We start from the raw sequence: 115,343 nt of genomic DNA on the forward strand, positions 1-115,343 counted from the left end.
ATCTGTTTTCCTTTGAAGGAAAACAACACTTCTTGACGCGAAGTGGATCGTTTCGGATCCGGTTTTCAGGGTGCAAATCCTGAACAGGCTTCTTTACGGAAGCCGCAAAGCGAAAGGTTTGAATTCGAGCGACTTTTGGATTCCCTGCCCAAGGATGTTCCATCCGAAGGAAGGAAACAAGCGGAGCGAGAAGGCAAATCTGGAGCGACTAGGTTTGGTGGTGATGGCAGAGGGGTTCCACACGTTCCCATCTCGAACACGACCGTTAAGCCCTCTAGCGCCGATGGTACTTGGACCGCAGGGTCCTGGGAGAGTAGGAAGCTGCCAAGCCGAAGAGAAAAAGCCTTTACCGCAATCGCGGTAAAGGCTTTTTTTGTTGTTCTTAAAATTATTTTGCTCTTAATCTCTTAATCTTTTAAGCTCTTGCAGCCGGCAAAGCCGCTGCCTCCCTTCCCTGCGGCCCATTCCAGCCGCCTTCACTCTAACTCTCTCTATTCTGCCTCTCAAGCGCCTAGAGGCTTGAGAAGCTTTCCTACCCGCACAGAGCGAGCCTTTTTCGACCTGCGCTTCGTTGTCCTTCCCCTTTTCCTGATTGGAATAAAGACAGCTGTAAGGTAAAAGGGGAAGAACAAAGGCGCTCCGGTTCGAAAAAGGCTCGCGGCCCTTCACCAGCGAACAACAATCCCCGAATGCGTCAAGCCGGCTCCAAATCCGTAGAGGATCAGCAGATCGCCTCGTTTGACTTTGCCTTCATCAATACCAAGCTGCAAAGCCAAAGGAATAGAAGCGGCCGAGGTGTTTCCATAAAATTCGGCACTGGTTAAAGTAGATTCCGGAGTGAAGCCTGCTTTTTCCGAGATGGAATCGATCATTTTGAGATTGGCGCTGTGCGGTATAAACCAATTCACCTGCTGATAGTCTTTCGGCAGGTCGCGGATAAGCTGCTGTACGCCTTCGGGAACGGTGCGGACAGCCCATTTGTATACTTCACGTCCGTTCTGAACGACTTTGCCGTCTCCGTCCAAAGGCTTGCCGTTTAAGGTTGTAGCCATACCGGCACGATAGACATGCTGTCCGCCGCTTCCGTCACTGCCCATATGGGTAGCGAGAAAAGCTCCTTCCGCACTGTATTCAACGACCGCAGCTCCGGCTCCGTCTCCAAAAAGAATACAGGTACTGCGATCCGTATAATCGATGGTTTTACTCATGCATTCGCCGGCTACGATCAGCACCTTGCGGTGCATACGCGAAGTGACCATCCCGTTTGCCAGGTGCAGCGCATAAGTGAAGCCTGCACAAGCGGCACTCAGGTCAAGCGTACCGGCATTGGGAAGGCCAAAGGCGGTCTGAACCAGGCAGGAGACGCTGGGGAAGGGGTAATCCGGCGTGGTGGTAGCGGCAAGAACCAGATCGACTCCTTCGAGCGCATCCGGATAACGGCGCAGCAGATCTTCCACCGCTTTGATGCAAAGATGTGAAGTGAATTCGTTGTCGGCGGCAATCCTTCTTTCCCGGATGCCTGTTCGTTGGACGATCCACTCGTCGTTGGTATCGACCATCGCTTCAAGATCATCATTGGTCAGTCTGCGCTCGGGAACGTAAGTACCGAGAGCGGCAATGCGTGCAGTCGAATGAATTTGGGTCATTACGCAGTTCAGCTCCTTTGGCACTCTTCATTAGTACCTGGTACTAATATAAAAGTCTTAGATTCTTTTTGCAAGTTTTTTAAATAAATAGCCTTCCGTTCGATTCTAAGCTCAATTTCTTTTTACTGATCTATGATAAAGTTAAAGACGGATAAAAGGCGCGAAGGTTGAACAGATCTGGCAGTAGGGCTCCCTATTGAGTCTAGAACATTCCAAAAAGCAGTTGGTTGAGTGTATCGAGCAGCACATGGCCTCCGTAGGCGAAAATTTATCAAATGCAGAAGGGATGAATGCATGTGATTTCCGAAAAAACGATTGTTGGATTTGCCGGTATCGGCGTAATGGGGAAGAGTATGGCCGGTCATATTATGGACAAAGGTTATGAGGTGCATGTATACAATCGTACTCCGGCCAAGGCTCAGGAGCTTGTAGAACGCGGTGCCGTTTGGCACGATTCGCCGGGTGATCTGGCTCAGGTCTGCGATGTTATCATCACGATGCTTGGTTATCCCAAAGACGTCGAAGAAGTCTATACGGGCGAAGACGGCTTGATTGCCCATGCGAAAAAAGGAACCTATTTGATCGACATGACGACATCGAGTCCGCTGCTCGCCAGACGTTTGGCCGAACTGGGAACCGAAAAAGGTCTGCATATTCTGGATGCTCCCGTCTCCGGAGGCGATGTAGGCGCGAAGAAAGCGGCGTTGTCGATCATGGTCGGGGGAGAAAGTTCCGCTTTTGAAGATCTGAAGCCGCTGCTGGAGATTATGGGCAGCAACATCGTGCTTCAGGGCGGAGCGGGAGCCGGACAAAACACGAAGATGTGCAATCAGATCGCGATCGCTTCCAACATGGTAGGGGTAACGGAAGCAATTATCTATGCGGAGAAAGCCGGGCTTGATCCCAAGACCGTGCTGAAAAGTATCGAGACCGGTGCCGCCGGCAGTTTCTCGCTCAGCAATCTGGTTCCCCGTATGCTCGATGGAGATTTCGAGCCGGGTTTCTACATCAAGCATTTTATCAAAGATATGGGGATCGCTCTGCAGTCGGCCGAGGAAATGAAGCTGGAGCTTCCCGGTCTTCAACTGGCAGAGTCGCTGTACCGGAAGCTGGCCGACCAGGGATACGAAGATAAAGGAACCCAGGCTTTGTACAAGCTGTGGCAGGAAGAAGCTTGATTTCTGGTCTTTGCGCGGAGTCGGAAGGAGGAGAAACCTTCTTCCGACTCCGCATTCATTAGGGGAGGAATCCCGCAGGCAACTTTTCCGAAGAAACGGAAAAGGCTTAAAAGCCGGTTTCGGACACTCGTTTTTCTGCCGCCAAACGTTTGGCTTTGAGGCGGGCAGGGGTAATAATAGGCATCACAGCGCGGTTTGTAAAACCATTTTCAACTTTATTAAAGTTTTTTGTTAAAAAGGGTTGACCATTTGCTCGCTGGCATGGTATATTATTTCTTGTCGCCGCGGACGAAACGCTGAAACAAGCGAGACGCTCCAAGAAGCGAATGACAATGAGGCCCGTTGGTCAAGGGGTTAAGACACCTCCCTTTCACGGAGGTAACAGGGGTTCGAATCCCCTACGGGTCATATTATGGAGGCTTAGCTCAGCTGGGAGAGCATCTGCCTTACAAGCAGAGGGTCGGGGGTTCGAGCCCCTCAGCCTCCACCATGAAGACTTTCGTGACGAAGTCGGATATAGCAAGAACACTCTGACGCGGGGTGGAGCAGCTCGGTAGCTCGTCGGGCTCATAACCCGAAGGTCGCAGGTTCAAATCCTGCCCCCGCAATTGTTTCACCTTATGGCTTGGAACCGTGGTGTAGGGGTTAACATGCCTGCCTGTCACGCAGGAGATCGCGGGTTCAAATCCCGTCGGTTCCGCCATTTTAATTAAATAATGTTTTGCGGACGTGGCTCAGCGGTAGAGCATCGCCTTGCCAAGGCGAGGGTCGCGGGTTCGATTCCCGTCGTCCGCTCCATTGTTTTTGCGCCCTTAGCTCAGCTGGATAGAGCGTTTGACTACGAATCAAAAGGCCGGGAGTTCGAATCTCTCAGGGCGCGCCATTTTTTTACACTTAAGCGTCTCGGACGCAGATAGAAAGACTGCTTTTCAGGCGGAAGATTCCGACTCGAAAGCAGTCTTTTTTGTTGTTTTTTGCGCGTTCAAAGGTTTTGCCCAGGAGATGCCGAAATTATAAAGAAGAAAGCGTTCTGTGGGTGTCTCCTTTTTCAACTTTTGCTATAATGAAAAGACGGATACATATGTTCGGTAGAATGTATGGGAGGCCGGACTGGATAAGACGTTGGACAGAAGCTTTGCGAAAAAGCGGCTGTGCGTTTTTTCGGGGAAAAGGAGAGATAAACTTGCGCATATTGGGAATTGACCCGGGGATCGCGATCGTCGGTTTTGGGTTTATCGACAAAGAAGGAACCAAATGCACGCCCGTTCAATACGGCTGCATTCAGACCGAGGCACATACACCCGACGAAGAACGGCTGCTGCACGTGTACGAAGCCATGGTGCAGTTGATCGATAAATACAAACCGGATGAGGTAGCGTTCGAAAAACTGTTTTTCAACCGCAACGTATCGACGGCCATGCCGGTCAGTCAGGCCCGCGGGGTCTTGATCCTGGCAGCGCATCAGAAAGGCCTGCCGATCGGCGAATATACGCCAATGCAGGTCAAGCAGGCCATCGTCGGTTACGGCAAGGCCGAAAAGCGGCAGGTACAGGAGATGGTGCGCATGTTCCTCAAACTGCAGGCCGTTCCCAAGCCGGACGACGTGGCGGATGCTTTGGCGGTCGCGATTTGCCATGCGCATTCGTCTACACTAAACTCCAAATTGAATGAGGTATTGCGAAAATGATCGATTTTGTGCGAGGGCACGTGGCCCATTTGGAAACGGAATATATCGTCGTAGATGTGCAGGGCATCGGATACCGGGTATTTTGTCCGAATCCGTACGCTTTTGCCGCAAAAGGGGAAGAAGCGGTTACGGTGTATACGCATCACAGTGTCAGGGAAGATGCTATTCTTCTGTACGGATTCTCCACAAGGGAAGAACAAAAGCTGTTCCGCCGGCTGATCGAAGTGTCGGGCATCGGACCGAGGGTAGCACTGGGAATCCTTGCGGGCGGTACCCCCGAGAAGGTCGTCTCCGCCATTCAGCAGGAGAACCTTACGTTCTTGATCAAACTGCCGGGAATCGGAAAAAAAACGGCGCAGCGCATGGTGCTGGACTTGAAAGACCGGCTGGATGGATTCGTGGCACCTTCGCTTGGAGGTCTGTTTGACAACAACGCCGCGGCGGAAGCGGAACTGGACGGCGGAGGCTGGAGAGAAGCCCGCGAAGGGCTCGAAGCGCTCGGATATACGGAAGCGGAACTGGACAAGGTCTGGATGCATCTGAAAGAAGATCTGCAGCCGGGAGAACCGGTCGATCTGCTGATGAAACGGGCTTTGAAGGTTCTTTACAAAGGGTAAATGCGGTACAGTATAAACGGGGAGGAACGGTGGACTTATGGATGACCGGATCATATCGGCCAATCTGATGATGGAAGACCAGGCGGTGGAACTGAGTCTGCGTCCCCGCTATCTATCGGAGTATATCGGTCAAAATCAGGTCAAGGAAAACCTGAAAGTATATATCGAAGCGGCCAAAATGCGGGGAGAAGCGCTTGATCACGTGCTGCTCTATGGGCCTCCGGGACTCGGGAAGACGACACTCGCTAACATTATCGCAAACGAGCTCGGCGTGAACCTGCGTACGACTTCGGGACCGGCGATCGAACGTCCCGGCGATTTGGCGGCGCTGCTGACCAATCTGCAGGAAGGCGATGTCCTGTTTATCGACGAAATTCACCGGCTGCACCGGACGGTCGAAGAAGTGATGTACCCGGCGATGGAAGATTCCGCGCTCGATATCATGATCGGCAAAGGTCCGAGTGCGCGCTCGGTACGGCTCGATCTTCCTCCGTTCACGCTGATCGGCGCAACGACGCGGGCCGGGCTGCTGTCCGCACCGCTGCGCGACCGCTTCGGCGTCGTGAGCCGGCTCGAGTTCTACGGGGTCGAAGACCTGGCGTTTATTGTCTCGCGCAATGCCGATACGCTGAATGTCGAAATCATCGGCGATGCCGCGGAAGAAATTGCGCTGCGGGCCCGGGGAACGCCGCGGATCGCGAACCGGCTGCTCAAACGGGTACGCGATTTTGCACAGGTGCGCGGAGACGGGATCATTACGCCGGAGATCGCGGCCGAAGCGCTGTCGCGCCTGCAGGTCGATCCGCGCGGGCTCGATAGTATCGACCACAAGATGCTGCGCTCGATGATCCAAAGTTTTCGCGGAGGACCGGTGGGGCTCGATACGATCGCCGCGACGATCGGCGAGGAGAGCCAGACCATCGAAGACGTATACGAACCTTATTTGCTGCAAAGCGGATTCATTCAGCGCACGCCGAGAGGCCGCGTTGTTACTGCCCAGGCTTATGCCCATCTGGGCCTGCCGATGCCGGAAGACGGAAAATAGCACGCCTCGACCGTTACCGTTAGGTTGACCGTAGGGGACGACCGGATTTACAAGGAGGAACGCAAGCATGACTAAGCAACATTTGAGTCGTAAGCCCGTCAAGTGGGGGAGAACGCTGCTCGCGGCAGCCGTCGCCCTTTCCTGTCTGCCGCTTCAAACGGCCGTTCACGCCGAAGAGCCCGAAGACACCGTGCGCGTAGGATTATTTCTGAATTTGGGAAGCACCTACAAGCAGACGACATCCAAAATTACGCTGACACCCGAAATCGCCGCAGCAGTCGGACTGAAAACGGATGGGGGCTATGTAAAGTGGTTCTCGACCTCGGCCGGCGGCGTTACCCTGTTCGCTCTGGACGGACCGAAAGTCAAAGTTGGCGAAAGCTCGGACCTTCAAACGGTATCTTCGCTTGCCGGCAAATTGAAATCGGGCGCGGATAAACTGTCCGTTTACAAAATCGTGCGAAACGGAAAAGACGTCTACCAAATGTACGCGGGACCGTATTCGAACGATAAAGCCGCGGCAGACGCCGCAGTTCGGTTGGCGGGAAGTGCTTCGGCCAACTCGGTTGGCGGATTGTTGCCGAAAGCGACAGGCACGTTCTCCCTGAGCGGAGGCAGTTACGGTACGCTGAACGCCGCTTCGTCCGCTTTGCAAAAAGTGTTGGACGCGGGATTTGACGGCGCCGTCGCCGTTTCAACCGATTCGGGTGGAAAAGCCGTGTACAGCTTGAAAATCGGCGAGGAAACATCGGCGGCCGCTCTGGACTCGCTCAAAACCGCCGTTTCCTCCCGCCTCGGCGGGATCCCTTTGTCGACAGCCTCTTCCGCACCTTCGGCCTCCGCGGTCATCCGCAGCGATGCGACTTCGGGTCTGACTGCCGGTACCGCCGCTGCGCTTTATCTGCTGACGCTCGGCGAACAAGACCGGATCTGGATTGACGGGACGCCGGAGAGCCGTATTCGAGTGGAGGAACGTTCAAAACGCTCGTACCGCGGCGATCTGGAGATCGGCATTTACGGCAGTCAGCTCTATCTGGTGAACGAACTTCCGATGGAGCAGTATTTGTATTCGGTCGTAGGGTCGGAAGTTTCTTCTTCGTGGCCGGCAGAGTCGCTTAAGGCGCAGGCCGTGGCGGCACGCAGCTACGCAACCGTACAGACCCGGGCGACGACCAAGTTCAAAGTGGCCGATGTCGTCGATTCCACACTGAGCCAGGCGTATGGCGGGGTAGGTTCGGAGAGCAAACCGGTCAATGCGGCGGTCGATGCGACGGCAGGCGAGATTCTGAAGCAGAACGGCAAGCCGGTCGAAGCCCTGTTTTCCTCCAATGCAGGCGGCATGACCTCCGATCCGACGGAAGTCTGGAACAGCGGCGGAAGCGAGCTGTTCTCGAGCGTGCCTTCCGATTCGGACCGCGCGGCGGCAGCCAATCTCAAAAAGTGGTATCATGTAGCGTTGTCCAACGGTAAAATCGGCTATGTGCGCGAAGACAATGTGGCGGACAAAGGACTTGATGCAACAGGATTCCGCAAAATGACGGTGACCGCACAAAATACCAAAGTTCGTCCGCTGCCTCAGATTCAAAGCGGCGTCTCGGAACTTTCGAAAATGAATCCGGGCGAAGAAGCGCTGGTACTCGAAGTGGTGAGCGAATCGAGCACTTACGAATGGATCCGTGGACCTTACACATCCGCCCAACTGCTGGCTTCGCTCAAAGGACGCACGACGACCAAGCTGCCGGCTTCTATTCAGACGATCCAGGTCAGTCAGCGCGGCCCTTCGGGACGTGTGACCGAACTGAAGATCAACGGAACCAAAGTGGATGTGAAATATCCGGATATGTTCCGTACCGCACTGAGCGGCCTTCCAAGCACTTTGTTCGATGTCGTGTCGGCGGATGCCTATACCGTGATCTCTTCGGCCAAAGTATCCAAGAACAGCACATCCGGGCCGCTCAAGTTCGGGGCCTCGGCACCGTCCAATCTGCTGAGCCGCAGTCTGGCTTCGATCGGGACCAGTACCACCGAAGTTTCTTCCGGAACCGGATTTTTCTTTGTCGGCCGAGGAAACGGCCATGGCCTGGGGCTTTCCCAATGGGGAGCCAAAGGACTTGCGGACGCAGGGGAAACGTATCCGGAAATCCTGCTCCATTATTACAATAACGTAGAACTGACTAAGGACTGAAGACTCCATGAATGTAGAAGATTACGATTTTGAACTGCCTGAACGGCTTATTGCCCAAACTCCGCTTGCGGAACGCACCTCATCGAGACTGCTGGCGCTGAACAAGCGTACGGGGGAGATGGAGCATCTGCATTTTTACGATATTTTGGACAAGCTCAATCCGGGTGACACCCTGATCCTTAATGACACCCGGGTCATGCCGGCGCGTCTGCACGGCGTCAAACCCGAAACGGGAGCGCGTGTAGAACTGCTTCTGCTCAAAAATATCGAAGGCGATCGCTGGGAAACACTGGCCAAACCCGGCAAAAAGGTCAAGACGGGCGCCGTCCTCCGGTTCGGTGACGAACTGGAAGCGGTCGTACTGGAAGAAGGCGATATGGGGGCCCGAATCATCGAGTTCCGATATGAAGGCATCTTCCAGGAAATTCTGGATCGTCTCGGCGAAATGCCGCTTCCTCCTTATATCAAGGAACGGTTGGACGATCGGGAACGCTATCAGACGGTGTATGCCAAACACGAAGGTTCCGCAGCCGCTCCGACTGCCGGTTTGCACTTCACCGAAGACCTGCTTGATAAGCTGCGGTCCAAAGGCATAGAGATCGGTTTTGTTACCCTTCATGTCGGACTGGGCACTTTCCGTCCGGTGTCGGTGGAGCAGATCGAAGAACATGTCATGCACGAAGAATACTACGAACTGCCGCAGGAAACGGCCGAACTGATTAACCGGACCCGCGAACGCGGCGGCCGGGTCGTCTCGGTCGGCACCACGTCGACACGCACGCTCGAGTCGGCGGCCAGACGAACCTTGGACGAAAGCGGCCGACTTGCGGCGGACAGCGGCTGGACGCAGATTTTTCTGTATCCGGGCGAAGACTTCAAAGTTGTCGATGCATTGATCACAAACTTCCATCTGCCCAAGTCTACGCTCGTCATGTTGGTCAGCGCCCTTGCCGGGAGAGAGCATGTATTGGCGGCTTACCGGGAAGCGGTAGAATCGGAATATCGATTCTTCAGCTTTGGCGATGCCATGTTCATTTATTAAAATCGGCGGTTAGCCGAACGATTCAAAGGGGCTTCGGCCCCTCATTTTCTTGTAAAGGAACGATCCGATGACATCTGCAATCCGTTACGAACATATCAAGACCTGTAAGCAGTCGGGCGCGCGGCTTGGCCGCGTGCATACGCCGCACGGCATTATCGATACGCCGACTTTTATGCCGGTCGGTACTTTGGCCACGGTCAAAACGATGAGCCCGGAAGAACTCAAACAAATGGACGCCCATATCATTCTGAGCAATACGTATCATCTCTTCCTGCGTCCGGGACACGAGATTATCCGCGAAGCCGGCGGCCTGCACAAATTCATGAACTGGGATCGTCCGATTCTTACCGACAGCGGCGGTTTCCAGGTATTCAGCTTGGCGGAAATGCGCAAGATCACCGAAGAAGGCGTGAACTTCCGTTCCCACATCAACGGAGACAAGCTGTTCCTGTCGCCTGAAGTGGCGATGAATATTCAGAACGCGCTGGGTTCGGATATCATGATGGCATTCGACGAATGTCCGCCTTATCCCGCCGAGCATGCGTATCTCAAACGCTCGCTTGAGCGGACATCCAGATGGGCCGAGCGCTGCCTCGAAGCCCATGCGCGTCCACAGGACCAAGGACTGTTCGCAATCGTTCAAGGCGGCATGCACGAAGACCTGCGCCGTCAGAGCGCAGCCGATTTGACTTCGATGGATTTCCCGGGGTATGCTATTGGTGGACTGAGTGTGGGAGAACCGAAACATCTGATGTATGAAGTGCTGGAGTATACGGTACCGCTGCTCCCGGCGAACAAACCCCGCTATTTGATGGGCGTGGGTTCGCCGGATGCTCTGCTCGAAGGCGCCATTCGCGGAGTCGATATGTTCGACTGCGTGCTGCCTACGCGCATAGCGCGTAACGGAACGACGATGACAAGCCAGGGCCGGGTGGTTGTACGCAATGCCCAGTACGCGAGAGACTTCGGTCCTCTCGATCCGAACTGCGATTGCTATACCTGCCGGAACTATTCGCGAGCGTATTTGCGCCACCTGATCAAGGCGGACGAGACGTTCGGTCTCCGGCTGACCACTTATCATAACCTCCACTTCCTGCTCGAATTGATGCGGGGCGTCCGTCAGGCGATCCGAGAAGACCGTCTGTTGGATTTCCGCGACGAATTCTTCGAGCAGTATGGCATGCACACCAACGACAAAGGGTTCTAAACCGCCCCACGGGTCCAGTACGATTATTCGTACGGCCAATCGCACAATAAGGGGGATTTCACCATGTTTCCATCTACAACGCTTGCAACCGCTGCCGGATCGGGCGGAGGACTGCTCATGACCATCGTTCCATTCGTGTTCATGATCGCAATCTTCTACTTCCTGTTGATTCGTCCTCAGCAGAAGAAACAGAAACAGCGCAACGCCATGTTGGGCCAGCTTAAAAAAGGCGATAAAATCGTCACCATCGGCGGCCTTCACGGGACAATCTTGGAAATCACGAGCGACATTGCCGTCGTTCGCGTGAACGATGTAACGAAGCTGACATTCGATCGCAGCGCGATCAGCCACGTCACAACGGCCGGCTCCGATGTCAGCCTCGACAAGAAGTAAGACTAACCGAATAGGGAAGCGCCGGCGGAGGTGGACCGCTTTGCACTTCCGCACAGGCTGCCGCCGAACGGAGAATCTCCGTTCTACGGCAGTTTCTTTTTTCTTGGCATTTCATTATAGGAAATACCGAAACATTCCCGCCCAAAGGGACTCTACATAGTGAGCAGGAAATTGAAATAGGAAATGGGAACGGCTGAAAGGAAGTGAAGGCATGATTTCCGAAATCGATACCGCATTTTGGCCGGTCTATACGGCGGCAGCCGTATTTGGAATCGTCTATGTGCTTGTCGTAACGGAAAAGATAAACGGAGGTTTGGCGGCAATTGCAGGAGCTCTGGTGCTGCTGGTGCTGGGGATCGTCGATTGGAATGCCGCGTTGAGCCATCATATCGCTTGGAATGTTCTGCTGTTGATGGCGGGAATGACGATTACGGCAGCTGCTGCCGACCGAAGCGGCATTTTACAGTTCTCGGCGCTTATGCTGGTACGGGCGGTAGGCAGCAGTCTGCCTGCGGTGCTTGTGATCGTAACGGTTTTGGCGGCCGCAGCCGCAGCTCTGCTCGGAAGCGGCCCTGCACTGCTGCTGCTTGCGCCTCTTATCCTGCGGATTGGACGCACGCTGCGAATCGGCCCGGTACCTTTTCTGATTATGAGCGTGATTGCCTGTAATCTTGGAGGGATGACCACACTGGCGGGAAGTGTGTCCAATATGATGATCGGCACGGCAGCCCATATCGATACGCGCGATTTTGCCGCTCGTCTGTGGGCGCCCGCATTGATTCTGCTCGCTGTCCATATGGGGCTGCTGATGCTGATTTTCCGCAAAGAAATGCGCCGATCCGCAAAGCGGCGTGCCGATATTCAAGCGCTTAATCCGCGTCTTTGTCTATCCAATCGGCGCAGCGCCTTCTTGTCGCTGGCTGTATTGACTCTTCTGGCTGCAGGCTTATTGGTTCACGAGAAGCTGGGAATGGGCAGCGGGATGGTCGCGATCGCGGCGGCGCTGTTGATGCTAGCCGTCAATGTCCGTTCCGCAGAAGATGCCCGTCAAGTGCGCGCGCATACGGACTTCAAGACCCTTGCCGTCGTCGCCGGATTCTATGTCCTGGCCGGCGGTCTTGTGGAAACGGGAATTACGGGCGAAATCGCAGTGAAGCTGCTGGAACTGACCAACGAAAACAAAACATTGACCGCCCTGCTGCTGTTTACGGTATCGGGCCTGCTGTCCGCCGTGCTGGATCCGGTTCCGCTGACCGCCGCGGCCATTCCGCTTGTCCAGACATTGGGGCTGCAGATGGAAGTGGTGCGTCCGTCCGATCTGAACGAGTTATGGTGGGCTTTGGTACTGGGAAGCGGAATCGGCTCCAGCGGAACGCTGGCCGGTTCGGTCGCGGGTGTGCTGGCAGCCGGCCTGGCGCAAAAAGAAGGATACCGCTTTTCTTATTTATCGTATCTGATGATCGCTTTTCCTTTGACACTTCTGGCTCTCGGAGCCGGGGGATGGTATCTGTATACGCATATTTTGTGAAGTGCCGTGCGTCTGCGGTGGTCACTGAATCTTGGGCAGGAATGGACGCATCGGTGTCGAATGAAGGGTTAGGGAACCGGAATGCTTGTTGTGCCGCCTCTACAAAAAAGATACTCGGCGGCGATTGCGTGGAAAGGGGAAACGGATGACAGAAGAGCAGTTAAGCGGACAGCCTCCTGCGGAAGAGCAGTTGGCCGGAGAAGATTTGACGGAGGCCGTTATCGGACTTTGCAGAGATAAAGCGGAAGAGTTTCATTACCTGGGTTATGAACAGGCGACCTGGGAAGATGTCTGGCGCTGCGTCAACAGGAAGTATGCGGGCGCACAGGATCCGCCGCTGCACCAGATCGTGAACGATATTTTGACGCTGCGAATCGACGGGCTGATGAATTACCTTACGATTGCGGCATTAAAAGAGACTCCCCTTTCCTGAGGAGGGCTTTCTTTTACTTCATTGACTACATTTTTTTACATCGTTATAATAGGAGCATTGAGAAAAAAGGGGGAACCAGAAACGGCATGAAGAGAATTGTCAGTTTCATTGTTATTGTGCTCGTCTCCATCGGGGTCATGGTCTGGAGCACGCCTAACCTGTTGAATTCGGTTCGATTGGGGCTGGATTTAAAGGGAGGCTTCGAGATCCTGTATGAGGCGTCGCCAATGACGGGCGGAGCGGAAGTCAGCCGAGAATCCCTGAACGAAACGGCCAGAAGTCTTGAGAAACGCGTGGACGCCCTTGGGGGAAGCGAACCTGAGATTACGACCGAAGGTACCAACCGGATCCGACTCAGAATCGCAGGCGTTACGGACGAAAAAGCCGTTAGGGAACGTATCAAAGAACCCGCCAACCTGACCTTCCGCAGTCTGGGAGCCTCTTCGGACGCAGGAACGACCGAAGACAAAACCGATGCGGCGGCCGAAGACAAAGTGGCTGTGGAAAGTACCGATTCTACCGGTACGGAAGGTGCTGCAGACAGCAAGGATGCGGCAGCCGGCACGAAAGAGAACACAGTTACCGACAAAGCGGCGGACACGGACAAAGCGGCAGACACCGACGCTGCGAAGGGAACCGAAACGTCGACAGGTACGGACAAAGCAGCCGACACGGATGCCGCCGATACCGACAAAGCTGCCGGTACGGAAAAAGACGCTGCGGCGGACCCTTACCAAGGGTTCACCAAGATCGAGCTGACCGGCCAGGATTTCAAGCCGAACGGTGCTACCGTTCAACCTGACCAGCTCGGAAACCTGATGATTTCGATCGAATTGAACGACGCGAACAAATTCGCCGACGTTACCGGACGATTGATCGGTCAGCCGATGGCGATCTTCCTGGATGACGAACTGCTGTCGGCTCCGACCGTTCAGCAGCGAATCACGGGCGGAACGGCGCAAATTACCGGAGATTTTACACGCGAAGAAGCACAGAATCTGCGCGATACCATCAACCTCGGCGCTCTGCCGCTGCAGCTGACGGAGAAATATTCGCAAAGCGTAGGTGCCACATTGGGACAGCTGTCGCTGGACCAGACGCTTAAAGCCGGTATTGTCGGTTCGATTATCATTCTGATCTTCATGATATTCATGTACCGGATACCGGGACTGATTGCCGCTTTCTGTCTGATCATTCATACGTGGGGAACGATTCTGATCTTTATATGGGCGGATATTACGCTAACCCTTCCGGGAATCGCGGCGTTTATTCTCGGGATCGGGATGGCGGTCGACGCCAACATCATTACCTATGAACGGATCAAAGAGGAAATGCGCAGCGGAAAAAGTATTCTGTCGGCGTTCCGCGCCGGCAGCAAGAGCTCTTTCCGGACCGTTATGGATGCCCAGATTACGACGCTGATTGCCGGCGCCGTCATGTTCTGGCTCGGTACAGGTTCGGTTCGCGGTTTCGCGCTTGTCCTGATGATCGATATCGTAACCAGCATCATCACGAACGTCTTCCTGTCGCGTTACCTGCTCTCCCTGCTCGTTAAGGCGAAATCCTTGAATAAGCCGGGGTATTTCGGAGTAAAGGGGAGTGAAATTCGTGAACTCTAAACATCAGGCTTCAAATTCCAAATGGGATTTCAACTTCATCAAATCCAGCAAGTACTTTTACATTTTTTCGCTGGCGATCACTTTGGCCGGTATTATCAGTCTTTCGGTATTCGGATTGAATTACGGAGTCGATTTCCGTTCCGGTTCGAACGTGGATATTTCGGTATCCAAAGTAGTGAGCCAGGCGGAAGTGGAAAAAGTCGTTAACGATGCGAAACTTGACCAGGAAGCGAATATTACGGCCGGCAGCGACCGCGTCAATATCCGTTTCCCGGAAGTGCTGACGGATGCGCAGGTCGAAAGCCTGCAGACTACATTCAACAGTCAAATCGATAAGAACGCTTCGTACGAAATCAATACCGTCGATGCCGAGATGGCCAAAGAATTGGAGCTTAACGCTCTGTTGGCCGTCATTGTCGCAAGCGTCGGGATTGTCATCTATGTCACGATCCGTTTCGAATGGCGGTTTGCCGTGTCTGCGGTTGTGGCTCTGCTGCATGATGCTTTCCTCGTGATCAGCGTGTTCTCGATCTTGAGGCTGGAAGTCAATCTGACGTTTATCGTCGCGATCTTGACCATTATCGGTTTCTCGATCAACGATACGATCGTTATCTTCGACCGGATCCGGGAAAATCTGCGTTTCGCTAAGAAACAGACGCATGACGATCTTGCAGACCTGGTCAACAAAAGTATATCGCAAACGATGACACGCTCGCTTGGTACGGTGTTTACCGTGTTTATTGCGGCATTTGCACTTCTCGTATTGGGCAGTGAATCGATCCGCATGTTCTCGCTGGCGATGGTTATCGGATTACTGTTCGGTGCATACTCGTCGATCTTTATCGCGAGTCCACTTTGGTTGGCGCTTCGCAACAAGAAAAAGCCGTCCGCGGCCAAGCCGTCCAAAGCGACGAACTAAGAGTATACGGCCCTGCCGTGAAGCCGCGTCCCTCATTCGAGACGCGGCTTTTCTTGTTTCGCCGTTTGTTTCAAGGCAGGTCCGGATTCGATTGAATACGAGAGGGGAATCATTATGACGGTCCGTCAACAAGATATCGAAAAATCTTCGGGCTGGATCGATATCGGCATGCTCAGTGCCGCCGCGTTGATCAAAGGAATCGGAGGTTGGATCGGCGGAAGTCCGGCTCTGATGGCTGATGCTTTGAATTCCGTTTCGGATGCCGTACGAAGCGCACGACGAAGCGGCAGGGAATCTTCGCTGCTTGTCTGCATGCTGCTTACGGTGCTTGTACTGGTTGGCGCCGTCGAAGCCCTGCTTTCGGGATTGGGACGTCTGTGGGACAAGATCGAACAAACGGCGGATATCCATGCTTTCATCGCCTTTTTTGCCGCGGTGGTGATCGCGGAAGGCTGGTTCCTATTCCGTTATCGGAAATTGAGCCGTACAAATGCCGAATTAGCCCGGAACTATGCGGGAGAACATCGTTTTTCGCTGTACGGTTCAATGTTGGTTGCGGCCGGTATGGCTCTGTCCATTGCCGGCAGCGGATTTGATATTCCGGAACTCAATCATGCGGATTCGGCTGCGGCGATTCTGGTCGCGGCGGTAGCGGTCATCAAATCGCTTCGTCTCATGAGGATGTTTATACGAGAAGCCCCCGGCATGCCGAACGAATCCGAAGAAGATCCGACGCCGTTTGTGGAAACGGTTCAGCGCGTACACGGGGTTATCGAAGTTCGCATGCTGCGTGCGGTCCGTTCGGTCGAGATGGTGAAGATCGACCTTACGCTAAGCGTAAACCCGAGAATGACCGTCAAAGAAGCGGATGAAATCGCTCAACGGTCCCGGGATCTGCTGATGCACCGGTTCGTTCAGGTCATTGAAGTTCAGGTTCGCGTCGAACCGTATCATACGGGTTATCCGTACAAATCGAACGATGAGCTGCTTGGCAGTGCGGACCATCCGACAATCGTGCAATAAAAGGAAAAGAAAGGCAGGTGAGCTTGTGCTGCATTCGCAATATCAATGGAAGATCGCAAGTCCGGAACAGGCAGCCGTAGAACGTTTGAGCGGCGAGTTGGGCATATCTCCGCTGTTAGCTTCGCTCTTGGCAAACCGGGGATACGAAGCTCCGGCGTCAGCGGCCGAATTTCTGGACGGAGACGAAGATTTATCCGGTCTGCACGATCCGTTTCTGCTGCATGGCATGAAAGAGGCGACGGCACGGATTCGAGCGGCATTGGAAGCCGGGGAACGGATCTGGATCTATGGCGATTATGATGCCGACGGTGTATCCAGTACGGCGCTGATGATTCGCCTGATGACGAAGCTCGAAGCGAACTTCGGCACTTATATTCCGCATCGTTCCAAAGAAGGATACGGGCTGCACCGCCATGCAATCGACAAAGCCCTGGCCGAAGGAGTCAAACTGATCGTGACGGTCGATACGGGAATCAGCGCGGTCGATCAGATTGCTTATGCGGCGGAGCTTGGCATTGATGTGGTGGTGACCGATCACCATGAACCTCCGGCTGTACTGCCGCAGGCAGTGGCACTGGTGAACCCGAAGCTGGCCCAATGCGAATATCCGTATAAAGGACTTGCCGGCGTCGGAGTCGCATTCAAGCTGGCTCATGCGCTGCTGGGAGAACCGCCTGCGGAATGGATGGATCTGACGGCGATCGGTACGGTCGCCGACCTGATGCCGCTGACCGGAGAGAACCGGCTGCTCGTTTCCCGCGGGATCGAATTGATGCGCCGAAATCCTTCGCCCGGAGTAGAACAACTGCTCGCCGTTGCCGGAAGCAAGCCGGATCAGTTGACTTCGGTAGGGATCGCTTTTGCCATTGCGCCTCGTATCAATGCCAGCGGCCGATTGGATCATGCGAACCGCGCAGTGGATCTGCTCGTCACGGAAGAACGCGACCGCGCCGAACATCTGGCTTCCGTCTTGGATCTGCTGAACAAAGAGCGCCAGAAGAACGTCGAAGATATCGTAAGCGAAGCGGCGGTCATGCTGGAGCAAAAAATTGCGGATACAGGGGCCGTGCCGAATGTGATTGTACTGGCGGGCGAAGGCTGGAATGTCGGGGTCGTCGGTATCGTCGCTTCCAAAATTCTCGAACGTTATTACCGGCCTACAATCATTCTCGGGATCGACAAGGAAAAAGGAAGCTGCAAAGGTTCCGCACGTTCGATTCCCGGCTTCGATATCCATGCGGCGCTGCTGTCGGTCGAAGAAACGATGGATCACTTCGGCGGACACCCGGCGGCGGCGGGGATGAGCCTGTCGATCGGACAAATCGGCGATTTTGAAACGGGCCTGAACGCTTATGCGGCGAATCTATTAAAGCCCGAGCACCTGATTCCGGTCATCGAAGCGGAAACCGAATGTTCGCTGGCCGATCTTCCGATCGCGGTCATCGAAGAGTTGGACCGGATGGCTCCGTTCGGGATGAGCAATCCGACTCCGCAGCTGGTGCTGCGGAACGTCAAGCTGCAGCGGGTGATGACCATGGGCAAGACTCGGAACCATCTGAAATTGGTCGTCGAGCAGGACGGATGTACGGTCGAAGCGGTGGTTTTCGGCAAAGGCGCCCTCGCCGAATATTTGAGCGAAGGAGACCGGCTGGATCTGCTGGCCGAGCCGGGAATCAACGAGTGGCGGGGCAGCCGCAAACCGCAGCTGATGGTCCGCGATTTGGCTCTGCCGGCTGTTCAAGTGTTCGACCGCCGTTCGCAGACGGCGTCTGCGGAAAGTATCGAACCGTTCCGTAAAACGGCGGAAAGGGTACTTGCATGCGGACCGGATCAGATCGCCGCGGCCGTGAACGAAACGACACTAAAAGTTTCGCAGAAGACTCTAGCGCAACTGCCGGTTTGGCTGTATGATGAATATTCCGGGATTCAAGGAACGGAAAGCGCGTATAGGTATGCGGATCCGGCCGGGACACGTACGTTATTCGTCCTGGATCTTCCGGACACCGCCGAACAGCTGGACAAGATGTTGGCGGAGTTCCCTTTGTTGGAAAACATGGTGCTGCTCTATCCGGCAAGCGGACCTTCTGCCGAACGTCTCAGCGATCCGAGCCGTGAACGGATCAAGACCATTTACGTTGAGCTTCGCCGCGCCGCATCGGCGGCGGATACGAACGAAAAAGAACTGGTGCAAAGACTGTGCCGAACTTCCGGCTGCTCGCCGCGGATGATTCGCATGACGCTGGACGTTTTTGAGGAACTGGATTTTGTCGCCAGAGCCGAAGGCCGGGTCAAAGTAAATCCGACCCCTCCCAAAACGGCGCTGGATTCGGCGAAAGCCTATCGCGTTCTTCAGGAAGCGGAAGCTTTGGAACGCCGAATGCTGGGTCCTGGAGAGGATCTGGGCATGTGGCTCACCGAGCGTTTGCAGAGGGTCCGTTCGGGCGGCGCAGCCGAGGCTTTATCTTTTTCGGTGTAAGAAGGAAGGCCGGAAGCCGTTCTTCCGTCCTCCCCATCCGGGAAACAAGACTTAGGAGGAGATTGATTTGGATTTTAATGAGCATATTCGCGTGATTCCCGATTTTCCGAAGCCGGGGATCAGCTTCAAGGACATTACGACACTGCTTGGAAACGGACCGGCGTATCGCGAAGCGATCGACGCTCTGAAGAAACAGGTCGAGCATTTGAAGATCGATTTGATCGCCGGACCGGAAGCCCGCGGTTTTGTCGTTGGCGCACCGCTGGCCTACGCACTTGGCGTCGGTTTCGTGCCGATTCGTAAAGTCGGCAAACTGCCGTACCAAACCGTGGAGATCGAATATGACCTCGAATACGGCAAAGACACGCTGGCTATGCATGTCGACGCCGTACAGGAAGGTCAAAACGTTCTGATTGCGGACGATCTGCTCGCAACCGGCGGCACCATTGCCACATCCGTCAGCCTGGTTCGCCAGCTCGGCGGCAATGTAGTCGGCGCGGCTTTCCTGATCGAACTGGAAGAATTGAACGGCCGTGCGCGCCTCGATAACGTGGAAGTGTTTAACCTGATCAAAGGTTAATCCAAGCGGTCAATCAGCCGCACCCATGAAGAGAACCGTTTAAAAACCCGCTATTTGACATCCCGTGAAGTAAACGGGAGCAAATAGCGGTTTTTTTGCTTTTTCAGAGCTTTTTTTGCGTAAAAAGCGAAAAAGAAACAAAAAAACGCTTTTTTTGAAACCTTTTTCGGGGGGATCCGTAAAGGAGGAAGAGACTCGAAAGAAGAGCCTTTTTTCGTTTTGTACAGGGCTTTTTTGCAGAGTTCAAATGATGTAGTTGGGGAGGGATTGGATGTCCGTAATTAGAGAGACCGATCTGCCGGGAATTGGACGTAAATTTCTGATGGATACGGAAGAAGGAGACCGCTTCATCGTGATTCTGCACGAAGACGGCAAACGCGAGCTGTTCTGTCCATCGCCGGTGGAGCCGGAAGAGCTGATGCGCGTCATGACGCTGACCGACACCGAAGCCCGTCAGTTGGGCGGCATCGTAGGCGGAATGAATTATCAGCCGACGGCGCTGGAGAAGGTCGAACACACGCTGGATCATCTGTCGATCGAATGGTACAAGATCCGCAGAGGCATGAAAGCGATCGGGCGCTCGATCGGCGAACTGAAAATCCGGGAGAATACGGGAACGGTCGTGATTGCGTCGATTGAAACTTCGCATAAGCAGACGGTGAGTCCGGGACCGGAATACGTGCTGGCCGAAGGCATGACGCTTGTACTTGCGGGAGAACGGCAAAATATTCAAACGTTGAAAAGGATGCTGGAAGTAGGTGAGGCGTAATGGACCACATGGTATTCGAAGTCGGAATCGCTGTGCTGCTCATTGCGCTCGCCGGCTTTCTCTCCGTTAAGCTCCGATTCTCGGTCGTTCCGTTCTACATTCTTGCCGGGATGGCCGTGGGACCGCACGCGCCGCATTTTGGACTGATCGACCTCCGTTTTATCGAAAGCGCGGAATTGATCAACTTTATGGGACGGCTGGGTGTCATCTTCCTGCTGTTCTACCTGGGACTTGAGTTCTCGGTCGGACGTCTGGCCAAAGCCGGCAAGTCGATTGCGATCGGCGGTTCCATTTATATCGGGATCAACTTTACACTCGGTCTTTTGTTCGGTCTGATCTGCGGGTTTCCGATTCTGGAAACGCTTGTGATCGCAGGGGTGACGACGATTTCCTCCAGTGCCATCGTAGCCAAGGTGCTGGTCGACCTGAGACGGACCGCAAATCCGGAAACGGAAATGATTCTGGGCATCATCATGTTCGAGGATGTTTTCCTGGCTGTGTATCTGTCGATTCTGTCGGGTCTTCTGCTCAGCGGAGCAACCACGCTCGGCGGCATTCTGCTCTCTGCGGGAATTGCGCTCGGTTATATGCTGCTCGTACTGATCGTCGGCAGGCTGCTTGTACCCGTGCTCAACAAGATGCTGGGTATTTCTTCAAACGAAGTCTTTTTGACTACCGTATTCGCGATGCTGTTTCTCGTTGCCGGATTCTCCGAGACTATTCATGTGGCGGAAGCGATCGGCGCGCTGCTTGTAGGTCTGGTGTTGGCCGAGACCAAGCATATGCACCGGATCGAAAAAGCGATTCTGCCGTTCCGGGATTTCTTCGGCGCTTTGTTCTTCTTCAGTTTCGGTCTGACGATCGATCCGCTCAGCCTCAAAGGCAGCGCAGTCTGGCTGGCGATCGGCGCGGTGATCTTGACCATTATCGGAAACTATACGGCAGGGATGCTGGCCGGACGTACGGCTAACCTTTCTCCGAAAGCTTCTTCCAATGTCGGCTTGACGATCGTCTCGCGCGGCGAATTCTCTATTATTATGGCGAATCTGGGCGCGGCAGGCGGCTTGATGGCGATTCTTCAGCCTTTTGCAGCTATTTACGTCTTGATCCTGGCGGTACTCGGACCGTTCCTGACCAAGGAATCGGCGATGGTGCACAAGATCGTGTCCAAGATTATTCCCATGAAACCCAAACCCGGCGGAGACAAGCTGAAATAATACAGGCCGTCTTTTGAAAAGGTTGGCGTTATCAAACGGAATAAGAAATACAGGAATTATTTTCCTATAACATGGGGCGGCAGTCAATGTTGCCTGATCCTCCGTATCATGGGAAAATAACTCGTGCAGCAGGAAGGCCGTCATCGGACGGTCTACACAAAAAAGCCGTGCCCCTTCTCAGAAGAAGAGGGCGCGGCTTTTTTGAACTTTTTTCGATTGCGATCAAAGGTCCGGGGTTTTCGTTTCTGGTTGAATATCGTCTTTCTCGTTCGAAAGTCCGGTCAGTACGATTAAGCGGAAGATGATATTGACGACAATACCGACGATCGTGGCAAGCGCCATCCCTTTCAGGGTGACACTGCCGATCGTGAGCGTGATGCCGCTCAGTCCCACGCCCAGAATAAGTGCGGCGAGCAGCATATTGACCGATTTCGAGAAATCGACTTTCTGCTCGACCAGGATGCGCAGACCCGATACGGCAATGACGCCGAACAGCAGCAGCGACACGCCGCCCATCACGGGACCCGGAATATTGGCGATTGCGGACGAGAATGTACCGGAGAACGACAGCAGGATCGCGATCACGGCCGCTCCGCCTACAACGAACACCGAGTAGACCCGGGTCAGCGCCATGACTCCGATATTTTCGCCGTATGTCGTATTCGGCGTCGAACCGACGAAGCCCGACAAAATGGTCGAGATGCCGTTGCCCATCAGCGAACGGTGCAGACCGGGATCTTTGGACAGGTCTTTGCCGACGATATTGCTCGTAACCAGCAGGTGGCCGACATGTTCGACAATAACGACGAGTGCGGCCGGCAGGATGGTGAGAATTGCCGCAATGTCCCAGCTCGGCGTGGTGAAGTCCGGCCAAGAGAGGAAGCGGGCTTCAGCTACCGCCGCCGTGTTTACTTCGCCCAGCAGGTACGCGGCGATATAGCCGACCGCGATGCCGATCAGGATATGGATGATTTTGGGAAAACCGCGGAACAAGACGGCGCCCAGTACGGTCACGGACAAAGTGATAACCGAAATCAAGATGGCATTCGTGCTGTAGACAACCGCTCCCGTAGAGGGATCGGCTTTGCCGAGCAGGCCTGCAAGATCGGCCGCGACCGGCAGCAGCTCAAGCCCGATCAGGGCGACGACGCAGCCCATAACGACCGGCGGGAACAGGAAATCGATCCAGACCGTACCGGCAACTTTGACCAGCAGGGCGACGAGCACGAAGACGACCCCGATGACGATAAAAGCGCCCAGCGCTTTGGAGTAGTTGTCCATATGGTCGCCGGACCAGGCAAGCACAACGCCGACGGGACCGAGGAACGCAAAGCTGGAGCCGAGATACGCCGGGATTTTGCCTTTGCAGATCAGGATGTACAGCAGGGTGCCGATCCCGTTCATGAGCAGAATCACGCTGGGGTCTACGCCGAACAGATTCGGAACGAGGACGGTACTGCCGAACATGGCGAACAGATGCTGCAAACTGAGCAGCAGGCCCGGACCGAAGCCCGGTCTTTCGTTAACTTGAATTTCACGCTGCAAAGACTCTCACTCCTTAGGGCATAAGTTGGAGCCGCTCCAATCAACCGGAGGAGCGGCTCGGGGCGGATGAGAAAAACGGGTAAGAACGCTTCATTGAAATGAAGCCCAGACAGCAAAATCCGTACGCGCTTGATCATCTTAACTAGATTATAGAGGTTTTTGTTTTTTTTCAATAACATTTTCGCGGAATTTCGGAATAACTTTCGGATTTGGGAGAGTTCTTGTCAAAAAAGCTCCCCTGCACAAGAGCGATGAGGTTTTGGTGAAGAAAGCAACAATTTCCCTGCACGCATTGACGGGGATTCGGCTAAAAGGCATAATGAAAGGAAAACCCGAACGTTAGGCCTGGATGCGCATCCGCAAAAAGGCTTCATTTTCTTATAGAAAGGAATCGGAAAGGACTCAATGGGCATTGAACGATTACTTGAAAAGGCGTCCGTTTATATCCGTGAATCGGACCTCCCCCGCATTCGGGAAGCCTACGAATTCGCCGACAAGGCCCATTCCGGCCAAGTCCGAAAATCCGGCGAGCCGTATATTCTGCACCCGCTGGCGGTTGCAGATATTGTCGTGGGCATGCAGATGGACACTACGTCCATCGAAGCGGCCCTCCTGCACGATGTAGTCGAAGACACGACCGTATCGCTCGACGAGATCCGTGAGCACTTCGGCGAGACCTGCGCCATGCTCGTCGACGGGCTGACCAAGCTCGAACGAATCAAATTCCGGTCCAAAGAAGAACAGCAGAACGAAAATTACCGCAAAATGTTTATCGCCATGGCGCAGGATATCCGCGTCATCGTGATCAAGTTGGCCGACCGGCTGCACAATATGCGTACGCTCAAGCACCAATCGGAAGAAGGGCAGCGGCGGATCGCCTATGAGACGCTGGAGATTTTCTGTCCCGTCGCCGACCGCCTCGGTATTTCCGCGATCAAATGGGAGATGGAAGATATCGCCCTGCGTTATCTGAATCCCCAGCAGTATTACCGGATTGCCAACCTGATGCACAAAAAGCGCGCCGAACGCGAACAGTTTATCTCCGACGTCATCGGCCGAATCAATGAAAAGTTGGACGAAATGGGCGTAGAAGCCGATCTGTCCGGACGTCCCAAGCATATCTACAGCGTTTATAAAAAAATGACGAGCAAAAACAAACAGTTTAATGAAATCTACGATCTGCTCGCGATCCGCGTGCTTGTCGACAATGTCAAAGACTGTTACGCGACGCTCGGCATTATCCATACGCTGTGGAAGCCGATGCCGGGCCGGTTCAAAGATTACATCGCTATGCCCAAAGCGAATATGTACCAATCGCTGCATACGACGGTCGTCGGCCCGAACGGGGAACCGACCGAAGTTCAGATTCGCACCTGGGATATGCACCGCACGGCGGAGTTTGGCATCGCGGCCCACTGGGCCTACAAAGAAGGCACAACGGCAACAGGCGGCGGAATCGAGAACAAGATGCCGTTCTTCAAAGAAATTATCGAACTGCAGAACGAAGCCAAAGATGCGTCGGAATTTGTCGAATCGTTGAAGATGGACTTTTTCTCGGATCTGGTATTCGTGTTTACGCCAAAAGGACAGGTTATTGAACTTCCTGCCGGCTCGGGCCCGCTCGATTTTGCTTACCGCATCCATACGGAAATCGGCAACCGGACGATCGGTTCCAAGGTGAACGGGCGGATCGTACCGCTCGACCACAAGTTGAAAACCGGCGATATCGTGGAAATCCTGACGTCCAAACATTCGTACGGACCAAGCCAGGACTGGATCAAGATTGCCCAATCTTCGCACGCGCGCAGCAAAATCAAGCAGTGGTTCAAAAAAGAACGCCGCGAAGAAAATGTCGAAAAAGGTCGAGATGGTCTCGAACGCGAAATCAAAAAGCTTGGACTCGAAGTCTCCGAATGGTTGACGGACGACAAGCTGCTGGAAGTCGCGAACAAGTTTGCTTTTAACGATACCGACGATATGCTGTCCGCAATCGGCTTCAACGGTATCACCGCTTCGCAGGTCATCACCCGTCTGACGGAGAAATGGCGCCGCGAGCAGGAAGAAAGCAGCAACCATCTGGAGTTGACCCACGAGGTGCGCGAAGTCAAGGCGGCACCGGCGGACAAAGAGAAGAAGCGTCCGACCAACGGCGTCAAAGTCAAAGGTGCAAGCAATCTGCTTGTCCGTTTCGCACGCTGCTGCAATCCGGTTCCGGGCGACGAGATCGTCGGTTATATCACCCGCGGCCGCGGCGTATCCGTCCACCGTTCCGACTGTACCAACATTCCGGGAGCGGGCGACGGCGAAGAAGCCGCACGCGTGATCGAAGTGGAGTGGGAAGATGCGGTAGAATCGAACTTCAGCGTCGATATCGAAATTACGGGCCTTGATCGCCGCGATTTCCTGAACGAAGTGCTGCAGGCCGTCTCGGAAAGCAAAACGAACATGACCGCCGTCTCGGGACGCGCGGACAAAAATAAAATGGCGCTTGTGCATATTACGATCCTGATCCGCAATACCGAACATCTGCAGTCGGTTGTGGAACGGATCAAACGTGTGCGCGACGTGTATACGGTCCATCGGATCATGCAATAAAAAGGCTGCTGCCGCAGCCGAGCGAAAAGGAGTTTGGGTTCCATGAAACTCGTGATTCAACGCTGCAAATCGGCTTCCGTCGAAGTGGACGGAGCAGTGGTCGGCCGGATCGGAGCCGGTCTCACTATTCTTGTCGGCGTCACGGGCGACGATACGACCAAAGACGCGCTCTATCTGGCCGACAAGGCAGCCGGTCTGCGTATTTTCGAAGACGACAACGGCAAGATGAACTTCAGTGTGGAAGAGATCGGCGGAGCCATCTTGTCCGTATCCCAATTTACGCTGTACGGGGACTGCCGAAAAGGCAGACGTCCCAATTTCATGGCGGCGGCCCGTCCCGAGCCTGCGCAGGCTCTGTACGAAGCTTTTAACGACGCTCTTCGCGCAAAAGGGCTGAACGTCGAAACCGGAGTCTTCGGAGCCATGATGGATGTGTCGCTGGTCAACTGGGGTCCGGTTACACTGATCGTGGACAGCCGCGATTAAACGGTTAAGGCAAAAATTTTCCATGCTAAACGCTTCAGCCGCCTTTTGGGCAGCCGGGGCGTTTTTCTTTTTGGCGTTTGTTTTGAATTTGGGGAGCGTAGGGTAATAAGAAAGCGAGAACCGCTTACATCACGGACCACACAGAAAGGAGTTCTGAACGATATGAGTAAAGTCGCGTTTTTGCTTGCCAACGAATTTGAGGATTCCGAAATGCAGGTTCCTTACGATGAAGTAAAAAAAGCCGGTCACCATGCAGATATCATCGGACTCCAAGCCGGCGAAACGGTCAAAGGCAAACTGGGCAAAGCCGAGTATACGACGGACAAAGCCATCTCCGAAGCGAAAGCGTCGGACTATGACGCCGTCGTGATTCCGGGAGGTTCCTCGCCGGAAAACCTGCGGTTGGACGAAGATGTCCTGCAGTTCGTCAAGGATATCAACGCTTCCAAAAAGCCGATTGCCTCGATCTGCCACGGACCGCAGATTTTGGCCAGTGCGGATCTACTTCAAGGCCGTACGATTACTTCGTATCCGCCTCTGCAGGACGATATGGTGAATGCGGGCGCCCGTTTCAAAAACGAAGAAGTCGTCGTCGACGGCAACTTTATCACCTCTCGGACGCCGGATGACGAGCCGGCCTTCGTACGCGAATTATTGAAGGTTCTGTAAAGCCGGTTCTGCCGGCTTTACCGCCTATAGACTTTGAAGATCAGACCCGATGGAAACAGAACGAATTCGGTGAATACCCACTATGAGGAGGGAATTATCATGTCGAAACATATCCAGGCTTATTTTAAAACCGAAAGCGAAGCGGAAGGCGCAAGAATGAGTTTGATGACGTTCAGTACCGAGCAGCTTGAAGTTGGAGAACTGCAGGGCGGCGTCGGTTACGGCGGAGACCGCGGCAGCACGGGCCGTGTCGTCGTTCCGTTGGTTCCACTGTCCGGTACGACAAACGCCGGTTTCAACGGCGGAGCGGTCGGTTCGGGCAGCGCGGGCAGCATGATCGGCGATCAAGCCGTTCCGGTTCCGGCACACAACGAATCGAGCGATCTCGGCGGCCAGCCGATCGATAAGGATGAAGCCAGAGAAACCTATGAGAACGCTTCCGATAAAGATCTGCGCGATCTGACTTATACGCTGTCCGCAAAAGTCAAAGACGAAGATTATCTCGATGTGGTGCGCAAACTCCGCAACAATAACGGATACGTACACGTCTACGATTGAACGGCGCACTTGTAATCGAATTGTAATCTTCGATTCATATTCCTTTAACAAGGAAGCGCTATGATAAGGACATGACCCCCTTAGATAAATTTGAATGACCCGCGGCAGCAGCCTGCGGGTCTTTTTTTGTGCAGAACGGGATATTTGCGTGTATTCCAAGCGGCAGTTCCCGACTTGGTAAGTTTAAACGGTTGACTTTAGTCATGCACTTGATTACAATCATAAAATATAACAAACGCAGTAAGCCATTTTCGATCCGGTCTCGGCCGGGGCTTGCCGCAAATATCAAGATTCGATGACGGGAAAAAGTAATCCGGATTCAAAGCGCATCAGAGAAGAATTCCTTGGCTGAAAGAATTCTGCGCGGCGGCTGGACCAAAGACCTCCCCGAGAACGCACGGCGAACGATTGAAAAAGCGAAGGACCGAAAGGTCCCGACAAGCTTTTTGGATTTCAAGTAGCCGATGCGCGAGACCGGACGGGCGTTAACCGTCTTTTTAATGAAGCGGGTTTCGTTTCCTCTCGCAAGCGCCGACAGAAGCGCCTGCCGATCGAGGTAGAAATCCGAAATGTGGGTGGCACCACGGGAGATTCGTAAATACGGTCCCTCGTCCCTGTACTATGCGAAATATTGGCATAGACGGCGGATGAGGGACTTTTTGATATGCCTTAAGGCGTGTACGCCACAAAACAAACCGGCTGCTTGAGCCGGAAAGGAAGGGAAATCAATCATGGATTTTCAAAAGCCGAAAGGGACACTCGATTTTTTGCCGGGCACGGTCGAAAAATGGCAGTATGTCGAAAACAAAGCGCGTGATTTGAGCAGACGGTTCAATTATCGCGAGATTCGTACCCCGATGTTCGAATATACCCAGCTGTTTCAGCGCGGGGTAGGGGAGACGACCGATATCGTCCAGAAAGAGATGTTCTCGTTCCAGGACATGGGCGGGCGCGGCATGACGCTCCGTCCAGAAGGTACGGCAGGCGTCGTGCGCGCTTATGTGGAGAACAAAGTATTCGGCGAACCGGACGTAGCCAAATTGTTCTACATCGGACCGATGTTCCGTCAGGAACGTCCGCAGGCCGGCCGCTACCGCCAGTTCCACCAATTCGGTATCGAAGCGATCGGCTCTGTCGATCCGGCAATCGATGCGGAAGTTATTGCGTTCGGCATGCAGTTCTTCGAAGATATCGGACTAAAAGGCACAAGCGTCGAGATCAATTCGGTCGGCAACGCGGCATCGCGCGCCGATTACAACGAGCGGCTGCTCGCGTTCCTGAATCCGATGCGCGAAACGCTGTGCAAAGACTGCCAGAGCCGGATCGACCGGAATCCGCTCCGCGTGCTCGACTGCAAAGTCGATCAAGACAAATTTACGGATGCGCCGTCTATTCTGGACAGCCTGGATGAAGAAAGCCGCAGTCACTTCGAAGCGGTTCAAAGCACGCTGACGGCCATGGAGGTCCCGTATACGATCAATCCGCGTCTGGTACGCGGACTGGACTATTACACGCTGACTGCGTTCGAGTTCAAAACCGAAAGCGGGATCGGCGCGATCGATACCATCGGCGGAGGCGGACGCTACAACAAACTGGTTGCGGAAGTCGGCGGACCGGATCAACCGGGAATCGGTATGGCGATCGGCATGGAACGCCTGCAGCTGCTGCTGGCGGACCAGCAGACGGAGATTCAGGCCGCTCCTCCGCTGGACGTGTATCTGATCGCTCTGGGCGACAAAGCCAATGCGGAGATCACCAAGCAGCTGCACAAGCTGCGCCGCCTCGGCTTCTCGGCGGAACGCGATTATCAGGGCCGCAAGATGAAAGCGCAGATGAAATCGGCCGACCGGCTGCAGGCCCGCTATACGGCCATTTTGGGAGATGACGAACTGGAACGCGGCGAAATTGCCGTCAAGTCGATGGAAACGCGCGAACAGGTTACCGTACCGCTGGCCGATCTGGCTTCGGTATTGAAATAGCAGACTTTTACTACAAAGGAGAATGAACTTATGATGCTCAGGACTCATCACTGCGGACAGATTACATCCGCGCAAATCGGAGAAACGGTTACATTGAACGGCTGGGTGCAGACCCGCCGCGACCTCGGAGGCGTTCTCTTTATCGACCTGCGGGACCGCAGCGGAATCGTACAGGCGGTCTTCAATCCGGCGTATTCGGGAGAAGCTCTGCAAACGGCGGAACGCGTACGTACCGAATACGTGCTGGCTGTCAAAGGAACGGTAGTCAAGCGCGAAGAAGACACGATCAACAAAAACCTGCCGACCGGCGAACTTGAAGTGCGCGTTACCGAAATCGAAGTGTTGAACGCGGCCAAAACGACTCCGTTCTTTATTGAAGACGGTATCGAAGTCGACGAAGCGCTGCGCCTGAAATACCGGTATCTGGATCTTCGCCGTCCGGAAATGCAGAAGACGCTGATGCTGCGTTCGCAGTCCGCGAAAATCTTCCGCAACCACCTCGACGAGCAGGGCTTCGTGGAAGTCGAAACGCCGATCCTGACCAAAAGCACGCCGGAAGGCGCCCGCGATTACTTGGTGCCGAGCCGTGTGCATGAAGGCGAATTCTTCGCACTGCCGCAGTCGCCGCAGATCTTCAAACAGCTGTTGATGGTCAGCGGAATCGAACGCTATTATCAAATGGCCCGCTGTTTCCGCGATGAAGACCTTCGGGCCGACCGCCAGCCGGAATTCACCCAGGTCGACCTTGAGATGTCGTTCGTCTCCCGCGACGACATTCTCGGCCTGATCGAAGAGCTGATGGCGAAACTGTTCCGCGAAACGATCGGCGTCGAAGTTCAGCTTCCGTTCCAGCGTCTGACGCACGCGGAAGCGATGTCCAGATACGGTTCGGACAAACCGGATCTGCGTTTCGGTATGGAGCTTGTCGATGTCGGCGACATCGTGGAGACAAGCGGCGTAAAAGTATTCGCTTCCGTCGTTTCGAGCGGCGGGCAGGTTAAAGTGCTGAACGCCAAAGGCTGCGGTACGTGGCCCCGCAAAGAAATCGATGATCTCGGCCCTTACGCGGCCCGCTACGGCGCGAAAGGACTGGCCTGGATTCAGGTCAAGGAAGACGGCTTCAAAGGCCCGATCGTCAAGTTCATGACCGAAGAAGAGATCGAAGCGCTGCGCGAACGTACGGGCGCGGAAGTCGGCGACCTTCTGCTGTTCTCGGCCGACAAGAAAAAGGTAGTGGCCGATGTCCTGGGCGCCCTTCGTTTGAAGATCGGCCGTCAATTGGGCCTGATCGACGACAGCGTCTACAAATTCGCCTGGGTTCTCGACTTCCCGCTGCTCAGCTACGACGAAGACGAAAAGCGCTACGTGGCAGAACACCATCCGTTCACCCGCCCTCTGGCGGAAGACCTGGAACTGTTCGAGACCGATCCGGGTGCGGTTCGTGCCCAAGCTTACGACCTTGTGCTGAACGGCTACGAAGTCGGCGGCGGTTCGATGCGGATCTTCGAGCATGATCTGCAGCAGAGAATGTTCAAGCTGCTGGGCATTTCCGAAGAAACGGCGCAGGAGCAGTTCGGCTACCTGCTGGACGCGTTCCAGTACGGCACGCCTCCGCACGGCGGCTTCGCATTCGGTTTCGACCGTCTGGTTATGCTGCTGACGCAGCGCACCAACCTGCGCGAGACGATTGCTTTCCCGAAAACGGCAAGTGCGACCGACCTGCTGATGAACGCCCCGGCACCTGTCGACAAAGGCCAACTGGACGACCTGCATATCAAGCTTGCTCCGAAGCCGGCCAAAAAGCCGGCGGCGACCGAAGGCGAACAAGCCTAAACCCACGAAGACAGAAGAGGCAGCCGGCCGAGTCCGGCGTGCCTTTTCCTTTTGCCGGGACCGGACTGCCGGATACCCTGACTTCAATTCAAGACCGAGGAGGTTATTTCCATGCTGCATGCTTTTTCCAGAACGGAACTTGCGATTGGCCCCGCAGGACTCGAAGTGCTTAAAAACAGCACCGTAGCGGTACTGGGTATCGGCGGCGTCGGCGCGATGGCTGCCGAGGCGCTTGCCCGCTCGGGCGTCGGCACCCTGATCCTGATCGACAAAGACGTCGTGGACATCACGAATATCAACCGCCAGATCCATGCCCTGACCACTACGGTCGGACAGCAAAAAACCGAGCTGATGGCGGAGCGCGTCAAACTGATCAATCCGGAGATCAACACGATCGTACTGAATATGTTCTACACGGAAGAAACGTACGAGCAGCTGTTCGAACACAAGATCGATTATGTAGTGGATGCTTCCGATACGATTATCTACAAGGTGCATATTATCAAGGAGTGTCTGGAACGCGATATTCCGATCATTTCCAGCATGGGCGCGGCCAACAAAATGGATCCGTCGAGATTCCAGGTTGCCGACATCTCCAAAACGAAGATGGATCCGATCGCACGGATTATCCGCAAAAAGCTGCGCAAAGAAAACGGCATCAAAAAAGGCGTGAAAGTCGTGTTCTCGACCGAGAAGCCGCTTAAGCCGCGGGCGGACGTGACGGAGCAGATCGCTCCGGCCGGTGCCAAGATTCGCAAAGCGAAGCAGCCTCCGGCCAGCAACGCTTTCGTTCCGCCGGTCGCCGGCCTGATTATGGTCAGCGAAGTCATCAAGGACCTGCTGAGTCTCGGCGGCCAGCCGCTGCCCGAGCAGGAATAATCGCATACGCGATCCGAGCGCCTCTTCCCAAGCGGAAGCGGCGCTTTTTGGCGCTGCGGAAAATAAGGGAGGTCGTTTGCGCGGGAATGTGCTATGCTGGTAGTCCTTTTGCTTTTTCGCCAACGGAATTTACGGAAGCGAGAACGCCAATTGATTTCGGCATTTTGTGCGGCTGAGTTCGCCGGTTCGCAAGAACCCCTGTACAAAATGCTCATCTTAGGAGGTAACTGAAGTGAGTGAGAACGTTCAAAGTGCCTATCAAGAAGAGCAAAACAAGCTGGATTCCGTTCTCGGAGAGATCGAAACCCAGCTTGCGCGCCTTCGGGCCGTGCCGGTCTATACCGGGCACGACTTTACCGAGCAGGTGCTCGAAGCGGGACGCGAAGAGCGCCGCCAGCGGCTGGCCAAATCGGAACCTGAGCCGTATTTCGGACGGATGGATTTTGAAGAAGAAGGAAAAGACGTGCCGGCTCCGCTGTATATCGGCAAAACGGGACTCGACGGACGCGATCCCGGCAGCCTGCCGATTGTCGTCGATTGGCGGGCGCCTGTCGCAAGTTTGTTCTATTCGTTTACCGGAGGCGAAGAGAAAGTCGAATACGAAGCGCCCGAAGGCATCATCGGCGGTTCCGTGCATCTCAAACGCAATATTATGGTCCGCCGGTCCGAGCTTGAGCGCGTAGTCGATACGTATACCCGCGGCGGCGAAGAACCGGCCGTCTCGGACGAGTTCCTGCTGTACCGGTTGGGCGAGAACAAAGACAACCGTCTGCGCGATATCGTCTCGACGATTCAGGCCGAGCAGGATCGGATCATCCGGGCGGAGAAAAACAAAGCGCTGATTATTCAGGGCGTCGCGGGCAGCGGAAAAACGACCGTCGCGCTGCACCGGCTCGCTTTTCTGCTGTATCAGTACAAAGAACAGGTATCGGCGGAGAAAATGATTATTTTCGCGCCGAACGGCATGTTCCTCGACTATATCTCCGGCGTTCTGCCGGAACTCGGCGTCGGCGATATCCAGCAGCGGACCTTTACCGATTGGGCCGTCAAGCAGCTTGAAGCGGAGTCCATGCTGGCCGATCCGGCGGAAACGCTGGACTTCTGGTTCGGCCGTGCCGCAGGCGAAGCGCCGGGCGACGATGCGCCGGGGCGCTTCAAAGGATCGGACGCATTCAAAGACATGCTGGACGCCGCAGCTTCCGCACTTGAAGTATCCGGGGCTCCGGAACTTGAGTTCTCTCCGTGGGAAGACAAAATTCTGCCGTACGAAACGATTCTGCACTGGTACGCGGAAGAGTATAAGCATTACTCGGCGGCCGGCCGTAAAGAGCGCGTGCTGGCAAGAATTCACCGCTGGATCGAAATGGAACTGAAGCCGGTCAAGCCGGAAGTCAAACGCAAGGAGTTCAAAAAGAAAGTTGCCCAGCGCGAAAAAGCGTACGCGAAAAAGTGGCCGGATTTCAGTCCGCTCACCCTGTACAAACAGATCTTTGGCGCAGCCAAAGATTCACGGGGCATTCTGCCGCTGGAGCTGTTCGAAGCCATCCCGGCTTCGGTGCTCAAGTCGACACGCAAAGACCTCAAAGAAAGCCGGATTCGCGAAGAAGATCTGCCAGCGCTGCTGTATCTGCATCTGCTGCTGAACGGAATCGAAGGAGCCGAACGGTTCGATCATATCGTCATCGATGAAGCGCAGGATTTCTCGCCGCTGCAGGTATCGGTGCTCGACCGTTTCGTCCGCGGACATTCGTTTACTATTCTCGGCGACCTGTCGCAGGGCATACATGCCTACAAAGGGGTTCACGCCTGGGAAGAAATGAGCGGGCTGTTCGGCGAACAGGAAACGTCTTATCATGCGCTGACCCGAAGCTACCGGTCGACTCTCGAGATCATCGGTTTTGCCAACACGATTCTGTCGGGCGGCGTACCGAACGCGATCCAGGCGGTGCCGGTCTTCCGAAGCGGAGACAAAGTGCGGAAGATCGATTTCGGCCTTGAATCCACACCGGTAAACGGAAACGCGGAGGAAAGTGCCGGTGCCGCAGCGTCGGCCCGTGCGCTGCGGGCGCTCTGGGGCAGGGAACACAAAACGGTGTCGCTGCTGACAAGAACGCAGGAGCAGGCCCAGACGCTGTATGAAGCGCTGAAACCGGAATTCCCGGAGCTGCATGTGATCGACGGAAATATGACACAGTACGAAGGCGGACTGTCCGTGCTGCCGCTGCATTTGTCCAAAGGACTGGAGTTCGACGCGGTCGTGATTGCGGATGCGGGGCGAAGAAACTACGGCGAAACGGAATGGGATGCCAAAATGCTGTACGTCGGCTGTACGCGGGCCCTGCACGAGTTGTGGGTACTGCACGGCGGAGAGACGGCGGCGTTTCTCGATCCGTCCGGCGAATGGAGCGAAAACGGCTGGCCGGAATGAATCCCGCGCCATCATTCGCTGCATGACAAAAAAGGACGGCATTCTGCTGTCCTTCAGGTTGTCGAGAAAGTCCTATTCGTTGTAGAAGCTCGTCGGCTGCGGGAGAAATTCGTTAGCGGATGCTTACGATGTGCCTTTCTTCGAAAGACTTTAGGTCGCGTGTTGAAATCGGGGAAAAGGATTGAAATTTAGCAGAATTTCCCCGATTAACGGTGCAAGTTCATATCCCGATTTTGGATGAACTTGCACCACAAAGGCGAACACTGTCGTTCCTACACTGAATTTCTCCCTTCGCCTCCTCGCTTCTCTCGGAATCAGACTTTCTCGACACGTTGGACGGCATTCTGCCGTCCTTTTTTGCGTACTTATCGATAACGAAGACTCTTGGGCAAAGCCCGGAGATCTCGCTCCGCCTACCTGTTCCCGCTTAGGCCGAGTCGTTCAGGTCCTGAGTGTCCGTGCAGACCCGGTTGCGGCCCAGGGCTTTGGCCCGGTACAGCGCCGAGTCGGCACTGCGGATCAATTCTTGGGACGGCTGTCCAGAATGAAGCTGCGCAACGCCGAAGCTTGCGGTCACGACATACTCCGGCGACGGCGAATCGAATTCGATTAACCGGCAGAGCCTGTCGGCGACGGCAGCCGCTTCTTCGAGCTGCGTATCCGGCAGCAGTACCGCGAATTCTTCGCCGCCGAACCGGAACGGCAGATCGCCGAAGCGGCAGTAGGCCTGCAGCAGCAGGGAGATATGCTTCAATACCGCATCGCCTTCCTGGTGCCCGCGGGTATCATTGAACTGCTTGAAGCGGTCGACATCCAGCATAATCAGACAAAGGGGCCGCGGCCGCCCGGCATCGGCGCAGGACTCTTGTTCCAAACGTCCAAGCACATTCTCGAAATGACGGCGGTTCCATAATCCGGTCAAACCGTCCCGCATCGCAAGGGATTGGATCCGGTCGGTCTGCCGGGCATTTTCGATTGCCGTTACGATCATCGGCGCAAGTTTTTCCAACCTCTGCTTTTTGATAGCGGTAAAAAATCCGGGCTCGAGAGACAGAAGCGTCAGAATGCCGACGATCCGCGCTTCTTTTTTGAGCAGCACATGGACGGAAGAACGGAATCCTTCTTCGTGCAGACGGTCGGCAAGCTCTCCGGGTGGACGTTTCCTGTGCCAGTCTTCGTACAGCAGGGAGGTGCCGCTTTGGACCAGCTCGCGCAGTTCGTGCCGCTCGTTGGGCAGCAGCGTCTCCTTGAGATTGAGACGTTCGTTTTGAAGGACCGCTTTGAAGGAAAAGCGCTTATCGGGATTTTGCATAATCAGGCTGATCTTGTCGCACTGAACGAGCTGGCGCATATGCAGAAGCGTTTCCCGGTAGACATCTTGAACGGAGTCCGCCCGATTCAGGGCATCGATCATCTTGTAGGTTTCTTCGAGCTTTTCGCTTTCTCTGCGCATATCCTGGCCCATCCGGTGAAACGCATTTACAAGACGTCCCAGTTCACCGGTAGAAGTATAACTTGAAATTCCGGTCTGACTGCCTTCGTAGGATGAAATCGCGCGGTCCAGCTCGGTCAGCGGATGGACCAGTCGTTTGATATTTTTGACGATAAAATAAATGTACAGGGCGAGAGCCAACAGCGCGACGGCGGCGGTCAGCGCAAGCGTCAGCGTAATCAGCCGCAGCAGCCTGCCGCGCTCGAACGTCCGCTGTACGGAAATGAGTTCCGACAAGTCGTCAAACTTGGTGTTCAGCTCGAAGAAAAATTGTTCGCCGTCCTGCATGTCCGCTCGTCCGAGCGATGAGCCGACTTCCGCCAAATTCGGGAGCGGCCGATCGTAAGCGGACTGAAGAAGCTTCGCATCGGCAAGCACCGACTTGATATCCGAAGAAAATCCGGCGGTGAGCGGAATATTGGTTTCCAGGATGCGTATAATCCGCTCGTAGTCCGCGGTTCCCCGTTCATAGGAAGCCAGCAGCGATTCTTCGCCGGTCAAAATGAACCCCCGTCTTCCGTTTTCCTGCTCCACCAGCGCTTTTTCCAGCAGATCGAGATTTTCGGTCAAAAAAGCCAGGTCGCGTACCTGCAGGTAGCTGGTCTTGATAAAATGGTTTTGCAGCAGATAGCCGCCGCTGAGCAGCAGAGCAAATACCGCGAAGAAAACAAGGCTGAAACGGATCAGCAGCGTGCCCAGCTTTGTTTCGTTTTCATGCCGGAAAAATCCGCGCAGTCTCATCCGCAGCACTCCTTCTTCTCGGTTCAAACGCCGTATCCGGCGGGATTCCGTTTATTATTCGGGGGTTAGACCTTTTCTTTATCGACAAAAACCGGCAAAGTCATAAGAGGCGGAGGGAGTGGTTTTTTGGGGCTCCATATTCTTTGGTCGGAACCGTGCCGCGTATTTGCGTTCCACCGCGCCTCCCTCTATATTGAATAAAGTAATGAAAGGACGTGATGACTTTGGATTTGTTTTCTTATGAAGGCGGAGCGGATACTCAAACAGGCAGCGGACTGCTCGCCGACCGTATGCGCCCCCTGACACTGGACGAATATATCGGGCAGGAAGATATCGTCGGTCCCGGCCGGCTGCTTCGCCGCGCAATCGAAGCCGATAAAGTCGGTTCGATTGTCCTGTACGGGCCTCCGGGCTGCGGCAAGACGACTTTAGCACATATTATCTCCCACCATACCCAGGGCAGGTTTATACGTCTGAACGCGGTGGATGCCACCGTCAAGGATGTGCGCGAAGTGATTCGGCAGGCGGCCGATGACAAAGCGCTGCACGGCAGCAAGACCATCCTGTTCCTGGACGAGGTCCATCGGTTCAACAGTTCCCGCCAGGACGCGCTGTTGCCGGCGGTGGAGAAAGGAACGATCATCTTTATTGGGGCGACGACGGAGAATCCGTATCATTATGTGAACGGAGCCTTGATGAGCCGTTCGACGCTGTTCCAGCTGCATCCGCTGACGGCGGAGCATGCGCGGATCGCGATGCGCCGCGCGCTGGACGATACGGAGCGCGGTCTGGGTTATATGGACCTGGACGCCGACGAGGAAGCGCTGGCCCATATCGCGGCGATGTCCGGCGGCGATATTCGCCGGGCACTCAATGCGCTGGAGCTTGCGGCGCTGACCACGCCGCCGCAGGCCGACGGCCGCATCCGTATTACGAAGGAAGCCGCCGAAGAATCGGTTCGCAAGCCGATTGCGCGGGCCGACGAATCGACGCAGTACGACGTCTTGTCGGCTTTTCACAAATCGATTCGGGGTTCCAGCGATGCCGCGTTGTATTGGTTTTTGTACGCTGTCGAGAAGCTGGGCATGGATCCCATGACGTTTATCCGCCGGTTGATTGCGGCCAGCAGTGAAGATATCGGGCTCGCCAATCCGCAGGCGATGGTACAGGCCGTATCGGCGCTCGAGGCCTACCGCAACAACGGATGGCCGGAAGCGAAGCTCAATATTGCCCAGGCGATTCTGTTCGCGGTGGAGAGTCCCAAGTCCAATGCCGTCTATAACGCCATTTCCAAGGCGGAAGCGGCTTTCGGGCGAACAGGGACAACGGAGGTTCCGCTGCATCTGCGCGATACCCATTACAAAGGCGCGGAAAAATTGGGGCATGAAGGCTACAAATATCCGCATCATTTTCCGAATCATTACGTGAAGCAAGCCTATTTGCCGGCGGAACTTGAAGGCACCGTATTTTATGAAGCGACGGAGCAGGGCAGCGAATCCAAAATTCGGCTGAATCAACAGCGGCGCCGCGATAAATGAAGATTTTTGTTCCTAGACGCTCGAATAAGCCGAATTTTGCAGGTTAAAGCGCACTGACCCGGATCGTATGTTAGAATTGTCAGAACCATACGAAATGTAGTAATCTAAGATGTGTCTTCAACTTCGGGCGTTCGTCCGAAGACGGTTTGTGGTGCACGCACTTCTATTTTAGCTTCCATAAGGGATGACAAGGTCCGTACTACGCTGGACGTGCAGGTTCCTCCTGAATCCGGTCACCGCAGCAAGCCTACGACTTTTGTGGAGAGAGAAAGGTACGAACAAAATGGATAAAAACCAGCCGGCCGAGGCTCGCGTCCTCACAAGGGCTCAGAGGCACCGGAAGAAAAAAACGAAAAAGAACAAAGGCAAAGCCTGGCTGATCGCCCTATGCGTACTGTTCGTCCTGGGAATCGGCGGATTTATTTTCCGTAAAGAACTGATGGTATTCGCTTTCGATACGTTCCTGGCCGATACGGTCAAGAGCACCCTCGATGAATCCTATGCTCCGATCGACCAGGCTCCCAAAGGCGGAGGGGCGGAAGAACTGACCGTCGCCGAGCTGACCAAAGAACCTTTCTCCGTACTGCTGCTCGGAACCGACCAACGCGATGACGAACTCGCCCGAACCGACTCCATTATCTATTCGGTCGTACGTCCTGCGGACAACAAAGTGCTGCTGATCTCGATTCCGCGCGACTCCTACGTCAAGATGGTCGGAACGCCGACGATCAAAGGAACGCGTTCAGAGACCAAAATCAATGCCGCTTACGCTTACGGAGGCGCCCAGATGAGCGTCGATACCGTCGAAGCGCTGCTGGAACACGACGTCGATTATTATGCCACGATCAATTTCAACGGGTTAAAAGACGTCGTCAACGCGCTCGGAGGCGTAGAGCTTCCGATTACGGAGACGATCGAGAACAAACAGGCCGATCACGAGAAGTTTACGATCGAAGCCAACAAACCGATCTACGACGGTACGGAAGCGCTCAACTATGTACGCTATCGGGAAGATTCGGACTTCAAGCGGACCGAACGTCACCGGATTTTCCTGAAGCAGGTCCTGAACCGGATGAAAAAGATCGAGAACTTGACCAAAATTCCGGAATTGATCGGCATTGCCGGTCAAAACTTCAAAACCAATATGGATTCGGATTTTATGCTTTCCTTGGCCAAAACGGTCATCTTGAACGAATCGACTCCGGAAATCAGCAGCCATATGCTGCAGGGCGAAGGCGTCTCGCGTGATGCGTGGTATTACGAGTTGGACGACGACGATCTGGATGAAACGATCGAATCGATCAACAAATGGCTTGATCCGAATTCGGTCGCGTCCGACCTGACCGTAGACGATACGGATGAAGGCGGAGAATCGCATACGGACCAGCCGGGTCAACCGGCCGGAGATACCGGGCAGTAATCCGCTGTGCACCTTCGCTTCACGGGAAACACGGGCGTTGCCGCGGCAGGTACGCGGAACCCCGCATGAAACCGAATAGACAGAAACGCCAAAAAACCGCTGTCCCCCATAAGGGGAACAGCGGTTTTTTGCAGCTGCATCCAGGAGGCTGAGCCGCCGGATGCAAAGAAAGATTCAGGCTTGAACGGTGCCGCTTGGACGGGTCTCTTCGTAAGGGACCTTCGCGACCGTTTCAATCGTGCCGCCGCCAAGGCAGACATCGCCGGCATAGAAGACCACGGCTTGACCCGGAGTGATCGCTTTCTGGAGCTCGTCAAAAGCGACATGAACCGATCCGTCTTCGAGGCGGGTCAAGGTCACCCCTTGATCGGGCTGGCGATAGCGGAACTTGGCCGTGCACTGCAGCGGACCGTCTGCCAATTCGTCGCGTCCCGAAGCAAAAGTAACGCCGCTTGCAACCAGCGCGGTCGAATACAGACTCGGATGCTTGTCGCCCTGCACGACATACAGGATATTGCGCTCGAGGTCTTTGTCGGCGACAAACCAAGGCTCGCCATTGCCGGAACCGCCGATTCCGAGGCCCTGACGCTGTCCCAGCGTGTAATACATCAGGCCGTCATGCCGGCCTTTCGATTCGCCGGTGGCGATATCGATCATCTCGCCGGATTTCGCCGGCAGATAGCCGCTCAGGAATTCGCGGAAGTTGCGTTCGCCGATAAAGCAGACGCCGGTGCTGTCTTTTTTGCGTGCGGTGGCAAGTCCGGCTTCTTCGGCAATCCGGCGAACTTCCGGTTTCGGCAGGTGTCCGATCGGGAACATCGTCTTGGAGAGTTGATACGGATTCAGCGCGTTCAGGAAGTAGGTTTGGTCTTTGTTGGTGTCTACGCCCCGCAGCAGCTTGAATGCTCCATCTTCTTCCGTCACGCGGGCGTAATGCCCTGTTGCGACATAATCGGCACCGAGATCAAGCGCTTTGTTCAGGAATTCGCCGAATTTGATCTCGCGGTTGCACATGACATCCGGATTCGGTGTCCGCCCCCGTTTGTATTCGTCGAGGAAGTAGGTGAACACTTTATCGAAGTATTCTTTTTCGAAGTTCACCGTATAGTAAGGGATGCCGATTTTCTCGCAGACGCGCCGTACATCTTCGGCGTCGTCTTCCGCGGTACAATGGCCGAGTTCGTCGGTATCGTCCCAGTTTTTCATAAAGATGCCGATGACGTCGTATCCCTGCTGCTTGAGCAGCAGCGCCGTCACCGAAGAATCCACACCGCCGGACATGCCGACGACGACCCGCGTTTCTTCGGGAGATTTATGCATGAATATCACCGTCTTCTATTGAGGTATTTGCCAAAGAACGGCAAAGCGCTGCGAAAGCAAAAAACGCGCTTCGCGCGTCTGACTGCATTTTAACACAAAACCGGTATTCTGACGACCTTTCCGGCTCTTTCCTTTGGAGTTTGATTCCACCTGTGACGGACATTTCGGAGCCCTTCCGTTATTCCGTAGTGCATCCGGCTTCAACATTATGTTACGATAGTCTGAGTATACACAGGATATAACCCCGAATGAACCGAAAGAGGTGCCTTTATATGAAGATATCGACCAAGGGCCGTTACGGCTTGACGATTATGATGGAATTGGCGGCAAGGTACGGCGAAGGCCCGACTTCCCTAAAAAGTATTGCTGAAAAGAACTCCCTGTCCGAACACTACCTGGAGCAGCTGATTGCGCCCCTGCGCAACGGCGGGCTCGTCAAAAGTATCCGGGGCGCCTACGGCGGCTACATTTTGTCGCGGGATCCCGATACGGTGACCGCGGGAGAAATTATCCGGGTGCTGGAAGGTCCGATTTCCGTTGTCGATTTCACGGAAGAAGACGACCCGGCCAAACGCGATTTGTGGAAAAGAATCCGCGACGCGATTGCCGATGTCATCGACTCGACCACACTCGGCGACCTGATTAATTTCCGGGACAAAGGCGAACCGGACAGCTACATGTTCTATATTTAGACCGAGGTGAGCAGGCAATGAACAGAATTTATACGGATCATGCGGCTTCGACGCCGGTGCATCCGCTTGTGGCCGAAGAAATGCTGCGGGTCCTGACCGGCACGTACGGAAACGCGTCCAGCGTCCATGCTTTCGGACGCGAGGCCAAGCGGGTCGTCAGCTCCGCGCGCGAACGGGTTGCCGCAGCGATCGGCGCGCGCGCGTCCGATCTGGTGTTTACGTCGGGCGGTACGGAGAGCGACAATATGGCGCTGTTCGGCGCGGCGGCGGCCCGGTCGGATCGCGGACGCCATCTGCTGGTGTCACAAATCGAACATCATGCGGTGCTGCATGCCGCGGAGCGGTTGGCGCAGCAGGGATTCGAAGTGGAATATATTCCGGTCGATACCCGCGGCCGCGTCGACATGGACTGGATTCGCGAGCATACCCGGCCCGATACGATCCTGATCAGCGTGATGTATGCCAACAACGAGGTAGGCACCATCCAACCCGTGCAGGAGATCGGCGCATTCGCACGCGAGCGGGGAGTCTGGTTTCATACGGATGCCGTGCAGGCACTGGGTTCGCTTCCGGTCGACTGCAGCAGCTTGAACGCCGACCTGGTCAGTTTTTCCGCACACAAAATCAATGGCCCCCAAGGGATCGGCGCGCTGTATACGGCGCCGCATATCAAACTTCCCGCCATGCTGCACGGAGGCAACCAGGAACGCAAACGGCGCGCCGGAACCGAAAACCTCGCCGGAATGGCGGGATTTGCCAAAGCGGCGGAGCTTTCCGTGTCCGCTCTGGACGAGCGCCGGGCACAGTCCGAGCTTCTGCGCGGCAGGCTGCTTGAAGGGTTGTCCGCCTCGATCGGCGATTCGGCGTTTGTGGTCAACGGCGATCCCGCACATACGCTTGCGCATATCGTAAATATCAGCTTCCCGGCGGTGGGGACCGAGACGATGCTGATGAATCTGGATATGGAAGGCATCGCGGCGGCAAGCGGTTCCGCTTGTACCTCGGGTTCGCTGGAGACTTCGCATGTGCTGCGTGCCATGAATCTTCCTGAAAATGTTTTGAATTCCGCGGTTCGGTTCAGCTTCGGCTTGGGTAATACTTCGGAGGAAATCGACACGATTGTCAAGAAAATTGAAACGATTACGGGTCGTGTGCGTAACAAACGTTGATACGCGTATAACCGCACGCCGCAAGTTCGGATCGGTCCGACGGCCGCTTGATCAGCGGTCTGAAGGTCTGTCCGCGGTGCGCATTGTGAATAATCGATCAATCCGAAGAAGCCCCGGCCTCTTCGCGGCTCCCAAACTTAAGCGGACGGATAGGTGATCCTCATAATGAAATGTCCAAATTGCAGTTCCAAAGATATCGGCAAAATCGGCTCGCATCAATTCTATTGTTGGAGCTGCTTTATCGAACTGACGGTTAATGCAGGCAAGATGTCGGTCTATCAAGTTGAAAAAGACGGAACGCTGAGTTCGCTCGATGACTTGTTCTGCCTGGAAGACGCCGCGGCTCTGCCCCGACTGCAGGCGACGTCCTGAACGGACGAAAGACCCTAGACAGCCGGAAGCTTCGCCGCGCCTTGCAACCAAGGACGCTGCGGAGACTCCGGCTTTTTGCCGCGCCGCACACATTGACAGAAAATCGGCCGCCCGATATACTGGGAAGGCATTGCATATAGTCAACAACACGATGATGGAATGAAGTACGTTCTGAAGAGACGCCTTTTCAGCGAACAGGCTCCTTGCGCAGCTGCGCACGGGTGGAAGAGCCTGTAGGGTCGACGAACCGAAAGCTGATTCCGGAGTGCCGCGAATTTCCGATCCCGGAAGTCCGCGGCCGACTCGTCCCCGTTACCGGACTCAACGAGGCGATCGTTTCTCCAGGCCCGTTTTCTGCATGATGCAGAAAGTCGGCGCACGGCAGACGATAACCAGGGTGGTACCGCGAGCAATCGTCCCTGAATTTTTTCAGGGGCGTTTTTTATGTTTTTTACTATTCCCAAACGGAGGTCCGAAACCTATGAAAGCTAGTGAAATCCGCTCCAAATGGCTTCAGTTTTTTGAACAAAAAGGACATCATATCGAGCCGAGCGCTCCGCTCGTCCCGCATAACGATCCGTCCCTGCTGTGGATCAATGCCGGTATGGCGCCGCTGAAAGCCTACTTCGACGGCCGGATCAAACCGGAGAATCCGAGAATCGCCAATTCGCAAAAATGTATCCGCACCAACGACATCGAGAACGTCGGCAAAACGCGCCGCCATCATACTTTTTTTGAGATGCTGGGCAACTTCTCTATCGGCGATTACTTCAAAGAAGAAGCGATCGAATGGGCTTGGGAATTCCTGACCGACCCGCAGTGGATCGGCTTCGATCCCGAACGGATCAGCGTAACGGTCTACAATGAAGACGAAGAAGCTTTCACGATCTGGAATGAAATCGTCGGTCTTCCCGCCGAACGTATCATCAAGCTGGGCGAAGAGAATTTCTGGGATATCGGCGAAGGCCCGTGCGGTCCGTGCAGCGAAATTTTCTATGACCGCGGCGATGCCTACGGTACGCTCGACCCGAACGATCCCGAGATGTATCCGGGCGGCGAGAACGAACGTTTCCTCGAAGTATGGAATCTGGTCTTCTCGCAGTTCAACCACAACAAGGATGGCAGCTATACGCCGCTTCCGAACAAGAACATCGATACCGGAGCCGGTCTGGAGCGCCTCGCGTCCATTCTGCAGGAAGTCAATTCCAACTTCGATACCGACTTGTTCCAACCGATGATCCAGCGTACCGCGCAGATGGCCGGTATTCAGTACGGAGTAAGCGAAGAGCACGATGTGGCGCTCAAAGTGATCGCCGACCATGTGCGTACGGTGACGTTCGCCGTCGGCGACGGCGTGCAGCCTTCGAACGAAGGCCGCGGCTACGTGATTCGACGTTTGCTGCGCCGCGCGGTCCGCTACGGACGCGTGCTTGGACTGGACCGTCCGTTCCTGTACGAATTGGTCGGTACGGTGGGCGAAGTAATGGGCGTATACTACAGTCAGGTGCTCGACAGCCGGGAACTGATCGAACGCGTCATTCGTCTTGAAGAAGAACGGTTCCACAAAACGCTGTCCGACGGTCTTGCGATCCTGACGGAAACGGCTGAACGCGCCAAAGCGGCAGGAGAGAAGATGATCGGCGGCGAGGATGCGTTCAAAATGTACGATACTTACGGCTTCCCGCTCGATCTGACCGAAGACTTCGCCCAGGAGCAGGGCATGAGCGTTGACCGCGAAGGCTTTGAGACAGCGATGCAGCAGCAGCGTACGAGAGCGCGCGAAGCGCACAAAAAAGGCGGCGGCATGAATATCCAGGGCGGCGTCTTGTCCGATCTGGAAGCGAGCAGCGAATTCGTCGGTTACGGCGAAACCTCTGTCGAAGCCCAAATCGTGGTGCTGATCAAAGACGGCGAAATCGTCGATTCGGTCGGCGAAGGCGATTCGGCTCTGGTTGTGCTCAATAAAACGCCTTTCTATGCCGAGAGCGGCGGACAAGTCAGCGATATCGGCACGATCTCTTCGTTCACGGGTACATTGAGCGTCGAAGGTCTCGTCAAAGCGCCGCGCGGCCAGCACGTACACCAAGTGACGGTCGAGTCGGGCGAACTGCACACCGGCGACGAAGTGCGGGCGAGCGTACAGCGCGATTCGCGCGCCGCGATCGAGAAAAACCATACCGCGACACACCTGCTGCACAAAGCGCTCAAAGAAGTGCTCGGCAGCCATGTCAATCAAGCCGGGTCGCTTGTTGAGCCGCAGCGTCTGCGCTTCGACTTCTCGCACTTCGGCAGCATCACGCAGGAAGAATTGGCCGATGTGGAACGCCGCGTGAACGAACAGATCTGGAAAGGCGTCGACGTCAAAATCGAGCTCAAAGGGATCGAAGAAGCCAAAGCGATGGGCGCGATGGCCTTGTTCGGAGAAAAATACGGCGATATCGTACGCGTCGTCGAGATCGGCGATTACAGTCTTGAACTGTGCGGCGGCTGCCATGTTCGCAATACGGCGGAAATCGGTCTGTTCAAACTGGTCGGCGAGAGCGGGATCGGATCGGGCGTACGCCGGATCGAAGCCTTGACCGGCCGGGGAGCTTATCTGTACCTCGACGAGCAGCTCGATCTGTTGAAACAGTCGGCCGCAGCTTTCAAGACGCCGGTTGCCGAAGTGCCGAAGCGGATCGAAGGGTTGAACAAACAGCTCAAAGATGCGGAGCGCGAGATCGAATCGCTGCGCGGCAAGCTGGGTGCGATCGAAGCGGGTCAAATGACGGACCGCGTCCGCACCATAGGCGATGTACAGGTATTGGCGGAAGCCGTATCGGCTTCGGGCATGGACGCGCTGCGTTCGCTGGCCGACGAGCTGAAAGTCAAACTGCCGCAGGCGGTTCTGGTGCTCGGCGCCGTCGAAGGAGACAAGGTTAACTTTGTGGCGGCCGTACCGCAGGAACTGACCAAGCGCGGGCTGCATGCCGGCAAACTGGTCAAGGAAGCGGCAGCTGTCTGCGGCGGCGGCGGGGGCGGACGTCCGGATATGGCCCAAGCCGGCGGCAAAGACGCCTCCAAAATTCAGGAAGCCTTGAAGACGGCCGTTTCCCTCCTGGAACAATCGCTGAACGCCTGATCGAAGTCGGGCGATCTTCCGCCCGATTCACCGTTTCTTGATCGGGGGAAAGTGTGATATGATAAACAGGATTCAATATGAAGGCATCAAGGTGCGCCGCGTGCACGCGGACGCTCTGTGAAGCGAGGTGTAATCCTTATGGATTCTATGGACAAGACTGTGAAGTTCAACGTACAGGGCGACGAAGAGACCTCCGCACAGGAGATTCTGCTTACCGTGTACGACGCGCTTGTGGAGAAAGAGTACAATCCGATCAATCAGATTGTAGGCTACCTGCTGTCCGGCGATCCGGCTTACATCCCGAGACACAACAACGCGCGAAGCCTGATCCGCAAAAAGGAACGCGACGAGTTGATCGAAGAGCTGGTTCGTTCTTATTTGTCCAAGCTTCGATAGGAGATACGTGAAATGAAACTGCTGGGCCTCGATTATGGAGACCGCCGTATCGGTGTCGCGGTAAGCGACATTTTCGGCTGGACCGCTCAAGGGATCGAAGTGGTCCAACGCCGCGACGACGGTTCTCATCTGCAGCGGATTGCGGAGCTTGCCAGGCTGCACGAAGTTGGGGAAGTGGTTGTAGGTCTTCCGAAAAACATGAACGGCACGATCGGCCCGCGCGGCGAACTGTGCATCGAATTCGCCGAATCGCTGCGAGAACTGCTGGGTCTGCCTGTTCACCTGTGGGATGAACGTCTGACGACGGTATCCGCCGAGCGAACGCTGCTCGAAGCCGATGTCAGCCGCAAGAAGCGCAAACAGGTCGTCGACAAAATCGCGGCGGGTCTGATCTTGCAAAATTATCTCGATTCCAAATCAAACCGGTGAAAGGGTGACAGGCATGACAAACGATTCCAATCTCGTAGGCGAAGAGCCGGAAATTATTTATATCCCCGATGAAGAAGGCCAGGAAGAAGGCTTTGAAGTCATCATGAAATTTGAAGTGGACGGTTCGGAAAGCAAGTATATGATGGTAGTTCCTTTGGATTCGGACGATGAAGAAGCGGACGAAGTCTATGCGTTCCGCTATGAGGAAGACAACGACGATCTGAAGCTTTACGTCATCGAAGACGAAGCCGAATGGCAGATTGTTGAAGAGACTTTCAATACGCTGGTTGCCGAATTGGACGGGGAGGAATAGAAGCGATGACGGAATTTTCCGCAAGTCAAGTCGTATACACGAACAAGCTGGAGCAGGTGTACGGATTGTACGTCGAGCTGATCGACGACAGTGCCGAATCGGTTACGTACCGGATCGTCAAAGAGTTTGAAGTAGGCGGCGGCGCTTACGCGGTTCTGCAGAACGAAACCGCCGGAGCGGACGACGACGTACAAATTCTCAAGATCGAGACTTCTCCGGAAGGCGAAGTTCAACTGGCAACAATCGACGACGACGACGAGTGGGAAAACGTGGCCGAACTGTTCGACGAACTCACTTTCCCGGAAGAAATGTAAGGGAATCGGTAAAGCAAGCGGACCCGGCTAGCCTGGTCCGCTTTGCCGTGCGCAAAAATAAGTGCGCGGATGACGGCAGAGCCTGTCTTTTTTACCCGATTGCCTGCGATTGAAGACCGACAAAGGATGTGCGCCGTAGTGGAAAATAATCCGGTCAAGATGAAGAAAAAAAGGTCGAAAGCTCCGTTTGTTCTACTGCTGATCGTGCTTGTCATGATTGTCTCGATAGCGGGGTTCGTCTACGCTTCGATGCGGCCGACCCCGGCTTCAAGCGAAGCGCTTCTGTTCGAAGTCAAGGAAGGGACGGGGACGGCGGAGATTGCCGATCAGCTGCAAGACAGCGGACTGATTCGCAGCGCCCTGCTGTACAAGTTCTATCTGCGGATGGAAAACGAAGGCGGAGCGTTCAAGGCGGGAGCGTATCAGCTGCAGCCGGGCCTGGAATACGAAGCGATCACGGCCGTATTGAACGGCGGCAGTGAAGAAGTACGCAAAGAATCCGTCAAAGTGACGATTCCCGAAGGATTTACGCTTAAGCAAATCGCGGACCGATTGAGCGAAAAAGGAGATTGGGACGCCAAAACGATTCGGCAGCTGGCCCGGCAGCCGGAAAAATTCAGCGCCGATCTGCCGGCCGAGCTTCCGGCAGCCGCCAAAACGACCTATGCGCTCGAAGGGTATTTATTCCCCGATACGTACGAATTCGAACCCGGCGCCTCGGAGGAAGAAGTGGTGCGCCGTCTGGTTCAGGAAACGAAGCGCAAACTCGATTCTATTGCGAACTTCGATGCACTGCTTAAAAAGCGCGGGCTGACCGTGCATGAGCTGCTGACGGTCGCTTCGCTTGTGGAACGTGAAGCGGTAGTCGATGCCGAGCGTCCGCTCATTGCGGGCGTCATCTACAACCGGTTGAACGATCCGATGAAGCTCCAGATCGATGCAACCGTCCAGTACGCGCTTGGCGAACAGAAAGACCGGCTGCTCTATTCCGATCTGGAGATCGACAGCCCGTACAATACCTACAAATATGAAGGGCTTCCGCCGGGTCCGATCGCGTCTCCGAGTCTCAAGTCGATCGAAGCCGCCCTGCAGCCGAAAGCTTCGGAATATTTCTTTTACGTGACCAAAAAAGACGGCTCCGGCGAGCATCTGTTTGCCGAGACGTTCGCAGAGCATGAACAAAATATCGAAGAAAGCAGAGCCGGTGGCAAATAACTGCGCCGGCCTGCGCCGATGAAGTTGAAGAAGGGAGTGGCCGTTTTGGGATACAAACCCGAATTATTGGCAACTTGCGGCACACTGGATGAATTAAAAGCGCTGGCGGAAGCCGGATGCGACGCTTTTTTGTTGGGGGAAGAAAAATACGGGATGCGTCTGCCGGGTGAATTCACGCCGCAGATGATTGCGGAAGCCGTCAATTTCGCCCATCCCCGGGGGATCAAGATCTACGTCTGCGTCAACAATCTGATGGACAATGACAAGCTGCCCGGTCTGCCCGGTTATCTGGAAGAGATGGGGCAGATCGGAGTGGACGGAATCGAGTTCGGCGATCCTTCCGTATTGATGCAGGCCAGAAAGCTTCTGCCGGGCCTGCCGCTGCATTGGAATGCCGAGATGACCTCTACCAACCACGGAACGGCAAATTACTGGGGACGCCGCGGCGCAACCCGGATCGTGCTGGCTCGGGAACTTAATATGGAAGAAACAACCGGCATGATGCCGTCGCTTGAAGTCGAAGCCCAGGTGCAGGTACATGGCATGACGAACATCTATCATTCCAAGCGCAGTCTGGTGAACAGCTACATGGCGAATCAAGGACGTCCGGTCGAAGACGGGAATGTCGGATTGTCGCGCGGGCTGTATCTGATCGAAGCGGAACGGCGCGACGAACGGTTTCCGATCTATGAAGATTCCAACGGTACGCATATCATGAGTTCCGGCGATATTTGTATTCTGGAAGATCTGCACCTGCTGATGGAAGCGGGCGTGCAGAGTTTCAAGATCGAAGGGATTCTGAAAAGCCAGGCGTACAACGTCGCGGCTGCCCGGGCTTATCGCAAAGCGATCGACAGCTTCGTGAACGACCGGGAAAACTACGCGTTCGACGAATCCTGGCTTGACGAGGTTCGCGGGCTGCAGGATCCGGACCGTGAGCTTTCATTCGGATTTTTCTATAAAGAACAGGTGTATTAAGAAAGGGGAACGCATCGTGGAAACGACACAAACGTCGGTTCAAGACAAGCCGCAGCACAAAGGCAAGCGGTATCGTCTGGATAAGCCCGAGCTGTTGGCACCGGCGGGCAACCTGGAAAAACTGAAATTTGCCGTACATTACGGCGCGGACGCCGTCTATATCGGCGGACAAAAATACGGTCTGCGTTCGAATGCCGACAATTTCAGTTTCGAAGAGATGAAAGAAGGCGTAGAGTTCGCCGCAAAATACGGTGCAAAAGTGTTTGTCGCGACGAATATCTATGCTCACGAAGAAGATCTCGACGGCATTGCCGAGTACCTGCGCAATCTGCAGGATGCCGGTATTGCCGCGATCATTACGGCCGATCCGATCATCGTCGAGACGGCCAAGACGGCGGCTCCGCTGATCGAAGTGCATCTGAGCACCCAGCAGTCGACGCTCAACTGGCAGGCGGTCCAATTCTGGAAAGAAGAAGGCCTGCCGCGCGTCGTATTGGGCCGCGAGACAAGTTTGGAAGAAATCGCCGAGATCAAGAAAAACGTCGATATCGAAATCGAGTCTTTTGTACACGGCGCGATGTGCTCGTCCTATTCGGGACGCTGCGTCCTCTCCAACCATTTTACCGACCGGGATTCCAATCGAGGCGGCTGCTGCCAGTCCTGCCGCTGGAAATACGATCTGTTCGAGACGCCTTCGCAAGAGCAAGCCTGGGTGTCCGAAGAACAGCAGGCCGATGCGGGTGAAGGGAATCCTTTGTTCCGGTCCGAAGACAACACGTTTACGATGGGTTCCAAAGACCTCTGCATGCTGGGCTCCATTCCCGACCTGATCGAAGTGGGCATCGACAGCTTCAAGGTGGAAGGCCGGATGAAATCGATCCATTACGTCGCGACCGTGGTGAATGTGTATCGCCAGGCGATCGATTCGTACATGGCGGACCCCGACAACTACGTACTGAAGCCGGAATGGATGGAAGAGCTGAACAAAGCGGCGAATCGTCCGCTCAACACCGGGTTTTTCTACGATACGCCGGATCACGAAGACCATATTTACGAACCGGAAGAAAAAGCGGTACCTTACGACTTTGCGGGACTGGTACTCGATTACGACGAGCAGACCGGAATGGCGACCATTCAGCAGCGCAACCATTTCAAACCCGGAACCGAGATTGAATTATTCGGTCCGGACGGAACTTTTTTCACTCAGACGGTAGGCCGGATCTGGGATGAAGAAGGCAATGAACTCGATGCGGCCCGTCACCCGATGCAGCGTGTGAAGTTTGAAGTGGAGCGTCCGCTGCGTTACTTCGACATGATGCGCAAAAAGAATATTAAAAAATAAGAGACTTCAGTCATAGGTCTTACGAAACCCTTCAAATCTGTCAAAGATATGGAGGGTTTTCCTATGATGTTAACTTTTTTTAAAAAATTCTTCATTTTACTATTCATTTTGCTTGCTTCGTCCGATAATAGAGATAACCAGCATTTTGTAATCCCGGGTCTTCCTACGAAGAAAGTAGGTACATAGACAAGGTGGAGAGCGCTTTCTCAACGGCCGGAGTTGCAACGCTGATTCTAAAGACTGGCGGGTGGGGACATGGGCATGATGAAGAAAAAAGGCGAAAATGGGGAAAATCCCGTACTGGAGCCGGAGGATGCCAAAAGCGAAGGAAAAGGGAAGCCTTCGTTGAAGCTGCTGAAAAAAGATAAAGCTCCAAAAAAAGTACGTGAAAAAAAGCAAAAACCGACAAAAACACTCCCGGGGGCACCGATGACTGGGTCTGAAAATCCTGTACAAAATGAGAACGCTTTACCTATAAAGGTGAAACGTTTCGCTTCCAAACTTGTACCGACCAGACAAAACCGTTCCGCCCGTCCGGCACGCTCGATGCGCGAGCGGGGGAATACCGTAGTGCGGGGACTCAAAAATTGGCGGGCGATCGATCCGAGCAAATCGGTGGGAGTTCGTCTCTTCATTATTTTCCTTGTCGGGATTGTCGTATTCGTGTCTTCGCTCGGGATCCTGTCCTACCTCAAAGCCCGGGATACGATCAAAGAAAACGCGGCTTTAGCCAACGAGCAGACCATTATTCAGACTTCGGAGAAGCTTGACATCATTTTGCAGCGTTACATGGATACTTCGACGCAGATCTTTTTCAATCCCGAAATTCAGGATGCGATCAATAGTCTGCAGCGTGCCACAAGCGATTTCGATCGCCTGCAGGCTTACCTTCAGATCAACGAGTCGCTGAGCAACCAGGTTAACGTGACCAGCGGGCTGCAGTCTGTGTATTTCTTGTCGACCGATGAGACTTCGGAAGATTTCTTCACGGCAGGCAACCGGGTTCCAACGGCCGAAGAGATTCGGGGAGCCGCTTGGTATTCCGAAATGACGGGAGGCAAAGCGACCGTTCAGTGGCTGCCGACCGACGTGGAGCGGGCAAGTTATACGCTGGTCCGCCAGATGTCCACTACAAACGGCAGTGGTACCAAGTTTGTCGTCGGTCTTCAACTGGATGTCAAAACGCTTGAAGAACAGCTGAAATCCGTTAAATTCGGAGAAGGCAGCCATATCGAGCTGGTGGCGGCGGACGGAACGAATGTCGCTTCCGACGTCGAAGGTTCCGCCGGACAGCCTACCACTTATGTCTTCAAGCAGGACGAGCTCGGAGAAGGCGGCAAATTCGAAGCCAAGCAATTTGGCACGACCGTACTTGCCGCTTACAATACCGTGGAAACATCCGGCTGGAAGCTGATCGGAACCGTTCCGGTCGGCGTTCTGCTGGAAGGCGCATCGGGCATACTGACTCTGATTGTGATCTTTGTAGCCGGAGCCGTACTCGTGGCCATCTTCATTGGAATCTGGATGGTCCGCATGATCGCACGTCCGCTGGGTCACCTCAAAGGACTGATGCAGGAAGGCGCAACCGGCAATCTGAGTGTACGGACCGATTATCGTTCCAAAGACGAAATCGGCGAGCTGTCTGTCGCTTTCAACCAGATGATGGACCGAATCACGGACCTGGTTCGCCGGACGACCGATACGGCCCAGCAGGTACTGGATACGGCCGGCGAGCTTGAACAGGCTTCGCAGCAGACGGCCGCCTCGGCGCGCGAAATCGCGATTGCGACGGAAGAGATCGCGAACGGCGCATCCAGTCTGGCGCAGGAAGCGGAGAAGAGCACGGAGCTGACCGAACGTATCGGCGACCGGATGGAAAAGGTCGTGTCGGCAAACCGCGAAATGGACGTTTCGGCACGCGAAGTTCAAACGGCGAGTCAGGAAGGCACCGTGCATCTCGACAAGCTGCTGTCCCAAACGGGCAGTACGGAGAATATGGTCCGTTCGCTCGTTACCCGGGTCGACGCACTCAAGGAGAGTACCGCTTCCGTCATGAAAGTACTCGATGTGATGCAGAATATTACGAAACAGACGAATATTCTCTCGCTTAACGCCACGATCGAAGCGGCGCGTGCAGGGGTTGCCGGACAAGGCTTTATGGTTGTAGCCGGCGAAATCCGCCAGCTGGCCAGCCGTTCGCGGGAGTCGATCGATATGGTCGGCGAGATCACCGACAATATCCAGTCCGAAATGGATGAAACGGTGCGCACCCTGTCGGCGGTGTATCCGATGTTCCAGGAACAGGTGCACTCCGTGAAGCAGACGAGCGGGATTTTCGACTCGGTGCAGGAGCAGATGGAGCAGTTCTCCGGCAAATTGGACGGCGTCACGGCTTCGATCGGCGAATTGGGCAGCGCCCAGAAGATTATGGCCGAAGCCATGACCAGCGTCAGTGCAGTGGCCGAGCAGTCGTCCGCCACTTCCCAAGAAGTGGCGTCGCTCAGCAGCGAGCAGCAGAACGTGGGCATACGCCTGGTCGAACTGTCGGCCAAGCTGAGCAACGCGTCGAACGAGCTGAAAGATTCGATTTCGAAATTTACGGTGTAGGTGAGAGGAAAGTGAGCGGGGGCTCCGGGGAATGTCTATTCCGGTCGCTTGTTGAAATCGGGAAAATGGATTGAACTTGAACAAGGTGGTGTTTTCCCGATTTCAAAGGCGAACGCTACCGCTCCTCCATAGACATTCCCCTCCGGCCCTTGTGACTTTCGAGGGTGGGGGAGTAGGGAAAAGCAGGATAAAAAGAGCTCCGGGCTGCGGCCCGGAGCTCTTTTTTGCATACCTAAAGGATTTATAGGCTTCCGCCAATCAATACGGATCGGCTTCCTCGCCTTTTTCGCGCGACTTCTCGACGGCATCGTGTGGATTGGCCTGGCCGCTGATCCCGTCTTCGGGTTTGGCGGAAGACAATCCTTCGGAGACGCGTCTGCCGTAGTCGGCATCGGCTTCGGTAAAGTAATCGATCATGCGCTCCTGGATATCGGCTTTGCAAGACGACAAGGCATCCACGAGGTTGGCAATCAATTCGCTTCGTTCCCAGTCTTCGAACGAACGGTAGGTATCGCCGGCCTGGCCGAAATTGTTCGGACGGTCGATCGGGGCTTTCATCAATTTGTCGTTGTATTCGGGCTGATGGTCTTTGCCGGATTTCGGCGCTTCTTTCAATCCGCCCATCGAAGAAGGTTCGTAATTGACGTGGGGATTCTGCCCCGGTGCCCGATCGACTTTGAACTGCATTTGTCCGCCGCTCTGATTGGTGGCAACCGGAGATTTGGGCGCGTTGATCGGAAGCTGCAGATAGTTGGCTCCTACCCGGTGCCGCTGGGTATCGGAATACGAGAAGGTGCGGCCCTGCAGCATCTTGTCGTCCGAAAAATCAAGCCCGTCCACCAGAACGCCGGTACCGAACGCCGCCTGCTCGACTTCGGTGAAATAGTCTTCGGGGTTTCGGTTAAGCGTCATTTTGCCGACCGGGAGAAACGGAAATTGTTCCGGCGGCCAAAGCTTGGTATCGTCCAGCGGATCGAAATCCAGTTCGGGATGCTCGCCGTCTTCCATGATCTGCACGCAGAGTTCCCATTCCGGATAATCGCCTTTGTCGATCGCTTCGTACAAGTCCAGTGTCGCATGGTTGAAGTTGGAAGACTGGATCTCGTTGGCTTGTTTTTGCGTGAGATTCTTGATGCCCTGCCCCAACGGTTCCCAGTGATATTTGATCAGCACCGCTTCGCCGTCGGCATTTACCCATTTGTACGTATTTACGCCCGAGCCCTGCATCTGCCGGTAATTGGCCGGGATGCCCCAAGGCGAGAACAGAAACGTAACCATATGGGTAGCTTCGGGACTGAGCGATACAAAATCGAAAAAGCGTTCCATACTCTGCACGTTGGTGAGCGGATCCGGTTTGAACGCATGGACCATATCGGGGAATTTCAACGGATCGCGAATAAAGAAAATCTTCAGATTGTTGCCGACAAGATCCCAGTTGCCGTCTTCGGTATAAAATTTGGTAGCGAATCCTCGCGGGTCGCGCAGCGTTTCCGGAGAGTGGCCGCCGTGAATAACGCTTGAAAAACGAACGAATACCGGGGTTTCCTTGCCTTCTTCCTGGAACAGCTTGGCACGGGTATAGCGGGATACCGGCTCGTCGCCGACCCGCCCGTAAGCGGTGAAGACACCGTGGGCTCCCGCTCCCCGCGCATGAACGACCCGTTCGGGGATACGTTCGCGGTCAAAGTGGGTAATTTTTTCTAGAAAGTGATAGTTCTCCAGCGTTGTCGGCCCACGGCTTCCCACCGTACGGACGTTTTGGTTGTCCGCTACCGGGTGTCCCTGCCTTGTGGTCAGTGTCAGGTTTTCTTCTTGCCCGTCGTCGGTTGGCTTTTTTGGCTCGTCGGTCATGTGAAGTCCCCTTCCCTTTGCTCGAATATGGATATCGCTTACATAAAGGGCATACGGAAACCATATACCCTGCGCATCGAGCGTTAAAACGTTAACCGGTCAAGCTTCATCCAACTTTCATCCGGGTTGGAAATGGACCGCGGTGCGGCAAAAACGCTCTTCCGGCGGAAGAGCGTCTAAACGGCGATACCGGATCAATCCGGCAGATTCGGATTAGGCGAAGGCGTGCCTGTTCCTGCAGGCGCATCGGCAGGAGGCGTGGCGCCCGAAGGGCTGAGCGGATGGACGGCGAATTCTTCCTGGGGCATTCGGATCCAGCGCTGCAAGTAGCCTTCCTGGATCAGTTCTTTGATCAGGATTAGCAGAATCGGAGCCAGAATCAACCCCGCCACGCCAAACAAGGAAGTGGAGATCAGCACAAACGAAAGCATGAGATAAGCGGAAGAAATACCGATCGAGTTGCCTGCGATTTTGGGTTCGAGCAGCTGACGGGTCAGCATGACGACAACCAGCAGGACGATCAAACCGACCGCAAGTCCCGTGTTGCCGACCAGGAACAAATAGACGACCCAGGGGATAAAGATAGCCGGTACGCCAAGCAGCGGCAGAATATCGAACAAGGCCGAAACGACGGAAATGGCAAATGCATTTTCCACACGCAGAATCAGCAGTCCGGCGTATACGATCGCGAAGGTAATGAGGACAAGGATCACCTGCGCTTTCAAATAAGAGCCGATCGAACGGAAGACATGGTTTTTCAGAAAAACGTAAGCTTTTTTGAGCGTATTGGGCGTTTTGTCGCCGGCGACTTTTTTCCACCAGACAATCTCGGAACTCAGGAAAAAAGCCAGGATGATCGACAGCGCGAAACTGACGATAAAGCTCGAAAACGAAGTCAGGAACGCAAGCAGATAGGTGAAAGCGTACTTGAGCCAGACGGTCAGCTGATCGGTGAACAGCGCGAAATATTCGTTGGCTTTCTCGGCGGTTCCGGCGGGCAGGGCGTTCAGTTCATTGTGCAAAAACTTCGTCAAATTGGTGAATTGAATCTGTACGATCGCCGTATATTCGGGCAGATTATCGGTCAGGCGGGCGATCTGCGACACGAAGATCAGACCCGCTCCGAACAGGGCGCCCAGAATAACCAGAACGAACACAAGCACCGAAATGGCCGAAGCAAGCGGTTTGGGCAGTTTGCCCCGACGATGAAGCAGGCGGGCGAACGGTTCGATAATGAGAAAAACAAGGATGGACAAGAAGACCGGCGCGGCGATGCCGTAGAGCCAGCTGAAGGCAAGCATAATAAGGTAAACGGTCAGGATGATTAGGCCGACGTCAAAAGCCGTCCGCCAATATTTTCGGTATAGCGTGATCATGGATAGGCTCCTTCGCAAGGGATGGCGGGGGAATAGAGTCCGCATTTTTGCATTGATTCGATTGTTACCTATGATAAAATAAAGTGATGGCGCTGAGCAATAGACGAACCAAACTCTTGCTCCGACTTTATATAGAGAAACGGAGAGCGGAAATGGAAACAACCTTGCTGATATGGCTTTTTTACTTATCTTCCTTTTATGCATTTATTCCAGGGTTGATCAGCCGGATTTTCGGATTTCGGGCTTTCCGCAAAGGAAAAAGCGAAACGGAACTTGCTTTGACATTCGATGATGGGCCGGACCCCCAGTATACGGCGAAGCTGCTCGATCTGCTGAAACGCTACGAAGCGAAAGCGACCTTCTTCGTCGTCGGCTCGCATGCGGCGCAGCACCCCGATCTGCTGAAAAGAATGCAGGCCGAAGGCCACGCAATCGGCATTCACAATTATATACATCGTACGAATTGGCTGATGCGGCCGGGTTCGGTACGCAAGCAGATCAATCGTACCAACGAAGTGATCGAACGGGTCACCGGCGAGCGTGCGGTTTACTACCGTCCGCCCTGGGGCATCGTGAATCTGTTCGACCTGGTCGGACGCCACGAGCTGCAGCTGGTTCTGTGGTCGGGGATCTTCGGCGACTGGCGCAAACGTCTGGGCGAAGAAAGACTGCTCAAACGGATGCGGCGCAAGATGCGCGGCGGCGAAGTGCTGGTGCTGCACGACTGCGGAGCCACGCTTGGAGCCAACGACAAAGCGCCGGAGAATATGCTGCGTGCGCTGGAGCGCTTTTTGGAGGAAGCTTATGCCAAAGGGCTGAGCAGTGTTACGGTGGAACGCCTGATGGAAACGACAAAGAAAGCGGGTGGCAAGCAGATGGGTCAAGTTTCTCCATTTAAAAAGGCGCTGGTCGGCGCCTGGCTGCTGTACGAACGGGGCTTTCGTTTTGTTTTTCGTCTGCAAGAAGCGGAAGGTGCGCCTTTGTATCATTTCCGCAAGACGCGTTATACCGGCCAGCCGATCGAGCTCGGCAGCGGCCTCACGCTTGTCAAAGGGGATCCAATCGTGGAGCTGCATTTCGACAACAAAATGCTGTTCGAATTCGGCAGCCGTTCCCGCTCGTCGGTACAGTTGGCCATTTTGATGATCCGGGGCACGGAGCAGAGCTTCCCTGGCATTGCGGAGTATATCCGGCAGGACCCGGATCTGCGCGAAGCCAAAGCGGTTTATGCGGTCAGCATGATCAACCGAGGTCCGGAGCAGTTCGGTTTCGAAGTGCATGATCTTCCGAGCGGATGGTTTGCACGGGCAACCCGGTTGTACCTGAAGCTGCTGCTGTGGGCGATTCATCCTTCGGGAAGCGCGCGCCTGCAGGAACAGAGCGAGTTTCTGGTACCCAAGATCATGGTCATGCCGATGGAAACGATGCTGACCCGCGATTTCAAAGCGGACAAGCGCAAGAGCCGCCGCAAAACCGTCCAGAACGATTCCGTTTCCGCCGCGGCACCGGAGAGTCTGGCGGCTGCAAACAGGCAGGAGGAAGCGTCCGTGTCCGTTATGCGGCCCGATGGCAGTCCGGCGGAAGCGGCAGCGGTCCGATAAACGCGGGATCCGTATTGTGGGCGGATACGACGCAACCGGAGCGTATGGCTTTGGCGTCAATTTCATGCAGACCAAAAAGGACTTCGAAGCGCGCTGTGCAGCGCGGCCCGAAGTCCTTTTTGATTGTGTTTTGACTGAAGCCAAAGCCGGCAGATCCGCTTATCGCCGCGGATCTGCGCAGAAATGGCTGAATTAGATTTTCAGGACGCCGCCCATGCTGGCATTGGTGACCAGTTTGGAATAGCGGGCGAGGTAACCGGTTTTTACTTTTGGTTCGAAGCCTTTCCAGTTGGCGCGGCGAGCGGCGAATTCTTCTTCGCTGATCTCCAATTGGATCGTACGGTTGATCAGATCGAGTTCGATGATATCGCCTTCTTCGACGAATGCGATCGGACCGCCTTCAGCCGCTTCCGGAGAGATATGACCGATACTGATCCCGCGCGATGCGCCCGAGAAACGTCCGTCCGTGATCAGGCCGACTTTGGCACCGAGTCCCATACCGACGATCTGCGACGTAGGAGCGAGCATTTCCGGCATGCCGGGTCCGCCTTTTGGTCCTTCATAGCGGATAACGACGACATGACCTTCTTTGACTTGTCCTTTTGCGATACCTTCGAGCGCTTCTTCCTGGGAATCGAAGCAGATCGCAGGTCCTTTGTGGTAGCCGCCGACCGAAGCGTCAACCGCACCGACTTTGATGATTGCCCCTTCCGGAGCCAGGTTGCCGAACAGAACAGCCAGACCGCCGCGCTCGGAATGCGGATTGTCGAGTCTGTGGATAACCTCGGTATCGAGGATTTCCTGGCCTTGAACGTTCTCGGCAAGCGTCTTGCCGGTAACGGTGATACGGTCGCCGTGCAGGGCACCCGGTTTTTTGAGCAGTTCGTTCAGTACCGCGCTGACGCCGCCGGCATTATGCACATCTTCGATATGCCAGTCGGAAGCGGGAGCAAGTTTGGCCAAGTGGGGAACGCGGTTGGCGACTTCGTTGATGCGTTCGATCGGATATTCGATACCGGCTTCTTGTGCAAGAGCCAGGGTATGCAGAACGGTGTTGGTCGAACCGCCCATAGCCATATCCAGAGCAAAAGCGTTGTCGATCGCTTCGACCGTTACGATATCGCGCGGTTTGAGATCGAGCTTGATCAGTTCCATCAGCTGCGTAGCCGACTGGCGAACGAAGTCTTTGCGTTCTTCGGCAACCGCGAGAATCGTACCGTTGCCCGGAAGAGCGATACCCAGAGCTTCGGCCAGACAGTTCATCGAGTTGGCGGTGAACATGCCCGAACAGGAACCACAGGTCGGACAGCCGTATTGTTCAAGCTCCAGCAGCGTCTGGTCGTCGATTTTGCCGACTTGGTGTGCGCCTACGCCTTCGAAGACCGAAGTGAGCGAGATGGAGCGGCCGTTTTTGTCTTTGCCGGCTTTCATCGGGCCACCGCTGACAAATACGGTCGGGATGTTGACGCGCAGTGCGCCCATCATCATGCCCGGCGTGATCTTGTCGCAGTTCGGAATGCAGACCATTCCGTCGAACCAGTGTGCCATAACCATGGTTTCAACCGAATCGGCGATGATTTCGCGGCTCGGCAGGGAATAGCGCATCCCGATATGTCCCATGGCAATTCCGTCGTCGACGCCGATCGTATTGAATTCGAACGGAACGCCGCCCGCTTCGCGGATCGCTTCTTTGACGATTTTGCCGAACTCCTGCAGATGGACGTGACCCGGAACGATGTCGAGATAAGAGTTGCAGACTGCGATAAACGGTTTTCCGAAATCTTCTTCCTTGACGCCTGCTGCACGCAGAAGGCTGCGGTGAGGTGCACGGTCGAACCCTTTTTTGATCATGTCGGAACGCATTTTCTTAGCAACCATGATGGATTTTCCCCCAGAACGATATATTGAAATGCCTGCTTTAGCGCGGTTCACGAGCAAAGCGAAGACTCGTGATGCCACCGAAATAAAGATGAAACGAGGTAGCGGATTGTGCTTTCGCCGCCTCGCGGCAGCCGTTTATTCCGGGAACGGATCCAGCTCAACCCATAAGCTAAATTTTCTAAACAGTCTAACACATGCCGTTACTTTTTTCTAGCAAAGGGCGAAAAAATGGAGCTGCCTTTATTTGGACACGCAAAAAAGCGCGCCCAGGCGAAAGAGCCGAACACGCTGACAGACTTCGTTTCGGCTCTTTCGCTTGGCGCGCGGGGAATAACGTCATGGGCGGCAGGCAGCCCTGAATGCGGGTTACTTCTGGCCGCCTTTGCGTCCGATTTCGCGATAAAAGTCTTTGTCATGGGAGTTGGAAGTCGCTTCTCCGCCTTTGCGGCCGATTTCCTGATAGAACTCCCGGCTGTGCGATTTGGCCGTAGCTTTGCCGCCTTTGCGTCCGATTTCCTGGTAGAACTCCCGGCTGTGTTTCTTCGCCGTAGCTTCTCCACCCATACGACCGGCTTCTTCGCGACTCATTTTCTTGTTGCCCGACTGACTGTTTGTCATCTCAATCACTCCTCAGTAGTTGTTTTTGCCGCGTGCACCAACTATTTACCACCGCCATTTTCCAATGAAACGCCGAGCAAGCTTGAAAAAGCCCTACCTAGGTAGGTTTTCTTTCCAAATCCTTGCAGCGGCGCGGTCTAAAAAAAATTCGGTTTTTTTGCTTATTTTCTTATTTGCGTCCAATCGGCGTTGCAATCCTTGCGGAACCAGCCCGCAGCCTCCGTTTTCGCCTGCGGCTCAGTCTTTTAATGATTGAAGAATTTGTTTGAAAAATCGAAAATGAACGTTCTTATCGGTGCTTTTCGGTTTTTTTTCATTGACACCATAAAAGCGCTTGACGCACAATGAAAGCGAGTACAGCGGCGTAAACAAGTACCTACAAACGGTCGGCCGTATTTGCCGCAGAAGGCCGGAAGCGGAGAGGAATGAGTGGAATGAAGAAAATCAAGGTGCTGCAGCGAATTATGGACTGCGGCGTAGTAGCGGTTCTGCGCGGGGATTCGCCGGACCAGGTAGTGGAAATGGCCGAACAGGCGATTGCCGGAGGCGTCAAGATTATCGAGGTCACGATGACGGTGCCGAACGCGCTTCAAGCGATCGAACGTCTCAGCCGTATTTACAGTCCGGAAGCGCCAATCGACTCGGATCGTTTTGCCGTGATCGGAGCGGGAACGGTACTCGAGCCGCATACGGCGCGTATGGCTATTATGGCGGGTTCCCAGTTTGTCGTGTCTCCGGCTCTGAACGAAGAGACCGTCAAGCTGTGCAATTTATATCGGATTCCGGTAATGCCGGGAATCGTCACGATCGCCGAGCTGCTTAAAGGGCTGGAATTGGGCGCCGATGTCATGAAACTTTTCCCGGGAAATATGTTCGAGCCTTCGATTATCAAAACGTTCAAAGGACCGGTCCCGCAGGCGAATCTGATGCCGACCGGCGGAGTCTCCGTAGCGAACCTGGGAGAATGGATCGAAGCCGGAGCGGTTGCGGTGGGGATCGGTTCCGATCTGACCAGCGAGGCGCTGAAGACCGGCGATATGACCAAAGTTCGCGGGAAAGCGGCGCAGTACGCCGAAGCCTACCGCCAGGCACGCAGCCGCTAGGTACGAATTTCGATTCGTCCGGACCCTGCTGAAGCCCGCACGAATTCCTCGATTTGGAAGTGCGGGCTTTTTGCATGCGCAAAATGATCCGCGGGAGGCTTTGCCGGGACTGCGGCGTTTCTTTATAATGGGACGGGGAAAGCCATAGAAGGGTTAAGGAGGAAGTATGATGCTGACGGGAACAAGATCGCCAATCCGGCCGTTCGAAACCGGAAAACGAAAAGGAAACAACAGCGGAGGGAATCCGCGCAGCAAAAAACGCCTGGTCCTGACGATTGTGATTGTGCTGCTGATTGCTTTGATTGCCGCGGCCGCCTTGTATGTAAGTACGCCTTACGGCCCTTCCGCAGAAGCGCAGGCCGCTCTGAAAGGGGACACGGCCGTTGCGGTGTCCCAGACGGACGATTGGATCGAGTTTGAACCGGTGGGCGGTGAAAAGGTCAAGCAGCCGGGTGTTATTTTCTATCCGGGAGGCCGGGTCAAAGCGGAAGCTTACGCCGCGTTCGCCCGTGATTTGGCGGAGACCGGGCGGCACGTGTTTATTGCGAAAATGCCGCTGAACTTCGCGTTTCTGGGACAAAACGAAGCGGAGAAAATCGCGAAAAAGTATCCGGATGAAACATTTGCGATCGGCGGACATTCGTTGGGAGGACCTTTTGCGGCGCGTTATGCGGCGGAGCATCCCAAAGAAATTGCCGGAATCTTTTTCCTGGCTTCCTACGCGGAAAGCAAAGGCGATCTCAGCGCTGCGCAGATGCCGGCTTTGTCGATCACGGCATCCGGCGACGACGTGCTGAATCGGGAAAAGTATGCGGAAGGACGCAAATACCTGCCGGCCGATGCGCAGTATGAAGTGATCAAAGGCGGCAACCATGGTCAGTTCGGCAGCTACGGAGATCAGGGGGGCGACGGGAAAGCTTCGATCTCCGGAGCGAAGCAGCGGGAACAAACGGTGGCTCTGATCTCGGCTTGGCTCGATGCCATACCGGCTTCCGGAGCCAAATAGGAGGAAGCGTATGGCATTTCTGACGGTTCAAGGACGTTCCTATGCCTGCGAGGCGCTGATCTTCGACAAAGACGGCACGCTGCTCGATTTTATGGAGCTGTGGGGCCGCTGGGCCGACGAGATGCTCCGGCAGACCGAGGAGAAGCTGACCGTCGCCGGAGGGCAGTGGACCGGCAGTGCGGAGCGGACGTTCGGCATTGTGCGAGCACCGGATGGGCGCATCGCCGATTATGATCGCAGCGGACCGCTGGCACTCGCGACCGCCGAAGAAATGACGGGGGTTCTGGCCTGGCAGCTGTACGGGGCCGGGATTCCCTGGCATCAAAGCGTGGACGCCATACGGGGATTCGCCGCCTCCGCGGAAGAGACGATGGAGCGGGAACGTCCCGTGCGTCCGCTGCCGGGGCTGGTCGCGAAGCTTGAACAAGCCCGGGCCGCCGGGTTGCGGATTGCCGCGGCAACGTCGGATACGACGGAGTCCGCACTCCGGCATCTGCGCTGGGCCGGCTTGGACGGGTGGTTTGATTCCGTCCAGGGGCGGGACCGGGTAGTTGAAGGCAAACCGGCGCCGGATCTGGTGCATGAGGCCTGCAGGCGCCTCGGCGTGGAACCGGCGCAGGCGATCGTGATCGGCGACGGCGGCGCCGATATGGAGATGGCGAGGCGCGCGGGTGCTGCGCTGGCTATCGGCATCGCGCCGAACGGAGGACCCCGCGGTCATCTGTCGGCGGCGGATTATGTGATCGGCGGCTACGGCGAACTGGAAATCGCCGCCGGGAAATAAGAAGCGGAGGAGGAAGGCATATGGACAGAGACGGCGCGGAAGTGCTGGCAGAGTGGATTCAAGCGGCGAAGCGGATCGTATTTTTCGGCGGTGCGGGAACTTCGACGGAAAGCGGCATTCCCGATTTCCGTTCGGCGGGGGGATTGTACGAAACGGGAGACCGCGAGTTTCCTTATCCGCCCGAAGACATGCTGAGCCGGGAATTTTTCTATCGGAAGCCGGAAATGTTCTATGACTTTTACCGCAAAAGGATGGTCTACCGGGAAGCGCAGCCCAATGCCATGCACAAGCTGCTTGCGGATCTGGAGCAGGCCGGCCGGCTGAACGCGGTCATCACCCAGAATATCGACGGCCTGCACCAGAAAGCGGGCAGTCGGCGCGTATTGGAAGTGCACGGTTCGGTACTGCGGAATACGTGTACGCAGTGCGGGGCGGTCTACGGACTGGAAGCTGTAATGGACAGTACGGGGATTCCCCGCTGCACCGCCTGCGGCGGAACGCTCAAGCCGAACGTGGTGCTGTACGGCGAAGTCCTGGATTCAAGCGTGATGGAAGCCGCGATGCAGGCGATCCAAGAAGCGGATCTGATGCTCGTCGGCGGAACTTCGCTGACGGTCCAGCCCGCTGCCAGCCTGGTCGGCATGTTCGACGGCGGGCATCTGGCTCTGTTGAACCGTACGGCCACTCCTTACGACAGCCATGCGGATTTGTTGATCTCGGAACCGATGGGAGCGGTCGCCGAAAGGGTGCGCCGCCTGCTCGGATATGCCTGATATCAGCCTTATGCAGGATAGGGACCGGATGTAATCGTTTTCTTGCCAAGCGGCAAACCCGGCGCTAAGATGGAAGCAAGCTTGAAACGAAAGGATGGAGAAAATCGATGGAATACAAGGCGAGCGGAGAACGTTACGACCAAATGAAATATAACCGCAGCGGGCGGTCGGGGCTTAAGCTTCCGGCGATCTCGCTCGGATTGTGGCATAACTTCGGCGGCGTCGACGCTTACGAGAACGGACGGAGCATCGTGCATCGGGCGTTCGATCTGGGGATCACCCATTTCGATCTGGCGAACAATTACGGACCGCCGCCGGGATCGGCCGAAGAGATGTTCGGCCGCATGCTGTCGACGGATCTTAAGGCATACCGCGACGAACTGATCGTCTCGACCAAAGCCGGCTATTACATGTGGCCAGGCCCGTACGGCGAATGGGGATCGCGGAAATATCTGGTCTCCAGTCTGGATCAGAGTCTGAAGCGGCTCGGACTGGATTATGTCGATATTTTCTATCATCATCGCCCGGATCCCGATACGCCGCTCGAAGAAACGATGATGGCGCTCGACCATATCGTGCGTTCCGGCAAAGCGCTGTACATAGGCGTATCCAACTATTCGGCGGAGCAGACCCGCGAAGCGGTGGCTATCCTCAAAGACCTCGGTACGCCGCTTACCATCCATCAGCCGAGCTATTCGATGATGAACCGCTGGATCGAACACGGACTGCAGGACGTGCTTGATGAGAGCGGCGTCGGCAGTATCGCTTTTAGCCCGCTGGCGCAGGGACTGCTGACGAACAAATATCTGAACGGGATCCCGGAAGATTCGCGTGCGGCGAGCGCTTCGCCGTTCCTGAACCAGACGCAGATCACGCCGGAAGCGATGCGCCGGGTGCGCGCGCTCAACCAAATGGCGGTCGCCCGCGGACAAAGCCTGGCCCAGTTTGCCCTGGCCTGGGTACTGCGGGGCGAGCGCGTGACCTCCGTTCTGATCGGCGCGAGCCGGGTCGGGCAGATCGAAGAGAATATCGAGACGCTCAAACAGCTGGAGTTCTCGGCCGAAGAGCTTGAGCGGATCGAGAAGATCCTCAAGACGGAGAATGAACAGTAAGAACCCCGCGAGGGCCGGAACGGCTGCCCGAGCGACATAAAGGACGTATACGCAAAATCCCGAATCTTCGCCTTTGTGCGGCAGATTCGGGATTTTTGGCATGACAGCGCAGCGGAATTCGCGTTCGGGCGAAGAGGCATGCTTTATCGGCAGGCCCGTTCGCCGATTCGGCTTTGCCGGATTCTGCCGCCGCTTTCCGGTTAATTTAGGGAGGGGATGCCGCAGGGAGATTTTATGTCCGATTGAGCACGGACTCCCGGTAGGCGGTCGGAGACTTTCCGTGCAGCCGCTGAAACTGGCGCGAGAAATACAGCGGATCGGTCAGTCCGACGGACGACGCGATCTGCTGGATCGACAGATCGGGCCGCTCGCGCAGCAGCCCGCGGGCTTTGTCAATCCGCAGACGCAGCAGATAAGTGACCGGCGCGGCGCCCGTTTCTTTTTTGAACAGCCGCGACAGATAAGCACGGTTGTAACCAAGGCTCTGGCACATGTCTTCGATCGAGACGGGATGGGCATACTGGTCGGTCATATAGCGGATCATCTGCTTGACCGCCAGACTGCCCGCCGTGTCTGCGGCGGGCAGCGCCGAATCGCCGCGTACCACGTCTTCGGCAGCGGACAGAATCAGGTGCAGATAGCCAAGCGATGCCAGATGGGCGCCGGCGCGTCTGGAACGGAACGATTCGAGCGTGTGGAGCAGCAGGCGCGGGATATCCGATTCCGGGGCAGGACGGAATACCGGATGCTGCGGAGTGAGGCCGGCCGTACGCACCGTATCTTCGGCGAGCTTTCCGGCGAACGAGATCCAGCGGTAGCGCCAAGGTCGGCGGGGATCGGAGATGTAGCTTACCAGGCGGCCCGGACGGATCAGGAACGCATCGCCGGCTTCCAGTTGGTAAGGCTGGCCGTCGTGCACGAACGTTCCCCGCCCTTCTTCCACGATATGCAGCAGGAAATAATCGTAGATCTTCGGGCCGATCTTGTGTTCCGGCAGGGTCTGGCTCTCGCCGGCGAACAGGACATACAGCATGCCTTTGTCGTCGTATACCGGATTGGGGGCGACGGAGTAAGAGAAGTCCGGCAGCTGCGCGGACAGGGAAGAGCTGGGGGTCATCGGGGTTCCTCGCTTTCCGAATTGTTTTTACCAGTATAAACGCTTCTTTAACGAAAGTCATATAAATCCATGCAGTCCGCACATCGGTGCATTATCAGGAAGAACGCTATCTTTTATACTAAGGGCACAGGAAGAACAAACCAACCCATGAGGTGAGTCCAGAATGAATACGCAGCAAATCAAGCAAATGTTTATGGAGAAATTCGGAGAATCGAATATCGAACCGCGTGTGTTCCATGCACCCGGACGCGTGAATCTGATCGGCGAGCATATCGATTACAACGGCGGCTACGTCCTTCCGGCGGCGCTGGAATTCGGTACGACGCTCGTCATCCGCGAACGTGCGGACGGGATCATCCGCCTCGCTTCGAGCAACATGCCCGAAGAAGCGCAGATCAAGGTCGACGAGATCGGGCTGAGTAAAACCGGAGAATGGACAGACTATCCGGTCGGCGTCATGGTCGAACTGGCCGAGCGCGGCTATCCGGTATCCAGAGGCTTCGAGCTGCTCTACCACGGTGAAATCCCGAACGGAGCGGGCCTCTCGTCTTCCGCATCGATCGAAGTCGTCACCGGCTACGCGCTGCTCTCGATGGGCGGCTACGAGCGCGATACGGTCGAGATCGCCCTGCTGTCGCAGGGAGCGGAGAACAACTTCGTCGGCGTCAACTGCGGCATTATGGACCAGTTCGCAGTAGCCAACGGCAAAAAAGACCATGCGATCCTGCTGATGTGCGATACGCTTGAGTACAAACATGTTCCTTTCCAGACAGGCAGCTACAAATTGGTCATCGGCAATACGAATAAGCGCCGCGGTCTGGTAGACTCCAAGTATAACGAACGCCGCGAGCAGTGTACGCAGGCTTTGGAACGTCTGAGAAGCTGCAAAGCCGATCTGAACTACCTCGCCGAGCTGACGCCTTCGCAGTTCGAAGACTTCAAGTCCGCTCTGACCGACGAGAAGGTCCGCAGCCGGGCACAGCATGTCATTGAAGAAAATGCCCGTGTGCTGGCTTCGGTCGAAGCGTTCACGGCAGGCGATCTGCATGAATTCGGCCGCCTGATGAACCTGTCCCACGATTCGCTGCGCGACCTGTACGAAGTGAGCTGCGAAGAGCTGGACATCATGGTCGAGGAAGCGCGCAAAATTCCGGGTACGCTCGGAGCCCGCATGACCGGCGCCGGTTTCGGCGGATGTACCGTGTCGCTGGTGCATGAAGACGATGTCGAGCGCTTCGTGGCCGAAGTCGGCGAACACTACAAAGCGCGCACCGGTCTCGAAGGCGAATTTTACGTCTGCGGCGTAGGCGAAGGCGTGGAAGAACTCGGCGCGAACTGATTGGGCAGGAACGATACACGGCGGAATCACTTTTTTACCAAATAAATGGACGTGCGGCCGAAGACCCATCAAGCATCGTATAAACTTCGGACCGCTCGCTCCCTCATTCCAAGGAGGAATTGACAATGGCAATTTTGGTTACTGGCGGTGCCGGTTATATCGGTTCGCATACTGTGGCGGCTCTGCTCGAACGCGGCGAAGAAGTGGTAGTGATCGACAACCTGCAGACAGGTCACCGAAGCGCGCTGCTGGGCGGCAAGCTCTATGAAGGCGATCTGCGCGACAAGGAACTGCTGAAGAAACTGTTTGCGGAAAATGAAATCGAAGGCGTGATCCATTTCGCGGCGAACTCGCTGGTCGGCGAAAGCATGGAGAATCCCGGCAAGTACTACGACAACAACATGTACGGCACGCTGTGCCTGCTCGAAGCGATGAACGAGGCGAACGTGCGCCGGATCGTCTTCTCGTCCACGGCGGCGACTTACGGCGAACCGGAAAAAACGCCGATCGAAGAAACCGACCGCACCGAGCCGACGAATGTCTACGGCGAAACGAAGCTGATGATGGAACGCATGATCCGCTGGTACGACCGCGTGCTGAACGTCCGCTACGTCGCTCTGCGCTACTTTAACGCGGCCGGTGCGCACGACAGCGGCAAGATCGGCGAAGACCACCGTCCGGAGACGCACCTGATCCCGATCGTGCTGCAGACGGCGCTGGGACAGCGTTCGCACATCTCCGTTTTCGGCGAAGATTACCCGACGGAAGACGGCACCTGCGTGCGCGACTACCTGCATGTCAGCGACCTGGCGGATGCCCATCTGCGCGCAATCGATTATCTGAAAAACGGCGGCGAAAGCGACGTGTTCAACCTCGGCAGCGGCAGTGGCTTCTCCGTGCGCGAGATCATCGAAACGGCGCGCCGCGTCACGGGCAAAGAGATTCCGGTCAAAACCGAGCCTCGCCGCGCCGGCGACCCGGCGACCCTGATCGCTTCGTCACACAAAGCGCGTACCGTACTCGGCTGGAGCCCGGCGCGCGAAAATATCGAAACGATTATCGCAAGCGCCTGGAACTGGCATCAATCGCGTCCGGACGGCTATAACGACTAAAAAACCAGAACGATAACGGGGGCAGCTTTCATGAGCGAACAGTTGACAAACGGAGTACAGCAAGAAGCACTGCGGGCAATCGAGCGTTTGACCGCATTCTCGCTGCAGGAAGGCCTGCTCGAAGCGGCGGACGCCGATTACGGACGCAACCGGCTGCTTGAGCAGTTCGGGTTCGACGAGCCCTACGCCGGCGGCGATGCGCTTGGCGAGGAACTGCCGGAAGGCCCGCAGCCCATGTTGGATACATTGATCGATTACGCGGCGCAGACCGGCATGATTCCGGAGAATACGGACACCCAGCGCGATCTGCTCGACAGCAAGCTGATGGGCCTGCTCCTCGCGCGTCCGTCGGAAGTGACCCGCGACTTCCTCGCGGCGGAGCAGGAGGGCGGCATCGCGGCGGCGACGGACCGTTTCTATAAATGGTGCATCGATTCCAACTATATCCGGATGGACCGGGTCGCCAAGAACCTGTATTGGACACACGAGTCCGATTTCGGGCCGATCGAGATTACGATCAACTTGTCCAAACCGGAGAAAACGCCGGAAGAAATTGCCCAGGCGCGGCTGCTGCCGCCTCCGGTCTATCCAAAATGCCAGCTCTGCCGCGAGAACGTCGGCTACGCGGGCCGGATCAACCATCCGGCCCGCCAGAACCTGCGTGTGATTCCGCTTCAGCTGAACGACGAGCCGTGGCTGTTCCAGTATTCGCCTTACGTCTACTACAACGAACACTGCATCGTCCTGCACCGCGATCATGTGCCGATGAAGCTGACGAAGGATACGCTGCGCCGTCTGCTCCAGTTTACGGACCGGTTCCCGCATTATTTCCTCGGCTCCAACGCCGATCTGCCGATCGTGGGCGGTTCGATCCTGACACACGACCATTTCCAAGGCGGCAAGCATACGTTTGCGATCGAACGGGCCGTTACCGAAGCGGTGTTCGCGCATGCGAACTATCCGTCCGTGAAACTGTCGATTGTCCGCTGGCCGATGTCGGTCGTCCGGTTGTCCGGCAGCGATCAAAGCGAACTGCTTGAAGCGGCGGACGAAATCTATGAAACATGGAAAACGTACAGCGACGCAAGCGTCAATGTGCAGGCTTCGAGCGATCAGGGCGGCGAGAGCGTGCGGCACAATACCGTAACGCCGATCGTCCGCCGCCGGGAAGGGGCGTACGAGCTCGATCTGGTTCTGCGCAACAACCGGACGGACGAGCAGTATCCGGAAGGCATTTTCCACCCGCACCGCGAAATGCATCATATCAAAAAAGAAAATATCGGCCTGATCGAAGTCATGGGTCTGGCGATTCTGCCGGGCCGTCTCAAAGACGAACTGGACCAGATCGGCCGGATTTTCAGCGGCGATTCCGCGCTGCTGGCCGCGGCGGAGAGCGACGCTGCGCATCCGCTTGCCCAGCATCTGCCGTGGGTTCGTTCCATGATCGAAAGCGGCGGCTCCGCTTTGACGCCGGAAGCGGCGCTCGATCGGGTCCGCCTGGAAGTGGGCGCGAAGTTCACCGAAATTCTCGGCCATGCCGGCGTGTACAAGACCGACGCCGCAGGACGCGAAGCGTTCTTCCGCTTCGTCGCAAGCTTCGGCTGGAACCGGACGGACGCGCAGTAAGCGGATGTTCGCACCAGGCGGACAGCGTTAAGGCACGAACGAAAAAGGCGGCTGCATCGCACGATGCGGCCGCTCTTTTTGTTTTCGCGCGGACTTGGTATATAATCAATACATACTTATCAAAAGGAAGGGGCAACACTTACTCATGAAATCTTTCACTTTCTATAATCCGACCCGCCTTATTTTCGGCAAAGGCCAATTGGAACAGCTCAAAACTTTGGTTCCCCAATACGGCAAAAATATCCTGCTCGTTTACGGAGGAGGCAGCATCAAGCGCTCCGGCCTGTACGACAGCGTAACGGCCCTGCTCAAAGAAACCGGTTCGAACGTCGTGGAACTGGCAGGCGTCGAGCCCAACCCGCGTCTGTCGACGGTGCACAAAGGCGTCGACCTGTGCAAAAACGAAAACATCGACCTGATCCTGGCGGTCGGCGGCGGCAGCGTGATCGACTGTGCCAAAGCGATTGCGGTCGGGGCGAAATACGACGGCGACATGTGGGACTTCGCGGAACGCAAAGCGGCCGCCAAAGACGGACTTCCGCTCGGCGTCGTCCTGACCATGGCAGCAACAGGTTCGGAGATGAACAGCGGTTCGGTCATCACGAACGAAGAGACGATGGAGAAACTCGGCTGGGGCAGCGCCTATTCGTTCCCGACGTTCTCGATCCTCGATCCGGAGTTCACGTACTCCCTGCCGAAAGACCAGACGGTCTACGGCGTGGTCGACATGATGTCGCACGTGCTGGAGACCTATTTCCACCTGGAAGGCAACACGCCGGTCCAGGACGGCTTCTGCGAGTCCGTGCTGCGCGCGGTGATCGAAGCGGGACCTGCGCTCGTCGACGATCTGGAGAACTACGAGCTGCGCGAGACCGTCATGTACAGCGGTACAATGGCGCTGAACGGCGTACTGAGCATGGGCAGCACCGGCGACTGGGCGACGCATAACGTCGAGCACGCCGTGTCCGCCGTCTACGACATTCCGCACGGCGGAGGTCTGGCGATCCTGTTCCCGAACTGGATGAAGCACAGCCTGCACGTTGATCCGGAGCGCTTCAAGAAGCTCGCTGTCAACGTATTCGGTATCGACGCTTCCGGCAAATCCGCCGAAGAAGTCGGCCTTGAAGGTATCGAAGCGCTGAGAAACTTCTGGAACTCGATCGGCGCGCCGAGCACGCTGGCCGATTATGAGATCGACGGCAGCCGGATCGAAGAAATGGCCGATAAAGCGATGAAATTCGGCCCGTTCGGCAACTTCAACAAGCTGCAGCGCGAAGACGTTGTAGCCATCTACAAAGCCTCGCTGTAAGCGATCCGGCATGAGTATTAGGCCGCGCTGCCGGCAGGGACAACGTTCCCCTGCTTGCTGCCGGCGTTCGCCACGATCGTCATAAAGGTCCGAACCGAAGGAAGATTTCCTTCGGTTCGGACCTTTTTTGGTTAGGAAGATCATGAAGCGGAACCAAGATTGGGAATTTTAGCACAAGTTTATCGTTAGAAGGGGAATAGAGAGGTTTTTAGAAAATAATGAAACCAAATCGGCAATCACACGTATGTAATCATAGACTCATCGCCAACGGATCCGTATTTCGGAATCGGGATGAGCGACCTTCAACAAAGAAGGAGGGGGACGCCTATGGAAGCTTTATACTTTGGCTGTTTGGCGGGAGGCGTCATGTTTGCGCTGATCAGCCTCGTGTTCGGGGACTGGATCGGTGACACACTGGGCGGAATGTTCGATGCGCTATCGTTCGAGTTCCTGCAGCCGATCGTATTGGCCGGCATGGTAACCGTTTTCGGCGGTGCCGGTATTTTGATCGAGCGGTATGCGGGCTTGACACCCGTCTTGAGCGTATCGGCCGCGGTGCTGTGTGCGCTCGCTTCCGGTCTGCTGCTCTACCTGGGTTACGTCAAGCCCATGCGGGGCAGCGAGAATTCCGTCGGATATTCCATGAAGGATCTGACAGGCCGGATCGGTGAAGTGACCGTGCCTGTACCGGAGAAAGGCTACGGCGAAGTCCTTGTCGGCATGGGCGGTTCGGGCAATACGCTGCATACCGCGTTCAGCTTCGACGGAGCTTGGATTCCGGCGGGAGTCCGGGTCGTAGTGGTGGATATCGAAGACGGAACGCTTGGGGTGTGCGAACTCGAAAAAACAGAAAAGGGGTTGGAGTAATATGAACATTTTCGATCAGGTGCCGGATTATCTGTTGATTCCGGGTATCGTCATAGCCGTGCTGCTCGTACTGGGGATTGCTTTTTGGGCTCGTTACAAGACGGTCAGCACGGATGAGGCGATGGTGGTGACCGGATCGTTCCTCGGCACGAAGAATATTGCCGACGACGAAGCCGGACGCAAAATCAAGATCGTACGCGGCGGGGGAGCTTTTATCCTGCCGATTTTCCAGAAAGCCGAATATCTGTCGCTGCTGTCGCATAAACTCGACGTGTCGACACCCGAAGTATATACGGAGCAGGGTGTTCCGGTTCTAGCCGACGGCGTGGCGATCATCAAGATCGGGAGCTCGACGGAAGACGTGGCAACGGCGGCCGAGCAGTATATGGGCAAGCCGATCGAATCGCTCAAGTCGGAAGCCCAGGAAGTGCTCGAAGGCCATCTGCGGTCGATTCTCGGTTCCATGACCGTCGAAGAAATGTACCGCAACCGCGATCGTTTCGCGCAGGAAGTGCAGAGTGTCGCCGCCCGCGATCTGAAGAAAATGGGGCTGCAGATTGTCTCGTTCACGATCAAGGATGTGCGGGACAAGCACGGTTATCTGGAGTCGCTCGGCAAGCCGCGGATCGCCGCGGTCAAGCGCGATGCGGAAATCGCCGAAGCCGAAGCGATCCGGGATTCCCGGATCCAGAAAGCCCGCGCCGAAGAAGAAGGGCAAAAAGCGGAGCTGATCCGGGATACGAACATTGCCGAAGGGCAAAAAGAAAAAGAATTGAAGGTTGCCGCATTCAAGCGCGATCAGGATACGGCCAAAGCCGACGCTGACCAAGCGTATCATATCCAAGAAGCGCGTGCTAAGCAGGTTGCGGTCGAAGAACAGATGAGAGTCGAGCTGGTACGCAAAGACCGCGAGATCGACCTGCAGGAAAAAGAAATTCAGATTCGCCAGAAGCATTACGATGCCGAAGTGAAGAAAAAAGCCGATGCGGATCGGTATTCGGTCGAAGTGGCGGCGGAAGCGGACAAAGCCCGCCGGATGCGCGAAGCCGATGCGCTGCAGTATTCGATCGAAACGCAGGCCAAAGCGTCCGCCGAACAGAAGCGCCTCGACGGAATTGCTTCGGCCGATGCGGAACTTGCCCGCGGTACGGCCGAAGCGGAAGTGATCCGGCTGCGCGGCGCGGCGGAAGCCGAAGCCAAAGAAAAACTGGCGGAAGCGTTCAAACACTACGGCGAAGCGGCGATTCTCGATGTAATCATCAACATGCTGCCGGAACTTGCCGGCAAGATCGCCGAGCCGATCGCGTCTATCGACAAGATTACGGTCGTCGATACGGGCCGGGGCGAAGGCGGAGGTGCTTCCCGTGTCAGCGGCTATGTGACGGAATTGATGGCAACTGCGCCGGAAATGCTCAAGAGCGTCTCGGGACTTGATCTGGAGCAGATGATCCAGAATCTGACCGGAGGTCGCACACGACCAAGCGAAGCGGAAGTCGGGGCCAAACTGGCCGCCGAAAAAGCGTCGAGATCCGATGCCGTTGCGCTCGCGGAACGTCCGTCCAAAGACCCGCAAGCGTAAAAAGGACGGCTGCCCGAGCGAAGCGTCGAACCCTTCTTTTTCAGGCCAGCCAGGCTCTCTCGGCAGGCCGAATCCGTACCGTTTTCGAATAAGTATGCATAAAGGACTCAAACCCGCGTTTTTCCAGTAAAAATGCGGGTTGACGGTCCTTTTTTTTATGGGATAGAATGAGGGGATTGCGTGTGCGCCGAAGAACGTGGAACCTGCGGCGCCGCAGACGAAATGCCGGAAAAGGACGGGAAAACGAATGCTGAGTAAAAATTCGGTAAGCAAAACGATAACGGATATTGCGTTTATCGCGCTCGGTGCCTTTATTTTTGCGCTGGCGGTCAATCTGTTCGTTATTCCGAACGACTTTGGCGAAGGCGGAGTCACGGGTGTTACGATTATTTTGTTCTATTCGTTCCAATGGTCGCCGGGCCTCGTCAACCTGATCATCAACTCGATTCTGCTGGTGGTCGGCTATCGTTTTTTGGACAAAAAGACGATTATTTATACAATATTTGCGGTAGCGTTCAACTCGCTGTTTCTGCATCTCACGGAGAGTTGGGACATCCAGTCGACCGAGAAAACGGTCAATGCGATTTTTGCCGGCATTTTCGCGGGGATCGGGATCGGTATGATTGTGCGCGTAGGCGGCACGACGGCCGGAACGGTTATTCTGGCGAGATTGGCGAACAAGTATCTGGATTGGAATATCAGCTACGGCCTGCTGTTTTTTGACGTCGTGGTGGCGGTGGCTTCGCTGCTCGTGATCGAAGTGGAAAATTTCATGTTTACGATTGTGCTGCTGTACGTCGGCACGAAAGTCATGGATTTCATTATCGAAGGCCTGAACCCGAAAAAGGCGGTCATGATTATCTCCAAGCATCAGCACATGATCGCCGAACAGGTCAATACGGTCATGGACCGAGGAGTCACGGTGTTGTCGGGACACGGATTTTACACGAAAGAAGCCAAGGAAGTGCTCTATATCGTCATTAACAAACAGGAAGTCTCCCAGCTTAAAAAGATTGTGAAAGAAGCCGACAAAGACGCTTTCGTGACTATTCACGACGTGCGCGACGTGTTTGGCGAAGGCTTTGTGGATATTTCAAAATAAAGGAGGTTCCGGCCCGGGTCTGACGGGCCGCGAACAAGAAGGAGCGGAATCAAGCGGATGCTGGTGTCCAAAGTATTGAACAACAATGTCATTATTGCGGACGATCCGCAGTACGGCGAAGTGGTCGCAATCGGCAAAGGGATCGGCTTCGGGCGTTCGGAGCGGGACTCGATCGAACCGGAAGCGGCCGAGAAGATGTTTATTTTGCGGAGCCGGCGCGAGCAGGAGCAGTACAAGCAGCTGCTGCCGCAGGTCGACGAGAAGCTGATCGAAGTCATGAACGAAGCGATCCAGACGATCAGCGCCCGCAGCGCTTCGCCGCTTAACGAGCATATCCATGTCGCGCTGACCGATCATATCGCTTTTGCGCTCAAGCGGATCGAGAAAGGGATTACGTTTCAGAACCCTTTTCTTTATGAGACCAAAGAGATCTACCCCGAAGAATACGAGCTGGCCGAATATGTGGTTCATCTGATCGAAGAACGTTTGGGAACTTCGCTTGGTCTGGATGAAGTCGGTTTCGTCGCCCTGCATATTCACAGCGCCATTACGAACCGGCCGATTGGAGAGGTCAGAGGACATTCCGAGCTGATTGCGGATCTGATCGATCTGATCGAGCAGAATATCGAAGGCGGGTTGAACCGGAGCAGTCTCGATTATTCCCGGCTGCTGACCCATTTGCGCTTCGCGATCGAAAGAGTCTGCCGGGGCGAAGAAGTGCGCTCCACGGACCGTTTGGCAGAAATGCTGAGCCGCGAGTATCCGGAGATGTATTCGCTCGCCTGGAAGCTGACCAAGGTAATGGAGAAACGTCTGGGGCAGCCTGTGTACAAGCCCGAAGCCAGTTATCTAACCATACATCTGCAGCGTTTGGCCGAAAAAGAATCGATCTGATTTTTGTTCGTGAAAGGGCTTGCCAACCGCAAGAAGCGATGCTATAATGACCGACGTAAGCCAACTTAAAACGACCTTTGTAACGATGTGTCACTGATACGATCAGGCATGAATCGCTACGAAAGATAAAACACATACTTGCTACTAGGACCAAGCTGTACCCGGGGGTCCGTGCACGAAGTATTCCTTTTATTTTTCGTACGTTCATGCCTTTTTTGCGTCTTCAAAAAGGACTATCGTTGAGGGTCGGTCGGAAACAAGGAAAACAAAATACACAACAAAGAGGGAGTTATATCCATGTTCAAACAGCTATTTGGACTTTTGCAGCGTGTTGGTAAAGCAGTTATGCTGCCGGTGGCCATCCTGCCTGCGGCAGGTCTGCTGCTGGCAATCGGGACCTTGCTGGTCAGCCCCGATTTCCTGGAATTGGCGCCTGCGCTTGATGTGCAGTGGGTACAATCGATCGCAACCGTCCTCATGAAGGCGGGCGACATCGTCTTCGCCAACCTGCCGCTGCTGTTCGCAGTCGGCGTCGCGGTCGGATTATGTGACGGAGAAGGCGTTGCGGGCCTCGCGGCGATCGTCGGTTTCCTGATCATGAACGTCACGCTTGGCGTCGTTGTCGGCGTGACGCCGGCTCTGACCGGCGAAACAGGCCTGGGCTACGCAAGCGTGCTCGGTATTCCAACCTTATCCACCGGCGTATTTGGCGGTATTATTATCGGGATACTGGCCGCAGTCATGTACAAAAAGTTCTTCCGGATCGAACTGCCGTCGTATCTCGGCTTCTTCGCCGGTAAACGTTTCGTTCCGATCATGACGGCGGCAATGTCGATTCTGGTCGGCCTGCTGCTCGTGATCATCTGGCCTCCGATTCAGCACGGTCTGAACTCGCTGTCGAACGTGATGATCAACGGCAATCCGACGCTGTCGGCGTTCGTCTTCGGCGTCATCGAACGTTCGCTCATTCCGTTCGGTTTGCACCATATTTTCTACTCGCCGTTCTGGTATGAATTCGGCGAATACGTCAACAAAGCGGGCGAAGTATTCCGCGGCGACCAACGGATCTTCATGGCGCAGATGAGAGACGGCGTGGACTTCACGGCCGGCATGTTCATGACCGGCAAGTTCCCGTTCATGATGTTCGGTCTTCCGGCTGCGGCTCTGGCGATCTACCACGAAGCCCGTCCGGAACACAAGAAATACGTGGCCGGTATCATGGGTTCGGCGGCTCTGACCTCGTTCCTCACAGGGATCACCGAACCGCTGGAATTCTCGTTCCTGTTCGTCGCTCCTGTCCTGTTCGGGATTCACGTTATCTTCGCGGGTCTGTCGTTCATGACGATGCAGCTTCTCAACGTCAAGATCGGAATGACCTTCTCGGGCGGTCTGATCGACTTCCTGCTGTTCGGGGTTCTGCAGAACCGTACGGCTTGGTGGAATGTCATTATCGTCGGTCTCGTGCTGGCAGTCATTTACTACTTCGGTTTCCGTTTTGCAATCCGCAAGTTTAACCTGAAGACACCGGGCCGCGAAGATGCGACGGAAGAATCGGCGGGCGCTTTGCAGAGCAAAGGAACCGCAGGCGAACTGCCGCAGAACATTCTGTCTGCTCTTGGCGGACGCGAAAATATCTCGAACCTCGATGCCTGCATCACGCGGCTTCGCGTTCAGGTCAACAATGTCGGCAGTGTCGACAAAGACCGCCTGAAGAACCTCGGCGCGGCCGGCGTACTGGAAGTGGGCAACAACATCCAGGCGATCTTCGGTACACGTTCGGATACGATCAAGTCGCAAATTCAGGACATCATGGCGGGACGCACTCCGGTCGAAGCGCCGGCTGCCGCCGTCGAGCTTCCGGAGAAAAATGCCGCAGCCTCCGACGCGGCCGAAGCGATCGACGTGCTGAACGAAGAAACCATCGTGTCGCCGGCCAACGGCGAACTGCAGGACATCTCGAATGTTCCGGATCCGGTCTTCTCGCAGCGTATGACGGGTGACGGTTTCGCGGTTCTTCCTTCGGACGGCAATATCGTATCGCCGGTTAACGGAACGATCTTCAATGTGTTCCCGAGCAAGCATGCGATTGGCATCATGTCCGAAGCGGGCAAAGAAATTCTGGTCCATATCGGTGTGAACACCGTTAAACTTAAAGGCCAAGGGTTTAATGTATTGGTAGCGGAAGGCGACGCCGTTATGGCGGGCCAGCCGATTCTCGAAGTCGATCTGGCTTATGTGCAGGAGCATGCTCCTTCGATCATGACGCCGGTCATCTTCTCCAATCTGCCGGAAGGTGCCAAAGTTACCCTGCTCAAGACCGGCACCGTCAAAGCGGGAGAAGCCAACATCGTTTCGATCAAATAAGCCGCAGGGCGATTAAGATCGGACTAGGGAACACCGCAGTGTGAAGCGGCTCGGGACGCGCTTCGCACCGCCGGCATTCCTTATAGAAGCAAAGCATGCAAAAGCAGTTAAATCAGCAAACAGCAGGCAAGAGTGCAAATGGAAGACAAGTAAGCTATAATAAGTATGGTTACTTTAAAAACAGAACATAATTGGAGGAACTCTATCATGGAAAAAACATTCAGAATCGTAGACGAAGACGGTATTCACGCACGTCCGGCAACGGCACTGGTCAATACGGCTAACAAATTCAAATCGACAGAATCGTTCGCAGAAGCCAACGGCAAACGCGTAACGCTCAAATCGATCCTTGGCGTTCTGTCCCTCGGTCTGGAAAAAGGATCGACGCTGACACTGATCACGCAGGGCGAAGAAGAAGCAGCGGCTCTCCAGGCTCTGGAAGACGTAATGGTCGGAGAAGGTCTGGGCGAAGTAAATGCTTAATATTTCCGGAATCGCGGCTTCGGCCGGCATCGCTATCGCTAAAGCGTTTCGCCTGGAGCATCCGGATTACACCGTAACCCAGCAAACGGTAAAAAATGCGGAAGCGGAAATCGCAAAGCTCGACGACGCGCTTGCGAAATCGCAGGTTGAACTTGAGCGCATCAAAGAACGGACCCTGCAGGAACTGGGCGCCCAAAAAGCGGAGATCTTCGAATCGCATCTGCTGATTCTGAACGATCCCGAGCTGATCAGCCCGGTCAAAGACATGATCGTCAACGATCAAGTCAATGCGGATTATGCACTGAACGAGACTTCCAAGCAGTTCGTGACCATGTTCGAGAACATGAAGAGCGTCTACCTGCAGGAACGCGCAGCGGATATGAAAGACGTAACCAAGCGCATCCTCGGCCATCTGCTCGGTCTGAACGTTCAGAATCCTGCGGAAATCAGCGAAGAAGTGATCGTGATTGCCGAAGACCTTACGCCTTCGGACACGGCTCAGCTGAACCGCAAGTACGTGAAAGGCTTTACGACGAACATCGGCGGTCGCACGTCGCACTCGGCAATCATGGCCCGCTCGCTCGAGATTCCGGCTGTTGTCGGAACCAAGAACGTGCTGGAACAGGTACAGCCGGGCGATCTCGTTATCGTCGATGGTCTGGAAGGCCAGATCATCGTAAATCCGAGCGACGAAGTGGTAGCCGAATACCGCGACAAGCAGGTCAAATACGACGAGCAGCGTGCCGAATGGCGCAAACTGCGCGCCGAAAAGACCCTTTCGACGGATGGCGTCCATGTCGAACTGGCTGCCAACATCGGCACGCCGAACGACGTAGCCGGCGTATTGGATAACGGCGGCGAAGGCGTAGGTCTGTACCGGACGGAATTCCTGTACATGGGCCGCGACAAACTGCCGTCCGAAGACGTTCAATACAATGCCTACAAAACGGTACTCGAGAAAATGGAAGGCAAGCCGGTTGTTGTCCGTACACTGGACATCGGCGGCGACAAAGAACTTCCGTATCTCGATCTGCCGAAGGAAATGAATCCGTTCCTCGGTTTCCGGGCTATCCGTTTGTGCCTGGATCGTCAGGATATCTTCCGTACCCAGCTCAGAGCCCTGCTGCGCGCAAGCGTACACGGCGATCTGCGCATCATGTTCCCGATGATCGCGACTCTGGTCGAGTTCCGGGAAGCCAAAGCGCTGCTGGAAGAAGAACGCGCCAACCTCAAGAGCGAAGGCATTGCGGTTGCGGATCAGATCCAGCTTGGCATCATGGTCGAGATTCCTTCGACTGCCGTGCTGGCCGATCAATTTGCAAAAGAAGTCGACTTCTTCAGCATCGGCACCAATGACCTGATCCAGTACACGATGGCTGCAGACCGCATGAACGAACGCGTCTCCTATCTGTACCAGCCTTATAACCCTTCGATTCTCCGCTTGGTTGACATGGTCATCAAAGCGGCACACAAAGAAGGCAAATGGGCCGGCATGTGCGGCGAAATGGCCGGCGACTCTGTCGCTATTCCGCTGCTGCTGGGTCTGGGCCTTGATGAATTCAGCATGAGCGCCACTTCCATTCTGCCGGCACGCAGCCAGATCTCCAAATTGTCCCGCGCGGATATGCAGGAACTGGCAGCGAAAGCACTGGAATGTGCGACAGCCGAAGAAGTTGTGGCTTTGGTCGAAGCGATTCAAGCCTAATCCAAGGCTTTACGCATTTCGTACCTTACGTTAGATCGGTATGATCTCTGTCACTCCGGCGTGTTCGCCGAGCATCTTGGCACGCCGAAGCTGCGTCCGTCCGGTTCCCTTACAGGGAGCCGGATTTTTTTGTTTGCAGCGGCTGCTGATTCGGCAGCAGTTGGACAGCATCCAAAGGCCAAAAGGCGAACCAGGCGAGAGGGAGTATCCGCCAGCTTGGTTATTTTTCCATACAAAAACAGAACCGGCAGAGGTCTGCCGGTTCTGTTTGGCGTAGAGAAAGTTTTTGAATGGATGAAGAACGAGCCAATGGTGCATAGGGGAAGTTCGTGCAGGAGTGATAACGTTCGCCTTTGAAATTGGAAAACTTCCATGCAAACTTCATTCAACGTTTTCCAATTTCAACACGCGACCGAAACGAACTTCTCCGGCGCACAGCTGGGCTCTATCGACGGATAGGAATTTCTTTCTAAGCGCCGGACGAGAAAGAACCGATCTCTGCCGCTTCCCCGCCTCCTACCATAGGCTCTGAATATTCACGCCTTTTGGCTCCGCCTGCGGATCGCTTTCGTTGATATGGTCGTAGAACATCACGCCGTTCAGGTGATCCAGTTCATGCTGGATAACGATTGCGGGATACCCTTTGAGCTTCAGCAGCAGTTCCTTGCCGTTCTCGTCGTAGGCTTTGAGTTTGATTTTCTCGTAGCGGGGGACGATGCCTTCGACCGGGCGGTCGACGGACAAGCAGCCTTCACCGTCCGGCAGATACGTCATCGCCGCGGAGTGGCTGACGATCTTCGGATTGAACAGCTTATATTCGTACAGGGTCGGATTTTCTTCTTCGTCTTCCATGATATCCGTGAACAGCACCGCGAACATCCGGCGATCGAGGCCAACCTGGTTGGCGGAGATGCCTACACCCGCGCGCAGTCCGTACTTCTCGGCCAGTTCGTCGTCTTGGCTTTCTTTGAGATAACGCATCATGGCATCCATGCCGTTCCGGTCTTCATCGGAAAGAGGGAATTTTACTTCCGCAACTTTGCGGCGCAGAATCTCGTGCCCTTCGCGGACGATATCGTCCATTGTGATTCGGTAATCTTTATCGGTGAGTGACATAATCGTGATATACCTCGGCTTCCTGAAAATTTGTTGGGGTCAAACGGCCGCCGGACCTGCGTAACGCACAATAAGCGGACCTTCTTCTATTATGAAGCGGTCCGCGTCAAAAGAAAAGCCGCTTTGTCGGAAAAATCCGGGAAAGCGGCGGGGAGAAACGGAGGACAAGATTGAGCCTTCCGTTTAAGCTTTAGCTGCAGGCACAGTTCAGAACCGGTTTGCGCGCGGCGTTTGTCTCGTCGAGACGGGTAACCGGCGTCGTGTAAGGCGCGTTCAGCAGAAGTTCCGGAGTTTCTTCGGCTTCCTTGGCGATCCGGATCATCGTGTCGATAAAGCCGTCGAGCGTTTCTTTGCTTTCCGTCTCGGTCGGCTCGATCATGATACATTCTTCGACGTTGAGCGGGAAATAGATGGTCGGCGGGTGATAGCCGAAATCCAGCAGCCGCTTGGCGACGTCCAGCGTGCGCACGCCGTATTTTTTCAGGCCGCTGCCGCTCATGACGAATTCGTGTTTGCACGGGCCGGCGAACGGTACTTCGTAATGGTCTTTGAGGCGGGCCATCATGTAGTTGGCGTTGAGCACGGCGCATTCGGAGACGCGGCGCAGGCCGTCGGGACCGTAGGTGCGGATATAGGCATAGGCACGTACAAGAATGCCGAAGTTGCCGTAATACGCTTTGACGCGGCCGATCGAAGTCGGCGACACGGCGGAAAAATCGTACGAGCCGTCTTCGAGCTTCTCGACGACCGGAGCCGGTAGGTACGGGATCAGGATCGACTTGACGCCGACCGGACCCGCGCCGGGACCGCCGCCGCCGTGCGGCGTGCTCATCGTTTTGTGCAAGTTGAGATGCACGACGTCGAACCCCATGTCGCCCGGACGGGTAATGCCCATGATCGCGTTGGAGTTGGCGCCGTCGTAATAGAGCAGGCCGCCCGCTTCGTGCACGATCTGCGCGATTTCGACGATTTGTTCTTCGAACAGTCCGAGCGTGCTCGGATTGGTGAGCATGAGAGCGGCCGTGTCGGAACCGACGGCGGCGCGCAGCGTGTCGAGATCGACCATGCCTTTGGCGTTCGACGGAATGGTCACCGTCTCGAAGCCGGCCACGGTCGCGCTCGCCGGATTGGTGCCGTGCGAAGAGTCGGGCACGATCACTTTGGTGCGCTGATGTTCGCCGCGTTCTTCGTGGTAGCTGCGGATCATCATCAGGCCCGCCCATTCGCCGTGCGCGCCGGCGGCCGGCTGGAGCGTAACGGCGTCCATGCCGGTCAGCGCGGCCAGGTCATTCTGGAGCGTGTACATCAGCTCAAGTGCGCCCTGCGCGCTCGACACGGGCTGATACGGGTGGATCTTGGCGAAGCCGGCGTAGCGGGCTACGTCTTCGTTGATCTTCGGGTTGTATTTCATCGTGCAGGAGCCGAGCGGATAGAAGCCGTTGTCCACGCCGAAGTTGCGGCGGGACAATCCCGTGTAATGGCGGATCACGTCGACTTCGTACACTTCCGGCAGAGCGGCGGCATCGCTGCGCTTGAATTCGGCCGGGAGCCAGTCCGCGGCTTCTTCTTCGCTGACCGGCACGTCGCAGTCCGGCAGCGAATAGGCGACGCGGCCGGGGGTGCTGAGTTCGAAAATCAGGGCGCAATCTTCTTTGGCGTCGAGGCCTGTCGGCGTCGTCAGATCGAGGCTCGTATTCATAGACTTCCCTCCAAAATTTCCGCGAAGCGGTCGATGTCTTCCTTGGAACGTCTTTCGGTCACGGCGATCAGCAGGGCGCTGCCCAGCTCCGGATATTCACGCGACAGATTATAGCCGCCGATGAACCCTTCTTCCAGCAGCTTTTCGTTCAGGGCGTCAATGTCCGTGCCTTCCGGCAGCTTCAGTACGAACTCGTTGAAGAACGGCGCCGTGAACGCCGGCTCCACGTCATGGATCGAACCGAGCTGCTTGGCGGCGTAGTGGGCTTTTTTGAGATTCAGGTCGCAGACGTCGATCATGCCCTGGCGGCCCATGACCGACAGATACACCGAAGCGGACAAAGCGAGCAGCGCCTGATTGGAGCAGATGTTCGAAGTCGCTTTGTCGCGGCGGATATGCTGCTCGCGCGCCTGAAGCGTCAGCACGAAGCCGCGTTTGCCGTTTTTGTCGGTCGTCTGGCCGACGATACGGCCGGGAATTTTGCGCATGAGCGCTTTGGAGACGGCGAAGTAGCCGCAGGTCGGTCCGCCGTAAGAACCCGAGATGCCGAGCGGCTGCGCGTCGCCGACCGTGATGTCCGCGCCGAGCCGGCCCGGCGCTTCCAGCAGGCCAAGCGACAGCGGGTTCGCGCTGACGACCAGCAGTCCTTTTTGCGCATGGACGAGTTCTCCTATTCCTCGGACATTCTCGACGGCGCCGAAGAAGTTCGGCGACTGGACAAGTACCGCGGCGATGTCGCCATCGATCATCGATTCGAGCTTATCCATATCGGTTACGCCGTTTTCAAAGCCGACTTCGACCACTTCAATGCCCAGTCCGTAAGCATAAGTGCGAACAACGGCGCGTGTTTCCGGATGCACGGTGCTCGCGATAATGATCTTTTTGCGTTTGGTGGCGCCGCTTGCGAGCGAAGCCGCTTCGGCCATCGCCGTCGCGCCGTCGTACATGCTGGCGTTGGCGACTTCCATGCCGGTCAGCTCGCAGATATACGATTGGAACTCGAAGATCGCCTGCAGTTCGCCCTGGCTCACTTCCGGTTGGTAGGGCGTGTAGGCCGTATAGAATTCCGAGCGGGAGATGACGTGGTTGATGACGACCGGAACCTGGTGATCGTACAGCCCGGCTCCGAGGAAGCTGGCGTAGCGGTCGCTGTCGGCGTTTTTGCCGGCGAGCTGCGTCATGTGGCGCAGCAGCGCCGCTTCGTCGAGGGCGCCGGACATCGGCAGCGTGCCTTGGTAACGGACGTTTTCCGGAATATCGACGAACAGGTCCTCTATGCTCTGCGCGCCTACGGCGGCGAGCATGTCGCGTTCGTTCTGCTCGGTCATCGGAATATAACGGTGCTTCTTCAAGGTGTATTCACTCCTTTTTCGGATGGGGCGTTGTCGGACGGGCTATGTTGAATCAGCGCTTTGTGCGCCGGGGTGTTTTTGTAAAAAGGAGCTTTGACGACTTCCGCCTGCAGTTTCTTGCCGCGGATCTCGACTTCGATCTTCGTGCCGATCGCCGCGAATTCCGCGTCGATCAGCGCCAGCGCCAGATTGCGCTTGAGCGTCGGCGACTGCGTGCCGGTCGTTACTTCGCCGATCTGGCGTCCTTCGGCGAAGACGGGATAGTGCGAGCGCGCGATGCCGCGGTCGATCATTTCCAGGCCGACGAGCTTGCGCGGCACGCCGGCTTCTTTCTGCGCGGCCAGCGCTTCGCGGCCGATAAAGTCGCCTTTGCCGAGCTTCACGAAGTAGCCGAGGCCGGCTTCAAGCGGCGTGATGTCCGCAGACAGCTCCTGCCCGTACAGCGGCAGCTTGGCTTCGAAACGCAGCGTGTCGCGGGCGCCGAGTCCGCACGGCAGCAGACCGAACGGTTCGCCGGCGGCGATCAGATCGCGCCAGATTGCCCCGGCGAATTCGGGAGCGGCGTAGATCTCGAAGCCGTCCTCGCCGGTGTAGCCGGTGCGGGAAATGTAAGCCATTGTGCCTTCGAATACGCCTGTTTCGATAAAGTGAAACGGCTTGAGCTCGTCGAGCGCCGGTTCGCTGCAGACTTTTTTGAGAATCTCCAGCGAAGCCGGGCCCTGCAGCGCGATCAGCGCGGTTCCTTCCGAGACATCGCGGAATTGGACCGATTCGGGCATATGCGACTTGATCCACTCGGCGTCTTTGTCGATATTGCCGGCATTGACGACTAGCATATAATGCCCTTCACGAATTTGATAAATGAGCAGATCGTCCACGACGCCTCCGTTTTCGTAACACATGAACGTATACATCACCCGGCTGTCTTCCAGCGAAGCGATATCGCCTGTGATCAGCTTGGACAAGAATTCACGGACGCCTTCGCCGCTCAGAATAAACTCGCCCATATGCGAGACATCGAACAGTCCGGCACGCTGCCGCACGGCTTCGTGTTCTTTTTGAATCCCGAAGAACTGAACAGGCAGGTCCCAGCCGCCGAAATCGATACAGCGGGGTTCGCCGGTCTCCGCATACAGCGGGTAGAGCGGGGTACGCTTGAGAGAAGTCATCGTGTAAGAGTCTCCTTCGGAAATCGGATTTGGTGTTGGATGGCGCGAAAAAGGACAGGTCCCCAAAGACCGGCTCTTTAGGTCGCCGAAGCGAAAAAAGGGCCTGATCGAAAGGGCTCTGTCCTTGATACCTGAGAGTTACCCCGCCGCCGAACTCCGATCAAGTGCGATCGGGACGTGCAGCAGGTTTCCCCTTGGGTGATCCGCCTGCGGTCCGGGTTCGAAAATTCCGGCTGCGCGGATGCTCTCCAGAGTGGCGTCCGGCACAGGTCCTTTTGCCTGAGAGATTCACCGCTTGGCGCGAGGTCCATAGACCTTGCGCCAATGTCCGGTTTACTCCTTCGGCGGCGCCCGCGCAAGCTCAATCGGCTTCCGGCGCTCTCTCCCTATGCTTTCACTCGCCTATGCGTCAATCGTCTAACGTTCGTGTTTTGCCAAATGCGGATCAAATGCTTTATCCTAATTATTAAGGGATGCGGCACCCCGTTGTCAACAAAACTTTACTGCGTTCGAAAAATATTGTGAGGAACATTGACACGCCAAATAGGCTGCCGTAAGCTAAAAGTATCGAAAATTCCCGAACAACGCAATGATATAAACAGCCGAACGTTCGGCAATATACCGAAATGGAGCGAATTACCATGAGCGAAGTCAAAGCGGGTTTGTACTATACCAAAGATCACGAATGGGTGGAAAAGCTGGAAAACGGCAGGCTGCGTCTGGGCATCACCGATTTTGCGCAGCATCAGCTGGGTGATATCGTGTTCGTCGAACTTCCGGAAGCCGGCGCGGCAGTCGAAGCGGAAGGCAGCATCGGTTCGATCGAATCGGTCAAAACGGTCTCCGACCTGTTCTGTCCGGTCGGCGGCACGATTGCGGCGGTCAACGGAGCGCTTGAGACCGAGCCCGAACTCGTCAACAGTGCACCCTACGGCGACGGCTGGATGATCGAAATCGAGCCCGACGGCGAAGCGGAAGGTCTGCTTGCCGGGCTTCTGACTCCGGAGCAGTACGAAGCGGAGCAGCAGGACTAAGCGGATCGAATCCGGCAGGTAGGGGGATGCGGGCGGTATCTGACGTCCGCCCCGCCCCGATTCATATCCCTAATAAACGGGGCAGCAAACGGCAGGCGTTCAAAAACGCTTCGTTTACTGCCCGTTTTGACGTTTTGCGCGGCGTGATACAGAAGAAGCAAGGAGGCGTTATTCATGGAGCCTGATTATCCGATTTTCTGCGAAGACTGCGAACCGCCGATCGGGGAGGCGGATTTTGCGGAGCTGGAGCGGCGTTTCGGTTTCGAGTTTCCCGCTGCGTTCAAAGCCCATTATTTGCAGTTCAATGGCGGTTATCTGCCGGAGGCGCAGATGGAGCGGCAGCGGATCGCTTTTGGCGGATTCGAGCCGATCCGGTACGGGAAGCTTCCGGCTGAACGGCTGTATACGGATCTGCTGGAATCTTTTCCGCAGCTGTTGGGATTGTTACCGTTCGCTTACGATCAGGGCGGCAGCTGTTTTCTGATCGGGCTGCATCCCGGGAGGTATCGGCATCGCATTTATATTTTTCTGATGGACGGCGAAGAACTCGTTCCCGTCGAAGATTCGTTTGAGCGTTTTATGATGCTGCTTGGCGAAGCCTGAGAGTTGTAGATAGGCCTGCGCATTCTGCGCGGGCTTATCTTGGATTTGGAGGCCGCATGGATTGTCACGCGGCGGGGCCCTGGTTTATGATGGGGGATAAGCGATTATGCGGCAGTACGACTTGGAAAGATCCGAAGGAGGAGAACGCGGTGATACGAAAAACGGCGCTTGTAACGGGCGCGAATTCCGGCATGGGCTTGGCTGCTTCGGTCGAATTGGCCAAGCGGGGATACCGGGTGCTCATGGCCTGCCGAAGTCTCGAACGCGGCAGCCAGGCTCTTCGGCGGGTAGAAGCCGCAGGCGGCCCAGGCTGCGCCGAGCTGGTGCTCTGCGATCTGGCCGATCTGGCTTCGATCCGGCGCTTCGCCGATGAAGTTCACAGCCGGGTTTCCGCCCTGGATGTGCTGATTAACAATGCCGGGGTAGTCAGCCCCAAACGCCGGGAGACGGCGGACGGTTTCGAACTGGCACTGGGAGTCAATCATCTGGGACATTTTCTGTCGACCCATCTGCTGCTTGATCTGGTGAAAGCTTCGGCCGGCGGACGAATTGTTGTCGTGGCTTCGGGCGCCTACAAAGCGGGCCGGATTCACTTTGAAGATCCGCATCTGTGCGCAAGTTACAACGTCGTCAAATCCTACGGACAATCCAAATTGGCGAATATCCTGTTCGCGCGCGAATTGGCGCTGCGGGTGTACGGCGACGGCATTGCCGTCAATGCGCTGCATCCCGGCGCGGTTCTTACCCAGTTGGGCGTAGACCGGGGAACGGGATTCGGTCAGGGCATTTACCGCGCACTCGGCCGGATGCCTTCGTTCCAAACGCCGGAACAGGGAGCTTCGACAGCCGTGTATCTGGCGGACAGCCCGGAAGTGGAAGGGATCTCGCGCGAATACTTTTACCGGAGCCGCCCGAAATCTCTGGACCGGAAAGCGGAAGACGACGACACGGCCCTTAAGCTGTGGGAGTGGAGCGAGCGCGAAGTGGGACTGCGCTAACGAACCGAAAGCACCGAATCGCAACTAGAAAAAGACATCGGCCGAACCGGAACATATGCGGCTGCGGCGGCATCGGTATCGGCCCATCGATAATGGGGGACTATGACATGACGACATCCAACAAAGCGACATCCGATCAAACGCCGGTGATCGAGCTGGCGGTATTCGAAGATCTGCCGGCAATCGTAGACATTTACAACTCGACCATTCCCGGACGCAAAGTCACCGCGGATCTTGAGCCGATTACGGTAGAAAGCCGGCATGCCTGGTTTGAAGAACACGAACCGTCGCGCCGTCCCCTGTGGGTCATGCGGCAAAACGGACGGGTTGCGGCCTGGATCAGTCTCCAGTCCTTCTACGGACGTCCAGCCTACAATGCGACGGCGGAGGTGAGTATCTATGTAGACGAGTCGCTGCGGGGAACAGGTGCGGGCAGCCGTCTGCTGGAGAAAGCGATAGCCGAAAGTCCGGCGCTCGGCGTCGATACGCTGCTCGGTTTCGTCTTCGGTCATAATGAGCCGAGCATCGGTCTTCTGCGCAAATACGGCTTCGAATCGTGGGGGAATCTGCCGCGCGTCGCCGTGTTGGACGGCGTAGAGCGCGATCTGGTGATTCTGGGTCTGCGAATCCGCGGATAGGGGAGTCGACCGCCAGGGCACAGTTCGATACGAAAGGAAGTTTGGCGAAGAAAAAGTGTGGAAAAGGTGCGTCCGTCCGCCTTTTTTCGTCCAAATATATAGGGAGCAAGACGAGCAAGAAAACAAAGGCGGAAGCCGAACGGAAAAGGAGCGGGAACTCGGCGCGCATAAGCGGTGTGCGGGAATTCCGGATCCTGCGGTTTCGTTCGGTTGGAGGCCTTTTTCAACGGAAAGAAACGTTTGCATGGCCAGAAGGCGGGTAACAGAAACGAAGCGATCCAGACGTCCGTGTCAAGAAGCGGAACGTCTGAACAAAGGGGGAACGGACATGGCCGATACGCTGAATTTTAACGACACATTGGATTGTCCCGATTTCGAAGCTTATCCTTACGGGGATTTGGGGCTGACGTTTTCCCCACAGTACAGTACGTTCAAGGTATGGGTGCCGGGCGCGGAGAAAGTGCGCGTTGCGCTTTACGAAGACGAAGGGCAGTACGACGCGGTAGGCCGGGTGACCGATCATTCGGGCGGACGCGAACTGACCATGGAAGAAGACGAGTACGGCGTATGGAGTATCGTGGTGCCCGGGGATCTCGAAGGCCACTATTATCTGTATCACATCACGTACAAAATGGGCGAGCACGAAAATAACCGATACGTGATCGATCCGTACGCCAAGGCGGCTTCGGCGAACGGTCAGCGCGGAGCGATCGTCAATATGAAGCGTACCGATCCGGAAGGCTGGGAAAGCGATATTCGGCCTCCGCTTCGCCATCCGGTCGACTCGGTCATTTACGAGCTGCATGTGCGCGATTTTTCGGCTTCCGAAGATGCGAAGATGAATCATTCGGGACAGTATCTCGCATTTGCGGAAGCGGGCATCCAGACCAAAGAAGGACGAAAAATCGGCATCGATCATCTGGAGGAACTGGGCGTCACGCATGTTCATCTGCTGCCGGTTTACGATTTCTGTACGGTCAACGAATGCGACGTGACAACGGAGTCGTACAACTGGGGTTACGATCCGCAGAATTACAATGTGCCGGAAGGTTCATACGCTTCCGAGCCGCACAATCCGGAATCAAGAATCCTCGAGCTCAAAAAGCTGGTGCAGTCTCTGCATGCCCGCGGGATCCGGGTCGTGGTGGACGTGGTGTTCAACCATACGTTTTCGGTGGAAGACGGTCCTTTCGATCCGGTAGTGCCGGGGTATTTTTACCGGTTCAACAAGTACGGACAGCTCAGCAACGGCTCGGGAGTCGGCAATGAACTGGCGACGGAGCGGCCGATGGTGCGCAAATATATCCTCGATTCGCTGCTGTACTGGGCAGAAGAATACCATGTGGACGGTTTCCGGTTCGACTTGATGGGATTGATCGATACGACGACTATGCGGACGATTGCTTCGGTTCTGCATGAGAAAGTTGATCCTTCGATTCTCATCTACGGCGAGCCGTGGACGGCGCTGGACTCTCCGCTGCGCGAACTGACGCTCAAAGGTTCCCAGCAGGGCGGAGGTTTTGCGGTGTTCAACGACAACTTCCGCAACGCGCTCAAAGGCGACGGAGACGGTTGGGGAACCGGATTTGTCAGCGGAGCTCCCGACAAGGAAGGCGAGATTGCCCAGGGGCTTCGCGGAGCCGTGCACGATTTCGCGGCGGAACCGGCGGAAAGCGTCAATTACGTAACGGCGCACGACAATCTGATCCTGTGGGACAAACTGATCAAGTCGCGCGGATACTGGGATCAGACCCAATTTGTTTCTTTCCATAACGGACAGCCTTCGCAGGGGATGACGGCGGCGCAGGCCGTGGAAGTGAGCGATCCTTATGTGATGCTGGACGGCATGGATCCGCTGGATCACGATCTGGTCAAAAGGCAGCTGCTCGCTTACGGCCTTATCCTGACTTCGCAGGGGATCCCGTTTATCGGAGCGGGCGACGAGATGCTGCGCAGCAAATTCGGCGATCATAACAGCTATCGCAGTCCGGATGTCATCAATGCGATCCGCTGGACCAACAAAGACCGATTCCATACGGTTACCGATTATATTCGCGGCCTGATCGAGCTGAGGCGTTCGCACCGGGCATTCCGGCTCAAGACGCGAGGCGATATCGAGAAACATATGGACGTATTCCGTATGCATGGCGGTGTGGTCGGCTTTATGCTGAACGATCACGCGGGCGGCGATCTGTGGCGGACCATTGCGGTCGTGCACAACGCTTCGGAATCGGAACAAACGATCGAACTGCCTGCACGCGCGCGTTCATGGAAAATTGTCGTCGACTCGCGCCGTGCCGGAATGGAAGTCCTGGGCGAAGCCTCCGATTTCGTACATGTGCCGGCTTTGTCGAGCATGGTACTCTACGATGAGGAAGACGATTACACACCCGAACCTTCGCTGCTGGAGTGGGAGAATATGCCGGGTGTCGTACAGCCGGGCGAGAAATTGTTCCTGCATGCGACCGTACGCGACCAGCGCGGACGCCGGATGCCGGAAGCGGAAGTCTCGTATCACTCTTCCGATCCGGAGAAAATCATTATCCGGCGCGACGGTTCCGCGTGGACGATCGGGATGGGCCGGGCGCTTATTACGGCGGTATGCGGCGATATGCGCAGCAGCACGGCGATTCTGATCGAACGCCGCACGGTGCATCAGATCGGAATTGCGATGGAAGAAGGAGCCCGCCGCTTGTATGTCGGCCGCAGTCTGAAGCTGCGTGCGGAACCCAAAGACCCATTCGGCAATCCGATGTCCGCTTCCCGTCTGGAATGGCGGTCAAGCGATGTAGAGATTGCAACCGTCAATCAGGCCGGCCGGGTCACGGGCCTGCGTCCGGGACGCGCGGTTATTTCGGTCTTCGGCGACGGCGTGCAGGCACAGCTTGCGCTGGAAGTGCGCGATTACGAGCCGCGCCGCCTTATCTTGGAATATGAACGGGACGACCGGGATTACGAAGGCTGGAACGTCTGGATGTGGGGGGCCGCTTTTGGCAGTCGGAGAGTCGATTTTGCCGATATAAACGGCGACCGGGCGGTTGCGCTGCTGGAAGTTGCACCTGACGTTAACAGCTTGGGCTTTATCGTGCGGCACGAAGAATGGGAGAAAAAAGACATTGCGGCCGACCGGTATATCGACCTCGGAACGATTACCGGCGATTGGATCCGGATCCGGATTCGCAGCGGCGAATTCCGCGTCTCGGCGGAAGCGCTGGATGAAGCCGATATCCCGGCGGAGCAGGAGAAGTTTGCCCGGCTGGAGCAGAAAGCCGCCGAGCGGGCGGATCACGGACAAGGCGGCAACCGGCCGGAGCCGGAGCCAAGCTCTCATCCGGCAGTAGACGCCGCGGATCGCGAAGCGGGCCAGGCGGAAGAAGCCGGACTCCCAGGCGAAGCGGATTCCGGTTTGGCACAAGTGCAGTCCGGGGGATCCGAACCGGAAACGCCGGCGGCGGTCGAAGCTTCGGAGAACCGTTCCGACACGGACAGCGAAGAACAAGCGGAAGCCGGCGACGGCACCCAGTCGCCGAAGAGCGGCGGGGACTTCGGCGCGGGGATCTGAACACCCGATAGGCCATAGACGACAAACAAAGAACCTTCGGCTAACAGCCGAAGGTTCTTTGTTTGTGTTCATGCCGATCCGGCCGATCCGATTCGCCGGATCCCGGCAGTCGGCCGCCGCTTGCTCAGTTCTCCGATCCGTCCAGGTACACGGCTCTGCCCGTTCGGGCCGATTCGTAGATCGCTTCGAGAATCTCGGACACGACGCACGCCTGCTCGGGCGTAACGGTAGGCGTCAAATCCTGTTCGATCGCTTCAATCCAGCGGAACATTTCAAGATCGGAATCGCTCTCGGCTTTGCCTTCGTAGAACGCTACGCCGCCGGAAGACAGATCGACTTCCTTGGTGTACAAGCGGCCGAATTCCTCGCCGTTGATCCGCAGGCCGTTCTTCATATCCGCGCCGCCTTCGCTGCCGCTCAGGCTGCATTTGGATTCGTCCACATCAAGCGAATTCAGGGCCCAGCTGGATTCCAGCACGACCGTTGCTCCGTTTTCCATCACAACCATGCCAAAAGCCGAATCTTCGACCTTAAACTTCTCCGGATCCCAAGGGCCCCACGCATTGGCGGCATTCTCTCGCTGGGACAGCTCGTGGTATTTGGTGCCGAGCACGACCTTGGGTTTGTAGTTGTCCATCATCCACAGCGTGAGATCCAGCGCATGGGTGCCGATATCGATCAGCGGGCCTCCGCCCTGCTTCTCTTCGTCGAGGAATACGCCCCAGGTCGGTACCGCTCTGCGGCGGATCGCATGGGCTTTGGCATAATAGATATGGCCCAGCGTTCCGGCTTCGCAGACTTTTTTGAGATGCTGGCTGTCCGGGCGGAAACGGTTGTTGTAACCGATCGTCAGCTTTTTGCCGCTGCGCTCCGCCGCTTGGACCATTTGACGGGCTTCCGCTGCCGTTTTGGCCATCGGCTTCTCGCACATGACGTGCTTGCCCGAATCCAGCGCGGCGATCGAGATCCGTGCATGCGATTCGTTTGGCGTCAAGACGTGAATGATATCGATCGTACCGTCCTGCAGCAGCTCGGTATAGTCGGTGTAGACCTTGGCTCCTTCGGCGCCGTATCGGGCTGCAGCTTCTTCTGCCCGTTCCGTTACCACATCGCAGAAAGCGACCAATTCGACGCTGCCCAGCTTGCTTAGACTCGGCAGATGTTTGCCGTTTGCGATACCGCCGCAGCCGATGATACCGATTTTATACATTTGGCTCATGATGATTCACCTCGTTTAGGATATGGGAAAACGACTCGGACGGCGTTTCGGCGGGATGCCGATGCAGCTCGGATTGCTTGGCTTTTCGGTACACGGAAGGAGAGATCCCCATTCGTTTGCGAAAAACGGTATGCAGATAAGCGGCGGTCGAGAAACCTTCCAGTTCCGCGATCCGCTCGATAGACAAGCTGCCGGTCCGCAGTCTGTCGCATACGGCCAGCAGCCGGATATCTTCCAGTACCCGGCTGAACGGCCGGTCGGGATCGACGCCCCGGAAAATGCGCTGAAGCTGCCTTGGACTCAGGTCAAGTTTCTCTACGACGTCTTCCAGGCGTAGACCCGATGTATAATTGGCTTCCATATAACGCACGGCGTAGTCGTAGCGGTACGCGGCCATATCGCGGCTGGGCGCTTCGGTGCCGACATCGCCGGAATCGTACGCCTGGATCGTTTTGAGCAGAATAGCGATGACCTGCATGCGGATCGCGGTGTAGTAGCCGATCCGTTTGGTCTCGCACGCTTCATACGCTTCCAAAAAGCACGGCATCGCTCCGCGGCTGTCCGGTGCGGGACGAATGGGCAGCGCGTTCAGCTTCTGCATACAATCTTCGGCTTCGGCCGCTTCCCAGGGGTCGGCCGCCGGATTGAACCTGGGAACGATATCGATATGCAAACACAGCTCTTCCATGGCCTGATGGGGATCGGCTTCCTGGTAATGCATCACACCGGGCCCCGTCAGATACAGCAGACCTTCCGACAGCGAGTAGGGCTGGCCGTCCAGAATGACCCCGCCCGCGCCGCGCGGAATAAAATGAAATTCGTAGGTCGAATGGTTATGGAAATTGATGATGCGTCCGGGCTCGAACGAGGTGAGGTGGAAACGGAGCACGTGAATCTCGTAATGGCCCCAATTTACCGCAATCTCAAGCCGCTCCAGAAGATCCCCTTTTTCGAACATGGTTTCATAAGGGAAAGAAGTCCGCACAAAACGTCCGGTCATTTAGGCATTCAGCTCCCGCGGCGAAATCGCTTGGCCTTCCCGGGCCGAGCGGTTGGCCGCTTCCATCAAGCGGGTGAGTTCGATCGCCGCCGCCACATTCTCCGAAGCCGTTGTTCCTTCTTGAATATGGCGGACCCACTGTTCGAAAGCGCTCTCCCGGTTCTCCGGCAAAGATTGTTCGGTCCATTCGGAATCGGAACTATCCCGTTTGGATCGCAGCAGCAGTTTGTTCTCCGGCGTCCCGTAGAGAAGAGTACCTTCCGTACCGTGGACTTCGACGGCAAAAGGCGAGTGGGCATTGACGAATCCCGCTTCCACCGAAGCGATCGCTCCCGATGCCGTCGACAGCGTCGCTTGGGCATTGTCTTCGACTTCCCGGCCGGTCACATAACCGAAAGTCGCGCTCACACCGGTCACGGGTTCTCCGAGGAACAGGGCGGACAGATACATCGGATGACAGCCCAGATCGATCAAGGCACCGCCGCCGCACTGCTCCGCGTTATAGAAATGCTCCGGCAGCCAGCCGGCCAGCGCTCCGTCGTGCGACAATCTCACCCGGACATAGGTGATGCGGCCGAGACGTCCGCTTTTCAGGATGTCCTGGATCGCGAGCGTATAACCTTCGTTCAGGCGAGGCAGCGAAACGGTCAGTTTGACGCCTGCACGTTCGACTTCTTCGACGATCTCCGAGACGTCCGCCGAAGTCGTCGCAATGACTTTTTCCGTAAAAATATGCTTGCCCGCACGGGCTGCTTCGACCATGACTTCCTTGTGCCGGTAGGTCGGCGCATCCACGATGACTGCGTCGAGAAGACCGGAATCCAGCATGCCGCCGAGTGTTTCGTAATAAGGAACCCCAAGCTTTTCGGCCGCTTCCCGGCCCCGATCCGGAATTTCGTCCCATACGGCGGTAATTGCCGTGTCGGGATGGCTCTGTGCCTGAGCGATATAATCCCAAGCGTGCACATGCCACAGACTTGCTTTGCCTACACGAATTGTCAATGAATCGTCCTCCTGTCGCCCTATCTAAAATTCTGACATTTCCCTACTTAAAATAGCATACGCCCTTTCCGAATTCACTAAAACGATACGACATTTAATATTCAATATTGCGACATCCGTTTGGGGGAGAGCGATCCTATCCCACGATTTGCGAGTCCGTTGTTTAGGCGGGGCGGTTTCCGGTTATCCCCTAAAGGAAGGGAGCTGCCGGGCAGTGCGGACCCAATCGGCGGCAGTTTAGAACCAAAAGGAGGAAAGCCATGAAACGGGAACAGGATACGCAGGCGGGGCAGCAGGGCAGCTCCGCCGCTTATTGGAAAGAAGGCGTGCTGTACCAGCTGTATCCGCCAAGCTTCAAAGACAGCGACGGCGACGGGTGGGGCGATATCGGCGGTATGCTGGAAAAGGTGGACTATCTGGCCGAGCTTGGCGTCAGCGCCGTCTGGATCGGTCCGGTATGCGATTCGCCGATGGAAGATAACGGTTACGATATTCGCGATTACTATAAGATTCACGACGCGTACGGGACGATGGAGCAGATGGAAGAGCTGATCGCCAAACTGCACGAGCGCGACATCCGGCTGATCATGGACATGGTCATCAACCATACGTCGGATGAACATCCGTGGTTCGAGGCATCCCGGTCGTCCAAAGACAATCCGTACCGCGATTATTACATCTGGAAGCCTCCGGGTGAAGACGGGGGGCCTCCCAACAACTGGCGATCTTTTTCGGAGGAGTCGGCCTGGGAGTTCGATGAAGCGACGGGCGAATACTATCTGCACATTTTCGATAAAAAACAGCCCGATCTGAATTGGCAGAATGAAGCGATGCGGCGGGATCTGTACAAAATGATCACGTTCTGGCTGGACAAAGGGGTGGACGGGTTCCGTCTGGATGCGATCAACATGATTTCCAAAGATCCGTCGTTCCCGAACGCACCGGAGGAAGCCCGTCATCCGAGAGGCCAGCAGTTTTACAAAAACGGACCGGGCATTCACGAACTGCTGCGCGAGCTGAACGAGGAAACATTCGGCCGTTACCCGGGCACGCTGACACTGGGCGAAGCGCCTACCGTCACGATGGACGAAGTAGTCCGGTATACCGCTCCCGAGCGGCGCGAGATGGATATGGTGCTGCAGATGGAATTGATCCGGCTGGGCAAGGACTTCGGCGATCCGTGGAAAACCGATCCCGATTGGTCCCCCCTTACGCTCAAGGAAAGCGTCGTACGCTGGTACAAAGAAGTCTTTGGCCGGGGCGCCTACGCGACCTATCTGAATACGCACGATCATCCGCGCATGATCGGAACCCTGTTCGGCAGGGGGGCCGGCCGCGATTCGGGCCAAACGGATATGGACTTGAACGAAGCGGCGGCCAAAGCGATCGGAACGTTTCTGCATACGCTGCCGGGAACGCCGCTCGTTTATCAGGGCGAAGAACTGGGCATGCCCAATGCCGATTACCGGTCGCCGGGCGATTATCGGGACAAAGCGACGGCTGCCGCCTACAAGCGGCTTACCGCGCAGGGCATGGCACCGGAGCAAGCCCTTGCCGGTCTGCATGCGCGAAGCCGGGACGGTGCCCGTTCGCCTATGCGCTGGACCGACGAAGCGCAGGGAGGATTCACTACCGGCACGCCGTGGATCCCGCTGGCGCCGGAAGGAAGCGAGGCCAATGCGGAAGATCAGCGCAGCGACCGGAATTCGGTCTTCCACCACTACCGCCGCTTGATCGAGCTTCGCAAGCAGTCTCCCGTCCCGGCACATGGCGATCTTACGATGCTGCCGCTTGCGGACGAGTGGATGTTTCTCTACATCCGTGAAGCGCAGGGCGAGCGCTGGATGATCCTGGCCAATTTCTCGCACGAAGCCCGGGAGTGTTCCGTCAACGGCGAATGGGCAAGATTGGCCGAAACGGGCGAGCTGCTGCTTGGCAGTGCGCCGGCGCATGCCGGAACTTCGGGTGCCGGCGCACCGTTCCGGCTGGTGCAAGGAGAGTACAAGCTGCATCTGCTGCCGTACCAATCCGCCGTGTACCGTCTTGCGCCGGCAGGCGAATAGGGAGCGGCGGAACTTCCGTAATCGCTCGCTTTCCCGGAAAAAAGAACATCAAAAAAGCGGTTCCCGTCAAAGGGAACCGCTTTTTGGTGTATCCGATCTGCATAGCCGCCCAGCTTCAAAACGAGGCTTGAATTAAGCTTCCTGTTTTTCTTCGAAAGTCTTGCATTCCGCCGTATGGTCGGGAGCGAAGCTCACTTCGATCTTGTCGGCCGTGCAGCTGTTAGCTTCCCAGTTGGTGCAATCCGAAACTTGGCATTGGATATCAGACATATTAAAAACCTCCGTGTACATTGGATTTTTGCTGCGGACTGACCGTCATGGCAACAAAACTTATAAACCCAATATAACACAAATAAGCAGGTCCGCAACCCGCGTTTTGAGAAAAATATGAATATTCAGAGCGAAAATGAAGTGGAATGTTCGGAAATAGTGAGGATGATTTTCATTGTCGAGATAATGAGATTCACTCTCTGGAGAATGAGACTCACTCTCAGGCTAAACTTAATTTATCATATCATTCGCGAAGGTTCAACCGAAAACACGAAATTTTGAAAACATTTTCGATTTGAGCTTTTCGAAGCGGTTTCATGGAAAAGCGGAAAGGTTACCCAATAAATGACACAAACAAAACCACGCGTCATCATTCACAGCGACCAGGGAGGAATCAGATCATGACAGCAGGAGCATTGGCCGGTAAAGTAGCCGTGGTAACGGGAGCAGGTTCGGGAATCGGAAAAGCAAGCGCGATTCGGTTTGCACAGGAAGGAGCCAAGGTAGCGGTTCTGGAACTGACGGCGGATACGGCGCAGCAGACGAAACAGGAAATCGAAGCGGCCGGCGGCGAAGCGCTGGTCGTGGAATGCGATGTATCGGATCCTGAATCGGTAAAAGAAGCCGTTGCAAAAGTGGGAGAAACCTGGGATCGTATCGATGTCGTTTTTGCCAATGCGGGCATCAACGGAGCGGCGGCGCCGATCGAGACGATGGAGATCGAAGATTGGAACAAGACGCTTGAAACCAATCTCCGCGGTACTTTTGCCACGGTCAAATATACGATCCCTTATTTGAAAAAAGAAGGCGGAAGCGTTATTATCACAAGTTCCGTCAATGGAAACCGGATTTTCTCGGGTACGGGCTTTGCCGCCTATTCGTCTTCCAAAGCCGGACAGGTCGCTTTTGCCAAAATGGCGGCTCTGGAACTGGGACGTTACAAGATTCGGGTCAACGCTATCTGCCCGGGAGCCATCGACACCAATATCGACAAAAATACGTTCCCGAGCGACGACCTGGAAGAAATTGCGATTCCCGTCGAATATCCGGAAGGCAGTCACCCACTCAAAGGCAAACCCGGCAAGCCGGAAGAAGTCGCCAAGCTGGTTCTGTTCCTGGCATCGGACGAATCTTCGCATGTCAGCGGTACCGAAATGTATGTCGACGGTGCGGAATCGCTGCTCTGAAGCCGCTAAGGGGGCGAGAGCGGGAATGCTGCGCCAAAGCTAATCGCGCCCGCGGCGCAGCGCATCCGGAATCACGAAGAACACGATATACAGCGCCGTGAATGTCAGCAGCGCCAGCAGTTCTTCGGCCAGAATGTACAGCGGATAATCGCCGAGCATGTCCAGCACGGAAGGCGTATCCGGCTTCCCTCGCAAAAACATATAGTTGGCATCCAGCAGCCGGTCAAGCAGGTAAACCGCCAGCGCGATCGCGTTCAACGACAGCATGACCGTCAGGAGGGTGCGCCAAGTCGGCCGGAACCGTTCGATCCAGACCATATAAAGCGCGGACAAGATGATAGCGGCATGGGCAACGAAGAACTGGATAAAGCGGAAATGCGGGTAATCAAAAGCCAGGTTGGGGGTGATCAGCGCCTGCAGGGCACCCCCGATTCCCGCGAAAAAAACAAGTCCTGCGAGAAAACGGCTGCGGGTAATCAGCATCAAAATCGCGGCCAGAAGCATCAGGCTGCACAGCTCGAGCGGCAGCGTAAAGCGGGCGTCCCAGATCTGCTGCGTCACGTACCAGACATGAAGCGAAGCTTCGGAGATCGTCAGAGCGGCCAACAAGATCAGACGCAGGGTGAACGCAAGTCTCGGCGAGGATCTGATTAAGCGCCGAAAAGCGAACAGCACAACCGCTGCGATCAAAAATAGCCCAAGCGAAGCCAGATGGGCGGGCGAAAACAAAGCAAACGGTTCGGAAACGGACGACGAGAAAAAAGAATCGGGCACCCGGACGGCCTCCATTCATGCGCGAACCGTATTCCCGGCACAGGGAATACGGTTTATATGTATACACATCGCTCAACCTTTTCCCCTACATCTTCCCGGATTGCCCAAGGTTCGTCAATGATTTTGTCCGGTCAAACGGGCAGGAGAATGCCAAAAAGCGGCAACCCGTTTGCCTTTCGGCTTGAATTCGGGTCTGCCGCTTTTTGTGCATAAAGCCATGAGAATCGGTAGGAAAACTTATCCAACGCTTTGGACACTCAACTCGTTTTCGGCGAAATCCGGCTCCATAAACGCATCTTCGCGTCTGCCTCTATGGTCAATTAGACCTAGTTCGCCTTCAGCCTTATATTTGCGCATCCAAATTTTCAGACGATTGAGATCATAGATGCCCAGCTCTTTCGCCACTTGCTTTTTCGTCATTCCGTCCATACGCATTTGGACGGCTCTAAGCTTCGTTTCATAGCTGTACTTGCAAAACGTTTGTCCCTTAGTTGCCACTAAAACCACCCCTTAAGACTTATATCGGACGGGGCATGTCTTTTTCTAATGGTTTTTGACAACGAATTTGGGTAAAATCATTATTTTTTTGCATAAATCCACTTTTTGAATCAGGCCCGTTCGACAATCGTGTTTAATGTGCTGCGGTCTAGGCCTTTGACCAGGCGAACCAACAGCTCTTTGGCTGCCGCGTAATCGTCGGTATGGATGATCGAAGAGGAAGTATGGATATACCGTCCGCAGATGCCGATAACGGTCGACGGTACGCCGATTCCGCTCAAATGGACCTGTCCGGCATCCGTTCCGCCCGGCGAAATAAACGGCTGCACCGGAATACGGTGCGTGGACGCCGTGTCCTGCACATATTCCAGCAGGCCGCGGTGCGTAATCATCGTCGGGTCGAAGATCCGCAGGAGCGCTCCCTGGCCGAGATGCCCGAACAGATTGCGATCGCCTGTCATGTCGTTGGCGGCACTGCAGTCGAGCGCGAAGAAAATGTCCGGCTGGATCAGATTGGCCGCCGTTCTTGCTCCGCGAAGACCGACTTCTTCTTGTACCGTGGCGCCGCTGTAGACCGTATTGGGCAGCTTTTCTCCCTGCAGCTCTTTCAGCAGTTCGACAGCAAGGCCCACCCCGTAACGGTTATCCCAGGCTTTGGCCATGATTTTCTTGGGATTGGCAAGAGGAGTGAAGTCGCAGATCGGCAGCACCTGCTGGCCGACCTTGATGCCGAAACTTTCCGCTTCCGCGCGGTTGTCGGCACCCAGATCGATATACATGGACTTCAGGTCCGCCGGACGGTTCGCTTCCGCTTCGCCGAGCAGATGTTTCGGGGTGGATCCCACGACTCCGATAACGGGACCGTTTTCGGTCATGATCTGCAGGCGCTGTCCCAGCACGACTTGACTCCACCAGCCGCCGAGCGGCTGAAAGCGTACGAGGCCCGTTTCGGTAATGCCGTTGACGAGAAAACCGACTTCGTCGAAGTGGCCGGCCACCATGACTTTCGGTCCGTCTTCCTGGCCGCGCATGACGCCAAACAGACTTCCGAGACGATCCTGGACAAACTCCTGCGTATACGCGGACAGCATTTCCTTGACCCGTGCGCGCAGATCGCGTTCAAATCCCGGAGCTGCCGGGAACTCGGTCAGTTCTTTAAATAAAGCCAGTGTTTCGTTATTCATGCTTGCACTCTCCCATCCCTAAATAAGAACGCGGCCGATCCGCGTTCGCTCTTTTACCAGTATGCAGGCTTGAGCGGGAATTGTCACGGCGGGGACGTATCCTTTTCGGGGGATGGGTGTGCGTTCGCAGCTTTGATCGTGTACAATATATAGGCACAACGTTTTCGGCGGCCGCTTGCTTCTTGAAGAAAATGCCGTCTGTTTATATCTGGTCTGAACGAACCGCTTTTCCGCTCGGCCGCAGGGCCGATTTGTACATCGTTTGCCACGTAGGAGAATGACTTAGGAGGTTGTCCATATGTCCGTAAGTTCCGAATCCATGCAGATCATTACCGCCGTAAGATCGAATCTCGAGTCGTGCATACTGGGGAAAACCTTTGAGATAAAATTGTTGATGACTTCGCTGCTTGCCGGAGGCCACGTGCTGATCGAAGACGTGCCCGGCACCGGAAAAACGCAGATGATCAAAGCGCTGGCCCGTTCGATGGAAGGCGTCTACCGCCGGGTGCAGTGCAACCCCGATCTGCTGCCGACCGATATTACCGGCGTATCGATCTATCACCCCCGCGAAGAACGGTTCCAATTCCGTCCAGGACCGATTATGTCCCATATTCTGCTCGCCGACGAAATCAACCGCGCGACAACCAAGACCCAATCCGCGCTGCTGGAAGCGATGGAAGAACGCAGCGTAACGGTGGACGGGGAGACCCATCCGCTGCCGCATCCGTTTATGCTCTGCGCGACGCAGAATCCGATCGACTTTGAAGGGACCTATGTGCTGCCCGAAGCGCAGCTCGACCGTTTTATGATGAAACTGCGTATGGGCTATCCGGATCTCGAGACAGAGAAAAATCTGATCAGCGCCAACCGTGTCGGCCAACCCGCCGATCAACTGCATGCCGTAACCGATATGGCAACGATCGCGGGCATCCAGCGCGAGGTACGGGAAGTCCATATGAACGACGCCGTCACTTCATATATGCTGGGCATTGTTCGGGCGACCCGCGAACATCCTTCGGTTCTGCTGGGCGCAAGCCCCCGCGCTTCGATCTCGTTTGCGCTGGCGGCCAAAGCTTACGCTTTTATCAATGAACGCGATTTCGTCCTGCCCGACGATATCAAGGAACTGGCGCCCTATGTGCTGCCGCACCGTATCCTGATCCGTCCGGAAGCCCGGTTGGACAGCCTGAATGCCGAATCGCTGATTCGCAATCTGCTGGCCGCCAGCAGCGTGCCGGTATCGATGGGACGCTAACGCATGCGGGAAATCTGGAGCCTTTTCAAACCGAAACTGTCCCCCGCCAAAATGTCGATGCTGCTGTCGGTATGGCTCTGCTGCCTGTTTTATCTGCTGTTTCAAGGGGGCAAGACTTCGGTCATGCTGTTTGCCATGGTGACGCTGTTCGGTCTCTATCTCCTGTTCGGCGGGTTGAACGGGATCGGCCGCACCCGGGGAGAACGCAGTTTCTCGGGCGAACTTGGCGAATGGGGCGGCGTCCTGCACGCGGGCGATCAGATCCGGGTCCGGCTTCATCTGGAAATCCCGGGATTCCTGCCCCTGCCGTATGTCATCGTACGCGAGACGCTCAAACGCCACAGCGGCGAGACCTGGTCGTTCGAGGAAAGTCTCGTTCCAAGCATGAACGGAAGCGGCGAGCTGCTGTTCCAGACGCCGCCGCTCGAACGCGGACGGTATGCTTTTTCCGATACGGAATGCGTGACGGAAGATATCTTCGGTCTGATCGAGCATCGCGGAACGTTCTCCGCACGCGGAGAATTCCGGGTTCTGCCGCGTACGGCCGATATCGCGAAATGGCAGCTGCTTGACCGGCGCAATCGGCTGCTCGGTCCCCAGTCGGTGGGCAATGTGTCCGGCCGGGAGACCAATCAGGTCGGCGGCGTCCGGGACTACGTATACGGCGACCGGATTTCGCGTATTCACTGGAATGCGACGGCCCGGACGGGAGAATGGAAATCCAAAGAGTTCGAATATGAATCGATTCCCAAAACGATGATCGTCCTTGACGCTTTCGAAGACCATTATCGTTCGTCGAGGCAGTTCGAAACCGCGGTCTCGTCCGCAGCTTCCATGCTGGAATACGGAAGCCGCGAATCGATTCCGATCGGATTGTGTTCGATCGGCCGCGAAGTGAAGGTCTTCAATCCGCTGCAGGGGCGTTCCCGGATCCACCCGATGATGGATCATCTGGTCGATCTGGATCCGAAAGGCAGCGGTTCGCTGTTGGCCGGACTCGAGTCCGCGCTTGCCCGGCTGCCCAAAGGAGCGGTGCTTGTGCTCGTTACGCCTCTGGCCGACAGTCCGGTACTGGATTTGATCCGTTTCGCGCAGACGCACCAGATGAGTTTTTGCCATGTTCAGATCGCGGAATCCCCGGTTTCGGAAGGGGAGGGCAATGCCGCTTCCCGGCAGTGGATCTCTTCGCTGCGGGCCAAAGGAATAGCCGCTTACCGGGCGGGCAGCCTGGATGAGCTGCCCGCTGTGCTGGGAGGAGGAACCCGATGAAAAAATGGGCCGAATCATTCAAATCGTCGTGGTATACGGCGGTTGCGGCCGTCTGGCTGATGATCTTCGCCATTCAATGGCTGAATTATACGCGAACCGTTTGGTTCGATGAGACGAACGCGCTTGTGCTTGCCGTTCTAACCACGGTAGCCGTTATCCATGTGCTGCTGCCGGATATTTCCTGGTTCCGCCTGGGGCTGAAGGCTGTCGGTTTTGTGGTTGCAATGTATGCGACGCTCAAGAGCTACGGCATTTTTCAGCCTTCCGGAACGCTTGCCTCGAGAGCGGAACAGTTTTCCCAGGCGATGTTCCCTTATGTCTGGTTTGCGCTGATCGGCTGGCTGCTGTTCGAATTGTGTATCCGTGCGGTTAACAGCCAGCGCCGCATTTTGATTTTCGCTTTTCTGAATATTGTGCCTATGGCCGCCCTGGATTCTTTTACCGTCGTATCGCTGTGGAAGCAGGTCGCCTGGATCGTCTTCGCGACAATGGGCTGGCTGGTATGCGATCATTTCCGCCGGTTCCAGACCCGCTTCCCGAGAGGGTGGAAAGCGATCCGGCGCAATCCGTTCAAACTGCTGATCAATACGGCCGTCGTCTTTTCGCTCGTCATTTTGGCGGGAGTCAATATGCCGTTTGTCCAGCCGATCCTGACCGACCCGTATACGGCCTGGAGGCAGATGCAGGGAACGTCGAATGTGGCGTTCAATGCCAACGGGCTGCTGCAGGGGCAGGCGTCCGCTTCCGGATACAGCCGGGAAGACGGTCAGCTCGGAGGCGGCTTCAATTTCGACTATACGCCCGTCATGACCATCGAATCGACGGAGCGCAGCTATTGGCGCGGCGAGACCCGAATGACCTATACGGGCAGCGGCTGGGATGCCGACAGCGGCTGGGGCGCGCTTGAAGAAGTATCGCGCGAACAGGAGCTCGAGACCGAAGCGGCTCCGCTGACGCCTACCAAAACGGTACGCCAGAAAGTTACGATGCAAAGCGAGTCGACGTATCCCGTCTTGTTCGGAGCGTATGCGATCAACAAGATCGAAAGTCTCGATGTCGAGAACGGCGAGAGCCGTATGCAGTGGAAGCCGGAACAGGGCGAACTGCATTGGCAGGAGCGTGCGGGCCGCGGCGCGAGAATCTATCCGAAGACGTATACGATCACGTCGAAGGTTCCGGTCGTACCGGTAGACGCCCTGCAGGCGGCAGCGTACGACAAGCTGTATCCGGAAGGCGTGGATCCGCGGTATGTCCAGATTCCGCGCGGATTTCCGCAGCGCGTAACGGACCTGGCCGCCGAAGTCACGGCTTCCGGACAAACGCCGTACGAGAAAGTCTATCTGCTGCAGCAGCATTTGCAGCAGAATTATCTCTATACGAACAATCCGACGCTGTCGCGCCGGCAGAGCGACGACTTCGTCGAAAGTTTCCTGTTCGATATCAAGGAAGGGTACTGCGATTACTTCTCGACCGCCATGGTCATGATGGCGCGTTCGCAGGGCATACCCGCACGCTGGGTCAAAGGCTATGCACCGGGTACGCCTTCGGGCGATGTGCCGGACCGTTTCAGCGAAAACAGTTCGCAGTACGAAGTCACCAATGCCAATGCCCATTCCTGGGCGGAAGTGTATTTCGGCGATTACGGCTGGGTACCTGTCGAAGCGACGCGCGGGTTTACCGTGCCGCTGCTTGAAGAGTCGTCGGCACCCGACGATTCCGAAGTGAAGCAGGAGCCGGCCGATCAGACGGAAGAGGAAGAAGAGGAAGCCGCGCCGAACGAAGCGGCGGCGCCTACGGATTCCGGTTCGAATCTCGTCCCGATCATCGTAGCTGTGGCAGCGGTTATCGTCGCGGCCTGGGGAGCGTACTTGCTCTGGCTGCGCCGCCGCTCGGTCTATTTCTTCTTGATGGGACTGCGGATGGGCGGACCGCTGACGGCGGACCAGAAAATCGTATTGGAGACGGAACGTTTCCTGCGTTTCCTGAACCGCAAAGGCCTGAAGCGGGAAGAGCACGAGACGCTGCGCGAATCGGTCTCCCGCTGGGACAAGAAAGTCGCCGGATCGGAAGCTGCGATTGCGCCGATTCTGGCCCTTTTCGAGAAAGCCCGCTACAGCCCGGAACGGATCACGGATAAGGAATGGGTCGAAATGCAGCATCTGGCTTCCGAGCTGCGCAAAAATTGGAAAGGGTACTATCCGGCTCCGCCGGCAGTGCCGGAATCCAGTAGCTGACGCGAAGCGTCGGCTGTGATATAGTTTGAACTTAAAGACTAAGGAGACTATCCCGAAACGGCAAACGCCGTTTCGGGATAGGGTCTTAATGGGGTGACACGATTTTGTTTGAAACACTGCTGCCGAAACTTCAGGTCGACACGGTATTCGATATCGATCTGGAAGATTTGTATAAGCGCGGTTACCGGGGGATCGTCACGGACCTGGACAATACGCTGGTCGGTGCGAAAGCCCCGAATGCCACGCCGGAACTGATCGCATGGTTTGCGAAAGTCAAAGAACTCGGGTTTCAGCTTGTGATTGTATCCAACAATAATATGAACCGCGTGTCCGTTTTTGCGACGCCGCTGGATATCGAATTTGTGCATGGGGCACGCAAGCCTTCCCATGCGCCTTTCCGCAAAGCGATGCAGCTGATGAAACTCAGCGAGAAGCAGACGATCGTCGTCGGCGACCAGCTGCTTACCGATGTGCTCGGAGGCAACCGTCTGGGTCTGTACACGGTGTTGGTGCTGCCGATCGCGATCGGCGACGAAGGCTGGCGGACCCGGTTCAATCGCAGGATTGAGCGCGTTGCGATCGCACGTCTGCGCAGAATGGGCAAATGGCTCAAGGAGGAAAAGAAGAAATGACGGAAAGACTCGAAGGCTCCGCCGTCATCCGCTGCAGCGGATGCGGAGCTCCGCTTCAGACGGAAGATCCGGCAGGGCTCGGCTATATTCCGCAGCTCAAGGAAGAAGGCGGGCAAATCTGCCGCCGCTGTTTCCGTATCAAAAATTACAACGAGGTTGCTTCGGTTGCCGTAAATCAGGATGAATTTCTGCGGATGCTCAGCCAAATCGGCGACCGTAAAGCGCTCGTGATCCACATTGTGGACCTGTTCGATTTCCAGGGCAGCGTGATTACCGGACTGCAGCGCTTTGTAGGCAGCAATCCGGTTATTCTCGCGGTCAACAAAATCGATCTGCTGCCGAAAGTGACCAACTGGAACAAAATCCGCAATTGGGTGCAGAAGCAGGCGAAAGAAGCCGGATTGAAAACGGAAGAAATCGTACTGTGCAGCGCCAAGAAAAATCTCGGTTTCGACCGTCTTCTTCAGGAAGTGGCGGACCGCCGGGGCGATCGCGACGTCTATGTGGTAGGGGCGACCAACGTGGGCAAATCCACGTTGATCAATCGTCTGATCAGCGATTACAGCGATCTCGAAGAAGAACTGACGACTTCCCGTTACCCGGGAACCACGCTGGATATGGTGAACATTCCGCTGGACGACGGACATTATATCGTCGATACGCCGGGGATTGTCTATCCTTCCCGTTATACGGAACTGGTTACGCCCGGAGATCTGGTCAAGATCATGCCGGAAAAGCCGCTTAAACCGGCTGTCTATCAGTTGAACGAAGGACAGACGATCTTTATCGGAGGACTGGCGCGGTTCGACTTTGTCGAAGGCCAACGTCAATCGTTTACTTTCTACACAAGCGGAGCTTTGAATCTGCACCGGACCAAACTGGGCCGTGCCGACGAATTGTACGCCGAGCACGCCGGGGAGATGCTGACGCCGCCTTCGCGCGAAAGTCTGCCCGATCTGCCGGCCTGGACCCGCCATGAATTCCGCGTGCCCAAAGGCGGCGCCCAGGATTTGTTCGTCTCGGGTCTTGGCTGGATCAAAGCGAACGGCGAGAGCGGAGCCAAAGTTGCGATTCATGCACCAAAGGGCGTTAAGGTTATTATGCGCGAATCGCTGGTTTGACACCTTGTCAACGCTATCGGGAGGGGAAATCCGTTGAATCCAATCAATAAGCACCCGCTCAAGCTCGGAGTCATCGGCGATCCGATTGCGCATTCCAAGTCGCCGGTCATGCATACGGCTGCGCTGCGCGAATGCTCGATTCCCGGCAGCTACTCGGCGCTGCATATCCAGCCGGACCGGCTCGAAGCGATGATCCGTGCGGTGCGCGAAGAAGAATACCGGGGGATCAACGTGACGATTCCGCACAAGGAATCCGTGATGGAGCTGCTCGACGAGCTGGGTGAAGATGCCCGGCGAATCGGGGCGGTCAATACGATCGTGAACGAAGGCGGCCGGCTGATCGGCCGCAATACCGACGGAATTGGCTATGTCCGTTCCCTGAAGGAAGAAGCGGCGGCCGAACTTGAAGGCCGCCGCATCGTTGTCCTTGGAGCGGGAGGCGCGGCGCGCGGAATTATCTACGCGCTGGCGGCCGAAGCACCGGATCGGATCCTGCTGCTGAACCGTACGCCGGAAAGAGCGGAGAAGCTCGCGCGCGAGTGGAGCGATCTCGCCGATATTGCCGCGCTGCCTTCGGAGCGCGCGGCCGAAGCGCTGAAGAACGCCGATATCGTGATCAACACGACCTCGGTCGGCATGCATCCGCATCTTGAAGGGCTGCCGCTCGATCCTGCGCTGCTTCGCGGCAGCGAGATCGTCAGCGACCTGATCTATAATCCGCTGGAGACGCGGCTGCTGCGTTCGGCGCGGGAGCAGGGATGCCGGACACACGGAGGCCTGGGCATGTTCGTTTATCAGGGCGCTTATGCGTTCGAATATTGGACAGGCGTTCAAGCTCCGGTGGACGTCATGCGCAGCGCCGTACTGGCAAGCATGAACGTCTAGCCCAAAATGGGTAAAAGAATACTAAGTACACCTGCCCGTCGGCGGGAACCTTTCCCGCCAACGGCATTTTCCAAAAAGAGGAGTTTATCAAACTTATGCTGACAGGCAAACAAAAACGTTATTTACGCTCGCAGGCCCACCATCTGAACCCGATCTTCCAAATCGGAAAAGGCGGTCTCAACGAACAGCTGGTTCGTCATATCAACGAAGCGATCGAGCTTCGCGAACTGCTCAAAGTGGCGGTACTGAACAACTGCGACGAAGAACCCAAACAGCTCGGACCGGAACTGGCCCAAGCCGCGGAAGCTGAACTGGTACAGGTCATCGGCCGTACGATCATTTTGTACAAGCAGTCGAAAGAACACAAGCAAATCGAACTGCCGTAACGCGGAGGAGTGAATGCGTATGAAGATCGGAATCATGGGCGGAACGTTCGATCCGATCCATATCGGGCATCTGGTCGCCGCGGAAACGGTGCGTGAAGAGCTGGGGTTGGACGAAGTATGGTTTATGCCGTCGCATATTCCTCCGCACAAAGCCGAAGCCGGATTCTCCGGCGAGGAACGGATGCGTATGGTGGAACTTGCGATTGGCGCCCAGCCGGCGTTTCGGACCCTCGATATCGAGCTTACGCGCGGCGGCGTTTCGTACACGGCCGATACGATGGGCGAACTGGCGGAGAAATATCCGGAAGCCCGTTTTCATTTCATCATCGGGACGGATATGGTCAACTACTTGCCCAAGTGGGAACGGATCGAGAAGCTGGTCGAACTGACGCGGTTTGCCGCGGTCGGCCGTGCCGGTTACGAGTTGAATTCCGATGTACTGCCCCCTTCGGTCGCAAGCCAAATCGATTATTTCGATATGCCGCAGCTTGAAATCTCTTCTACGGAGATTCGCGAGCGGCTGAAAAAAGGCCGTTCGGCCCGTTATTTGGTACCGGAAAAGGTGTACGATTATTTGCAAAGGAGCGGTACGCATGCGGCATACGCGCGAACAACTGATTGAGCGAGTATCGTCGCAGATGCCGGCCCGCAGATGGCAGCATACGCTTGGGGTCATGGCATCGGCGGTCGAATTGGCCGAACTTTACGGTGCCGATCCCGCGCGGGCGGAACTTGCGGCGATTATTCACGACGTGGCCAAATATTGGCCCGTTCAGCGCCAGGCCGCGGTGATTGCCGAAAATGGACTGAATGCCGAACTGCTGAATTACGATGCTCCGCTGTGGCACTCCGAAGTGGGTGCCTACGTGGCGGAATACGAATACGGAATCGAAGATCGCGAAGTCGTCGATGCGATCCGCTATCACACATCCGGCCGCGAAGGCATGACCCTGCTTGATAAAGTGGTCTGTCTGGCCGATTATATCGAGCCCGGCCGCGATTTCCCCGGAGTTGAACTTATTCGGGGCAAAGCCAGGCTCAGTCTGGAAGAAGGATTGATCGCCGGATTCGACTCTACGCTTCGCGTATTGGTCGAACGGGGACAACAGATATTTCCGACAACGGTACTGGCACGAAACGATCTGATTCGCCAGCTTGCAGAGCGCGAGCAGGCCAATCAGACGAAGCCGGTATCCGAAAATAAGGGAGGATAACGAATGAGTGTAAAACCAAAAGAACTGCTCCATCTCGCGACGGAGGCCGCTGTAGACAAAAAGGCGATGAATGTCGTCGGGTTGGACTTGACCGGCATCTCCATGGTCGCCGATTATTTCATCGTATGTCACGGTAATTCCGATACGCAGGTACAGGCGATCGCTTCGGAAGTCCGCAAGCGCGTGCTCGATGCCGGCGGCACGATCCGCGGGATCGAAGGCATGGACTCGGCACGTTGGGTATTGATGGATCTGGGCGACGTTGTGGTACACATTTTCCATCGCGACGAACGGGAATATTACAACATTGAACGCGTCTGGTCGGATGCGAAAGTGGTGGAAACGGTATGAGTCTCGAAGCGGGGACGATCGTCACGCTTAAGGTGGCCCGTGAAGTTTCGCCGCACGGATTCTTTATGACGAACGGTGTGGATGAGGTGCTGCTTCCTTATACGGAGCGTACCGGCAATATGAAATTCCGTAACGGTCAGGACACCGAAGTATTTATTCACCACGATTCCGAAGACCGACTGATCGCAACGATGAAAAAGCCTCTGCTGACTTTCGGCGAGATCGGCGCATTGGAAGTGGCCGATATTCATCCGCGTCTCGGCTGCTTCCTCGAAATGGGTCTCGGCCGTCAACTGCTGCTGCCCAAGCGCGAACTGCCGGAGCTTCCGGAACTGCAGCCGGAAATCGGCGACCGGGTCTTCGTACGAATGGACCGCGACAAACAAGGACGTCTTCTTGCCCGCGCGTCGGGCGAAGAAGAATTGGCTCCGCTTTGTTTCCAGGCACCCGAATCGTGGAAAAACCAGTGGATGAAAGCGACGGTATACCGTCCTCTCCAGATGGGCACTTTCGTGGTCGTTGAAGGCGGCGTATTGGGCTTCGGCGCACTCGGTCTGATTCACTCGACGGAACGGCCGCGGCCGCTGCGTCTGGGCGAAGTGATCGATGTCCGGGTCGCACGCGTACGCGAAGAAGACGGGCGCGTGAATCTGTCGATGGCACAGCCCAAAGAAATCGGGATGGACGAAGATGCCGAACGGATTCTGTCTTTCATGCGTGCCCGGGAAGGCGGCGCAATGCCTTACTCCGACAGCACGGCTCCCGATATCATCAAGCTGCGCTTCGGGATCAGCAAATCGGCGTTCAAGCGTGCGCTTGGCCGCCTGATGAAGCAGGGATTGATCGAGCAGGAAGATAATTGGACGCGTCTCAAGCAGACCGGCGAAGACACTTCCGGCTCGGAGCAGTAAGATCCGCGCAGGCGGAAACGGGTTAGGCAAAGGACGGCTTTTTTCCGGATAGGGAAAGAGCCGTTTTTTTATGAGAAAAAGAAAAAGGAAAGGGGCAGTGAGATGTCTTACGGAAAATTCGCTTATGTGTACGACGAGCTGATGCAGGATATGCCTTATGCCAAGTGGAAAAGGTTCGCGCTCGAAGCCTGGGAAAAGCATGGGAAACCGGCCGATGTGGTCGAGCTGGGCTGCGGCACCGGTACGTTGACCGCGATGCTGGCCGAAGAAGGTTATCGCATGACCGGGATCGATCTGTCGGAAGATATGCTGGCCGTCGCCCGCAGCAAAGCGGACGAGCAGCCTCCGCTGCAGGGGCTGCTGCGCAGCGGAAGCCTGCAGTTTGTACGGCAGGATATGACCGAGTGGCAGGCGCCGGAGCCGGTCGATTCGGTCGTGTCTTTCTGCGACTGCCTGAACTATCTGACCGAACCGGAAGAAATCGAGAAAACGTTCCGGGCGACGGCAGCCGGCTTGAAGCCGGGAGGTACGTTCCTGTTCGATGTCCACCATCCCGATACCCTGCGGCGCTACGAAGAAGAGCAGCCGTTCGTTTTCGACGAAAAAGGCCTCTCGTACATTTGGACCTGCGGACTGGATGAAGAACGGACCGAAATCGAGCATCACCTGCGCATTTTCGTACGCCGTTCCGGCGGGGGAAGTTCGGATGTCTACGACCGGTTCGACGAAGTGCATGTGGAGCGGGCTTACGAGGCGGAGTGGCTGAAGCAGGCGCTGCTGCGCGCCGGATTCTCGCGCGCCGATTTCTACGCCGATTTCGAATGGACGGCGCCGGGAGAAGGGGCGGAGCGTCTGTTTGCCGTGGCGATCAAATAAAGAAAGCAGCGGGCCGGTTGGTCTGCCGTATCGGACTAGGCTAGGGTTGATCGAGACCCCAAATCGTGTCCGAGCCCGAACCCAGACGTATTCAAAAAACGGATTCCCCGAGGGAATCCGTTTTTTGATAGGCCCGCCTCATTTCCGCCTACCTACCGCGCCTGTGGCATTCGGCCAGGATACGGATACATGCGGCAGATCGCCGCTTGGGCCGCTCCTCCGCGCTTACAAGCCGTTGACAAGAAGCAGCAGAGCGGCCAGCAGCGCCGCCATGCCGGCAAGCCGGCTCCATGTGATCGGAGCGGGAGTCGGCCGGTTGTGGTCGCTTCCGGTCTGTCCGTACCGCCTGCGCCAAATCCACTGCGGAGCCAATACGTTCACCGCTCCGACAGCTACAAGAATAAGAAAAAGCAGGAACAAGATAAAGATCAGCCCCTTTCCGCGAAACGCTGTCTTGTGTATACGCGGCAGAGCTTGAGAAGTTCTTGTCGCTTGCCGGGTTGGACAAGGTTTTGCGAGGAAAAGGCCGATTTGTGTCCGTGATCGGAACGGAGCGGGAGTTATTCGTAAAAAAGCAGCCGTTTCGCATAAGCGTTCCGGAAATCGCTTGGCGTCAGTCCGACTATCTTTTTAAACGCTTTCATGAAATTGTGGGAATCGCTGTAGCCGAGCTTGACGGAAACTTCGCTGATATTCTGGTTCGTGTCGGTCAGCAGGTATTTGGCCAGCTCCATTTTTTGCTGCAGAATATACTGCTTGAGCGATATGCCCGAGATCGAAGAGAACAGATGCGAAATATATTTTTCATTGTAACCGAACACTTCCGCAATTTGGGAGACTTTGACGGGCTGGCCGCGGCTCCATTTGATATAGTCGACGATGTCGTGGTACAGCTGCTCCTGCCGGGTCTTTTTGACGGAAAACGATTCCGCGTGCACGATCTGGTTATACAGCTCGCACAAAATGACGGTCGACATGTAATCGTTGAGCGGAGACGTATCGTAACTGCGGACGGAATCCTGGAGCTGCTTCATCATGACAATCATTTTCTCGAGGCTTTTCAGTTTGCCGTAGCGCGGAAGCACAATTTTCTGTTCCTGCTTGTCCGGCAGTCCCTGATCCGCATTTACGGTGACGACATCCTGCGCTTTGGCGGAAAAATGCAGCCAGTAAAAACTGCATTCCGATACCCGGTACCCGTACTGCTCGGTCGAAGGCGGCAGCAGCAAATATTCGCCTTTCGA

The 115,343-nt window shown here is 55.8% G+C and carries 96 protein-coding genes, 6 tRNA genes, 1 rRNA gene, 1 pseudogene and 1 riboswitch (1 of these 105 running past the window's edge); of the genes and pseudogenes, 82 read left to right on the plus strand and 22 right to left on the minus strand.

From position 1 onward, the window contains the following. The first annotated feature begins 213 nt into the window (after nt 1-213). Nucleotides 214-330: ribosomal RNA gene (rrf, locus tag HRQ60_RS01905) — 5S ribosomal RNA — on the plus strand. A 335-nt stretch (nt 331-665) separates the two neighbouring features. On the opposite strand, the gene HRQ60_RS01910 is transcribed toward rrf, so the two are convergent. Beyond that, nucleotides 666-1,646, minus strand: coding sequence for a ketoacyl-ACP synthase III (locus HRQ60_RS01910; protein ID WP_172193963.1), 981 nt, complete (start codon nt 1,644-1,646; stop codon nt 666-668). Nucleotides 1,647-1,936: 290 nt separating this feature from the next. On the opposite strand from HRQ60_RS01910, the gene HRQ60_RS01915 reads away from it, so the two are divergent. The 23 genes from HRQ60_RS01915 (at nt 1,937) to HRQ60_RS02025 (ending at nt 21,564) form a co-directional block, all read left to right on the plus strand. Then, nucleotides 1,937-2,824, plus strand: coding sequence for an NAD(P)-dependent oxidoreductase (locus HRQ60_RS01915; protein WP_172193964.1), 888 nt, complete (start codon nt 1,937-1,939; stop codon nt 2,822-2,824). 336 nt (nt 2,825-3,160) lie between these two features. Then, nucleotides 3,161-3,232: transfer RNA gene (locus HRQ60_RS01920), tRNA-Glu, on the plus strand. A gap of 6 nt (nt 3,233-3,238) precedes the next feature. Then, a tRNA-Val gene (locus HRQ60_RS01925) sits at nt 3,239-3,314 on the plus strand. 44 nt (nt 3,315-3,358) lie between these two features. After that, nucleotides 3,359-3,432, plus strand: a tRNA-Met gene (locus HRQ60_RS01930). A gap of 19 nt (nt 3,433-3,451) precedes the next feature. Continuing rightward, a tRNA-Asp gene (locus tag HRQ60_RS01935) sits at nt 3,452-3,527 on the plus strand. Nucleotides 3,528-3,547: 20 nt separating this feature from the next. Then, nucleotides 3,548-3,622, plus strand: a tRNA-Gly gene (locus tag HRQ60_RS01940). Between the two features lie 8 nt (nt 3,623-3,630). After that, nucleotides 3,631-3,707: transfer RNA gene (locus HRQ60_RS01945), tRNA-Arg, on the plus strand. A gap of 300 nt (nt 3,708-4,007) precedes the next feature. After that, nucleotides 4,008-4,511, plus strand: a complete 504-nt coding sequence (ruvC, locus tag HRQ60_RS01950; protein WP_172193965.1) for a crossover junction endodeoxyribonuclease RuvC — start codon at nt 4,008-4,010, stop codon at nt 4,509-4,511. Beyond that, nucleotides 4,508-5,128 (plus strand): Holliday junction branch migration protein RuvA, encoded by a 621-nt coding sequence (ruvA, locus tag HRQ60_RS01955; protein ID WP_172193966.1) that lies wholly within the window; start codon nt 4,508-4,510, stop codon nt 5,126-5,128. The genes ruvC and ruvA overlap by 4 nt, the downstream gene beginning before the upstream one ends. 37 nt (nt 5,129-5,165) lie before the next feature. Then, on the plus strand, nt 5,166-6,173 hold the full coding sequence (gene ruvB, locus HRQ60_RS01960; protein WP_141446462.1) for a Holliday junction branch migration DNA helicase RuvB: 1,008 nt from the start codon (nt 5,166-5,168) through the stop codon (nt 6,171-6,173). A gap of 67 nt (nt 6,174-6,240) precedes the next feature. Beyond that, entirely contained in the window at nt 6,241-8,358 is a 2,118-nt protein-coding gene (locus tag HRQ60_RS01965) for a SpoIID/LytB domain-containing protein (protein ID WP_172193967.1), read from the plus strand. Nucleotides 8,359-8,365: 7 nt separating this feature from the next. Further along, entirely contained in the window at nt 8,366-9,400 is a 1,035-nt protein-coding gene (gene queA / locus HRQ60_RS01970; protein WP_172193968.1) for a tRNA preQ1(34) S-adenosylmethionine ribosyltransferase-isomerase QueA, read from the plus strand. A gap of 67 nt (nt 9,401-9,467) precedes the next feature. After that, nucleotides 9,468-10,607, plus strand: coding sequence for a tRNA guanosine(34) transglycosylase Tgt (tgt, locus tag HRQ60_RS01975; protein ID WP_172193969.1), 1,140 nt, complete (start codon nt 9,468-9,470; stop codon nt 10,605-10,607). Between the two features lie 63 nt (nt 10,608-10,670). Further along, nucleotides 10,671-11,000 carry a preprotein translocase subunit YajC gene (yajC, locus tag HRQ60_RS01980; protein ID WP_172193970.1) on the plus strand — a complete coding sequence of 110 codons (330 nt, stop codon included), beginning with the start codon at nt 10,671-10,673 and terminating at the stop codon, nt 10,998-11,000. 211 nt (nt 11,001-11,211) lie between these two features. Beyond that, nucleotides 11,212-12,528, plus strand: coding sequence for an ArsB/NhaD family transporter (locus tag HRQ60_RS01985; protein ID WP_172193971.1), 1,317 nt, complete (start codon nt 11,212-11,214; stop codon nt 12,526-12,528). 145 nt (nt 12,529-12,673) lie between these two features. Further along, nucleotides 12,674-12,961: a post-transcriptional regulator gene (locus HRQ60_RS01990; RefSeq protein ID WP_172193972.1), complete on the plus strand. Its 288-nt coding sequence runs from the start codon at nt 12,674-12,676 to the stop codon at nt 12,959-12,961. An 86-nt stretch (nt 12,962-13,047) separates the two neighbouring features. Further along, the gene (secD, locus tag HRQ60_RS01995) at nt 13,048-14,580 is read left to right on the plus strand and encodes a protein translocase subunit SecD (RefSeq protein ID WP_172193973.1); all 1,533 of its coding nucleotides are present in this window, start codon (nt 13,048-13,050) and stop codon (nt 14,578-14,580) included. Then, the gene (gene secF, locus HRQ60_RS02000; protein ID WP_172193974.1) at nt 14,570-15,499 is read left to right on the plus strand and encodes a protein translocase subunit SecF; all 930 of its coding nucleotides are present in this window, start codon (nt 14,570-14,572) and stop codon (nt 15,497-15,499) included. The genes secD and secF overlap by 11 nt, the downstream gene beginning before the upstream one ends. Before the next feature lie 114 nt (nt 15,500-15,613). Beyond that, on the plus strand, nt 15,614-16,522 hold the full coding sequence (locus HRQ60_RS02005) for a cation diffusion facilitator family transporter (protein ID WP_172193975.1): 909 nt from the start codon (nt 15,614-15,616) through the stop codon (nt 16,520-16,522). A 25-nt stretch (nt 16,523-16,547) separates the two neighbouring features. Beyond that, nucleotides 16,548-18,998: a single-stranded-DNA-specific exonuclease RecJ gene (gene recJ / locus HRQ60_RS02010; protein ID WP_172193976.1), complete on the plus strand. Its 2,451-nt coding sequence runs from the start codon at nt 16,548-16,550 to the stop codon at nt 18,996-18,998. A gap of 67 nt (nt 18,999-19,065) precedes the next feature. Continuing rightward, a complete protein-coding gene (locus HRQ60_RS02015) occupies nt 19,066-19,578 on the plus strand; it encodes an adenine phosphoribosyltransferase (RefSeq protein ID WP_172193977.1) in 513 nt (170 codons plus the stop codon). 271 nt (nt 19,579-19,849) lie between these two features. After that, nucleotides 19,850-20,347: a cation:proton antiporter regulatory subunit gene (locus HRQ60_RS02020; protein WP_172193978.1), complete on the plus strand. Its 498-nt coding sequence runs from the start codon at nt 19,850-19,852 to the stop codon at nt 20,345-20,347. Continuing rightward, entirely contained in the window at nt 20,347-21,564 is a 1,218-nt protein-coding gene (locus tag HRQ60_RS02025; RefSeq protein ID WP_172193979.1) for a cation:proton antiporter, read from the plus strand. The genes HRQ60_RS02020 and HRQ60_RS02025 overlap by 1 nt, the downstream gene beginning before the upstream one ends. Before the next feature lie 222 nt (nt 21,565-21,786). Here HRQ60_RS02025 and uraA read toward each other — a convergent pair whose 3' ends face one another. Further along, complete coding sequence (gene uraA / locus HRQ60_RS02030) at nt 21,787-23,109, minus strand: uracil permease (RefSeq protein ID WP_172193980.1); 1,323 nt, start codon at nt 23,107-23,109, stop codon at nt 21,787-21,789. 405 nt (nt 23,110-23,514) lie between these two features. On the opposite strand from uraA, the gene HRQ60_RS02035 reads away from it, so the two are divergent. The 8 genes from HRQ60_RS02035 (at nt 23,515) to HRQ60_RS02070 (ending at nt 34,536) form a co-directional block, all read left to right on the plus strand. After that, nucleotides 23,515-25,704 (plus strand): RelA/SpoT family protein, encoded by a 2,190-nt coding sequence (locus HRQ60_RS02035; RefSeq protein ID WP_172193981.1) that lies wholly within the window; start codon nt 23,515-23,517, stop codon nt 25,702-25,704. Nucleotides 25,705-25,746: 42 nt separating this feature from the next. Further along, nucleotides 25,747-26,190 carry a D-aminoacyl-tRNA deacylase gene (gene dtd, locus HRQ60_RS02040; protein WP_172193982.1) on the plus strand — a complete coding sequence of 148 codons (444 nt, stop codon included), beginning with the start codon at nt 25,747-25,749 and terminating at the stop codon, nt 26,188-26,190. A gap of 162 nt (nt 26,191-26,352) precedes the next feature. After that, nucleotides 26,353-26,859 (plus strand): type 1 glutamine amidotransferase domain-containing protein, encoded by a 507-nt coding sequence (locus HRQ60_RS02045; protein ID WP_172193983.1) that lies wholly within the window; start codon nt 26,353-26,355, stop codon nt 26,857-26,859. A gap of 99 nt (nt 26,860-26,958) precedes the next feature. Beyond that, nucleotides 26,959-27,417 carry a hypothetical protein gene (locus tag HRQ60_RS02050; RefSeq protein WP_172193984.1) on the plus strand — a complete coding sequence of 153 codons (459 nt, stop codon included), beginning with the start codon at nt 26,959-26,961 and terminating at the stop codon, nt 27,415-27,417. Between the two features lie 731 nt (nt 27,418-28,148). Then, nucleotides 28,149-29,396 carry a histidine--tRNA ligase gene (hisS, locus tag HRQ60_RS02055; protein WP_172193985.1) on the plus strand — a complete coding sequence of 416 codons (1,248 nt, stop codon included), beginning with the start codon at nt 28,149-28,151 and terminating at the stop codon, nt 29,394-29,396. Nucleotides 29,397-29,429: 33 nt separating this feature from the next. Beyond that, entirely contained in the window at nt 29,430-31,229 is a 1,800-nt protein-coding gene (aspS, locus tag HRQ60_RS02060; protein ID WP_172194213.1) for an aspartate--tRNA ligase, read from the plus strand. A gap of 111 nt (nt 31,230-31,340) precedes the next feature. Next, entirely contained in the window at nt 31,341-32,108 is a 768-nt protein-coding gene (locus HRQ60_RS02065; protein ID WP_172193986.1) for a tRNA threonylcarbamoyladenosine dehydratase, read from the plus strand. 232 nt (nt 32,109-32,340) lie between these two features. Beyond that, the gene (locus tag HRQ60_RS02070; RefSeq protein WP_172193987.1) at nt 32,341-34,536 is read left to right on the plus strand and encodes a UvrD-helicase domain-containing protein; all 2,196 of its coding nucleotides are present in this window, start codon (nt 32,341-32,343) and stop codon (nt 34,534-34,536) included. Nucleotides 34,537-34,963: 427 nt separating this feature from the next. On the opposite strand, the gene HRQ60_RS02075 is transcribed toward HRQ60_RS02070, so the two are convergent. Further along, nucleotides 34,964-36,769: a diguanylate cyclase gene (locus HRQ60_RS02075; protein ID WP_172193988.1), complete on the minus strand. Its 1,806-nt coding sequence runs from the start codon at nt 36,767-36,769 to the stop codon at nt 34,964-34,966. Nucleotides 36,770-36,993: 224 nt separating this feature from the next. Here HRQ60_RS02075 and HRQ60_RS02080 point away from each other — a divergent pair, with 224 nt between their 5' ends. Next, nucleotides 36,994-38,307, plus strand: a complete 1,314-nt coding sequence (locus HRQ60_RS02080; protein ID WP_172193989.1) for a replication-associated recombination protein A — start codon at nt 36,994-36,996, stop codon at nt 38,305-38,307. Between the two features lie 283 nt (nt 38,308-38,590). After that, nucleotides 38,591-39,727, plus strand: coding sequence for an LCP family protein (locus HRQ60_RS02085; protein ID WP_172193990.1), 1,137 nt, complete (start codon nt 38,591-38,593; stop codon nt 39,725-39,727). Nucleotides 39,728-39,901: 174 nt separating this feature from the next. Here HRQ60_RS02085 and mnmA read toward each other — a convergent pair whose 3' ends face one another. Beyond that, complete coding sequence (gene mnmA, locus HRQ60_RS02090) at nt 39,902-41,047, minus strand: tRNA 2-thiouridine(34) synthase MnmA (RefSeq protein WP_172193991.1); 1,146 nt, start codon at nt 41,045-41,047, stop codon at nt 39,902-39,904. A 272-nt stretch (nt 41,048-41,319) separates the two neighbouring features. On the opposite strand from mnmA, the gene cymR reads away from it, so the two are divergent. The 12 genes from cymR to HRQ60_RS02150 all read left to right on the plus strand — a co-directional run bounded on the left by cymR (nt 41,320) and on the right by HRQ60_RS02150 (nt 53,995). Continuing rightward, nucleotides 41,320-41,739 (plus strand): cysteine metabolism transcriptional regulator CymR, encoded by a 420-nt coding sequence (cymR, locus tag HRQ60_RS02095; RefSeq protein WP_172193992.1) that lies wholly within the window; start codon nt 41,320-41,322, stop codon nt 41,737-41,739. A gap of 17 nt (nt 41,740-41,756) precedes the next feature. After that, entirely contained in the window at nt 41,757-42,908 is a 1,152-nt protein-coding gene (locus tag HRQ60_RS02100) for a cysteine desulfurase family protein (protein WP_172193993.1), read from the plus strand. 165 nt (nt 42,909-43,073) lie between these two features. Beyond that, entirely contained in the window at nt 43,074-43,280 is a 207-nt protein-coding gene (locus HRQ60_RS02105) for a hypothetical protein (RefSeq protein ID WP_172193994.1), read from the plus strand. 481 nt (nt 43,281-43,761) lie between these two features. Beyond that, complete coding sequence (gene alaS, locus HRQ60_RS02110; RefSeq protein WP_172193995.1) at nt 43,762-46,401, plus strand: alanine--tRNA ligase; 2,640 nt, start codon at nt 43,762-43,764, stop codon at nt 46,399-46,401. Nucleotides 46,402-46,539: 138 nt separating this feature from the next. After that, nucleotides 46,540-46,797, plus strand: coding sequence for an IreB family regulatory phosphoprotein (locus HRQ60_RS02115; protein WP_172193996.1), 258 nt, complete (start codon nt 46,540-46,542; stop codon nt 46,795-46,797). Between the two features lie 12 nt (nt 46,798-46,809). Beyond that, nucleotides 46,810-47,226 (plus strand): Holliday junction resolvase RuvX, encoded by a 417-nt coding sequence (gene ruvX, locus HRQ60_RS02120; protein ID WP_172193997.1) that lies wholly within the window; start codon nt 46,810-46,812, stop codon nt 47,224-47,226. Nucleotides 47,227-47,239: 13 nt separating this feature from the next. Beyond that, on the plus strand, nt 47,240-47,539 hold the full coding sequence (locus tag HRQ60_RS02125; RefSeq protein ID WP_172193998.1) for a DUF1292 domain-containing protein: 300 nt from the start codon (nt 47,240-47,242) through the stop codon (nt 47,537-47,539). Between the two features lie 5 nt (nt 47,540-47,544). Beyond that, complete coding sequence (locus HRQ60_RS02130) at nt 47,545-47,853, plus strand: DUF1292 domain-containing protein (protein WP_172193999.1); 309 nt, start codon at nt 47,545-47,547, stop codon at nt 47,851-47,853. A gap of 138 nt (nt 47,854-47,991) precedes the next feature. Beyond that, nucleotides 47,992-49,068, plus strand: coding sequence for an endolytic transglycosylase MltG (mltG, locus tag HRQ60_RS02135; RefSeq protein ID WP_343044589.1), 1,077 nt, complete (start codon nt 47,992-47,994; stop codon nt 49,066-49,068). Nucleotides 49,069-49,113: 45 nt separating this feature from the next. Further along, nucleotides 49,114-50,046, plus strand: coding sequence for a peptidase U32 family protein (locus tag HRQ60_RS02140; protein WP_172194000.1), 933 nt, complete (start codon nt 49,114-49,116; stop codon nt 50,044-50,046). A gap of 16 nt (nt 50,047-50,062) precedes the next feature. Further along, nucleotides 50,063-51,388 carry a U32 family peptidase C-terminal domain-containing protein gene (locus HRQ60_RS02145; RefSeq protein WP_172194001.1) on the plus strand — a complete coding sequence of 442 codons (1,326 nt, stop codon included), beginning with the start codon at nt 50,063-50,065 and terminating at the stop codon, nt 51,386-51,388. Nucleotides 51,389-51,958: 570 nt separating this feature from the next. Beyond that, nucleotides 51,959-53,995: a methyl-accepting chemotaxis protein gene (locus tag HRQ60_RS02150; RefSeq protein ID WP_172194002.1), complete on the plus strand. Its 2,037-nt coding sequence runs from the start codon at nt 51,959-51,961 to the stop codon at nt 53,993-53,995. A 354-nt stretch (nt 53,996-54,349) separates the two neighbouring features. Here the strand turns inward: HRQ60_RS02150 and HRQ60_RS02155 are convergent. Both HRQ60_RS02155 and HRQ60_RS02160 read right to left on the minus strand, forming a co-directional pair. After that, nucleotides 54,350-55,846: pseudogene (locus tag HRQ60_RS02155) on the minus strand (catalase); the annotation flags it as partial. Between the two features lie 194 nt (nt 55,847-56,040). Next, the gene (locus HRQ60_RS02160; RefSeq protein WP_172194004.1) at nt 56,041-57,222 is read right to left on the minus strand and encodes an AI-2E family transporter; all 1,182 of its coding nucleotides are present in this window, start codon (nt 57,220-57,222) and stop codon (nt 56,041-56,043) included. Between the two features lie 152 nt (nt 57,223-57,374). On the opposite strand from HRQ60_RS02160, the gene HRQ60_RS02165 reads away from it, so the two are divergent. Next, on the plus strand, nt 57,375-58,823 hold the full coding sequence (locus HRQ60_RS02165) for a polysaccharide deacetylase family protein (protein WP_172194005.1): 1,449 nt from the start codon (nt 57,375-57,377) through the stop codon (nt 58,821-58,823). A gap of 192 nt (nt 58,824-59,015) precedes the next feature. On the opposite strand, the gene ilvD is transcribed toward HRQ60_RS02165, so the two are convergent. Next, nucleotides 59,016-60,701, minus strand: a complete 1,686-nt coding sequence (gene ilvD, locus HRQ60_RS02170) for a dihydroxy-acid dehydratase (protein WP_172194006.1) — start codon at nt 60,699-60,701, stop codon at nt 59,016-59,018. Between the two features lie 369 nt (nt 60,702-61,070). Beyond that, nucleotides 61,071-61,322, minus strand: a complete 252-nt coding sequence (locus tag HRQ60_RS02175; RefSeq protein ID WP_018975823.1) for a KGG domain-containing protein — start codon at nt 61,320-61,322, stop codon at nt 61,071-61,073. 434 nt (nt 61,323-61,756) lie between these two features. Here HRQ60_RS02175 and HRQ60_RS02180 point away from each other — a divergent pair, with 434 nt between their 5' ends. From HRQ60_RS02180 to mgrA, 5 genes are all read left to right on the plus strand, one after another. After that, nucleotides 61,757-62,425, plus strand: a complete 669-nt coding sequence (locus HRQ60_RS02180) for a bifunctional 2-keto-4-hydroxyglutarate aldolase/2-keto-3-deoxy-6-phosphogluconate aldolase (RefSeq protein ID WP_172194007.1) — start codon at nt 61,757-61,759, stop codon at nt 62,423-62,425. A 166-nt stretch (nt 62,426-62,591) separates the two neighbouring features. After that, the gene (locus HRQ60_RS02185; RefSeq protein WP_246281058.1) at nt 62,592-63,431 is read left to right on the plus strand and encodes an alpha/beta fold hydrolase; all 840 of its coding nucleotides are present in this window, start codon (nt 62,592-62,594) and stop codon (nt 63,429-63,431) included. Between the two features lie 10 nt (nt 63,432-63,441). Next, the gene (locus HRQ60_RS02190; protein WP_172194008.1) at nt 63,442-64,215 is read left to right on the plus strand and encodes an HAD family hydrolase; all 774 of its coding nucleotides are present in this window, start codon (nt 63,442-63,444) and stop codon (nt 64,213-64,215) included. A 20-nt stretch (nt 64,216-64,235) separates the two neighbouring features. Then, nucleotides 64,236-64,988 carry an NAD-dependent protein deacylase gene (locus tag HRQ60_RS02195; RefSeq protein WP_172194009.1) on the plus strand — a complete coding sequence of 251 codons (753 nt, stop codon included), beginning with the start codon at nt 64,236-64,238 and terminating at the stop codon, nt 64,986-64,988. A 107-nt stretch (nt 64,989-65,095) separates the two neighbouring features. Continuing rightward, a complete protein-coding gene (gene mgrA, locus HRQ60_RS02200; RefSeq protein ID WP_172194010.1) occupies nt 65,096-66,100 on the plus strand; it encodes an L-glyceraldehyde 3-phosphate reductase in 1,005 nt (334 codons plus the stop codon). 232 nt (nt 66,101-66,332) lie between these two features. On the opposite strand, the gene HRQ60_RS02205 is transcribed toward mgrA, so the two are convergent. Further along, nucleotides 66,333-67,217, minus strand: coding sequence for an AraC family transcriptional regulator (locus HRQ60_RS02205; protein ID WP_172194011.1), 885 nt, complete (start codon nt 67,215-67,217; stop codon nt 66,333-66,335). 163 nt (nt 67,218-67,380) lie between these two features. Between HRQ60_RS02205 and HRQ60_RS02210 the strand changes: the two genes are divergently transcribed. The 11 genes from HRQ60_RS02210 (at nt 67,381) to ptsP (ending at nt 81,597) form a co-directional block, all read left to right on the plus strand. After that, the gene (locus HRQ60_RS02210; RefSeq protein WP_172194012.1) at nt 67,381-68,556 is read left to right on the plus strand and encodes a galactokinase; all 1,176 of its coding nucleotides are present in this window, start codon (nt 67,381-67,383) and stop codon (nt 68,554-68,556) included. A 125-nt stretch (nt 68,557-68,681) separates the two neighbouring features. Then, complete coding sequence (gene galE, locus HRQ60_RS02215) at nt 68,682-69,668, plus strand: UDP-glucose 4-epimerase GalE (protein ID WP_172194013.1); 987 nt, start codon at nt 68,682-68,684, stop codon at nt 69,666-69,668. A gap of 30 nt (nt 69,669-69,698) precedes the next feature. After that, the gene (locus HRQ60_RS02220; protein ID WP_172194014.1) at nt 69,699-71,294 is read left to right on the plus strand and encodes a UDP-glucose--hexose-1-phosphate uridylyltransferase; all 1,596 of its coding nucleotides are present in this window, start codon (nt 69,699-69,701) and stop codon (nt 71,292-71,294) included. A 145-nt stretch (nt 71,295-71,439) separates the two neighbouring features. Beyond that, a complete protein-coding gene (locus tag HRQ60_RS02225) occupies nt 71,440-72,603 on the plus strand; it encodes an iron-containing alcohol dehydrogenase (RefSeq protein WP_172194015.1) in 1,164 nt (387 codons plus the stop codon). A gap of 327 nt (nt 72,604-72,930) precedes the next feature. Continuing rightward, a complete protein-coding gene (locus HRQ60_RS02230; protein ID WP_172194016.1) occupies nt 72,931-73,470 on the plus strand; it encodes an NfeD family protein in 540 nt (179 codons plus the stop codon). A gap of 1 nt (nt 73,471) precedes the next feature. Beyond that, nucleotides 73,472-75,049: a flotillin lipid rafts scaffold protein FloT gene (gene floT, locus HRQ60_RS02235; protein ID WP_246281060.1), complete on the plus strand. Its 1,578-nt coding sequence runs from the start codon at nt 73,472-73,474 to the stop codon at nt 75,047-75,049. A 247-nt stretch (nt 75,050-75,296) separates the two neighbouring features. Then, the gene (locus HRQ60_RS02240; RefSeq protein WP_172194017.1) at nt 75,297-76,151 is read left to right on the plus strand and encodes a YitT family protein; all 855 of its coding nucleotides are present in this window, start codon (nt 75,297-75,299) and stop codon (nt 76,149-76,151) included. 48 nt (nt 76,152-76,199) lie between these two features. After that, nucleotides 76,200-77,045: a glucose PTS transporter transcription antiterminator GlcT gene (gene glcT / locus HRQ60_RS02245; protein ID WP_172194216.1), complete on the plus strand. Its 846-nt coding sequence runs from the start codon at nt 76,200-76,202 to the stop codon at nt 77,043-77,045. A 297-nt stretch (nt 77,046-77,342) separates the two neighbouring features. Beyond that, nucleotides 77,343-79,409, plus strand: coding sequence for a glucose-specific PTS transporter subunit IIBC (gene ptsG / locus HRQ60_RS02250; protein WP_172194018.1), 2,067 nt, complete (start codon nt 77,343-77,345; stop codon nt 79,407-79,409). A gap of 207 nt (nt 79,410-79,616) precedes the next feature. Next, the gene (locus tag HRQ60_RS02255) at nt 79,617-79,892 is read left to right on the plus strand and encodes an HPr family phosphocarrier protein (protein WP_088489220.1); all 276 of its coding nucleotides are present in this window, start codon (nt 79,617-79,619) and stop codon (nt 79,890-79,892) included. After that, complete coding sequence (gene ptsP, locus HRQ60_RS02260; protein ID WP_172194019.1) at nt 79,885-81,597, plus strand: phosphoenolpyruvate--protein phosphotransferase; 1,713 nt, start codon at nt 79,885-79,887, stop codon at nt 81,595-81,597. Before HRQ60_RS02255 ends, ptsP begins: the two co-directional genes overlap by 8 nt. Nucleotides 81,598-82,113: 516 nt before the next feature. On the opposite strand, the gene def is transcribed toward ptsP, so the two are convergent. The 4 genes from def to gcvT all read right to left on the minus strand — a co-directional run bounded on the left by def (nt 82,114) and on the right by gcvT (nt 86,933). Next, on the minus strand, nt 82,114-82,713 hold the full coding sequence (def, locus tag HRQ60_RS02265) for a peptide deformylase (RefSeq protein WP_172194020.1): 600 nt from the start codon (nt 82,711-82,713) through the stop codon (nt 82,114-82,116). 190 nt (nt 82,714-82,903) lie between these two features. Continuing rightward, entirely contained in the window at nt 82,904-84,412 is a 1,509-nt protein-coding gene (gene gcvPB, locus HRQ60_RS02270; RefSeq protein ID WP_172194021.1) for an aminomethyl-transferring glycine dehydrogenase subunit GcvPB, read from the minus strand. Next, nucleotides 84,409-85,764, minus strand: coding sequence for an aminomethyl-transferring glycine dehydrogenase subunit GcvPA (gene gcvPA, locus HRQ60_RS02275; RefSeq protein ID WP_281358022.1), 1,356 nt, complete (start codon nt 85,762-85,764; stop codon nt 84,409-84,411). The genes gcvPB and gcvPA overlap by 4 nt, the downstream gene beginning before the upstream one ends. Beyond that, the gene (gene gcvT / locus HRQ60_RS02280; RefSeq protein ID WP_172194022.1) at nt 85,761-86,933 is read right to left on the minus strand and encodes a glycine cleavage system aminomethyltransferase GcvT; all 1,173 of its coding nucleotides are present in this window, start codon (nt 86,931-86,933) and stop codon (nt 85,761-85,763) included. The genes gcvPA and gcvT overlap by 4 nt, the downstream gene beginning before the upstream one ends. Nucleotides 86,934-87,190: 257 nt before the next feature. After that, nucleotides 87,191-87,331: riboswitch (glycine riboswitch) on the minus strand. Nucleotides 87,332-87,574: 243 nt separating this feature from the next. On the opposite strand from gcvT, the gene gcvH reads away from it, so the two are divergent. From gcvH to pulA, 5 genes are all read left to right on the plus strand, one after another. Further along, nucleotides 87,575-87,967, plus strand: a complete 393-nt coding sequence (gene gcvH / locus HRQ60_RS02285) for a glycine cleavage system protein GcvH (RefSeq protein WP_172194023.1) — start codon at nt 87,575-87,577, stop codon at nt 87,965-87,967. Nucleotides 87,968-88,141: 174 nt separating this feature from the next. Next, nucleotides 88,142-88,570 carry an SMI1/KNR4 family protein gene (locus HRQ60_RS02290; protein ID WP_172194024.1) on the plus strand — a complete coding sequence of 143 codons (429 nt, stop codon included), beginning with the start codon at nt 88,142-88,144 and terminating at the stop codon, nt 88,568-88,570. A 149-nt stretch (nt 88,571-88,719) separates the two neighbouring features. After that, nucleotides 88,720-89,568 carry an SDR family oxidoreductase gene (locus tag HRQ60_RS02295; protein WP_343044590.1) on the plus strand — a complete coding sequence of 283 codons (849 nt, stop codon included), beginning with the start codon at nt 88,720-88,722 and terminating at the stop codon, nt 89,566-89,568. A 107-nt stretch (nt 89,569-89,675) separates the two neighbouring features. Then, the gene (locus HRQ60_RS02300; protein ID WP_172194025.1) at nt 89,676-90,206 is read left to right on the plus strand and encodes a GNAT family N-acetyltransferase; all 531 of its coding nucleotides are present in this window, start codon (nt 89,676-89,678) and stop codon (nt 90,204-90,206) included. 328 nt (nt 90,207-90,534) lie between these two features. Further along, nucleotides 90,535-93,768, plus strand: a complete 3,234-nt coding sequence (pulA, locus tag HRQ60_RS02305) for a type I pullulanase (protein ID WP_172194026.1) — start codon at nt 90,535-90,537, stop codon at nt 93,766-93,768. 124 nt (nt 93,769-93,892) lie between these two features. On the opposite strand, the gene HRQ60_RS02310 is transcribed toward pulA, so the two are convergent. Genes HRQ60_RS02310 through HRQ60_RS02320 form a run of 3 tightly spaced genes read right to left on the minus strand, consistent with a single transcriptional unit; the run spans nt 93,893 to nt 96,989 of the window. Next, nucleotides 93,893-94,987, minus strand: a complete 1,095-nt coding sequence (locus tag HRQ60_RS02310) for a Gfo/Idh/MocA family protein (protein ID WP_172194027.1) — start codon at nt 94,985-94,987, stop codon at nt 93,893-93,895. Beyond that, entirely contained in the window at nt 94,971-95,987 is a 1,017-nt protein-coding gene (locus tag HRQ60_RS02315) for an AraC family transcriptional regulator (RefSeq protein WP_172194028.1), read from the minus strand. The genes HRQ60_RS02310 and HRQ60_RS02315 overlap by 17 nt, the downstream gene beginning before the upstream one ends. Then, the gene (locus HRQ60_RS02320; RefSeq protein ID WP_172194029.1) at nt 95,988-96,989 is read right to left on the minus strand and encodes a Gfo/Idh/MocA family protein; all 1,002 of its coding nucleotides are present in this window, start codon (nt 96,987-96,989) and stop codon (nt 95,988-95,990) included. A 260-nt stretch (nt 96,990-97,249) separates the two neighbouring features. Between HRQ60_RS02320 and HRQ60_RS02325 the strand changes: the two genes are divergently transcribed. After that, the gene (locus HRQ60_RS02325; protein ID WP_172194030.1) at nt 97,250-99,052 is read left to right on the plus strand and encodes a glycoside hydrolase family 13 protein; all 1,803 of its coding nucleotides are present in this window, start codon (nt 97,250-97,252) and stop codon (nt 99,050-99,052) included. Nucleotides 99,053-99,184: 132 nt separating this feature from the next. On the opposite strand, the gene HRQ60_RS02330 is transcribed toward HRQ60_RS02325, so the two are convergent. After that, nucleotides 99,185-99,322 (minus strand): DUF1540 domain-containing protein, encoded by a 138-nt coding sequence (locus HRQ60_RS02330; protein ID WP_246281062.1) that lies wholly within the window; start codon nt 99,320-99,322, stop codon nt 99,185-99,187. 401 nt (nt 99,323-99,723) lie between these two features. Between HRQ60_RS02330 and HRQ60_RS02335 the strand changes: the two genes are divergently transcribed. After that, a complete protein-coding gene (locus tag HRQ60_RS02335; protein WP_172194032.1) occupies nt 99,724-100,509 on the plus strand; it encodes an SDR family oxidoreductase in 786 nt (261 codons plus the stop codon). A gap of 39 nt (nt 100,510-100,548) precedes the next feature. Here HRQ60_RS02335 and HRQ60_RS02340 read toward each other — a convergent pair whose 3' ends face one another. The 3 genes from HRQ60_RS02340 to HRQ60_RS02350 form a co-directional block, all read right to left on the minus strand. Further along, nucleotides 100,549-101,283 (minus strand): YwaF family protein, encoded by a 735-nt coding sequence (locus HRQ60_RS02340; RefSeq protein WP_343044591.1) that lies wholly within the window; start codon nt 101,281-101,283, stop codon nt 100,549-100,551. Between the two features lie 237 nt (nt 101,284-101,520). After that, entirely contained in the window at nt 101,521-101,781 is a 261-nt protein-coding gene (locus HRQ60_RS02345; protein WP_172194034.1) for a helix-turn-helix domain-containing protein, read from the minus strand. A gap of 110 nt (nt 101,782-101,891) precedes the next feature. Beyond that, entirely contained in the window at nt 101,892-102,965 is a 1,074-nt protein-coding gene (locus tag HRQ60_RS02350) for a M42 family metallopeptidase (RefSeq protein WP_172194035.1), read from the minus strand. Nucleotides 102,966-103,263: 298 nt separating this feature from the next. Here HRQ60_RS02350 and HRQ60_RS02355 point away from each other — a divergent pair, with 298 nt between their 5' ends. The 12 genes from HRQ60_RS02355 to HRQ60_RS02410 all read left to right on the plus strand — a co-directional run bounded on the left by HRQ60_RS02355 (nt 103,264) and on the right by HRQ60_RS02410 (nt 114,099). Next, the gene (locus HRQ60_RS02355) at nt 103,264-104,220 is read left to right on the plus strand and encodes an AAA family ATPase (RefSeq protein WP_172194036.1); all 957 of its coding nucleotides are present in this window, start codon (nt 103,264-103,266) and stop codon (nt 104,218-104,220) included. Nucleotides 104,221-104,223: 3 nt separating this feature from the next. Then, the gene (locus HRQ60_RS02360; protein ID WP_172194037.1) at nt 104,224-105,489 is read left to right on the plus strand and encodes a DUF58 domain-containing protein; all 1,266 of its coding nucleotides are present in this window, start codon (nt 104,224-104,226) and stop codon (nt 105,487-105,489) included. Beyond that, nucleotides 105,486-107,723 (plus strand): transglutaminase TgpA family protein, encoded by a 2,238-nt coding sequence (locus tag HRQ60_RS02365; protein WP_172194038.1) that lies wholly within the window; start codon nt 105,486-105,488, stop codon nt 107,721-107,723. Before HRQ60_RS02360 ends, HRQ60_RS02365 begins: the two co-directional genes overlap by 4 nt. A 104-nt stretch (nt 107,724-107,827) precedes the next feature. After that, nucleotides 107,828-108,355, plus strand: coding sequence for a YqeG family HAD IIIA-type phosphatase (locus HRQ60_RS02370; RefSeq protein WP_172194039.1), 528 nt, complete (start codon nt 107,828-107,830; stop codon nt 108,353-108,355). Then, the gene (gene yqeH, locus HRQ60_RS02375) at nt 108,352-109,476 is read left to right on the plus strand and encodes a ribosome biogenesis GTPase YqeH (protein ID WP_172194040.1); all 1,125 of its coding nucleotides are present in this window, start codon (nt 108,352-108,354) and stop codon (nt 109,474-109,476) included. Before HRQ60_RS02370 ends, yqeH begins: the two co-directional genes overlap by 4 nt. A gap of 33 nt (nt 109,477-109,509) precedes the next feature. Then, nucleotides 109,510-110,361 carry a shikimate dehydrogenase gene (locus tag HRQ60_RS02380; protein WP_216671455.1) on the plus strand — a complete coding sequence of 284 codons (852 nt, stop codon included), beginning with the start codon at nt 109,510-109,512 and terminating at the stop codon, nt 110,359-110,361. A 95-nt stretch (nt 110,362-110,456) separates the two neighbouring features. Further along, the gene (gene yhbY, locus HRQ60_RS02385) at nt 110,457-110,747 is read left to right on the plus strand and encodes a ribosome assembly RNA-binding protein YhbY (protein WP_172194041.1); all 291 of its coding nucleotides are present in this window, start codon (nt 110,457-110,459) and stop codon (nt 110,745-110,747) included. Between the two features lie 19 nt (nt 110,748-110,766). Then, nucleotides 110,767-111,369, plus strand: coding sequence for a nicotinate-nucleotide adenylyltransferase (locus HRQ60_RS02390; protein WP_172194042.1), 603 nt, complete (start codon nt 110,767-110,769; stop codon nt 111,367-111,369). Beyond that, the gene (yqeK, locus tag HRQ60_RS02395; protein WP_172194043.1) at nt 111,341-111,961 is read left to right on the plus strand and encodes a bis(5'-nucleosyl)-tetraphosphatase (symmetrical) YqeK; all 621 of its coding nucleotides are present in this window, start codon (nt 111,341-111,343) and stop codon (nt 111,959-111,961) included. The genes HRQ60_RS02390 and yqeK overlap by 29 nt, the downstream gene beginning before the upstream one ends. Before the next feature lie 3 nt (nt 111,962-111,964). Then, a complete protein-coding gene (rsfS, locus tag HRQ60_RS02400; protein ID WP_172194044.1) occupies nt 111,965-112,312 on the plus strand; it encodes a ribosome silencing factor in 348 nt (115 codons plus the stop codon). Then, nucleotides 112,309-113,223, plus strand: coding sequence for a CvfB family protein (locus HRQ60_RS02405; RefSeq protein WP_172194045.1), 915 nt, complete (start codon nt 112,309-112,311; stop codon nt 113,221-113,223). The genes rsfS and HRQ60_RS02405 overlap by 4 nt, the downstream gene beginning before the upstream one ends. Nucleotides 113,224-113,325: 102 nt before the next feature. Continuing rightward, nucleotides 113,326-114,099, plus strand: coding sequence for a class I SAM-dependent DNA methyltransferase (locus HRQ60_RS02410; protein ID WP_172194046.1), 774 nt, complete (start codon nt 113,326-113,328; stop codon nt 114,097-114,099). Nucleotides 114,100-114,324: 225 nt separating this feature from the next. On the opposite strand, the gene HRQ60_RS02415 is transcribed toward HRQ60_RS02410, so the two are convergent. Both HRQ60_RS02415 and HRQ60_RS02420 read right to left on the minus strand, forming a co-directional pair. After that, on the minus strand, nt 114,325-114,519 hold the full coding sequence (locus HRQ60_RS02415; protein WP_172194047.1) for a DUF6199 family natural product biosynthesis protein: 195 nt from the start codon (nt 114,517-114,519) through the stop codon (nt 114,325-114,327). 140 nt (nt 114,520-114,659) lie between these two features. Continuing rightward, nucleotides 114,660-115,343 carry the 3' portion of an AraC family transcriptional regulator gene (locus HRQ60_RS02420; RefSeq protein ID WP_172194048.1) on the minus strand. 174 nt of this gene lie beyond the right edge of the window, so 684 of the gene's 858 nt are visible here — the last part of the coding sequence; the start codon falls outside the window, past its right edge; the stop codon is at nt 114,660-114,662.

Origin of the sequence: Saccharibacillus qingshengii (assembly GCF_013185195.1) — a bacterium.
Taxonomy (GTDB): Bacteria; Bacillota; Bacilli; order Paenibacillales; family Paenibacillaceae; genus Saccharibacillus; species Saccharibacillus qingshengii.

What these genes read in the sequence shown, in the direction of transcription:
- HRQ60_RS02115 (WP_172193996.1), top strand. Translation starts at nt 46,540, where the DNA reads ATGGATTCTATGGACAAGACTGTGAAGTTCAACGTACAGGGCGACGAA.
- HRQ60_RS02365 (WP_172194038.1), top strand. Translation starts at nt 105,486, where the DNA reads ATGAAAAAATGGGCCGAATCATTCAAATCGTCGTGGTATACGGCGGTT.
- ptsG (WP_172194018.1), top strand. Translation starts at nt 77,343, where the DNA reads ATGTTCAAACAGCTATTTGGACTTTTGCAGCGTGTTGGTAAAGCAGTT.
- HRQ60_RS02390 (WP_172194042.1), top strand. Translation starts at nt 110,767, where the DNA reads ATGAAGATCGGAATCATGGGCGGAACGTTCGATCCGATCCATATCGGG.
- floT (WP_246281060.1), top strand. Translation starts at nt 73,472, where the DNA reads ATGAACATTTTCGATCAGGTGCCGGATTATCTGTTGATTCCGGGTATC.
- HRQ60_RS02175 (WP_018975823.1), bottom strand. Translation starts at nt 61,322, where the DNA reads ATGACAAACAGTCAGTCGGGCAACAAGAAAATGAGTCGCGAAGAAGCC.
- HRQ60_RS02240 (WP_172194017.1), top strand. Translation starts at nt 75,297, where the DNA reads ATGCTGAGTAAAAATTCGGTAAGCAAAACGATAACGGATATTGCGTTT.
- hisS (WP_172193985.1), top strand. Translation starts at nt 28,149, where the DNA reads ATGGATTTTCAAAAGCCGAAAGGGACACTCGATTTTTTGCCGGGCACG.
- HRQ60_RS02130 (WP_172193999.1), top strand. Translation starts at nt 47,545, where the DNA reads ATGACGGAATTTTCCGCAAGTCAAGTCGTATACACGAACAAGCTGGAG.
- mgrA (WP_172194010.1), top strand. Translation starts at nt 65,096, where the DNA reads ATGGAATACAAGGCGAGCGGAGAACGTTACGACCAAATGAAATATAAC.
- yhbY (WP_172194041.1), top strand. Translation starts at nt 110,457, where the DNA reads ATGCTGACAGGCAAACAAAAACGTTATTTACGCTCGCAGGCCCACCAT.
- cymR (WP_172193992.1), top strand. Translation starts at nt 41,320, where the DNA reads ATGAAGATATCGACCAAGGGCCGTTACGGCTTGACGATTATGATGGAA.
- HRQ60_RS01910 (WP_172193963.1), bottom strand. Translation starts at nt 1,646, where the DNA reads ATGACCCAAATTCATTCGACTGCACGCATTGCCGCTCTCGGTACTTAC.
- HRQ60_RS02335 (WP_172194032.1), top strand. Translation starts at nt 99,724, where the DNA reads ATGACAGCAGGAGCATTGGCCGGTAAAGTAGCCGTGGTAACGGGAGCA.
- HRQ60_RS02195 (WP_172194009.1), top strand. Translation starts at nt 64,236, where the DNA reads ATGGACAGAGACGGCGCGGAAGTGCTGGCAGAGTGGATTCAAGCGGCG.
- galE (WP_172194013.1), top strand. Translation starts at nt 68,682, where the DNA reads ATGGCAATTTTGGTTACTGGCGGTGCCGGTTATATCGGTTCGCATACT.
- HRQ60_RS02330 (WP_246281062.1), bottom strand. Translation starts at nt 99,322, where the DNA reads ATGTCTGATATCCAATGCCAAGTTTCGGATTGCACCAACTGGGAAGCT.
- HRQ60_RS02350 (WP_172194035.1), bottom strand. Translation starts at nt 102,965, where the DNA reads ATGAATAACGAAACACTGGCTTTATTTAAAGAACTGACCGAGTTCCCG.
- rsfS (WP_172194044.1), top strand. Translation starts at nt 111,965, where the DNA reads ATGAGTGTAAAACCAAAAGAACTGCTCCATCTCGCGACGGAGGCCGCT.
- HRQ60_RS02100 (WP_172193993.1), top strand. Translation starts at nt 41,757, where the DNA reads ATGAACAGAATTTATACGGATCATGCGGCTTCGACGCCGGTGCATCCG.
- ruvX (WP_172193997.1), top strand. Translation starts at nt 46,810, where the DNA reads ATGAAACTGCTGGGCCTCGATTATGGAGACCGCCGTATCGGTGTCGCG.
- HRQ60_RS02220 (WP_172194014.1), top strand. Translation starts at nt 69,699, where the DNA reads ATGAGCGAACAGTTGACAAACGGAGTACAGCAAGAAGCACTGCGGGCA.
- HRQ60_RS02225 (WP_172194015.1), top strand. Translation starts at nt 71,440, where the DNA reads ATGAAATCTTTCACTTTCTATAATCCGACCCGCCTTATTTTCGGCAAA.
- aspS (WP_172194213.1), top strand. Translation starts at nt 29,430, where the DNA reads ATGCTCAGGACTCATCACTGCGGACAGATTACATCCGCGCAAATCGGA.
- HRQ60_RS02050 (WP_172193984.1), top strand. Translation starts at nt 26,959, where the DNA reads ATGTCGAAACATATCCAGGCTTATTTTAAAACCGAAAGCGAAGCGGAA.
- gcvT (WP_172194022.1), bottom strand. Translation starts at nt 86,933, where the DNA reads ATGACTTCTCTCAAGCGTACCCCGCTCTACCCGCTGTATGCGGAGACC.
- HRQ60_RS02410 (WP_172194046.1), top strand. Translation starts at nt 113,326, where the DNA reads ATGTCTTACGGAAAATTCGCTTATGTGTACGACGAGCTGATGCAGGAT.
- HRQ60_RS02005 (WP_172193975.1), top strand. Translation starts at nt 15,614, where the DNA reads ATGACGGTCCGTCAACAAGATATCGAAAAATCTTCGGGCTGGATCGAT.
- ruvA (WP_172193966.1), top strand. Translation starts at nt 4,508, where the DNA reads ATGATCGATTTTGTGCGAGGGCACGTGGCCCATTTGGAAACGGAATAT.
- ptsP (WP_172194019.1), top strand. Translation starts at nt 79,885, where the DNA reads ATGCTTAATATTTCCGGAATCGCGGCTTCGGCCGGCATCGCTATCGCT.
- HRQ60_RS02190 (WP_172194008.1), top strand. Translation starts at nt 63,442, where the DNA reads ATGGCATTTCTGACGGTTCAAGGACGTTCCTATGCCTGCGAGGCGCTG.
- HRQ60_RS02020 (WP_172193978.1), top strand. Translation starts at nt 19,850, where the DNA reads ATGTCCGTAATTAGAGAGACCGATCTGCCGGGAATTGGACGTAAATTT.
- HRQ60_RS02325 (WP_172194030.1), top strand. Translation starts at nt 97,250, where the DNA reads ATGAAACGGGAACAGGATACGCAGGCGGGGCAGCAGGGCAGCTCCGCC.
- HRQ60_RS01915 (WP_172193964.1), top strand. Translation starts at nt 1,937, where the DNA reads ATGCATGTGATTTCCGAAAAAACGATTGTTGGATTTGCCGGTATCGGC.
- ruvB (WP_141446462.1), top strand. Translation starts at nt 5,166, where the DNA reads ATGGATGACCGGATCATATCGGCCAATCTGATGATGGAAGACCAGGCG.
- gcvH (WP_172194023.1), top strand. Translation starts at nt 87,575, where the DNA reads ATGAGCGAAGTCAAAGCGGGTTTGTACTATACCAAAGATCACGAATGG.
- HRQ60_RS02105 (WP_172193994.1), top strand. Translation starts at nt 43,074, where the DNA reads ATGAAATGTCCAAATTGCAGTTCCAAAGATATCGGCAAAATCGGCTCG.
- HRQ60_RS02075 (WP_172193988.1), bottom strand. Translation starts at nt 36,769, where the DNA reads ATGAGACTGCGCGGATTTTTCCGGCATGAAAACGAAACAAAGCTGGGC.
- yajC (WP_172193970.1), top strand. Translation starts at nt 10,671, where the DNA reads ATGTTTCCATCTACAACGCTTGCAACCGCTGCCGGATCGGGCGGAGGA.
- HRQ60_RS02230 (WP_172194016.1), top strand. Translation starts at nt 72,931, where the DNA reads ATGGAAGCTTTATACTTTGGCTGTTTGGCGGGAGGCGTCATGTTTGCG.
- dtd (WP_172193982.1), top strand. Translation starts at nt 25,747, where the DNA reads ATGAAACTCGTGATTCAACGCTGCAAATCGGCTTCCGTCGAAGTGGAC.
- pulA (WP_172194026.1), top strand. Translation starts at nt 90,535, where the DNA reads ATGGCCGATACGCTGAATTTTAACGACACATTGGATTGTCCCGATTTC.
- HRQ60_RS02125 (WP_172193998.1), top strand. Translation starts at nt 47,240, where the DNA reads ATGACAAACGATTCCAATCTCGTAGGCGAAGAGCCGGAAATTATTTAT.
- HRQ60_RS02360 (WP_172194037.1), top strand. Translation starts at nt 104,224, where the DNA reads ATGCGGGAAATCTGGAGCCTTTTCAAACCGAAACTGTCCCCCGCCAAA.
- HRQ60_RS02045 (WP_172193983.1), top strand. Translation starts at nt 26,353, where the DNA reads ATGAGTAAAGTCGCGTTTTTGCTTGCCAACGAATTTGAGGATTCCGAA.
- yqeH (WP_172194040.1), top strand. Translation starts at nt 108,352, where the DNA reads ATGACGGAAAGACTCGAAGGCTCCGCCGTCATCCGCTGCAGCGGATGC.
- HRQ60_RS02180 (WP_172194007.1), top strand. Translation starts at nt 61,757, where the DNA reads ATGAAGAAAATCAAGGTGCTGCAGCGAATTATGGACTGCGGCGTAGTA.
- HRQ60_RS02065 (WP_172193986.1), top strand. Translation starts at nt 31,341, where the DNA reads ATGCTGCATGCTTTTTCCAGAACGGAACTTGCGATTGGCCCCGCAGGA.
- HRQ60_RS02160 (WP_172194004.1), bottom strand. Translation starts at nt 57,222, where the DNA reads ATGATCACGCTATACCGAAAATATTGGCGGACGGCTTTTGACGTCGGC.
- HRQ60_RS01965 (WP_172193967.1), top strand. Translation starts at nt 6,241, where the DNA reads ATGACTAAGCAACATTTGAGTCGTAAGCCCGTCAAGTGGGGGAGAACG.
- HRQ60_RS02185 (WP_246281058.1), top strand. Translation starts at nt 62,592, where the DNA reads ATGATGCTGACGGGAACAAGATCGCCAATCCGGCCGTTCGAAACCGGA.
- queA (WP_172193968.1), top strand. Translation starts at nt 8,366, where the DNA reads ATGAATGTAGAAGATTACGATTTTGAACTGCCTGAACGGCTTATTGCC.
- HRQ60_RS02210 (WP_172194012.1), top strand. Translation starts at nt 67,381, where the DNA reads ATGAATACGCAGCAAATCAAGCAAATGTTTATGGAGAAATTCGGAGAA.
- HRQ60_RS01985 (WP_172193971.1), top strand. Translation starts at nt 11,212, where the DNA reads ATGATTTCCGAAATCGATACCGCATTTTGGCCGGTCTATACGGCGGCA.
- HRQ60_RS02205 (WP_172194011.1), bottom strand. Translation starts at nt 67,217, where the DNA reads ATGACCCCCAGCTCTTCCCTGTCCGCGCAGCTGCCGGACTTCTCTTAC.
- HRQ60_RS02315 (WP_172194028.1), bottom strand. Translation starts at nt 95,987, where the DNA reads ATGACCGGACGTTTTGTGCGGACTTCTTTCCCTTATGAAACCATGTTC.
- alaS (WP_172193995.1), top strand. Translation starts at nt 43,762, where the DNA reads ATGAAAGCTAGTGAAATCCGCTCCAAATGGCTTCAGTTTTTTGAACAA.
- mnmA (WP_172193991.1), bottom strand. Translation starts at nt 41,047, where the DNA reads ATGCATAAATCTCCCGAAGAAACGCGGGTCGTCGTCGGCATGTCCGGC.
- HRQ60_RS02025 (WP_172193979.1), top strand. Translation starts at nt 20,347, where the DNA reads ATGGACCACATGGTATTCGAAGTCGGAATCGCTGTGCTGCTCATTGCG.
- HRQ60_RS02290 (WP_172194024.1), top strand. Translation starts at nt 88,142, where the DNA reads ATGGAGCCTGATTATCCGATTTTCTGCGAAGACTGCGAACCGCCGATC.
- ilvD (WP_172194006.1), bottom strand. Translation starts at nt 60,701, where the DNA reads ATGGTTGCTAAGAAAATGCGTTCCGACATGATCAAAAAAGGGTTCGAC.
- secD (WP_172193973.1), top strand. Translation starts at nt 13,048, where the DNA reads ATGAAGAGAATTGTCAGTTTCATTGTTATTGTGCTCGTCTCCATCGGG.
- tgt (WP_172193969.1), top strand. Translation starts at nt 9,468, where the DNA reads ATGACATCTGCAATCCGTTACGAACATATCAAGACCTGTAAGCAGTCG.
- HRQ60_RS02255 (WP_088489220.1), top strand. Translation starts at nt 79,617, where the DNA reads ATGGAAAAAACATTCAGAATCGTAGACGAAGACGGTATTCACGCACGT.
- yqeK (WP_172194043.1), top strand. Translation starts at nt 111,341, where the DNA reads ATGCGGCATACGCGCGAACAACTGATTGAGCGAGTATCGTCGCAGATG.
- HRQ60_RS02310 (WP_172194027.1), bottom strand. Translation starts at nt 94,987, where the DNA reads ATGAGCCAAATGTATAAAATCGGTATCATCGGCTGCGGCGGTATCGCA.
- HRQ60_RS02035 (WP_172193981.1), top strand. Translation starts at nt 23,515, where the DNA reads ATGGGCATTGAACGATTACTTGAAAAGGCGTCCGTTTATATCCGTGAA.
- HRQ60_RS01990 (WP_172193972.1), top strand. Translation starts at nt 12,674, where the DNA reads ATGACAGAAGAGCAGTTAAGCGGACAGCCTCCTGCGGAAGAGCAGTTG.
- def (WP_172194020.1), bottom strand. Translation starts at nt 82,713, where the DNA reads ATGTCACTCACCGATAAAGATTACCGAATCACAATGGACGATATCGTC.
- HRQ60_RS02355 (WP_172194036.1), top strand. Translation starts at nt 103,264, where the DNA reads ATGTCCGTAAGTTCCGAATCCATGCAGATCATTACCGCCGTAAGATCG.
- HRQ60_RS02165 (WP_172194005.1), top strand. Translation starts at nt 57,375, where the DNA reads ATGGAAACAACCTTGCTGATATGGCTTTTTTACTTATCTTCCTTTTAT.
- HRQ60_RS02300 (WP_172194025.1), top strand. Translation starts at nt 89,676, where the DNA reads ATGACGACATCCAACAAAGCGACATCCGATCAAACGCCGGTGATCGAG.
- HRQ60_RS02085 (WP_172193990.1), top strand. Translation starts at nt 38,591, where the DNA reads ATGGATAAAAACCAGCCGGCCGAGGCTCGCGTCCTCACAAGGGCTCAG.
- HRQ60_RS02405 (WP_172194045.1), top strand. Translation starts at nt 112,309, where the DNA reads ATGAGTCTCGAAGCGGGGACGATCGTCACGCTTAAGGTGGCCCGTGAA.
- gcvPB (WP_172194021.1), bottom strand. Translation starts at nt 84,412, where the DNA reads ATGAATACGAGCCTCGATCTGACGACGCCGACAGGCCTCGACGCCAAA.